Annotated in this window: 109 protein-coding genes and 1 pseudogene (1 of these 110 running past the window's edge); 49 read left to right on the top strand and 61 right to left on the bottom strand. The window is 67.2% G+C overall.

What is annotated here, in order from left to right; genetic code table 11:
- A partial coding sequence (locus CWS39_RS01655; RefSeq protein WP_233213323.1) for a hypothetical protein occupies window positions 1-763 on the top strand: 763 nt, incomplete at its 5' end.
- A gap of 51 nt (window positions 764-814) precedes the next feature.
- On the opposite strand, the gene CWS39_RS01660 is transcribed toward CWS39_RS01655, so the two are convergent.
- The 6 genes from CWS39_RS01660 to napA all read right to left on the bottom strand — a co-directional run bounded on the left by CWS39_RS01660 (window position 815) and on the right by napA (window position 4529).
- Complete coding sequence (locus CWS39_RS01660; RefSeq protein ID WP_102141184.1) at window positions 815-1444, bottom strand: LON peptidase substrate-binding domain-containing protein; 630 nt, start codon at window positions 1442-1444, stop codon at window positions 815-817.
- A gap of 4 nt (window positions 1445-1448) precedes the next feature.
- Window positions 1449-1829 carry a hypothetical protein gene (locus CWS39_RS01665; RefSeq protein ID WP_233213324.1) on the bottom strand — a complete coding sequence of 127 codons (381 nt, stop codon included), beginning with the start codon at window positions 1827-1829 and terminating at the stop codon, window positions 1449-1451.
- Between the two features lie 9 nt (window positions 1830-1838).
- On the bottom strand, window positions 1839-2972 hold the full coding sequence (locus tag CWS39_RS01670; protein WP_102141185.1) for a glutamate--cysteine ligase: 1134 nt from the start codon (window positions 2970-2972) through the stop codon (window positions 1839-1841).
- Window positions 2953-3654 (bottom strand): superoxide dismutase[Cu-Zn], encoded by a 702-nt coding sequence (gene sodC / locus CWS39_RS01675; RefSeq protein WP_102141186.1) that lies wholly within the window; start codon window positions 3652-3654, stop codon window positions 2953-2955. Before sodC ends, CWS39_RS01670 begins: the two co-directional genes overlap by 20 nt.
- A gap of 10 nt (window positions 3655-3664) precedes the next feature.
- Window positions 3665-4132, bottom strand: a complete 468-nt coding sequence (locus CWS39_RS01680) for a LytR C-terminal domain-containing protein (protein WP_102141187.1) — start codon at window positions 4130-4132, stop codon at window positions 3665-3667.
- An 88-nt stretch (window positions 4133-4220) separates the two neighbouring features.
- Window positions 4221-4529, bottom strand: a complete 309-nt coding sequence (gene napA / locus CWS39_RS01685; protein ID WP_102141188.1) for a nucleoid-associated protein NapA — start codon at window positions 4527-4529, stop codon at window positions 4221-4223.
- 124 nt (window positions 4530-4653) lie between these two features.
- On the opposite strand from napA, the gene CWS39_RS01690 reads away from it, so the two are divergent.
- The 3 genes from CWS39_RS01690 to CWS39_RS01700 are packed head-to-tail and all read left to right on the top strand — an operon-like array spanning window position 4654 to window position 6938.
- On the top strand, window positions 4654-5247 hold the full coding sequence (locus CWS39_RS01690; RefSeq protein ID WP_102141189.1) for a peptide deformylase: 594 nt from the start codon (window positions 4654-4656) through the stop codon (window positions 5245-5247).
- Window positions 5247-6134 carry an N-acetylglutamate synthase, CG3035 family gene (locus CWS39_RS01695; protein ID WP_102141190.1) on the top strand — a complete coding sequence of 296 codons (888 nt, stop codon included), beginning with the start codon at window positions 5247-5249 and terminating at the stop codon, window positions 6132-6134. Before CWS39_RS01690 ends, CWS39_RS01695 begins: the two co-directional genes overlap by 1 nt.
- Before the next feature lie 3 nt (window positions 6135-6137).
- A complete protein-coding gene (locus CWS39_RS01700; RefSeq protein ID WP_102141191.1) occupies window positions 6138-6938 on the top strand; it encodes an exodeoxyribonuclease III in 801 nt (266 codons plus the stop codon).
- A gap of 11 nt (window positions 6939-6949) precedes the next feature.
- Here the strand turns inward: CWS39_RS01700 and CWS39_RS01705 are convergent, their stop codons facing one another.
- Complete coding sequence (locus CWS39_RS01705) at window positions 6950-8647, bottom strand: MFS transporter (RefSeq protein WP_102141192.1); 1698 nt, start codon at window positions 8645-8647, stop codon at window positions 6950-6952.
- A gap of 203 nt (window positions 8648-8850) precedes the next feature.
- On the opposite strand from CWS39_RS01705, the gene thiC reads away from it, so the two are divergent.
- From thiC to CWS39_RS01735, 6 genes are all read left to right on the top strand, one after another.
- Window positions 8851-10443: a phosphomethylpyrimidine synthase ThiC gene (thiC, locus tag CWS39_RS01710; protein ID WP_102141193.1), complete on the top strand. Its 1593-nt coding sequence runs from the start codon at window positions 8851-8853 to the stop codon at window positions 10441-10443.
- 101 nt (window positions 10444-10544) lie between these two features.
- A complete protein-coding gene (thiD, locus tag CWS39_RS01715; protein WP_233213338.1) occupies window positions 10545-11327 on the top strand; it encodes a bifunctional hydroxymethylpyrimidine kinase/phosphomethylpyrimidine kinase in 783 nt (260 codons plus the stop codon).
- A complete protein-coding gene (locus CWS39_RS01720) occupies window positions 11324-11935 on the top strand; it encodes an alpha/beta hydrolase family protein (protein ID WP_102141195.1) in 612 nt (203 codons plus the stop codon). Before thiD ends, CWS39_RS01720 begins: the two co-directional genes overlap by 4 nt.
- A gap of 5 nt (window positions 11936-11940) precedes the next feature.
- Window positions 11941-12438, top strand: a complete 498-nt coding sequence (locus CWS39_RS01725; RefSeq protein ID WP_233213339.1) for a septum formation family protein — start codon at window positions 11941-11943, stop codon at window positions 12436-12438.
- A 48-nt stretch (window positions 12439-12486) separates the two neighbouring features.
- Window positions 12487-13971, top strand: a complete 1485-nt coding sequence (locus CWS39_RS01730; protein ID WP_102141197.1) for a flavin-containing monooxygenase — start codon at window positions 12487-12489, stop codon at window positions 13969-13971.
- 16 nt (window positions 13972-13987) lie between these two features.
- Entirely contained in the window at window positions 13988-14254 is a 267-nt protein-coding gene (locus tag CWS39_RS01735; RefSeq protein WP_102141198.1) for a DoxX-related protein, read from the top strand.
- Here the strand turns inward: CWS39_RS01735 and CWS39_RS01740 are convergent.
- A complete protein-coding gene (locus CWS39_RS01740; protein WP_102141199.1) occupies window positions 14221-15462 on the bottom strand; it encodes a TetR/AcrR family transcriptional regulator in 1242 nt (413 codons plus the stop codon). The two genes, CWS39_RS01735 and CWS39_RS01740, sit on opposite strands and share 34 nt — an antisense overlap.
- Window positions 15463-15588: 126 nt before the next feature.
- Between CWS39_RS01740 and CWS39_RS01745 the strand changes: the two genes are divergently transcribed.
- The 3 genes from CWS39_RS01745 to CWS39_RS01755 are packed head-to-tail and all read left to right on the top strand — an operon-like array spanning window position 15589 to window position 17397.
- A complete protein-coding gene (locus tag CWS39_RS01745; RefSeq protein ID WP_102141200.1) occupies window positions 15589-15813 on the top strand; it encodes a hypothetical protein in 225 nt (74 codons plus the stop codon).
- An 11-nt stretch (window positions 15814-15824) separates the two neighbouring features.
- Window positions 15825-16163: a hypothetical protein gene (locus tag CWS39_RS01750; protein WP_102141201.1), complete on the top strand. Its 339-nt coding sequence runs from the start codon at window positions 15825-15827 to the stop codon at window positions 16161-16163.
- A 10-nt stretch (window positions 16164-16173) separates the two neighbouring features.
- A complete protein-coding gene (locus tag CWS39_RS01755) occupies window positions 16174-17397 on the top strand; it encodes an APC family permease (protein ID WP_102141202.1) in 1224 nt (407 codons plus the stop codon).
- Between the two features lie 97 nt (window positions 17398-17494).
- Here CWS39_RS01755 and CWS39_RS01760 read toward each other — a convergent pair whose 3' ends face one another.
- The 8 genes from CWS39_RS01760 to thiO form a co-directional block, all read right to left on the bottom strand.
- Window positions 17495-18937, bottom strand: coding sequence for a M20/M25/M40 family metallo-hydrolase (locus CWS39_RS01760; protein ID WP_102141203.1), 1443 nt, complete (start codon window positions 18935-18937; stop codon window positions 17495-17497).
- On the bottom strand, window positions 18934-20433 hold the full coding sequence (locus CWS39_RS01765) for a M28 family metallopeptidase (protein WP_102141448.1): 1500 nt from the start codon (window positions 20431-20433) through the stop codon (window positions 18934-18936). The genes CWS39_RS01760 and CWS39_RS01765 overlap by 4 nt, the downstream gene beginning before the upstream one ends.
- A 64-nt stretch (window positions 20434-20497) precedes the next feature.
- Window positions 20498-21256: an ABC transporter permease subunit gene (locus CWS39_RS01770; protein WP_102141204.1), complete on the bottom strand. Its 759-nt coding sequence runs from the start codon at window positions 21254-21256 to the stop codon at window positions 20498-20500.
- On the bottom strand, window positions 21253-22158 hold the full coding sequence (locus tag CWS39_RS01775) for an ATP-binding cassette domain-containing protein (RefSeq protein WP_102141205.1): 906 nt from the start codon (window positions 22156-22158) through the stop codon (window positions 21253-21255). Before CWS39_RS01775 ends, CWS39_RS01770 begins: the two co-directional genes overlap by 4 nt.
- Window positions 22151-22903: an SGNH/GDSL hydrolase family protein gene (locus tag CWS39_RS01780; protein ID WP_102141206.1), complete on the bottom strand. Its 753-nt coding sequence runs from the start codon at window positions 22901-22903 to the stop codon at window positions 22151-22153. Before CWS39_RS01780 ends, CWS39_RS01775 begins: the two co-directional genes overlap by 8 nt.
- Window positions 22900-23658 carry a thiazole synthase gene (locus CWS39_RS01785; protein WP_102141207.1) on the bottom strand — a complete coding sequence of 253 codons (759 nt, stop codon included), beginning with the start codon at window positions 23656-23658 and terminating at the stop codon, window positions 22900-22902. Before CWS39_RS01785 ends, CWS39_RS01780 begins: the two co-directional genes overlap by 4 nt.
- Window positions 23651-23848, bottom strand: a complete 198-nt coding sequence (gene thiS, locus CWS39_RS01790; protein WP_102141208.1) for a sulfur carrier protein ThiS — start codon at window positions 23846-23848, stop codon at window positions 23651-23653. Before thiS ends, CWS39_RS01785 begins: the two co-directional genes overlap by 8 nt.
- Window positions 23845-24849: a glycine oxidase ThiO gene (thiO, locus tag CWS39_RS01795; RefSeq protein WP_102141209.1), complete on the bottom strand. Its 1005-nt coding sequence runs from the start codon at window positions 24847-24849 to the stop codon at window positions 23845-23847. The genes thiS and thiO overlap by 4 nt, the downstream gene beginning before the upstream one ends.
- A 192-nt stretch (window positions 24850-25041) precedes the next feature.
- Between thiO and thiE the strand changes: the two genes are divergently transcribed.
- The gene (gene thiE / locus CWS39_RS01800; RefSeq protein ID WP_102141210.1) at window positions 25042-25713 is read left to right on the top strand and encodes a thiamine phosphate synthase; all 672 of its coding nucleotides are present in this window, start codon (window positions 25042-25044) and stop codon (window positions 25711-25713) included.
- Here the strand turns inward: thiE and CWS39_RS01805 are convergent.
- A complete protein-coding gene (locus tag CWS39_RS01805) occupies window positions 25697-26203 on the bottom strand; it encodes an NUDIX hydrolase (protein WP_102141211.1) in 507 nt (168 codons plus the stop codon). The genes thiE and CWS39_RS01805 overlap by 17 nt on opposite strands.
- Window positions 26204-26319: 116 nt before the next feature.
- Here CWS39_RS01805 and glnX point away from each other — a divergent pair, with 116 nt between their 5' ends.
- The 3 genes from glnX to CWS39_RS01820 are packed head-to-tail and all read left to right on the top strand — an operon-like array spanning window position 26320 to window position 30844.
- Window positions 26320-27639: a protein kinase G-activating protein GlnX gene (gene glnX / locus CWS39_RS01810; protein WP_102141212.1), complete on the top strand. Its 1320-nt coding sequence runs from the start codon at window positions 26320-26322 to the stop codon at window positions 27637-27639.
- Window positions 27639-28601, top strand: coding sequence for a glutamate ABC transporter substrate-binding protein (locus tag CWS39_RS01815; protein ID WP_102141213.1), 963 nt, complete (start codon window positions 27639-27641; stop codon window positions 28599-28601). Before glnX ends, CWS39_RS01815 begins: the two co-directional genes overlap by 1 nt.
- On the top strand, window positions 28601-30844 hold the full coding sequence (locus CWS39_RS01820) for a serine/threonine-protein kinase PknG (protein WP_102141214.1): 2244 nt from the start codon (window positions 28601-28603) through the stop codon (window positions 30842-30844). Before CWS39_RS01815 ends, CWS39_RS01820 begins: the two co-directional genes overlap by 1 nt.
- A 101-nt stretch (window positions 30845-30945) precedes the next feature.
- Here CWS39_RS01820 and CWS39_RS01825 read toward each other — a convergent pair whose 3' ends face one another.
- From CWS39_RS01825 to fgd, 4 genes are all read right to left on the bottom strand, one after another.
- Complete coding sequence (locus CWS39_RS01825; RefSeq protein ID WP_102141215.1) at window positions 30946-31824, bottom strand: hypothetical protein; 879 nt, start codon at window positions 31822-31824, stop codon at window positions 30946-30948.
- A 179-nt stretch (window positions 31825-32003) separates the two neighbouring features.
- A complete protein-coding gene (locus CWS39_RS01830) occupies window positions 32004-33125 on the bottom strand; it encodes an acetate kinase (RefSeq protein WP_102141216.1) in 1122 nt (373 codons plus the stop codon).
- On the bottom strand, window positions 33125-35194 hold the full coding sequence (gene pta / locus CWS39_RS01835) for a phosphate acetyltransferase (RefSeq protein WP_102141217.1): 2070 nt from the start codon (window positions 35192-35194) through the stop codon (window positions 33125-33127). The genes CWS39_RS01830 and pta overlap by 1 nt, the downstream gene beginning before the upstream one ends.
- A 28-nt stretch (window positions 35195-35222) precedes the next feature.
- Window positions 35223-36233 (bottom strand): glucose-6-phosphate dehydrogenase (coenzyme-F420), encoded by a 1011-nt coding sequence (gene fgd, locus CWS39_RS01840; RefSeq protein ID WP_102141218.1) that lies wholly within the window; start codon window positions 36231-36233, stop codon window positions 35223-35225.
- A 35-nt stretch (window positions 36234-36268) separates the two neighbouring features.
- On the opposite strand from fgd, the gene CWS39_RS01845 reads away from it, so the two are divergent.
- The gene (locus CWS39_RS01845; RefSeq protein WP_102141219.1) at window positions 36269-37000 is read left to right on the top strand and encodes an MBL fold metallo-hydrolase; all 732 of its coding nucleotides are present in this window, start codon (window positions 36269-36271) and stop codon (window positions 36998-37000) included.
- Here the strand turns inward: CWS39_RS01845 and CWS39_RS01850 are convergent.
- Both CWS39_RS01850 and CWS39_RS01855 read right to left on the bottom strand, forming a co-directional pair.
- Complete coding sequence (locus CWS39_RS01850) at window positions 36993-37283, bottom strand: hypothetical protein (protein ID WP_102141449.1); 291 nt, start codon at window positions 37281-37283, stop codon at window positions 36993-36995. The genes CWS39_RS01845 and CWS39_RS01850 overlap by 8 nt on opposite strands.
- A gap of 28 nt (window positions 37284-37311) precedes the next feature.
- On the bottom strand, window positions 37312-37782 hold the full coding sequence (locus CWS39_RS01855) for a GNAT family N-acetyltransferase (protein WP_102141220.1): 471 nt from the start codon (window positions 37780-37782) through the stop codon (window positions 37312-37314).
- A gap of 57 nt (window positions 37783-37839) precedes the next feature.
- Between CWS39_RS01855 and CWS39_RS01860 the strand changes: the two genes are divergently transcribed.
- Window positions 37840-38694 (top strand): SDR family oxidoreductase, encoded by an 855-nt coding sequence (locus tag CWS39_RS01860; protein WP_102141221.1) that lies wholly within the window; start codon window positions 37840-37842, stop codon window positions 38692-38694.
- Window positions 38695-38751: 57 nt separating this feature from the next.
- Here CWS39_RS01860 and CWS39_RS01865 read toward each other — a convergent pair whose 3' ends face one another.
- From CWS39_RS01865 to CWS39_RS01890, 6 genes are read right to left on the bottom strand one after another with little or no spacing between them, the layout of a single operon-like run.
- Window positions 38752-39156 carry a hypothetical protein gene (locus CWS39_RS01865; protein WP_102141222.1) on the bottom strand — a complete coding sequence of 135 codons (405 nt, stop codon included), beginning with the start codon at window positions 39154-39156 and terminating at the stop codon, window positions 38752-38754.
- Window positions 39157-39158: 2 nt separating this feature from the next.
- Complete coding sequence (locus CWS39_RS01870; RefSeq protein WP_102141223.1) at window positions 39159-40355, bottom strand: O-succinylhomoserine sulfhydrylase; 1197 nt, start codon at window positions 40353-40355, stop codon at window positions 39159-39161.
- On the bottom strand, window positions 40352-40765 hold the full coding sequence (locus CWS39_RS01875; protein ID WP_102141224.1) for a rhodanese-like domain-containing protein: 414 nt from the start codon (window positions 40763-40765) through the stop codon (window positions 40352-40354). The genes CWS39_RS01870 and CWS39_RS01875 overlap by 4 nt, the downstream gene beginning before the upstream one ends.
- A gap of 10 nt (window positions 40766-40775) precedes the next feature.
- Complete coding sequence (locus CWS39_RS01880) at window positions 40776-41183, bottom strand: Rv0361 family membrane protein (RefSeq protein ID WP_102141450.1); 408 nt, start codon at window positions 41181-41183, stop codon at window positions 40776-40778.
- Window positions 41184-41226: 43 nt separating this feature from the next.
- Window positions 41227-42474, bottom strand: coding sequence for a formate-dependent phosphoribosylglycinamide formyltransferase (gene purT / locus CWS39_RS01885; protein WP_102141225.1), 1248 nt, complete (start codon window positions 42472-42474; stop codon window positions 41227-41229).
- Window positions 42475-42497: 23 nt separating this feature from the next.
- Window positions 42498-42800 carry a UBP-type zinc finger domain-containing protein gene (locus tag CWS39_RS01890; protein WP_102141226.1) on the bottom strand — a complete coding sequence of 101 codons (303 nt, stop codon included), beginning with the start codon at window positions 42798-42800 and terminating at the stop codon, window positions 42498-42500.
- 41 nt (window positions 42801-42841) lie between these two features.
- Between CWS39_RS01890 and CWS39_RS01895 the strand changes: the two genes are divergently transcribed.
- The gene (locus tag CWS39_RS01895; RefSeq protein ID WP_102141227.1) at window positions 42842-44434 is read left to right on the top strand and encodes a Na+/H+ antiporter; all 1593 of its coding nucleotides are present in this window, start codon (window positions 42842-42844) and stop codon (window positions 44432-44434) included.
- Here CWS39_RS01895 and CWS39_RS01900 read toward each other — a convergent pair.
- Window positions 44431-44892, bottom strand: a complete 462-nt coding sequence (locus CWS39_RS01900; RefSeq protein ID WP_102141228.1) for a MarR family winged helix-turn-helix transcriptional regulator — start codon at window positions 44890-44892, stop codon at window positions 44431-44433. The genes CWS39_RS01895 and CWS39_RS01900 overlap by 4 nt on opposite strands.
- A gap of 54 nt (window positions 44893-44946) precedes the next feature.
- Here CWS39_RS01900 and CWS39_RS01905 point away from each other — a divergent pair, with 54 nt between their 5' ends.
- From CWS39_RS01905 to CWS39_RS01920, 4 genes are all read left to right on the top strand, one after another.
- Entirely contained in the window at window positions 44947-46932 is a 1986-nt protein-coding gene (locus CWS39_RS01905; RefSeq protein WP_102141229.1) for an MMPL family transporter, read from the top strand.
- A gap of 78 nt (window positions 46933-47010) precedes the next feature.
- Window positions 47011-47751, top strand: a complete 741-nt coding sequence (locus CWS39_RS01910; RefSeq protein ID WP_102141451.1) for an alpha/beta fold hydrolase — start codon at window positions 47011-47013, stop codon at window positions 47749-47751.
- Window positions 47752-47808: 57 nt separating this feature from the next.
- Window positions 47809-49014 carry a cytochrome P450 gene (locus CWS39_RS01915; protein ID WP_102141230.1) on the top strand — a complete coding sequence of 402 codons (1206 nt, stop codon included), beginning with the start codon at window positions 47809-47811 and terminating at the stop codon, window positions 49012-49014.
- A complete protein-coding gene (locus CWS39_RS01920) occupies window positions 49011-49202 on the top strand; it encodes a ferredoxin (RefSeq protein WP_102141452.1) in 192 nt (63 codons plus the stop codon). The genes CWS39_RS01915 and CWS39_RS01920 overlap by 4 nt, the downstream gene beginning before the upstream one ends.
- Here CWS39_RS01920 and CWS39_RS01925 read toward each other — a convergent pair.
- The 3 genes from CWS39_RS01925 to CWS39_RS01935 are packed head-to-tail and all read right to left on the bottom strand — an operon-like array spanning window position 49176 to window position 51768.
- Complete coding sequence (locus tag CWS39_RS01925; RefSeq protein WP_199177917.1) at window positions 49176-49841, bottom strand: hypothetical protein; 666 nt, start codon at window positions 49839-49841, stop codon at window positions 49176-49178. The genes CWS39_RS01920 and CWS39_RS01925 overlap by 27 nt on opposite strands.
- Window positions 49838-50473, bottom strand: coding sequence for a PaaI family thioesterase (locus tag CWS39_RS01930; protein ID WP_102141231.1), 636 nt, complete (start codon window positions 50471-50473; stop codon window positions 49838-49840). The genes CWS39_RS01925 and CWS39_RS01930 overlap by 4 nt, the downstream gene beginning before the upstream one ends.
- Window positions 50470-51768, bottom strand: coding sequence for an adenylosuccinate synthase (locus CWS39_RS01935; protein WP_102141232.1), 1299 nt, complete (start codon window positions 51766-51768; stop codon window positions 50470-50472). The genes CWS39_RS01930 and CWS39_RS01935 overlap by 4 nt, the downstream gene beginning before the upstream one ends.
- 81 nt (window positions 51769-51849) lie before the next feature.
- On the opposite strand from CWS39_RS01935, the gene CWS39_RS01940 reads away from it, so the two are divergent.
- Both CWS39_RS01940 and CWS39_RS01945 read left to right on the top strand, forming a co-directional pair.
- Window positions 51850-52425, top strand: coding sequence for a hypothetical protein (locus CWS39_RS01940; protein WP_199177918.1), 576 nt, complete (start codon window positions 51850-51852; stop codon window positions 52423-52425).
- 70 nt (window positions 52426-52495) lie between these two features.
- Entirely contained in the window at window positions 52496-53275 is a 780-nt protein-coding gene (locus tag CWS39_RS01945; RefSeq protein ID WP_102141233.1) for a site-2 protease family protein, read from the top strand.
- Here CWS39_RS01945 and CWS39_RS01950 read toward each other — a convergent pair.
- Window positions 53272-53760: a hypothetical protein gene (locus CWS39_RS01950; protein WP_102141234.1), complete on the bottom strand. Its 489-nt coding sequence runs from the start codon at window positions 53758-53760 to the stop codon at window positions 53272-53274. The two genes, CWS39_RS01945 and CWS39_RS01950, sit on opposite strands and share 4 nt — an antisense overlap.
- Window positions 53761-53849: 89 nt before the next feature.
- Here CWS39_RS01950 and CWS39_RS01955 point away from each other — a divergent pair, with 89 nt between their 5' ends.
- Window positions 53850-54746, top strand: coding sequence for a cation diffusion facilitator family transporter (locus tag CWS39_RS01955; RefSeq protein WP_102141235.1), 897 nt, complete (start codon window positions 53850-53852; stop codon window positions 54744-54746).
- A 1-nt stretch (window position 54747) separates the two neighbouring features.
- Here CWS39_RS01955 and CWS39_RS01960 read toward each other — a convergent pair whose 3' ends face one another.
- The gene (locus tag CWS39_RS01960; RefSeq protein WP_102141236.1) at window positions 54748-55164 is read right to left on the bottom strand and encodes a DUF3151 domain-containing protein; all 417 of its coding nucleotides are present in this window, start codon (window positions 55162-55164) and stop codon (window positions 54748-54750) included.
- Between the two features lie 68 nt (window positions 55165-55232).
- Between CWS39_RS01960 and CWS39_RS01965 the strand changes: the two genes are divergently transcribed.
- Window positions 55233-56135, top strand: a complete 903-nt coding sequence (locus tag CWS39_RS01965) for an Rv0361 family membrane protein (protein WP_102141237.1) — start codon at window positions 55233-55235, stop codon at window positions 56133-56135.
- A gap of 8 nt (window positions 56136-56143) precedes the next feature.
- Here the strand turns inward: CWS39_RS01965 and fbaA are convergent, their stop codons facing one another.
- Window positions 56144-57181 (bottom strand): class II fructose-bisphosphate aldolase, encoded by a 1038-nt coding sequence (fbaA, locus tag CWS39_RS01970; protein ID WP_102141238.1) that lies wholly within the window; start codon window positions 57179-57181, stop codon window positions 56144-56146.
- A 99-nt stretch (window positions 57182-57280) separates the two neighbouring features.
- Here fbaA and CWS39_RS01975 point away from each other — a divergent pair, with 99 nt between their 5' ends.
- Window positions 57281-57952, top strand: a complete 672-nt coding sequence (locus CWS39_RS01975) for a DedA family protein (RefSeq protein WP_102141239.1) — start codon at window positions 57281-57283, stop codon at window positions 57950-57952.
- Here the strand turns inward: CWS39_RS01975 and CWS39_RS01980 are convergent, their stop codons facing one another.
- From CWS39_RS01980 to CWS39_RS02015, 8 genes are all read right to left on the bottom strand, one after another.
- Window positions 57953-59101, bottom strand: coding sequence for an XdhC family protein (locus CWS39_RS01980; protein ID WP_102141240.1), 1149 nt, complete (start codon window positions 59099-59101; stop codon window positions 57953-57955).
- A gap of 30 nt (window positions 59102-59131) precedes the next feature.
- The gene (locus tag CWS39_RS01985; protein WP_102141241.1) at window positions 59132-60247 is read right to left on the bottom strand and encodes a glycoside hydrolase family 76 protein; all 1116 of its coding nucleotides are present in this window, start codon (window positions 60245-60247) and stop codon (window positions 59132-59134) included.
- Window positions 60248-60262: 15 nt separating this feature from the next.
- Window positions 60263-60904 carry a TrmH family RNA methyltransferase gene (locus CWS39_RS01990; protein WP_102141242.1) on the bottom strand — a complete coding sequence of 214 codons (642 nt, stop codon included), beginning with the start codon at window positions 60902-60904 and terminating at the stop codon, window positions 60263-60265.
- Window positions 60897-61799, bottom strand: coding sequence for a hypothetical protein (locus CWS39_RS01995; protein WP_102141243.1), 903 nt, complete (start codon window positions 61797-61799; stop codon window positions 60897-60899). The genes CWS39_RS01990 and CWS39_RS01995 overlap by 8 nt, the downstream gene beginning before the upstream one ends.
- Before the next feature lie 6 nt (window positions 61800-61805).
- Entirely contained in the window at window positions 61806-62582 is a 777-nt protein-coding gene (locus CWS39_RS02000; RefSeq protein WP_102141244.1) for an SDR family NAD(P)-dependent oxidoreductase, read from the bottom strand.
- Between the two features lie 51 nt (window positions 62583-62633).
- Window positions 62634-63464, bottom strand: a complete 831-nt coding sequence (gene ttfA / locus CWS39_RS02005) for a trehalose monomycolate transport factor TtfA (protein WP_102141245.1) — start codon at window positions 63462-63464, stop codon at window positions 62634-62636.
- 159 nt (window positions 63465-63623) lie between these two features.
- Window positions 63624-66170, bottom strand: coding sequence for an ATP-dependent chaperone ClpB (clpB, locus tag CWS39_RS02010; RefSeq protein ID WP_102141246.1), 2547 nt, complete (start codon window positions 66168-66170; stop codon window positions 63624-63626).
- A gap of 169 nt (window positions 66171-66339) precedes the next feature.
- Complete coding sequence (locus tag CWS39_RS02015) at window positions 66340-67134, bottom strand: DUF2510 domain-containing protein (RefSeq protein ID WP_102141247.1); 795 nt, start codon at window positions 67132-67134, stop codon at window positions 66340-66342.
- 181 nt (window positions 67135-67315) lie between these two features.
- On the opposite strand from CWS39_RS02015, the gene CWS39_RS02020 reads away from it, so the two are divergent.
- The 4 genes from CWS39_RS02020 to CWS39_RS02035 are packed head-to-tail and all read left to right on the top strand — an operon-like array spanning window position 67316 to window position 69697.
- Window positions 67316-68083 carry an EspA/EspE family type VII secretion system effector gene (locus CWS39_RS02020; RefSeq protein WP_102141248.1) on the top strand — a complete coding sequence of 256 codons (768 nt, stop codon included), beginning with the start codon at window positions 67316-67318 and terminating at the stop codon, window positions 68081-68083.
- A gap of 9 nt (window positions 68084-68092) precedes the next feature.
- Window positions 68093-68422: a type VII secretion target gene (locus tag CWS39_RS02025; protein ID WP_102141249.1), complete on the top strand. Its 330-nt coding sequence runs from the start codon at window positions 68093-68095 to the stop codon at window positions 68420-68422.
- Window positions 68419-68985, top strand: coding sequence for a hypothetical protein (locus CWS39_RS02030; protein ID WP_102141250.1), 567 nt, complete (start codon window positions 68419-68421; stop codon window positions 68983-68985). Before CWS39_RS02025 ends, CWS39_RS02030 begins: the two co-directional genes overlap by 4 nt.
- 40 nt (window positions 68986-69025) lie before the next feature.
- Window positions 69026-69697: a GAP family protein gene (locus CWS39_RS02035; protein ID WP_102141251.1), complete on the top strand. Its 672-nt coding sequence runs from the start codon at window positions 69026-69028 to the stop codon at window positions 69695-69697.
- A 116-nt stretch (window positions 69698-69813) separates the two neighbouring features.
- Here CWS39_RS02035 and CWS39_RS02040 read toward each other — a convergent pair whose 3' ends face one another.
- Entirely contained in the window at window positions 69814-70443 is a 630-nt protein-coding gene (locus CWS39_RS02040) for a TetR/AcrR family transcriptional regulator (protein WP_102141252.1), read from the bottom strand.
- A 93-nt stretch (window positions 70444-70536) separates the two neighbouring features.
- Between CWS39_RS02040 and CWS39_RS02045 the strand changes: the two genes are divergently transcribed.
- Genes CWS39_RS02045 through CWS39_RS02055 form a run of 3 tightly spaced genes read left to right on the top strand, consistent with a single transcriptional unit; the run spans window position 70537 to window position 73633 of the window.
- Complete coding sequence (locus CWS39_RS02045) at window positions 70537-71535, top strand: hypothetical protein (RefSeq protein WP_102141455.1); 999 nt, start codon at window positions 70537-70539, stop codon at window positions 71533-71535.
- A gap of 9 nt (window positions 71536-71544) precedes the next feature.
- Complete coding sequence (locus tag CWS39_RS02050) at window positions 71545-72711, top strand: FAD-binding oxidoreductase (protein WP_102141253.1); 1167 nt, start codon at window positions 71545-71547, stop codon at window positions 72709-72711.
- A 19-nt stretch (window positions 72712-72730) separates the two neighbouring features.
- Window positions 72731-73633, top strand: a complete 903-nt coding sequence (locus CWS39_RS02055; RefSeq protein ID WP_102141254.1) for an aldose 1-epimerase — start codon at window positions 72731-72733, stop codon at window positions 73631-73633.
- A gap of 81 nt (window positions 73634-73714) precedes the next feature.
- On the opposite strand, the gene CWS39_RS02060 is transcribed toward CWS39_RS02055, so the two are convergent.
- The 4 genes from CWS39_RS02060 to dnaK are packed head-to-tail and all read right to left on the bottom strand — an operon-like array spanning window position 73715 to window position 77813.
- On the bottom strand, window positions 73715-74095 hold the full coding sequence (locus tag CWS39_RS02060) for a heat shock protein transcriptional repressor HspR (RefSeq protein ID WP_102141456.1): 381 nt from the start codon (window positions 74093-74095) through the stop codon (window positions 73715-73717).
- Entirely contained in the window at window positions 74095-75264 is a 1170-nt protein-coding gene (dnaJ, locus tag CWS39_RS02065) for a molecular chaperone DnaJ (protein ID WP_102141255.1), read from the bottom strand. Before dnaJ ends, CWS39_RS02060 begins: the two co-directional genes overlap by 1 nt.
- 24 nt (window positions 75265-75288) lie before the next feature.
- The gene (gene grpE, locus CWS39_RS02070; protein WP_102141256.1) at window positions 75289-75948 is read right to left on the bottom strand and encodes a nucleotide exchange factor GrpE; all 660 of its coding nucleotides are present in this window, start codon (window positions 75946-75948) and stop codon (window positions 75289-75291) included.
- A complete protein-coding gene (dnaK, locus tag CWS39_RS02075; RefSeq protein WP_102141257.1) occupies window positions 75945-77813 on the bottom strand; it encodes a molecular chaperone DnaK in 1869 nt (622 codons plus the stop codon). Before dnaK ends, grpE begins: the two co-directional genes overlap by 4 nt.
- A gap of 405 nt (window positions 77814-78218) precedes the next feature.
- Between dnaK and CWS39_RS02080 the strand changes: the two genes are divergently transcribed.
- On the top strand, window positions 78219-78554 hold the full coding sequence (locus CWS39_RS02080) for a hypothetical protein (protein WP_102141258.1): 336 nt from the start codon (window positions 78219-78221) through the stop codon (window positions 78552-78554).
- Window positions 78529-78789 carry a hypothetical protein gene (locus CWS39_RS02085; protein WP_102141259.1) on the top strand — a complete coding sequence of 87 codons (261 nt, stop codon included), beginning with the start codon at window positions 78529-78531 and terminating at the stop codon, window positions 78787-78789. The genes CWS39_RS02080 and CWS39_RS02085 overlap by 26 nt, the downstream gene beginning before the upstream one ends.
- 73 nt (window positions 78790-78862) lie before the next feature.
- Here the strand turns inward: CWS39_RS02085 and CWS39_RS02090 are convergent, their stop codons facing one another.
- Window positions 78863-79825, bottom strand: coding sequence for a DUF2189 domain-containing protein (locus CWS39_RS02090; protein WP_102141260.1), 963 nt, complete (start codon window positions 79823-79825; stop codon window positions 78863-78865).
- 209 nt (window positions 79826-80034) lie between these two features.
- Here CWS39_RS02090 and CWS39_RS02095 point away from each other — a divergent pair, with 209 nt between their 5' ends.
- The 7 genes and pseudogenes from CWS39_RS02095 to CWS39_RS28815 all read left to right on the top strand — a co-directional run bounded on the left by CWS39_RS02095 (window position 80035) and on the right by CWS39_RS28815 (window position 93403).
- Complete coding sequence (locus CWS39_RS02095) at window positions 80035-80757, top strand: oxygen-binding di-iron domain-containing protein (protein WP_102141261.1); 723 nt, start codon at window positions 80035-80037, stop codon at window positions 80755-80757.
- Between the two features lie 32 nt (window positions 80758-80789).
- Window positions 80790-81314 carry a hypothetical protein gene (locus CWS39_RS02100; protein WP_102141262.1) on the top strand — a complete coding sequence of 175 codons (525 nt, stop codon included), beginning with the start codon at window positions 80790-80792 and terminating at the stop codon, window positions 81312-81314.
- 51 nt (window positions 81315-81365) lie between these two features.
- On the top strand, window positions 81366-81899 hold the full coding sequence (locus CWS39_RS02105) for a TIGR03085 family metal-binding protein (RefSeq protein ID WP_431306075.1): 534 nt from the start codon (window positions 81366-81368) through the stop codon (window positions 81897-81899).
- 130 nt (window positions 81900-82029) lie between these two features.
- A pseudogene (locus CWS39_RS02110) lies at window positions 82030-91552 on the top strand (BTAD domain-containing putative transcriptional regulator); the annotation flags it as partial.
- Between the two features lie 34 nt (window positions 91553-91586).
- The gene (locus CWS39_RS02120; protein WP_102141265.1) at window positions 91587-92531 is read left to right on the top strand and encodes an LLM class F420-dependent oxidoreductase; all 945 of its coding nucleotides are present in this window, start codon (window positions 91587-91589) and stop codon (window positions 92529-92531) included.
- Window positions 92528-92914 carry a hypothetical protein gene (locus tag CWS39_RS02125; RefSeq protein ID WP_102141266.1) on the top strand — a complete coding sequence of 129 codons (387 nt, stop codon included), beginning with the start codon at window positions 92528-92530 and terminating at the stop codon, window positions 92912-92914. The genes CWS39_RS02120 and CWS39_RS02125 overlap by 4 nt, the downstream gene beginning before the upstream one ends.
- An 18-nt stretch (window positions 92915-92932) precedes the next feature.
- A complete protein-coding gene (locus CWS39_RS28815) occupies window positions 92933-93403 on the top strand; it encodes a hypothetical protein (RefSeq protein ID WP_158240315.1) in 471 nt (156 codons plus the stop codon).
- A gap of 294 nt (window positions 93404-93697) precedes the next feature.
- Here the strand turns inward: CWS39_RS28815 and CWS39_RS02135 are convergent, their stop codons facing one another.
- From CWS39_RS02135 to CWS39_RS02185, 11 genes are all read right to left on the bottom strand, one after another.
- Complete coding sequence (locus tag CWS39_RS02135) at window positions 93698-95566, bottom strand: Hsp70 family protein (RefSeq protein ID WP_102141267.1); 1869 nt, start codon at window positions 95564-95566, stop codon at window positions 93698-93700.
- A 114-nt stretch (window positions 95567-95680) separates the two neighbouring features.
- Complete coding sequence (locus CWS39_RS02140) at window positions 95681-96139, bottom strand: hypothetical protein (protein ID WP_142386792.1); 459 nt, start codon at window positions 96137-96139, stop codon at window positions 95681-95683.
- Window positions 96140-96165: 26 nt separating this feature from the next.
- Window positions 96166-98031, bottom strand: a complete 1866-nt coding sequence (locus CWS39_RS02145; RefSeq protein WP_233213326.1) for an Hsp70 family protein — start codon at window positions 98029-98031, stop codon at window positions 96166-96168.
- Between the two features lie 108 nt (window positions 98032-98139).
- Window positions 98140-98493, bottom strand: coding sequence for a hypothetical protein (locus tag CWS39_RS02150; protein WP_102141269.1), 354 nt, complete (start codon window positions 98491-98493; stop codon window positions 98140-98142).
- Window positions 98494-98665: 172 nt separating this feature from the next.
- The gene (locus tag CWS39_RS02155; protein ID WP_102141270.1) at window positions 98666-100243 is read right to left on the bottom strand and encodes an arylsulfatase; all 1578 of its coding nucleotides are present in this window, start codon (window positions 100241-100243) and stop codon (window positions 98666-98668) included.
- Between the two features lie 366 nt (window positions 100244-100609).
- Complete coding sequence (locus CWS39_RS02160; RefSeq protein WP_158240316.1) at window positions 100610-101485, bottom strand: IclR family transcriptional regulator; 876 nt, start codon at window positions 101483-101485, stop codon at window positions 100610-100612.
- 166 nt (window positions 101486-101651) lie between these two features.
- Complete coding sequence (locus tag CWS39_RS02165) at window positions 101652-103136, bottom strand: dynamin family protein (RefSeq protein ID WP_102141272.1); 1485 nt, start codon at window positions 103134-103136, stop codon at window positions 101652-101654.
- 66 nt (window positions 103137-103202) lie between these two features.
- On the bottom strand, window positions 103203-103658 hold the full coding sequence (locus CWS39_RS02170; protein WP_102141273.1) for an IniB N-terminal domain-containing protein: 456 nt from the start codon (window positions 103656-103658) through the stop codon (window positions 103203-103205).
- A 195-nt stretch (window positions 103659-103853) separates the two neighbouring features.
- Complete coding sequence (locus CWS39_RS02175) at window positions 103854-105692, bottom strand: dynamin-like GTPase family protein (RefSeq protein ID WP_199177919.1); 1839 nt, start codon at window positions 105690-105692, stop codon at window positions 103854-103856.
- A gap of 89 nt (window positions 105693-105781) precedes the next feature.
- Window positions 105782-106783: a hypothetical protein gene (locus CWS39_RS02180; RefSeq protein WP_199177920.1), complete on the bottom strand. Its 1002-nt coding sequence runs from the start codon at window positions 106781-106783 to the stop codon at window positions 105782-105784.
- Between the two features lie 238 nt (window positions 106784-107021).
- Window positions 107022-107528, bottom strand: a complete 507-nt coding sequence (locus CWS39_RS02185) for an Rv0340 family IniB-related protein (RefSeq protein WP_102141274.1) — start codon at window positions 107526-107528, stop codon at window positions 107022-107024.
- 217 nt (window positions 107529-107745) lie between these two features.
- Here CWS39_RS02185 and CWS39_RS02190 point away from each other — a divergent pair, with 217 nt between their 5' ends.
- The 4 genes from CWS39_RS02190 to CWS39_RS02205 form a co-directional block, all read left to right on the top strand.
- Window positions 107746-109542 carry an Hsp70 family protein gene (locus tag CWS39_RS02190; protein ID WP_102141275.1) on the top strand — a complete coding sequence of 599 codons (1797 nt, stop codon included), beginning with the start codon at window positions 107746-107748 and terminating at the stop codon, window positions 109540-109542.
- Window positions 109543-109545: 3 nt separating this feature from the next.
- Complete coding sequence (gene iniR / locus CWS39_RS02195; protein WP_102141276.1) at window positions 109546-112062, top strand: isoniazid response ATPase/transcriptional regulator IniR; 2517 nt, start codon at window positions 109546-109548, stop codon at window positions 112060-112062.
- A gap of 33 nt (window positions 112063-112095) precedes the next feature.
- Window positions 112096-113784: an Hsp70 family protein gene (locus CWS39_RS02200; RefSeq protein WP_102141277.1), complete on the top strand. Its 1689-nt coding sequence runs from the start codon at window positions 112096-112098 to the stop codon at window positions 113782-113784.
- An 80-nt stretch (window positions 113785-113864) separates the two neighbouring features.
- Window positions 113865-115343: the 5' portion of an Hsp70 family protein gene (locus CWS39_RS02205; RefSeq protein WP_102141278.1), read on the top strand. The gene runs 90 nt beyond the window's last position; only the first 1479 of its 1569 coding nucleotides appear in the window; it begins with the start codon at window positions 113865-113867; its stop codon lies beyond the right edge, outside the window.

Consider the following 115343-nt stretch of genomic DNA (forward strand, 5'->3'; position numbering starts at 1 on the left):
CGGTGCCTCATTCAGGTTGACAGGTTCCGCGGCGATGTCAGTCCTAGTCGGCTTCATAGCCGCACGCGCGGGAAACTTCGTGGCGCTCAGATACTGTCTGCTGTTCGCGCTGGCGGTAGCTCTGTTGGTCGCCTTCGGATTGACCGCTCGCTACCGGCGTACTGTCCTCTCAGCAGCAATCCGGACGGTCGAAGACGCCGGTGTTTCAATGACGGAAATTCGCTATTCCGCCTGGCAGTTCAGAATTCTGATCGCATGGATTGCATGCTTCGCCGCTTTTTGCGTGATGGCGGCTGTCGATATATTCATTCACGATGACGAGGGGTTCCCTGGCGTTGCGGTGCTGGCTGCTGCACTTGGCCTCGTGTTCATGTCGTACCTTGGGGCGGCGGCCTCCGGCCGGATTCGCCGCGGTGGAGTCTTGTTGTCCAGTCAAGGTATTTCCCAGCGGGGATGGAACTTCGAGTCGCGATTGGACTGGCCAGATATTGTGGGTGTGAAACCGGCGTTCAACGGCTACCCGATGATCCTGGCGATCGGGTACGCCAATGCTAACTGGGATCGCCGGTACACGACGCGCTTCTGTCGACTCGACCGCCTTCCACCAGTACCGATGATCGAATTTGATTGCCGCAGATTCGATGTCGACCCCCGCATCCTGTACAGCTACGTGCGGACCTACATCGAGAACCCAGAGCTGCGAGCAGAGCTCGGAACCGAAGCGGCCCTTACCCGAGCTCGGCAATCAGATTTCGCCAGCTGACGAGCTCTGGCCCTCCAACGCTTGCGCGACGAAGCCTTCGTCCCGGAGTAGTCACTCCGACAGCTGGAACTCCACCATCGCCGCGACGGTGTCGACGGCCTCGCTCAGCGCGTCCAGCCGCGCAGCCGGCGTCGGCGCCGACAACACCGCGTAGCGGTCTGCCTGGCCCATCGGCACCCGAGAAGCCAACGTGTACAACCGCTTTCCGATGTCGGGCTCGAACGGCCCCAACAAGACGTCGCGCTCGCTCAGCTGCGCACCCCGCGCTTCGGCGATCCGCTCGAACACCGCCATGATGCGGTCCTCGACATCGGCCACCCGATCCCCCGCCACCGCCGGGCCCTCTTCGTCTGGCCACTCCTCGACCACCGCCCGTGGATACGGGTCGTCGGGCTGCCACTCCACCACCCGAATGCGTTCGCCCATCACGCATCTCAACCGGTAGCGCCCGTCCCCGAAATCGGCGACTTCGGTGATGTGGGCCATCGCCCCGACGTCGCTGCGGCTGTCCCCGCCACCGACCTCACGCCCCGCCGCGATCAGCACCACGCCGAACGCCGGGTCGTCGGCGGCCAGGCAATCGGCCACCAACGCCGAGTACCGCGGCTCGAAGATCCGCAGCGGCAACTCCTCGCCCGGCAGCATCGCCACCTCGAGCGGGAACATCGGCGTGACGGGCATCGATCTACCGGAACCCCCCGCCGGCGACCGCGTCACGCACCAATGTCGATTTTTCAGTGAATGCGCACATCATGTCCGCGACGCCCACCCACAGTTCGGGATTCATCCCGACCAGTTCGTTGTCCTCCCCGATCGCCTCGATGACCTCACGCTTGGCCGCATCGTCCATCGACACGTAATCACCACACGTGGTCGCGGCCAACCCTTCCGGCGGTGGACCACCCGGTGCCCGAGGCGACTCCCGCGGCGGCGTCGTGGTGGTTGTGGTGGTCGTGGTGGTGAGCCCGGTCTGATCCGGATCGGCCATCGGCCGCCCCGGCGTGACGTCACTGCAGCCCGCGAGCGCGACGACAGCCAGCGCCACGAGCACCCGTCGCACCACCATCAACACACCTTATAGCTCAAGCTCACTCACCAAGGCGTCAACGACCGCACGCAGATCCCCGTCGTGCTCCTCAGCGACCCGGCGCTGCCGCTGATACGACGCGCCCAACGTATAGATGTCGGCGACGCGGGCCAGCTCGTCGCTGCAGCCGAGCGATTTCGCCACCGGCTCCATCCGATTCAGCAACGCGTCGAGGTCCTCGGTCACCAACCGCTCATTGCTGTCGGCGTCGAGGATGATCACCGCATCGAGCCCGTAACGCGCGGCCCGCCACTTGTTTTCCTGCACATGCCACGGCGGCATGGTCGGCAGGTGCTCACCGGCGTCCAACCGGCGGTCCAGATCCACGATCAGGCAATGCGTCAACGCCACCAGCGCGCTCAACTCGCGAAGGTTGGACACCCCGTCGAAGATCCGTACCTCGACCGTGCCGAGATGCGGCGAAGGCCTGATGTCCCAACGGATCTCGTTCATGTGGTCGATGATGCCGGTCTTCTTCTGGTCGTGGACGAAACCCTCCCACTGCGCCCACGTCTGAAAGTGGAACGGCAGCCCGGCCGTCGGCAACTGCTGGAACATCATCGCCCGATTGCTCGCGTAGCCGGTGTCCTCACCGTTCCAGAACGGCGACGACGCCGACAGCGCCAGCAGATGCGGATACTGATTGAGCAACGACGTGATAATCGCCATCACCTTGTGCGCCGACGAAATCCCCACGTGCACATGCACGCCCCAGATCAGCATCTGCCGGCCCCACCACTGAGTTCGCTTGATCAGCTCCGCGTAGCGCGGCGCGTCGGTCAGCTTCTGCGCCGACCACTTCGCGAACGGATGCGTGCCCGCGCAGAACAACTCCATGCCGCGGTCCCGCACGATCTTGCGTGCCGTTAACAGCGTCGAGCGCAGATCCTCCATCGCCTGGCCGGTGTTGTCGCAGACGCCGGTGACGATCTCGACGGTGTTGCGCAGCAGTTCCTTGTGCACCCGCGGGTTGTTCTCCCCGAGTTCCAAGATGACCGCGGCGGCCTCGTTGCTCAGGTCGCGGGTTTCGGCGTCGACAAGCGCGAACTCCCATTCGACGCCGACGGACGGCCGGGGTGACCCGGCGAAATCGATGTGTCTGCTAGCCGGTCCCGATGACACCGCACGCCACCCGACTTCCGGCGTCGCCGGTGGCCATTGTCGTCTGATCCGGTCCGGGCGTTCCGTTGACCTGCTGGTAGCGCTCCGGCGGGATGTTCGCGAAGTTGTCCGCGTTCGCGTGGATGATGATCGACGTCTTCTCACCCGCGAGCAGGTTCTCGGCGGTGAACGAGTCCGTCGTCGTCACCAACAACGCCGAACCGTCACCGCGCACCTGCAGCGAGGTCAAGTCGCCGCTGGCCGGATGCCCGCTGTGCCCGGGCACCTGGAAATGCCCACCGGCGGAGTTGAAGTCGCCCGGCGCGCCCCCAGTCGGGGCCACCGAATTGGCCTCGCACTTGCCCACGGAGTGGATGTGCAGCCCGTGGAAGCCTGGCGTCAGCTTGCCGGACTCCGTCGTCTTCACGGTGACGGTGGCATAGCCGTCGGCGAACTCGAAGTCCGCGCTCGCCACCGAGCTGCCGTCAGGCGCCTTGAGCTCGGCCGTCAACTTCTGGCCGGCTTCCGCGCTCGCTCCGTGACCGCCCTCGTCCTCGCCGCCAGGCGCCGGCGACGGCGAACCGGTCCACACCGGCGGCGTGGTGCCCGGCTCGGTGGCCGGCTGCTCAGTGGTGGGACTGCATGCACTCAAGGCGACTGCGGGAACGGCGAACAGGGCGGCGAAAACGAGGGGCTTGAGCATGCGCACGAGCCTAGCCGGTGACGACGACGACCACGCCCGGTGGTTGCTCGGCCAACTCGGGCCGTCGCGGCTCCACCGGCGCTTCCAGCAGCTGGCCCACTTCATCGGCGGCCTGTTGCTCGCCGGGCGCGTCGCTGAAATAAACGGTGGTGCCGGGCACACCGTCCAGGGTCAGGTTGCCGGTTTCGGTGACGTTCCAGCCGGCCTCGCGCAGCCGGTTCGCGGTGCCTTCCGCGGCGCCCGCCACCGACGAGATGTTGTACACCCGCACATCAGCGCGGGCCGGTTCCGCCTCTGCCGGCGCCGACGTCCGCGTCGTCGTCGTGGTGATCGCGCTGCCCACCGACGACTCGTCGTCGCCGGAATCGCTGTCTGACCCCATCGCCTGGAATCCCACCAAGAGGAAGACCACGCCCAAAAACAGCAGCACCATGACCATGGCGCGCAGGGGCAGCCCGGAGGATTCTCGCTGGTTCATCTAGCCCACTGTATCGACCGGACCCCCGGATCCGACAAATCCGTCCAGGTCAAAGTCCCCGGGTCGCTTCGCTCCTGCCCTCCGGACGTCAGGTGACGTCGAAGCCCAGCCGACGCGCCGCCCGCGCCTTCTGCCGGCTGGCCCGGAGCCGCCGCAGCCGCTTGACCAGCATGGGGTCGGCGGCCAGCGCTTCCGGCCGGTCGACCAGGGCATTGAGCACCTGGTAGTACCGGGTGGCCGACATCGAGAACAGCTCTTTGATCGCGTCTTCCTTGGATCCGGCGTACTTCCACCACTGGCGCTCGAACGCCAAAATGTCGTGTTCGCGCCGGGTGAGCCCATCGGTCAGATCAGAGTCGTCCCCGGATTGCTCAGTACGCGCCATGGCGCCGTCCATATTGCTCCTGGACCCTTTCCGACACTCGAAATGACAACTCTGTGTTTCGGCGATCATTCAATCACGGGTTTGGAAGTTGATCCGTCACCAAACCCCGCGAGTCGGCTCACTAAGCTTGCTCGCCATGGCCGTCGTACCCATCCGCATCGTGGGAGATCCCGTCTTGCACACCGCGACCGAACCGGTGCCCGTCGCCGACGATGGTTCGCTACCGGCAGATCTCGCCGACTTGATCAAGGATCTCTACGAGACCTTGGACGCCGCCAACGGGGTTGGCCTGGCCGCCAACCAGATCGGCGTGTCCAAGCGGGTGTTCGTCTACGACTGCCCCGAGGACCGCGGCCGCACCAGCCGTCGCCGCGGCGTCGTCGTCAACCCGGTGCTGGAAACCTCGGAGGTCCCCGAGACCATGCCCGACCCCGACAACGACGAGGAGGGCTGCCTCTCCGTGCCCGGCGTGCAATTCCCCACGGGGCGCGCCGACTGGGCCCGCGTGACGGGGCTGGACGCCGACGGCACCCCGATCACGGTGGAGGGCACCGGGTTGTTCGCGCGGATGCTGCAACACGAGACGGGTCATCTGGACGGGTTCCTGTATCTCGATCGGCTGGTCGGCCGGCATGCCCGCGCTGCCAAGCGCGCCGTGAAATCGCATGGGTGGGGGGTGCCGGGTTTGACGTGGATGCCGGGTAGGGATCCGGATCCGTTCGGCCACTGATGGATTGGCCCGCTCCGGGCACGCGCGTCGTGATCCGCTACCGGCGGCCGGCCGGGTCGGTGCCGCCGCTGACCGACGTGATTGGCCATCTGCTGTCGCTCGAGCCGGTGACGGTGCAGACGAAATCCGGTGCGGTGGTGGAGGTTTCACCGGACGACGTGGTCGCGGTGCGAGCGCTGGGCGCGGTTCCGGTGCGGACTTTCCAGATTCGGTCGACGGAGTACGCGGCCGCGTTCGCATGGCCCGGCGTCGAGCAACAGTGGCTCGACGGCTGGCTGCTGCGCTTCGCCGAAGGCCATACGCATCGCGCCAATTCTGCTGTGCCACTTCAGGTCGGTGCTGGTCTCGACGCAGTGCCCGCGATCGTCGACTGGTACACCTCACGCGGGGTGACGCCGTGGCTTTCGGTGCCGGACCGGCTGTTGCAGCTTCCCGCCGCAGTGCCTACGCACCTCGAAACCCACGTCATGGTTTCGAGTGTCACGGCCGCGTCGGCGCCCAGTGTCGCGCTCGCGTCACGCCCGGATGAGAAGTGGCTGCGGCTGTATCAGCGCGACGTGCCGGTCGACATGCTGACCGCGGTGCTCGACGGCGAAGTGGCGTTCGCGACGCTTGACGACGCCGCGGTGGGTCGCGCCGCAGTGACGAGGGCGCCCGACGGCACGCGATGGGTGGGACTGTCGGCGGTGCGGGTGGTCGACGAACACCGCCGCCGCGGCCATGCCCGCGCCGTGTGCTCGACGCTCTTGGCGTGGGCCGCCGAACGCGGCGCCACCCGCGCCTACGTGCAGGTTCTGGTCGACAACGATCCCGCGATCGCGTTGTACGAATCGCTGGGCTTCGCCGTGCAGCACCAGGTCCGCTATGTCGACGCCCGTAACCTGTAGCGCATGCGGTTGGCCACCTGGAACGTCAACTCGATTCGCGCTCGCGTCGACCGCGTCACCGATTGGCTGGAACGCGCCGACGTCGACGTGCTGGCCATGCAGGAAACCAAATGTTCCGACGACCAGTTCCCCACCATGCCCTTTGTCGCGCTGGGCTATGACGTCGTGCACTGCGGCTTCAACCAGTGGAACGGGGTGGCGATCGCGTCGCGTGTCGGCATAGACGACGTGCAGGTGGGTTTCGAGGGTCAGCCCACGTGGAGCGACAACGACACGGTGGAGGCCAAGGCCGAAGCCCGCGCGTTGGGCGCGACGTGCAACGGCGTGCGGGTGTGGAGCCTGTATGTGCCCAACGGCCGCACCGTCGGGTCGCCGCACTACGTATACAAGCTGCAATGGCTTGCCGCGCTGCGGGATACCGCGCACAAGTGGCTCACCGACGATCCCAGCGCGCAGATCGCGTTGGTGGGTGATTGGAACATCGCGCCGACCGATGAGGACGTGTGGAGTGTGGAGTTTTACCGGAACAGCACGCACGTGACGCCGCCGGAGCGGGAGGCGTTCCAGGCGATCGTCGACGCTCAATTCGCGGATGTGGTACGGCCTTTCACGCCGGGTCCGGGTGTGTACACCTACTGGGATTACACCCAGCTGCGCTTCCCGAAGAACCGCGGCATGCGCATCGACTTCATCCTCGGGTCACCGGCGTTGGCCGCCCGTGTCGCCCACGCCGAGATCGTCCGCGAAGAACGAAAGGGTAAGGCGCCCAGCGACCACGCGCCCGTCATGGTGGACCTCGCCTGACCGCTCAGCCCTCAGACGTCCGCGTAGCGACCGGGGTTGAACATCGACGCCACCGCGCCGATCAGCATCATCACGGCCGCGGCGCCGAACACCACCACCAACCCGGCATGGAACGGCTCGGTGATCAGATGCGGGAAGAACGTCTTGCCGGTGAGCACCTCGGCGTTGACGCCGGGCTGCTGCAGCGCATGTGATGGCTCCAGCAGTTCGGCGACCGGGTTGTAGCCCAGGAACGCCGCGAACAGGCTGCCCACCGGCGGCAGATTGGCGACGTCGTGCGCCACCGACGCCGACACGCCCTGCTCCTGCAGGCCCGTGCTCAGCGCGGAAGGCAGCGTGTTGGCCAGACCGATGATCATCAACGAGAAGAAGATGCCGATCGACAGCGACGAGCCCGCGTTGAAGAACGTCGCCCGCACACCCGATGCGGCGCCGCGCTCGGCGGCCGACACGCTGGACATGATCGCCGCGGTGTTCGGCGCGGTGAAGATGCCGCCGCCCAGCCCGTTGAGAAAGACCAGGATCGCGAACATCCAGTAGTCGAAGTTCACCGGAATAACCAGTAGCGCAATGAAAGACGCCGCCATCAGCAGCATCCCGCCGACAGTCATTGGTCGTGCGCCGAAGCGGTCGGACAGCGAACCCGCGATGGGAGCGGCCACCAGGAACCCGACGGTGACGGGAAGCAGATAGATGCCCGCCCACAGCGGTGTGGACTCAAAGTCATAGCCGTGCAAGGGAAGCCAGATGCCTTGCAGCCAGATGATGAGCATGAATTGCAGGCCTCCGCGGCCGATTGAGGACATCAGGCCGGCGAGATTTCCCATCCCGAATGCAGCCGAGCGGAACAACCGGATATTGACCATGGGCTCGGCCACCCGGAGCTCGATGAGGCAGAACGCCGCCAGCACCAGCAACCCCAGGGCGATCGACCCGAGGACCCACGGGTTGGACCACCCGGTGGTCGAATCACCGTACGGCTGGATCCCATAGGTGATGCCGATGAGCAGCACAGTCAGGCCGAGTCCGAACGACAGCGTGCCCGCCCAGTCCAGCCGACCCGGTGTGCGCACGCCGAGTTCCCGCAACGACCGCATGCTCCAGATGGTGCCGATGACGCCGATCGGGACGCCGACCCAGAACACCGCCTGCCAGTGCCACTCGGCAAGAAAGCCGCCGATCAACAGCCCCAGGAAGGAACCCGCCACCGCCGCAACCATGTTGACGCCGAGGGCCATGCCGCGCTGATTGGCTGGGAACGCGTCGGTGAGGATCGCCGACGACGACGCCATCAGCATGGCGCCACCGACGCCCTGGATGACCCGCCACGCGATCAGCCAGACCGCCCCGCCGCCGAGGTGAAACGGGTCGAACGACAGCGCAACGGCCGCAACGGTAAAGACCACGAATCCGAGGTTGTAGATGCGCACCCGGCCGAACATGTCGCCGAGCCGTCCGAAGGGCACGACCAACACCGCCGTCACCACCAGGTAGCCCATCAGCATCCACAGCAGGTAGCTGACGTTCCCGGGGGCCAATGGGTTGAGCCCGATACCGCGGAAGATCGCGGGAAGCGAGATGAGCACGATCGACGCGTTGATCGACGCCAGCAGAATGCCCAACGTCGTGTTGGATAGCGCGATCCACTTGTAGGAGCCGACGGCGCTGGGCTCGACGGCGGTGGTCGTCTTTTCGATCTCGGTTGTCACAGTTTCGCTTCACGGGTCAGCTTCAAAAACACATATATTAGCTATACAAACTATCTCGGGGCAATTCGAGCCCCGATGGCCGGCCGCATGCGCTAGCGTGGACGGCGTCCGAACGCGGGAGCGCACACCGAGTGCGCTGAGAGGACAGCTGGGGCTGTCGACCGTACGAACCTGACCGGGTAATGCCGGCGTAGGGAGAAGAAATGACGCAAGTATCTGTCGACCCATCCGTGACCACCGGCCCGATCACCGGAAGCACGAAGATCTACCGGGAGATCGACGGGATGCGGGTGCCGTTCCGGCGGGTGAACCTGACCAACGGCGAGCATCTCGACCTGTATGACACCTCGGGGCCCTACACCGACCCCGACGCGGTCATCGACCTGCACCGGGGCTTGCCGCCGCGGCCGGGTGTCGTGCGCGACCGAGGCACCCAGTTGCAGCGGGCGCGCAACGGCGAGATCACCGCGGAGATGGCGTTCATCGCCTTACGGGAAGGCGTGGCCCCGGAGTTGGTGCGCGACGAGGTCGCCCGCGGCCGCGCCGTCATCCCGGCCAACCACAACCACCCCGAGTCCGAGCCGATGGTCATCGGCAAGGCGTTCGCGGTGAAAGTCAATGCCAATATCGGCAATTCGGCGGTCACCAGCTCGATCGCCGAAGAGGTCGACAAGATGGTGTGGGCCACCCGGTGGGGCGCCGACACCATCATGGATCTGTCCACCGGGCGTGACATCCACCTGACCCGCGAGTGGATTCTGCGCAATTCGCCTGTGCCGGTCGGCACGGTGCCGATCTACCAGGCACTGGAGAAGGTCAACGGCGACCCCACCAAGCTCACGTGGGAGATCTACCGCGACACCGTGATCGAGCAGTGCGAGCAGGGCGTCGACTACATGACGGTGCACGCCGGCGTGCTGTTGCGCTACATCCCGCTGACGGCCAAGCGCGTGACGGGAATCGTGTCCCGCGGCGGGTCGATCATGGCGGCCTGGTGCCTGGCGCATCATCAGGAATCGTTCCTGTACAACAACTTCCACGAGCTCTGCGAGATCCTGCAGCGCTACGACGTCACGTTCTCGCTGGGTGACGGGCTGCGGCCGGGCTCGATCGCCGACGCCAACGACGAAGCCCAGTTCGCCGAGCTTCGCACCTTGGGCGAACTGACCAAGATCGCGAAATCCCATGGCGTGCAGGTAATGATCGAGGGCCCCGGACATGTGCCGATGCACAAGATCGTGGAGAACGTGAAGCTGGAGGAGGAGTGGTGCGAGGAGGCGCCGTTCTACACCCTCGGCCCGCTGGCCACCGACATCGCGCCGGCCTACGACCACATCACCTCGGCGATCGGCGCGGCGATCATCGCCCAGGCCGGCACCGCGATGCTGTGCTACGTCACGCCCAAGGAACACCTCGGGTTGCCCGACCGCAAGGACGTCAAGGACGGCGTGATCGCCTACAAGATCGCCGCGCACGCAGCCGATCTGGCCAAGGGACACCCGCGGGCCCAGGAACGGGACGACGCGCTGTCGACGGCCCGGTTCGAGTTCCGCTGGCACGACCAGTTCGCGCTGTCGCTCGACCCGGACACCGCGCGGGAGTTCCACGACGAGACGCTGCCGGCCGAACCCGCCAAGACCGCGCACTTCTGCTCGATGTGCGGGCCGAAGTTCTGCTCGATGCGCATCACGCAGGACATCCGGGACGCCTACGGCGACGAGATCGAAAAGGGTATGGCGGAGAAGTCGCGGGAGTTCGCCGAAAACGGCAACCGGGTCTATCTTCCACTCGCATGACCGAGCGATTTGGGCGTGAAAACCTGCGTTCATCGCAGGAAATCACGCCGGAATCGATTGGATTGCCGATCCCCGAGCCGGGAACCACACCGCGACGGGTGATGACGATCGCCGGCTCGGACTCCGGCGGCGGCGCCGGCATTCAGGCCGATCTGCGCACGTTCGCGATGCTGGGCGTGCACGGGCTGGTCGCCGTCACCGCGGTCACCGTGCAGAACTCGATGGGCGTCAAGGGATTTCACGAGATCCCGCTGGACGTGATCGCGGGCCAGATCGAGGCGGTGGCCTCCGACATCGGGCTGCAGGCCGCGAAGACGGGCATGCTGGCGTCGTCGGCGATCATCGACACCGTCGCCGGTACCTGGCGCGCTCAAGACCTGACGGTGCCACTGGTCGTCGACCCGGTGTGCGCGTCCATGCACGGCGATCCGCTGTTGCACCCGAGTGCACTGGATTCGCTTCGCACACAACTGTTTCCGCTAGCGACACTGGTGACGCCCAACCTGGACGAAGTACGGCTGCTCGTCGACATCGACGTCATCGACGAACAGTCCCAGCGTGACGCGGCGCGCGCGTTGCATGGGCTGGGCCCGCAGTGGGTGTTGGTCAAGGGCGGGCATCTGCGGTCGTCGCCGCACAGCCCGGATCTGCTCTACGACGGCACCGACTTCCACGAGTTCGACGCACCGCGCGTGGACACCGGCGACGACCACGGCGCCGGCGACACCCTCGCCGCCGCGGTGGCCAGCGCACTCGCGCACGGGTACACCGTGCCGGACGCCGTGGCGTTCGGCAAACGCTGGGTGACCGAATGTCTGCGTGCCGCATACCCGTTGGGCCACGGCCACGGCCCAGTGTCGGCACTGTTCAGGCTCGGCCGATGAACCTCGATGCGATCGCGGGCATCGCCCACGAGCCCCAAGAAGAACCCACCGGCGTCGTCGTCCTCACCCACGGCGCGGGAGGCAGCCGAGAATCACCGCTGCTCAAGCAGATCTGCGACGAGTGGGCCCGCCGCGGCTGGCTGGCGGTGCGCTACAACCTGCCCTACCGACGGCGTCGACCCAAGGGGCCGCCGTCAGGGTCGGCGGCAACCGACCAGGCCGGCGTCGTCGAGGCGGTGGCGGCAGTGCGAGAGCTCGCCGCCGGACCGGTGATCGCGGGCGGGCACTCGTACGGCGGGCGGATGACGTCGATGGCGGTCGCGGACGGCCTGACCGTCGACGTGCTGACCCTGTTCTCCTATCCGGTGCACCCTCCCGGCAAGCCCGAACGTGCCCGCACCGAGCACCTGCCGCGGATCGCCGCGCCGACGGTGTTCACCCACGGCACGGCCGACCCGTTCGGCAGCCTCCAGGAGGTGCGCGCAGCCGCGGCGTTGATCCCGGCGGATACCGAGGTCGTCGAGGTCACCGGCGCGCGCCACGATCTGGGCTCCAAGACCATCGATGTGCCGGTGCTGGCGGTCGACGCGGCGCTACGGTTGCTGTAGTGACCATGCCGCCGGGGCCGTACGGCCCGCCGCCCTACTATCCGCCGCCCGCCCCGAAATCCAACTGGTGGGCAATCGCGGCGGTGATGGTCGCCGTTCTCGCGGGGGTCGCGGTGACGGCCCTCGGCGCGGCGGCCGTCCTTCACCTGTTGGCGCGGGGTTCGGTCGACGCGACCAAGGTCAGCACCGGCGACTGCCTCGCCGAGATACCGGACGACACCACGGTGACGCGCGTCGACGTCGTCGACTGCAGCGAACCGCACAAGGGCGAGGTGTTCGCCGTGCTCACCATGCCCGACGGCGACTTCCCGGGCCACCACGCCATCACCAGATACCAGAATCGCTGCGAGCCGCAGCTCAGCCTGCAGCTGCCCGCCGCGGCCGCCGATCCCACCATCGGGCTGTTCGTGCTCTACCCGACCGAGGACTCCTGGGACCGCGGCGATCGCGCGGTGACCTGCATCGCCACCACCATCGACGCCCGCACCGGCACATTGGAGTAGCCGCCAGGCCTCGACAAAGTACCTAGTACCTGAGGTACCGTCTACTGCATGACTTCGGAGCGATTCGACGCTGTCATCGTGGGGGCGGGGTTCGGCGGAATCGGCGCGGCGATCCAGCTCAAACGGCTGGGCTATGACAACTTCGTCATCCTGGAACGCGAGGACGATCTCGGCGGCACCTGGCACGTCAACCGCTATCCCGGGCTGGCCGTCGACATCCCCTCCACCACGTACTCGTACTGGTTCGAGCCCAACCCGAATTGGTCGCGGCTGTTCGCGCCCGGCCCCGAGCTCAAGCGCTACGCCGACGACGTCGCCGACAAGTACGACGTGCGCCGGCACATGCGGTTTTCCACCGCGGTCGAAGGCGCCCGCTGGGATGAGGAGCTCGGGCTGTGGCAGGTGGCACTGGCCGGCGGCCAGACGCTGTCGGCGCAGTTCCTCATCACCGCCACCGGATTCCTGTCGCAGCCCTACACCCCCGACATCCCGGGTATCGCGACCTTCAACGGGCGCACCATCCACACCACAGACTGGGATGCCACCTATGACTTCGACGGCCGCCGCGTCGGGCTGATCGGCACGGGCGCGACCGCGGTGCAGCTGGTTCCCGAGCTGGCCAAGAGGGTCGCCGAGCTGACCGTGTATCAGCGCACCGCCATCTACGTGGTGCCCAAGGTCGACTTCCGGATCCCCGGTCTGCTACAACGGGCCTTCGCACGGGTTCCGTTGGTGCACAGAACGTTCCGCTACGTCACCGACAACGTCCTCGAGCTGATGCTGATCTCGGCGGTGCTGCACTATCGGCAGTTCCGCCGCCTGAACATCGCAGCCGCCGACCTGTCGAAGATCCATCGATTCGTCTCGATTCGCGACAAGGAGTTGCGCCAAAAGCTCACCCCCGATTACGACTTCGGCTGCAAGCGGCCGACGTTCTCCAACACGTACTACCGCACATTCACCAAACCGAATGTGCACCTGGAGACCACGGGCATCGAACGCATCGAACCCGACGGCATCGTGACCGCCGACGGCAACAAGCGCCAGATCGACACGTTGGTACTGGCCACCGGCTTCGACCTGTGGGACGCCAACTTCCCTGCGATCGAGGTCGTCGGCCGCGAGGGCCGCAATCTCGGAAAGTGGTGGCGGGAGAACAGGTTCCAGGCCTACCAGGGCGTGTCGATACCCTACTTCCCGAACTTCCTGAGCCTGGCCGGGCCGTACTCGTACAGCGGGTTGTCGTACTTCGACACCATCGAGCGCGAGATGCGGCTGATGGATCGCCTGTTCCGGGAGGTCCAGCGCCGCCGCGCAAGCACCTTTGAGGTCACCGAGGAGGCCAACACCCGCTTCCTGGACCGGATGACCGAACTCCTTGACGACTCGGTGTTCTACGGCGGTTCGTGTGCCACGTCGCGGTCGTATTACTTCAACCACAGCGGCGAGGCGACGCTGTTGCGCCCTACCTCGACTCACAACGCGATCGAGGAAGCGTCTACATTCCCGTTGAGCGACTATCAGATTGCTTGACCAGAAAGGATCAGCAGTGCCCCGTAAGGATTCGCGTGCCGCCAAATTCGCCGGATTGGCATTGGCCGGTGTCGGCTTGGCTCATTTCACCAGCCCGCAGATGTTCGAGCCGATCACCAAGCCGGCGTTTCCGCGCAGAACCCGGCAGCACATCTACACCAACGGAGGCATCGAGACGGCGCTCGGCCTAGGGCTGAGCGCACGCAGGACGCGCCCGCTGGCCGTGGTCGGAACGATCGGCTACCTGGCCTACTTGGCGGGCAATGCGGCACGCAATCGGTAGCGGCCGAGCAACGCCAAATCCAGCAGCCGCGCAACGACTTCCCGGTTCTGCGCGGTGTTGTGATAGCCCATCAGCCGACCCAGGTCGATGACTAGGGCCATGGCCGCGTGTACGGCGAACCGCGCCTGCCCCGGCGTCCACCGCGGGCGTAACTCCAGCACCGGGCCCACCCAGGCCTCGACGGTGGCGCGTTGCAGATTGCGCAGAATGTCCTGATCGGCCGGTGACATGTTGAGCCGTTCGGTGTAGTACACGTAGTCCAGTTCCGGATGGGTGAACGAGCGCGCGACATAGCCGTCGATCAAGGTGGCCAGCGCCTGCTCGGGATCGGTTGCTGCATTGAGGATTTCGGCAGTCTCCGCCGACAACCGGTCGGCGGCGCGCCGGAACGCGGCGGCCAGGATGTCGCTCTTGCCGGAGAAGTACCGGTAGATGCCCGACGCGGGCATTCCGACCGCGGCGGCGATGTCCTCCATACTGGTGTCGCGATAGCCCTTCTGGTTGAACAGCTGCATCGATTCGCTGAGCAACGCTTCATATTTGGACGTGTCCGCCGTCCGAACTGCAGGCTCTGGCTGGGGTGCGGCGTCGTCGGTCGGTGGCGGGAGTTCGGCGGTGACCACGGCTTCGGCGAGCTCGGCGAGCAGCGCCCGGATCTGGCCGCCGGGCAGCTTGGCCCGATGGTCGACGATGCTGCCGACCACGCTGAGCAGTGCGGTCGACAATGTCCAGCGTTGGCGCGAACTCAGGTCCGGCCGAATCGCCAAGAGCGGCTGCTGAATTCGATGATGGACGGTGCGCATCTGCCCGTTCAGCGTCGCTTGGTCGTCGCCGAGCAGGTAGCGCGCCTCCCAGCGGTACAGACCGCCGGACTCCCGGTTGGCCAGCGCGGTGTCGGTCAGCGCAGCGACCAGGCGATGCAAAATCCGCTGCGGGTCCTCGTCGGGCAGTTCGTCGGCGAACGCCGTGCAGTCCACCAGTTGCTGGCCGAGGGCGACCACGGCGTCGCGGAAGAGCTCGTACTTGCTCGAGTAGTGGCGGTACAGCGCCGCCGCGGAGATGCCGACACGCGAAGCGATGGCCTCCATGCTCACTCCGTGGTAGCCGAGCGCGCTGAAGGCCTCGGCCGACGCTCTGGCTATCTGCGCCTTCCGATCTTTGGGCCGGCGTCGGACACCGTCACCGCGCTCTTGCGGGGTGCTCGCCATGGCGACACCTTAGCCGACCAGCTACACACATCGACGTTCGCTTCCACTGCAAAAATTCGCGAAACCCCCCGATCTTGAAAGAATGACCATTAACATAGTGCTGGCTGCAGACCGGTTGGGGGTCCGATGCTGAACACATTGAGAAGGCTGCTCGGCTATCGAGTGACGATCGGTGAGTTGATCGTCGTCGCTATCGTGCTCGGTACCCCGTATCTGCTTGTCGGCGTCTTCTGGTCGAGCACCCACACCGACCATCTGGAGCAGATGGCTGGCATCGACTGGGTGGTGTCCTATCTGGGCGCCATCGTCTCGTGGCCGGTGCTGCCGTTTGCCGATGTCTGCATGACCTGAAGGGAGAGACGGTGATCCAGCGCGCGTGGTACGTGGGCATTGTCGGGGCCGTCCTCGCCGCGATCGGCCTTTTCGCACTGGGCTTTCCGGTGTTCCTCGACGACTACGACCAATACGGATTTCAGATCAAGTGCGGAACCGGATACATCGCCGATTTGAGCCAGGCGCTCGCGGCGACCGGCGGCCCGGATTACGCCGAGCAGTGTGAGAACAGCCTGCTGGCGCGGCGAATGTGGACGGTTCCACTCGTGGTGATCGGGGCGTTGGCCGTGCTCGGGACGCTGCTGTTGGGGGCGGCGACGTCGGCCCACGAGAAGCTGGCCCACGAACCGGAACACCATCTGACCTAACATCGCCTGGGTGAGCACGCCGGACGGCCCCGCGCTGCGCCGGCGGCTCGGCACATTCGATGCCGTCGTCATCGGCCTGGGGTCGATGGTCGGCGCCGGCATCTTCGCCGCGCTGGGGCCGGCTGCCGCGGCGGCGGGTTCGGGTCTGCTCGTCGGCTTGACGGTCGCGGCCGTCGTCGCCTACTGCAATGCGACGTCGTCGGCGCGGCTGGCCGCCCGGTATCCGCAGTCGGGCGGGACGTACGTGTACGGCCGCGAACGGCTCGGTGAATTCTGGGGATACACCGCGGGGTGGAGCTTCATCGTCGGCAAGACGGCGTCGTGCGCGGCGATGGCCCTGACCGTCGGCTACTACGTGTGGCCGGCCGGGGCGCATGCGGTGGCGGTGGCCGCGGTGGTGGCGTTGACGACGCTCAACTATTTCGGGATTCAACGCTCCGCGGTGCTGACTCGGGCGATCGTCGCGACGGTGTTGGCGGTGCTGGCCGCGGTGGTCGTGTTGGCGCTGGGCTTCGGGGATGCCGACGTCGGGAACCTGCGTTTCGGCGACGACGTCACCGTCGTGGGTGTGCTGCAGGCGGGCGGGTTGCTGTTCTTCGCGTTCGCCGGGTACGCCCGCATCGCGACGCTGGGTGAGGAGGTGCGCGAGCCCGCTCGCACCATTCCGCGCGCGATAGCGCTCGCGTTGGGGATCGCCTTGGTGGTGTACGCGGCCGCCGCGGTCGCAGTGCTCGCCGAATTGGGCAGCGCCGGATTGGCCTCGGCCACTGCACCATTGGCGGAGGCGGTACGGGCAGCCGGTTTCGCCGGCTTCGAGCCGGTGGTGCGGGCGGGGGCCGCGGTGGCGGCGCTCGGCTCGCTGCTGGCGCTGATTCTCGGGGTGTCGCGGACGACGTTGGCGATGGCCCGCGATCGGCATCTGCCGGGTGCTCTGGCGGCTGTGCATCCGCGGTTCGGCAGCCCGCATCGCGCGGAGATCGCGGTCGGCGTCGTCGTCGCCGGTGTCGCAGCGGTGGCTGATCTGCGGGGCGCGATCGGTTTCTCGTCGTTCGCCGTGTTGGTGTACTACGCGATCGCCAACGCGTCGGCATTTACGTTGGGCGCCAGGCTTATTCCGGTGATCGGGCTGGCGGGCTGCCTGTTGTTGGCGTTCTCGCTACCGGTCACCTCGGTGGTGGTGGGCTGCGGCGTCGTCGCCCTCGGTGTGGTCGTGTACTGGTTGCGTGTGCGCTGACCGCGTTGAGTGTGCATTCACCGCGGAGAATGGCGAAATATCCCGCAGTACACGCACACTCGCCGCAGCTGACGCACACTCGCCGCCGAGGTAGGCGCTATGACGGCGTGCGCTTGCGCTCATCACGCGGCGGCACACCGTTGGCGCCGTCGATCGACTGCGCGTAGGTGCCGACCGCGAACGCGACTGCGGGGCCCATGATGGACAGTGCATGCCGGTCGACATTGTCGAGACGGTCACGCGGGCTGTGGTAATTCGGGTCGAACGCGAGGCCGGCTCGCCCGCCCCACAACCGAGCCTGCACTTCGGTTTTGCGCTGCGACGCGCCGGTGGTGGCGCCGCCGATGGGCACGCCGGCGTTGCGGAACGGGTTGTAGTCGGTGGCGCGTCCCAGCGGCATGTCGGCGGGCCGCACGCCGGCCTCGTTCAAGTATGCCGCCAGCGTGCGCTCGAGGCCTGCCGATCCGGTCGGCACGTCGTTGGTCGGCGTGGTCGCCGCCGACTGGTCCCCGTCATAGGTGAAGTAACCCGGATTCGGCGAGCCGAGCATGTCGAAGTTGAGATACAGCGCGATGTCGTTGAGTTGATCGCCGTCCAGGCCGCGCACGTACGCCGTGGACCCGTCCAGACCCGTTTCCTCCGCGCCCCAGAAGGCGAATCGCACCGCGTTGGCCAGCCGCGGCTGCGACCCGAGTGCTACCGCCGTTTCCAGCAACGCCGCGACCCCCGAGCCGTTGTCGTTGATACCCGGGCTGCCGGGCACGCTGTCGAGGTGAGCGCCGGCCATCACGACATTGCGGGTATCACCGGTTCTGGTCTGCGCCAGCACGTTTCGCGACTTGACCATCGAGGCTTTGTCGTCCAGGGTGAGCCGGACCGGCGTGCTGGTGCGCCGCAGCGCGGCGTCGGCGTCGGGTTTGATCACCCCGACCGGGACCTTGAGGTCGCGGTAGTAGCCCTGGTCGAACAGTCCTGCCGGGCTGCCGCTGGCACTGGGTGTGGTGACCACCAGCAGGCCGACCGCGCCTTTGGCCACGGCGGTGTTCTGCTTGTCCACCACCGAACACCCGGAGTCGTCCACCACCGCGATCGCACCCCTGACATTGACCTTGCCGTAGTCCTCGGCGCGGCAACCGGACGGCTTGACCGGCCGCAGCGTGACGGCGGTGAGACCGCCGGGCGGCGTGGTGATCAGCAGCGACGCTTGGTCGACGTGGTAGCGCCGGCCCGCCACTGTGAGCGCGGTGTTGCCCGGCTGCGCGACCTTTAGCCGCTCAAACTCGGCGGTCTGCACGTCAAAACCGCTGTCGCGCAATACTTTCGCGACGTAGTCGACACTGGCGTCGAATCCGGGCGTACCGTCGGATCGGTCGTGTGTGTGGGCGTCGGCGATGTCGGCGAGCTTCTGCAGGTGAGTGTAAATCCCGTCAACGGTGATTCGGCCGGCCAGATCACGCGCCAGATCCGGCTCGCCCGGTTGGCCCGACGAGCACGCCGCCAGTAGCGCCACCGCCAAGGTGGCCGCGACCCGTCTGATCACGGTGTCGACAGCGGATGGCGGGTACGGTCCTCGCGAATCGGTATCCCGTTGCGGCCCCGTTGATCCTGCGCGTACAGCCCGACCGCGTAGCCGACGCCGGCGCCGTTGATCTCCAGCGCGGTGCGGTTGACGTGGTCGAGCGTATCGGTCTCTTTGTGGTAGTTGGGATCGAACGGCTGACCGGCGGTGCCGCCCCAGCGCTCGGCCTGCTCCTCGGTCATCTCACCCTCCGCACCGGAGAAGATGCCGCCGGCGGGGACGCCGGCCTGGGTGAAGCCGTCGTAGTCGGACCGGCCGTCGAAATTGATGTCCTGAGGCGACTTTCCGGCGTCCTCGAGGTAGGCCGCCAGCGTGCGTTCGATGCCGGCGGATCCCTCGGGGACGCGCGGTACGCCGCCGTTGGGATCGCGAGGAGCGGACTGATCGCCGTCGTAGGTGAAGTAGCCGGGGTTGGGTGAGCCGAGCATGTCGAAGTTCAGGTAGAGCGCAATGTCCTTGAGCTCCTCCATGTTCAGTGACTCGATGTATTTGTTGGAGCCGATCAGGCCCAGTTCTTCGGCGCCCCAGAAGCCGAACCGCACGGCGTTGTTGATGTCCGGCGAGCTGCCCAGTTGCAGTGCGGTTTCCAGCACCGCCGCCACGCCGGTGCCGTTGTCGTTGAGGCCCGGGCCCTCGGGGACGGAATCGAGGTGCGCCCCGACCATCACCACGTCGGAGGTCGAGCCGGTCTTGGTCTGGGCGATGACGTTGCGGGTGCGTTCGGTGCGCACGCCCGCGTTGAGTTTGATGGTCGTCTCGCCGGGATTGGCGCGCAGCCGCTCGCCGTCGGCCTTGCTGACGCTGACGACGGGGATCTTGACGTCGGTCTTCTCGCCCAGCGTGCCGCCCATCCGCTCTTCGTCGACGTTGTTGGCAACGATCAACGCGATGGCACCGCTTTTGGACGCGACCTCTTGTTTCACCGAGAACGGGCAGTGACCGCGGTCCACCAGTGCTACCGCTCCCTTCACCGGCAGGCCGTCGTAGTCCGACGCGGTGCAGCCGGGGGTGTCGTCGACCTTGGCGGGCACCAACGGGCCGGACACACCGGGCGTGCCGATGGTGAACTCCAGCGGCTTGGCCTCGATCGGCGTGCCCGCGACCGTCACCTCGGGAGTGTCGGCGAACGGCAGGCGCAGTTCGAACTCGGGTACCTGGACATCGAAGCCCTTGTCGCGCAATGCATCGGCCACATAGTCGACGCTGGCCTCGTACCCGGGTGTGCCGAGGGCGCGGTTGCCGCCGTGCGCGTCGGCGATCTGCTGCAGCTTCTCCAGATGCGCCCACATCGCGTCGCCCGTCACCCGCCGGCTCAAAGCGTCTGCGAAGTCGTGCGCGGCCGCGGTGGCCTCCTGGGTCGGCGGCTGGGGCTGGCGCTGCGGTTCACGCCCGCAGCCCACCAGCGCTGCGGTGACGATGATGGCCGTCACCATTGCCATCAACGATTTGTGACCCATGCACACCAACATTAGCCGCCCGTCGAAGATCGGTTGCGGTGTTGTTTGCTGCGTCGGACCACCCTCAGGCGTCGCGGCGGTTCACCTCCACCAGCGCCGCGACGAACACCACCGCGACCACCACAACGAAGTAGAGCAACGAGCCGAGTTCGCCCCACGGCATGCCATACACCGGGTACAACCACGTCACGTCGATGAACCGGAAGATGTTCGCGAACGGCAGCCACGGTCCGATCGCGGGGCCGACGTTGGGCATGTTGCCCAACAGCGGTTCGGCCACCAGCGGCCACAGCAGCAGCACCGCGACGGCCCCGGCGGCGAACCGCAGCAGCGCGCCCACCCCGACGCCCAGCACCGCGGCCAGCGCCGCGTAGACGGCGATCGCGGCCACCACCCGCCATGTGCCCGACGCCGTCAACGACAGCTGCGAACCGACCATCGGCTTGGCCGCCAGCCGCGCCACCACCACGGCGGCGACCGTCATCAGCGCCGCATACGCTCCGGAGAACGCCGCCGCGACAACCGCTTTGGCGATCAGCACCACACTGCGGTTGGGCGTCGCCATGAATGTGGAGCGGATCAGCCCGCTGCGGTACTCGCCCGTCACCGTCATCGACGCCAGGATCATCAGCACCGGCACACCGAACACCGCCACCCCCAGCGCCGCCTTCTGCGGCGGCAGCACGCTGTAGTCGTAGGCGGTGCGCCCCTGCAGCGCCGCGACGCCCAGGGACAGCACCGCGACGCCGATCGCGCACCACAGCGGCGCGCGGGTGGTCGACAGCTTGATGCGTTCGGCCTCCAGCACCGCCAGCGCGCTCACTGCGCCACCGCCCGGTATTCGATCGCCTCGTCGGTGAGTTTCAGATAGGCATCCTCCAACGACGCCTGCTGGGCACTCAGCTCGTGCAGGGTGATCGCGTTTCGGGCGGCGACCTCGCCGACGACCTCGATGGCCGCGCCGCGCACCGTCAGCACCGATCCGTCCGATTCGGCCTGCGCATCGATGCCCGCGTCGGTGAGCAGCTGACGCAGCAGCTCCAATTGCGGGCTGCGCACGCGGATGACGTCGGCGCCGCTGACGAAGTCGCTCACCGCCGTCGACGTGATCAGCTTGCCCCGCCCGATCACCACCAGCCGGTCGGCGGTGTTGGCCATCTCGGCCAGCAGATGACTGGACACGAACACCGTGTGACCCTCGCCGGCCAACGTGCGCATCAGCGTGCGCACCCAACGGATGCCTTCGGGATCCAGGCCGTTGACCGGTTCGTCGAACAGCAGCACCGGCGGGTCCCCCAGCAGCGCCGCGGCGATGCCGAGGCGCTGACTCATGCCCAGCGACAGGGTGCCGGCGTTGCGATCGGCCACCCCCGTCAGACCCACCATGTCGAGCACCTCGTCGACGCGGCTCACCGGAATCCGATTGGACGCCGCGATCCAGCGCAGGTGGTTGCGGGCCGAGCGGTTGGGGTGGGCCTGCCGGGCGTCCAGGAGCGCGCCGACCGTCCGCAGCGGGTCACGCAGTTCGCGGTAGGCCTTGCCGTCGATGGTCGCGGTGCCCGACGTCGGATGGTCCAGACCCAGGATCAGTCGCATGGTGGTGGTCTTGCCCGCGCCGTTGGGGCCCAAGAATCCGGTGACGACACCTGGTTCGATCGAGCAGGTCAAGTCGTCGACGGCGTGAGTTTGGCCGAATACCTTGGTCAGACCTGTCAGCTCAATCATGGGCAGCAACAACCATATGCGCGACCGCCCGCATACCGGCGGCGTTGGGATGCAATGGCGCCGGAAGACCCGGTATCAGCAGGCCGGGCCTGGTGGTCCACGGCGTGTCGGACCAGGCGTGGTGATCGCGGCTGGCCTGCGCCGCGCGGATCCATTCGCAACCCGTGTCCGCCGCGGCCGCGCCGGTTGCCTTCTCCAGCGTCTCGGCGATGTGCCGGCCCAGCGCGACGTGCTTCTCCGACAGCGGGGGCGCGGGAGTGCCGGACGGCGGCAGCAGCGTGAGGTAGTCGACGAACAAGACCCTGGCCTTCGGCGCCCGTTCGCGAATACTGCGGCCGACGTCTTTCAGCGATTCGGCGACGTCGACCAGTGCCCGCTCGCGGGCGACGGCGTCGAACAGCTCGCCAAGCCACCCACCCAGCAGCGATCGGATCAGCCGCGGCAGCCCCGCCGCCATCAGCATCGGCACGTAGCCCACGTCGTTGCCGCCGATGGTCACGGTCACCAGCGTCTCCGAACCGTCCAGCGCATCGATCTGCGGCGGTGTGCCGTTGTGTTTGTCGCGCAGCACATGTGCGGTGGTGGCGCCCGAATAGGTCACGTCGACGAGATCGAGGCCCAGCTTCTCGCCCACCAGATGCGGGTAGTTGCGCGCGGAGCGCTGCGCGAGAATCGGTGCGGGCCAATCCGGCGGCCAGATACCCGGCCCCGCCGCCATCGACGAGCCCAGTGCGACATACCTCATAACGCCGGGCTGGACGCCTGCGCCCAGAACCGCTTGGGAATCCGCCCCGCTTGCCGCGCCAAATATCCGGCCTGCACCGCCGCGGCCATCGCTGCGGCCATCACGGGCGGGTCGGCCGCGCGGGTGACCGCGGATGCCAACAGCACTGCGTCGCAACCCAATTCCATCGCGAGCGCGGCGTCGCTGGCGGTACCGATACCCGCGTCGAGCACCACCGGAACACCTGCCTGTTCGACGATCATCTCGATGTTGTGCGGGTTGGCGATGCCCAGCCCGGTGCCGATCGGCGAGCCCAGCGGCATCACCGTCGCGCAGCCGGTGTCTTCGAGCCGACGGGCCAGCACCGGGTCATCGTTGGTGTAGGGCAGCACCACGAACCCGTCATCAACCAATTGCTCTGCGGCCCTGACCAATTCGACGGCGTCGGGCAGCAGGGTGCGTTCGTCCGCGATGACTTCGAGCTTGACCCAGTCGGTGCCCAACGCTTCGCGGGCCAATTGCGCGGTCAGCACCGCCTCGGCGGCGCTGCGGCAGCCCGCGGTGTTGGGCAGCGGCGTGATGCCCAGCCGGTTCAACAGGTCCAGCACGCCGGTGCCGCCTTCGGCGTCGACTCGGCGCATCGCCACGGTGGTGAGCTCGGTGCCCGACGCGATCAGCGCCTCTTCCAGCACCGCCAAGTTGGCCGCGCCGCCGGTGCCCATGATCAGCCGCGAGCCGAACTCCCGGCCCGCGATGGTGAGTTTGGATTCAGCCACCCTGCACCGCCGTCACCACTTCCACCCGCGCGCCGTCGCTCAGCGTGGTGTGCCAATCGGATTTCGGTATCACCGACCAGTCGACGGCCACCGCAATGCCCTTGTCGGGAAATCCCATGCGCGCCAACAGTTCCGCCACGGTCGTCGGCTTGTCGAGCTGGACGTCCTCGTCGTTCACGGTCACTTTCATGCGGGCACTCTCGCTTTCAGTTCAGCCGCAATACGTTCGGCGGTCCACGGGGCCAGCAGAAAGCCGTTGCGCCCATGGCCGGCCGCCACCAGGGTTCGCTCGTCCAGACTGCCGACGATCGGCAGCCCGTCGGGTGTCATCGGCCGCAAACCCGCGGCGCACTCGGCGAATTCGTACTCCCCCAGCGCCGGCATCACCGCGCAGGCGTCCTCGAGCAATTCCCGCACACCGGTCACCGCCGGTGCGGTGTCGCGGCCGTGCTCATACTGCGTGGCGCCCACCACGACACCGTCGGCACGCGGCACCAGATACACCTGGCGTCCGTGCACCCGGGCGCGAATCACCCGTTGCGGCACCGGCATACAGCCCTTGCGCCACCGCAGTCGCAACACCTCACCCTTCACGGGGCGAATCTGCAGGTCCGGCCACAGCTTCGGCGCGTCGATGCCGTTGGCGATCACCACCATGTCGGCGTCCACGTCGCCCAGGCTCTCTACCGGGCCCGCCGTCGTGACCCCCAGCCGCTCGCACTGCGAGGCCAGCGCCTCGACGACGGCACGGTTGTCCACCGCCAATTCGGTGACGGCGCGAAAGCCGTGCCGAATACCTTGGGCGAGTAACGGTTCCACATCGCGGGCGCTCGATGTCAGGGTGACGGGATGGCCCTGCGCGGACAGCCACTGCGCGACCCGCTTCAGATCATCGGCGTCGGCGCGGTCAACGGCCACCACCAGCGATTCGCGGGCGGTCACGACGTCGTCGGGCAGGCCCTCGAGAAACCCGGAGTGCCACAGCTTCAGCGACTCCAACCCGAGTTGGAGCTGCCGCTCCTCGCCGGGCCACGCCTCGCTGTGCGGGGCCAGCATGCCGCCGGCCACCCACGACGCGCCCCGGTCGGCGGTGCCGTGCAGCCGCACCGACCAGCCGTCCTGCGCCGCGCGGCGCGCGACCGACAGGCCGATGACGCCGCCGCCGATGACGGCCAGTGATCCAGAGGACATAAACCCTCCCTTCGCCGGCATGACCCGGATCAGGTGTGACGGTAAGGGCCGGTTCGTTCGCCCACTCTCAGTCCTCGTGCCCAGGACTCCCGTGTCGGCCCTCCAGATTACCCGTCGGCTCGACTGTGCGGTTTTATCCGCGACGCGCCGGGGCGAGCGGATGAGAACGCACAGTCGCGTTACCGTCGCGGTGTGCACACACCTCGGGAACGCCTGGCGTCGGCCTCACTGTATCTGTGCACCGACGCCCGCCGGGAGCGCGGTGACCTGGCCGAATTCGCCGAGGCGGCGCTCACCGGCGGGGTGGACATCATCCAGCTGCGCGATAAGGGCTCGCCCGGCGAGAAGAAGTTCGGCCCGCTGGAGGCGCGCCAAGAGCTCGAGGCGCTGGCCATCCTCGCCGACGCCGCGCGCCGCCACCACGCCTTACTGGCCGTCAACGACCGCGCCGACATCGCGCGGGCCGCGAACGCCGACGTGCTGCACCTCGGCCAGGACGACCTGCCGCTCGCGATCGCCCGCGACATCGTCGGCCCCGCAACGCTGATCGGCCGCTCCACCCACGACACCGGCCAGGTCGCCGCAGCCATCCAGGAGGCGGTCGACTACTTCTGCGTCGGCCCGTGCTGGCCCACCCCGACCAAACCCGGGCGGCCGGCACCCGGTCTGGACCTGGTGCGGACGGCGTCGTCGTCAAACACCGACAAACCGTGGTTCGCGATCGGAGGCATCGACGAAGACCGGCTGCCCGAGGTGCTGGCGGCGGGCGCCCGCCGCATCGTCGTGGTGCGCGCGATCACGGCCGCCGACGATCCGCAGGCCGCCGCGCGACGCCTCAAAACCGCCCTTACGAGCGGCGGTTGACCAGCAGCGGAATCCCTGCCGCCACACTGCGCAGCCGCTCCCAGCTGGCCGCGAAACCGGGGTGCAGCGGCAGCGCCGCCACCTCATCCTCGGCCACCCATCGCAGTTCGGCGCTCTCGCGGTTGGGCACCGTCTCGAGCAGTTCGCAGGCGTCGGCGATGACCGTCGTATAGGTCCAGCGCGCCCCGCTCGGACTCGACACTTCGGCGGTCACCACGGCGGCGCGGACCGTCAACTGGTCGGCGGGCAGCCCGGCTTCCTCGTGCGCCTCGCGAACCGCGGCCTGCTCGGCGGTCTCGTGGCTGTCGCGGGCGCCGCCGGGCAGCCCCCAGGTGCCACCTTGGTGGCTCCACGGCGCGCGGTGTTGCAGCAACACGGCGGGGCTGCCGTCGGGCTGCGGTGCGCGAAGCAACAACCCGGCAGCGCCGTGCCGACCCCAGAACCGGGCACCGTTGTCGGACAGCACCCAGCCGTCACCATCGCCACGCACGGCACCAACAATAGAGGTACGCGGCATCCCAGAAACTCTTAGAATTCTTTTATAGAGTTGAAAGCGGTCGGGGAAGATAGCCGGAAAGCCCCCAAAAAGATGAGGTCCGCGCGCACGTGACAGTGGAGCTGGCGCACCCGTCGACCGAGCCGCTCGCGTCCCGGTCGCCGACCGCCCCCGCGCACCCTCGATGGTGGTTTCTGTGGACCACGCCCGGCCGGATCCTGACGATCGGGTTCGTTCTGTCGGCGCTCGTGATCGCCAGCGCGTTCGCCACTTCGACGACGATCAACGACCGTCAGCAGGCGCTGACCACCGTGCTCAACCACACTGAGCCGCTTGCGTTCGCCGCCGGCCAGCTCTACACGACGCTGTCGGTCGCAGACGCCGCGGCGGCGACGGCGTTCATCTCCGGGGTCGAGCCGCGGCCGGTGCGGCAGCGCTACGAACAGGCCATCACCGACGCGGCGGTGGCGGTGACGCGGGCGTCGTCCGGGCTGACCGACGAGTCGCTGGTGGCACTGCTCGGCCGCATCAACGCCCAACTCGCCGTGTACACCGGCTTGATCGAGACGGCCCGCACCAACAACCGCGCGGGCAACCCGGTCGGTTCGTCGTATCTGTCCGAGGCGTCGTCGTTGATGCAGACCGAGATCCTGCCGCAGGCGCAGGAGCTCTACGAGGAGACCTCGGCGCGAGTGGACCGGGAAACCACTGCCTCGACAAGGATTCCGGCGCCGGTGATTCTCGTCGTGCTGGCGACGTTGTTGTTCGGCGCGTTCGCGAATCGCTGGCTGGCGCGGCGGACCCGTCGTCGCGTCAACATCGGTCTGGTCGCCGGCGGGCTGGCGGTGTTGATCATGCTGGTGTGGGTGGGCACGGCGCTGGTGATCTCCACCGCGGACAGCCGCAGCGCGAAAGACACTGCGGCCGAATCGCTCAAGACCATCACGAACCTCGCGATCACCGCGCAGCAGGCCCGCGCCGACGAGACGCTGGCGTTGATCCGCCGCGGTGACGAGAGCACCCGCAAGCAGTCCTACTACCAACGCATCGACGCGATGCAGCAACAACTTTCGGAGTATCTGGCCCGCGACGACGCCATCGACAAGTCCGACTTGGCCGACGCCGAACAGCTGCTCAAGCGCTGGCGGGCGGCCGACGACCGGATCAACGCCTACATCGCGGTGGGCAACTACCAGGCCGCCACCCAGGTGGCGCTGGGCACCGGCGAGGACGATTCGACGCCGGCGTTCGACAAGCTCGACGCCGCGCTGAGCAAGGGCATCGAGGAGAGCCGCAGTCAGCTGCGCAACGACATCGTCAACGCGCGGCGGGTGCTGTCGGGCGCGACGGTCGGCGCCGCGGCGCTCTCGATCGGCGCGGCGATTGCGGTGACACTGGGATTGTGGCCGAGACTTAGTGAGTACAGGTGATGGTGCGGAAGTTCTGCGGTGCGCTGGCGGCGCTGGTGTTGCTGACCGGCTGTGGTCAAGCCGCGTCGGTGATGCCCGTGCCCAGTGTGACGTTGGCGCCGCCGACGCCGGCGGGGATGGAGGAGCTCGCGCCCGAGCCTGCGCGGGTGCCGACCGTCGAAGAAGACGAATGCGACCGCACCGCAAGCCTGCGCCCCTTCGCCACCAAGGCCGAGGCCGACGCCGCGGTCGCCGACATCCGCAACCGCGGGCGGTTGGTCGTCGGGCTGGACATCGGCAGCAATCTGCTGAGCTTCCGCGACCCGATCACCGGTGAGATCACGGGTTTCGACGTCGACATCGCCGGCGAGGTCGCGCGTGACATCTTCGGCACGCCGTCGCAAGTCGAGTACCGCATCCTGTCGTCGGCGGATCGCATTGCGGCGCTGCAGAACAGGCAGGTCGACATCGTCGTCAAGACCATGAGCATCACCTGCGAGCGCAAGAAGCAGGTGAACTTCTCCACGGTGTATCTGATGGCGCACCAACGGATTCTGGCGCCACGCGATTCGACGATCTCGCAGGCGTCCGATCTCTCCGGCAAGCGGGTCTGCGTCGCCAAGGGCACCACATCGCTGGAACGCATTCAGCAGATCACCCCGCCGCCCATCATCGAAGCGGTGGTGACGTGGTCGGACTGCCTGGTGGCTCTGCAGCAGCGGCAGGTCGACGCGGTCAGCACCGACGACGCGATCCTGGCCGGGCTGATGTCGCAGGACCCGTATCTGCACATCGTGGGGCCCAGCCTCAACGAGGAGACCTACGGCATCGGAATCAACTTGCACAACACCGGTTTGGTGCGTTTCGTCAACGGCACGCTGGAGCGCATCCGTCGCGACGGCACCTGGAACACGTTGTACCGCAAATGGTTGTCGGTGCTGGGGCCCGCGCCGGCGCCTCCCGTCGCGAGGTATGTGGACTGATGACGGCGGCTGACGAATACGAGGGGCCGGGCACCCAGCCGGCTACGCTGGCCGACCTCGACCCGGATTCGGCGTCGACCATGCGGCCGATGGCGACACAGGCGATCTTCCGCCCGCGTTTCGACGACGAGGACAGCACCTCGGTGCGCACGGTGGACACCGAGCCGCAGGAAACCGCGGCGACGCGGGCGCTGTCGCCGACCCGGCGTCTGGGTGGCGGGCTGGTGGAGATTCCGCGAGTGCCGGCCAAGGATCCGCTCGATGCGCTGATGAAGAATCCGGTGGTCGCCGAAGCGAAGCGGTTCTGCTGGAACTGCGGGCGCCCGGTCGGCCGCTCCACACCCGACGGCCATGCCCTGTCCGAGGGTTGGTGCCCGCACTGCGGCAGCGCGTATTCGTTTCTGCCGCAACTGAGTCCGGGCGACATGGTGGCCGAACAGTACGAGATCAAGGGCTGCATCGCGCACGGCGGACTGGGCTGGGTGTATCTGGCGCTGGACCACAACGTCAACGAGCGGCCGGTGGTGCTCAAGGGTTTGGTGCATTCCGGTGACGCCGAGGCGCAGGCCGCCGCGATGGCCGAGCGCCAGTTCCTCGCCGAGGTAACGCATCCGGGGATCGTCAAGATCTACAACTTCGTCGAACACCCGGACCGGCACGGCAATCCGGTCGGCTACATCGTGATGGAGTACGTCGGCGGAACGTCGTTGAAACAGGCCAAGGGCACCAAGCTGCCGGTCGCCGAGGCGATCGGCTACATGCTGGAAATCCTTCCCGCGCTTGGGTATCTGCACTCCATCGGGCTGGCCTACAACGACCTCAAACCCGAGAACATCATGATCACCGAGGAGCAGCTCAAGCTGATCGACCTGGGTGCGGTGTCGCGGATCAACTCGTTCGGATACCTCTACGGCACACCGGGATACCAGGCGCCCGAGATTGTGCGGACCGGTCCGACGGTGGCCACCGACATCTACACCGTCGGCCGCACACTGGCCGCGCTGACGCTTCACCTGCGCACCCGCAAGGGCCGCTACGTCGAAGGGCTGCCCGAAGACGATCCGGTACTCGCCGAGTACGACTCGTACGGCCGGTTGTTGCGCCGCGCCATCGACCCGGATCCGCGGCGGCGGTTCGGCAGCGCCGAGGAGATGACGGGCCAGTTGCTCGGCGTGCTGCGGGAAGTGGTGGCCCAGGACACCGGCGTGCCCCGGCCCGGCTTGTCGACGGTATTCAGCCCCACCCGTTCGACTTTCGGGGTGGACCTGCTCGTCGCGCACACCGACGTCTATCTGGACGGGCAGGTGCATTCGGAGAAGTTGACCGCGCAGGAGATCGTCAAGGCCCTGCCGGTGCCGCTGGTGGACCCGGCCGACGTCGGGGCGGCGGTGCTCTCGGCGAGCGTGCTGAGCCAGCCGGTGCAGACACTGGATCAGCTGCGCGCCGCGCGCCACGGCGCGCTGGACTCCGAGGGCATCGACCTGTCGGAATCGGTGGAGCTGCCGCTGATGGAGGTGCGGGCGCTGCTCGACCTGGGCGATGTCGCCAAGGCCACCCGTAAGCTCGACGACCTGGCGAACCGGGTGGGCTGGCGCTGGCGGCTGGTGTGGTTCCGCGCCGTGGCGGAGATGCTGTCGGCCGATTACGAGTCGGCGACAAAGCATTTCACCGAAGTGCTGGACACGCTGCCCGGGGAGTTGGCGCCCAAGCTCGCGCTGGCCGCGACGGCCGAGTTGGCCGGGAACGCCGACGAGCGCAAGTTCTACAACACGGTGTGGCGCACCGACAACGGCGTGATCTCGGCGGGCTTCGGGTTGGCGCGCGCGCTGGCCGCCGAGGGGGACCGCGACGGGGCGGTCCGCACGTTGGATGAAGTGCCCGCTACCTCAAGGCATTTCACGACGGCCCGCCTCACCAGCGCGGTGACACTGCTGTCCGGCCGGTCCAGCAGCGAGATCACCGAGGAGCACATCCGCGACGCCGCCCGTCGCGTGGAGGCGCTGCCCGACACCGAGCCACGCGTGCTGCAGATCCGGGCGCTGGTGCTGGGCACGGCGATGGACTGGCTGGCCGACCACACCGCGAGCACCAATCACATCCTGGGCTTCCCGTTCACCGAACACGGTCTGCAGCTCGGTGTGGAGGCGTCGCTGCGGGCCCTGGCGCGGGTGGCACCGACGCAGGCGCATCGCTACGCGTTGGTCGACCTGGCCAACAGCGTGCGCCCGATGTCGACGTTCTAGTGCCTTGCCGTCTTGTCGTCGAGTGTGCGCCCACTGCGTTGAGTGTGAAGCCACTGCGGGATTCTTCGCTGATCTCAGCAATGGCTGCACACTCAACGCGGTCAGCGCACACTCGACAAGGTGCACGGGCACTCAAACCCTTGCGCTTCCACCGCATTGTGGACTCGCCGAACCACATTTGCGCGACGATCCTCCGCCGTCACCCGGACGATTCGGTAGCGCCGCTCGACCTTTTCGAGCCGGTAGATGTCGCTGGCGATTTGCAAACGGTTGTCGTAGTGATGCTTGCCCTCGTACTCGACACCGAGCATCCACTCCTGCCAGCCCATGTCGATGAAGGCAAACGGCACACCGTCCGGGCCGAACACCGGTATCTGCGTTTGCGGCGGCGGGAAACCAGCTTCGATCAGCCACAGCCGAACCTGGCTTTCCTTCGGCGATTGCGCTCCGGCGTCGACGAGCTCTAACACCTTCTCCAGATGCCGTAGCCCGCGTAGCCGCCGGTGACGACGGGCGATCGCGGCGACGTCGTCGATCTTGAAACCCGTCGCGTTGGCGAGCGCGTCGAGCCGGGCAACGGCAGCGAAGACGGAACCTCGTCTGCCAATGTCGAACGCCGTGCGCTCAACCGATGTCACCGAACGGCCGTCGAGTATGACGACTTCATCGTCGAGCAATCGGTCGCGTCGAGTGACTATGCCGCTCGGCGGTCGCGCGTTGGCGTGTACCAGCTCCACCGCGATGTCGGTGTCGATCCACTTCGACCCGTGCAGCGAAGCGGCTGCAAGTCCGGCAATCGTTGCCCGCCGCCGTGACCACAGCCATGCCGCAGAGATTCGCTGCTGAAGCGATGGCTGAGCCAGTCGCTCCATGTACACGTCCGGAAACAGCGCGCAATAGCGCGTCCGCAGCTGATGCCAGTTCACGGTGCCGGCAGCGAGAGCCTCACTGCCGATGAATGGTTCCCCCCAATTCCCCATATTGCGACGATGCCGTATGTCAGCCAGTGCCCGGACCGCCACTTGCGGGTTATCCACAGGCCATCACGTCGAGTGTGCGTCCACCGCGTTGAGTGTGCGGCTACCGCGCTAGCCGGCGCCGATCCCCGCAGTGGCTGCACACTCAATGCGGTCAGCGCACACTCGGCGAAAATCGGCGGCTAGAGCACCTCGACGCAGGCCCGGGCGATCGCCAGCTCCTCGTTCGTCGGGATGACCAGCACGGTCGTCGGCGAATTGTCGGCCGAGATGCGACGGGCGGCCTTGCCCGGGCTGGCATTGAGATGCTCGTCGAGCTCAATACCCAATCCCGTCAATCCGGTCAGCGCGTCGCGGCGCACGGCGGCGTCGTTCTCGCCCACTCCTGCAGTGAAGGTGATGACGTCGGTGTTGCCCAGCACCGCCATGTAGGCGCCGATGTACTTGCGCAGCCGGTGGATGTACACGTCATACGCCAATTGTGCTGCCTCGTCGCCGGATTCGATGCGCTTGTGCAGGAGCCGGAAGTCGATCTCACCGCCAAGACCCAGCACACCGGAGCGCCGGTTGAGCATGGTTTCGATGTCCTCGACGCTCATCTCGGCGGTGCGCCACAGGTACACCAGCACGCCGGGGTCGACGTCACCGGAGCGTGTGCCCATCACCAGCCCCTCCATCGGCGTGAGCCCCATCGACGTGTCCACGGGCCGGCCGCCGACAATCGCCGACGCCGACGCGCCGTTGCCCAGGTGCAGCACGATCTGATTCAGCGAACCCAACGGTCTGTCGAGGAACGCCGCGGCCTGTTCACTGACGTACTGATGCGACGTGCCGTGAAACCCGTAGCGGCGAATGTGCCACTGCGCCGCGAGGTCTCGCTCGATGGCATAGGTGGCGGCCGCGGCGGGCAGGTCGTGAAAGAACGCGGTGTCGAACACGGCGACGTGCGGGAGATCGGGCAGTGCCTTGCGCGCCACGTTGATGCCCAGCACCGCGGGGGGGTTGTGCAGCGGCGCCAACGGCGCCAATTCGTCGAGTTTGGACAGCATCTCGTCGTCGACAAGCGTTGGCTGATACAGGTCGGGCCCGCCGTGCACCACCCGATGCCCGACCGCGATCACCGCAGCCATGTCGTCACCCAACTCGTCGAACACGATACGCATCGCCTCGGTGTGGTCGGCAACCTCGCCTTCGCCGATCCGCTCGACGATTCCATCGACCAGCATGGCACCCGAATCTGGTTCAACGACAGCATATTTGACGGACGACGACCCGGAGTTGAGCACCAGGATCGTTCGGCTCATCATTTGCCCTGCGCCTGGATCGCCGTGATCGCGACGGTGTTGACGATGTCTTCGACGAGGGCACCGCGGGACAGGTCGTTCACCGGTTTCTTCAACCCCTGCAACACCGGGCCGACGGCGATCGCGCCGGCGCTGCGCTGCACCGCCTTGTAGGTGTTGTTGCCGGTGTTGAGGTCCGGGAAGATCAACACCGTCGCCCGCCCGGCGACTTCCGACTCGGGCATCTTGGTCTTGGCGACCGACGGCTCCACCGCGGCGTCGTATTGGATCGGTCCCTCCACCAGTAACTCGGGTGCCCGTTGACGCACTAATTCGGTTGCGGCCCTGACCTTGTCGACCTCGGCCCCGGTGCCGGAGGTGCCGGTGGAGTAGGACAGCATCGCCACCCGCGGGTCGATGCCGAACTGGGCGGCGGTGTGGGCCGACGAGATGGCGATGTCGGCGAGCTGCTCGGAGGTGGGGTCGACGACGATCGCGCAGTCGCCGTACGCCAGCACCCGATCGGGCAGGCACATCAGGAAGATGCTGGACACCGTGGAAACCCCGGGCACCGTCTTGATGATCTCGAACGACGGCCGCACGGTGTGCGCGGTGGTGTGCCTGGCGCCAGACACCATGCCGTCGACCATGTCGTTGTGCACCAGCATGGTGCCGAAATACGAGACGTCGTGGATGATTTCGCGCGCCTGCTCGACCGTGACACCCTTGTGCTTGCGCAGCTGCGCGTACTGTTCGGCGAACTTGTCACACAGGTCGCTGGTTTGCGGGTTGAGTACTTTTGCTGCCGACAGGTCGACACCGAGTTCGGCTGCACGCGAACGGACCTGGGTTTCCTCCCCGAGGATGGTCAGGTCGGCCACGCCGCGCTGCAGCAGCCGACCGGCGGCCTTGAGGATGCGATCGTCGTCACCTTCGGGCAGCACGATGTGCTTGCGGTCCGACCGCGCACGGTCCAGCACCTGATAGGTGAACATCTGCGGGGTGACAACGCTGGGAATCGGGATGGCCAGCCGCGCAACCAGATCCGCGGTGTCGACGTGGGTATCCATCAACTCCAGGGCGGTGTCGATCTTGCGTTGCGAGGCAGCCGTCACCCGACCGCGGGTACCGGCAACCCGGCTGGCCGTCTCGAAAGTGCCGTATTCGGTGGCGATGATCGGCAGCCGCTGTCCCAAGCCCGACACCAGCGAAGCGATCGACGGGTGCAGCTCCAGCCCGCCGTTGAGGATGATGCACGACAGCGACGGAAAACCTTCGGCGGCATGGGCACTCACGACGGCCAGCACGACGTCGGAGCGATCGCCCGGCGTGATCACCGCGACACCGTCGGTCAGCCGCTCGAGCACATGCTCGGCGGTCATACCGGCGACCAGCACACCCATCACCTCGCGGGCCAGCAGCGCCGGAGCGCCATGAATCTGCGTGCCGTCCACCGCCTTTTGCCGCTCGCCGACCGTCGGCGCGACCAGCAGCGGTTCCTCGGGCAGCACGTACGTCTGCGGTTCGAACGGTTCGAGCGCCGCCGCCACGGCCTGCAACTGTCCGGGGTCACACCGGTTGGCCACCACCGCGGCGGTGTGAGCGTGCTGGGCCGTCAACTCGGCAAGGCACAGTTCGACAACCTGCGCGACCTCGTCGGGGGTACGTCCCTTCGCCCGCACCGAGAGCACCACCGGGGCACCGCAATTGACCGCAATGCGGCCGTTGGTGGAAAGCTCCGTCGGGCTGGCCACGTCGGTGTAGTCGCTGCCGACGATCAGCACCGCGTCGCACTGCTCGGCCACCTGGTGGAACCGGTCGACGATCTCGGCCAGCGCCGCGTCGGGATCGTCGTGCAGCTGTTGGTAGCTGACGCCGACGCAGTCCTCATAGGACAGGCCCGCAGTCGTCAGGGGCAGCAGCAGCTCGAGGATGTAGTCGCGCTCCTCGCCCAATCGCGTGATCGGCCGGAACACGCCGACCTTGGCCACCGTGGCGGCCAGTCGGTGCAGGATGCCCAGGGCGATCGTCGATTTGCCGGTGTCACCCTCGGGCGAGGCGATGTAGATCGCGGACGCTGTGGCGGTCACCCGCCCAGCTTTCCTTATCGACGCAGATCTACGCCAGCTTGCGCAGCCTCGGCTCCAAATCCTTACCGAAGAGTTCAAGGAACCGCCGCTGGTCGTGCCCCGGCGCGTGGAACACCAGGTGGTTGAGCCCCCACTTGACGTACTGGCCGACCTTCTCGACGGCCTCGTCGGCGTCCGACGCGACGATCCAGCGTTTGGCCACCTGCTCAATAGGCAGGGCGTCGGCGGCCTTCTCCATCTCGATCGGGTCGTCAATGCTGTGCTTCTGCTCGGCGGTCAGCGACAGCGGCGCCCAGAACCGGGTGTTCTCCAGCGCCAGCTCCGGATCCGGGTCATACGAAATCTTGATCTCGATCATCTTGTCGATCTCATCAGCGTTGCGACCCGCCGCCTCTGCACCGTCCAAGACGGCCGGGATCAGCTTGTCCTTGTACAGCTCCTCGCCTTTGCCGCTGGTGCAGATGAACCCGTCGCCGGCCCGCCCGGCGTACTTGGCCACCACCGGCCCGCCGGCCGCCACATACACCGGCACGCCGCCCTCGGGCACGTCGTAAATCGAGGCGCCCTTGGTGTGGTAGTACTCGCCCTCGAAGTCCACCCGGTCACCGGCCCACAGCTCGCGCATCAGCCGCACCGACTCGCGCAGCCGGGCGAAGCGTTCCTTGAAGTCGGGCCACTCCCCCTCGTATCCGGTGGCGATCTCGTTCAACGCCTCACCGGTGCCGACACCCAGGAAGATGCGACCGGGGTACAGGCACGCCATGGTCGCGAAGGCCTGCGCGATGACGGCCGGGTTGTACCGGAACGTCGGCGTCAGCACCGAGGTGCCGAGCTGCAGACGCTTGGTGCGCTCGCCCACCGCCGTCATCCACGCCAGCGAGAACGGCGCATGGCCGCCCTTGTGGCGCCACGGCTGGAAGTGGTCGCTGACCGTGGCACTGTCCATGCCGTGTTCCTCGGCCGCGACGGCCAGCTCGACGAGCTCACGCGGGGCGAATTGTTCCGCCGATGCCTTGTATCCCAGTTTCAGTTCAGCCACGTGTTCGTTTCTACTCCACGCCATAGACTCGCTGGATGGCGGCGGCTCTGACGCAGATCACCGACAGTGTGCATTTCGCCCAAACCGACCTGGTGAACTGGACGCTGATCACCGACGGCACCGGGGTGATGCTGATCGACGCGGGATTTCCCGGCCAGCGCGACGACGTGCTCGGCTCGCTCGGCGAGCTGGGATTCGGGATCGACGACGTCCGCGCGATCGTGTTGACCCACGCCCACATCGACCACTTCGGCGCGGCCATCTGGTTCGCGAAAACCCATGGCACGCCGGTGTATTGCCACGCCGACGAGGTCGGGCACGCCAAACGTGAATACCTGGAACAGGCTTCGCCGGCCGACATCATTCCGCACATCTGGCAGCCGCGCTGGCTCAAGTGGTCGTTGGCGATCAGCAGCAAGGGCGGGATGGTGCGCGACGGCATTCCCACCACCCAGGCCCTCACCGAGGACATCGCGGCGAAACTGCCCGGCGCGCCGATGGCGATCCCCAGCCCCGGCCATACCAGCGGGCACTGCTCGTTCGTGGTGGACGGCGTACTGGTCAGCGGCGACGCCTTGGTCACCGGGCATCCGCTTCTGCGCCATGACGGCCCGCAACTGCTGCCGGGCTTGTTCAACCACGATCAGGACGGCTGCGTGCGCAGCCTCGCCGCGCTGGGCATGCTCAACACCGATGTGCTGCTGCCCGGCCATGGACCGGTGTGGCGCGGACCGATCCGCGAAGCCACCGAAAAAGCAGCTACGTAAGCGTGCCGTAGCCGAGCAGGAACACCGCCGTCAGGCACAGCCCGCACGCCACCACGATCGTCGGCATCAGGATCATCTGGTCCAGCTCGTCGTCGTCGAGCGCATCGTGTTCCACCGGGCCGAACAAGACACGCGCGACCCGCGTGTCGCGGAAGCCCGAGACGAATCGCCGCACCGGCGCCCAGTCACGCCGTCGGCCGATGAACGAGCGCGTCGCCAAGCCCACCGCGAAAAGTGCGAACGCGGCGAGCAGAAGCAGCCACCCCGCGACTGCCCGGGAAATCTCCACAACCCAGATTAAACGGGCAGGCTCAACTCAAAACCTTGATGAACGCGATCGGATAGATGTCGCCCTCGGCGGGCAGCGGCTCGGCGAGCCTGGTGTACCCGGACGCTTCGTACAGCGCTTCGGCCTCGGGCTGGCGGTCGCCGGTCATCAGGTAGACGCGCCGGTAACCGCGCGCGGCGATGTGGGCCTCCAGCTCGGCGAGCAATGCTTTGGCGTGACCGCGCCGACGATGCCGGCTGTCGGTCCAGATGCGTTTGAGCTCGGCGGTGTCGGCGTCGAATCGGCAGAACCCGCCGCCGGTGACGGGCCGGCCGTTGAGCAGGCCGATGAGCAGGCCGCCGTCGGGCGGGGCGAATTCGTCGGCCGGCGTTTTGCGCAGCCACTGCGCCACGGTTTCGGGGGTGCCGCCGTAGCGGTTGGCGTATTCGACGGCCAACTCGGCGAGCAGCGGTGCGGCCAGCGGATCGTCGCGGGCCACCTCAACGAAACGCATGGCGTTATTCAACACGGCCCTTCCGCTAAAAAGTTGACACCTGTAAAGTTCCGCGCCATGGACAACATCGGCGGTAAGACCATCGCGATCACCGGCGCCGCGCGCGGCATTGGTTACGCCACCGCGACGGCGCTGCTCAAGCGTGGTGCCCGGGTCGTCATCGGCGACCGGGACGTGGCGCTGCAGGAGTCGGCGGTCGCTCAGCTGGGCAAGCTGGGCCCGGCGTCGGGGTATCCGCTCGACGTCACCGACCGCGAGTCGTTTGCGACGTTCCTCGACAAGGCCCGCACGGACGGGCAGGGCCATATCGACGTGCTGATCAACAACGCCGGCGTGATGCCGATCGGCCCGTTTCTCGAGCAGTCCGAGCAGGCGATCCGGTCGTCGCTCGAGGTGAACCTCTACGGCGTGATCACCGGCTGCCAGCTGGTGCTGCCGGAGATGGTCAAGCGGCGCAGCGGGCACATCATCAACATCGCGTCGCTGTCCGGCTTGATCCCGGTGCCCGGTCAGGTGGTCTATGTCGGCGCCAAATTCGGCGTGGTGGGGCTCTCCGCGGCGCTGGCCGACGAGTTCGCCCCGCATGGTGTCGACGTCTCGGTGATCATGCCGCCGTTCACCAACACCGAGCTGATCTCGGGCACCAAATCGGGTGGTGCGATCAAACCCGTTGAGCCCGAAGACATTGCGAAAGCCATCGTGAAAACGCTCGACAAGCCGAAAACGCATGTGTCGGTGCCCGCGCCGTTGCGCTTCACCGCGCAGGCCGCGCAGATGCTCGGGCCGCGCGGGCGTCGCTGGATGAACAAGAAGCTCGGGCTCGATCGGGTGTTCCTGGACTTCGACGCGTCAGCGCGGCAGGCCTACGAGCAGCGGGCGCGGGCCGCGCAGGGTGTCGTCGAATCGGACTAGGCGGTTAGGTGGAGGATTTGAGTCACCTGGTGGCACGAATCCTCCACTTAGTGCGCGCTATTCGAACGACGGCACCGGGTCGCCGGCGCGATACGACTCGATCCGCTCGAGCTCCTCGATGAACTCGTCCGGGGCCAAGACAAACTCTTCGGTGGTGCCCACCAGCACGGTGTGCACCCATTCGCCGCCGTCAGCGGGCGTCACCCAAATGCGGGTGACCGGCTCGACGTCGACGTCGTCGGTGCCGATACCCGACGGCGGGTAATACCAGGTGACGAGCCCGTCTCCGGAGTATTCCTGATCAATTGTCCAGCCCCGCAACAGGATCACGTCGTTGAAGTCCTGGACGTCCAGCGTCAACTCCGCGAGTTCGTCCAACGCCGGCTCCGGTATCCATCGCGCTTCGGCGGCCGCCCGGCGCTTTCGGCGGCGGGCTTTCTTGGCCTCGGAGCGACGGGACACCGCTAACTCAGCGCCTGGTCGAGGTCGGCGACCAGGTCCTCGGTGCCCTCCAGTCCGACCGAGATGCGCACCACGCCGTCGCCGAGCCCGATCGCGGCGCGGCCCTCCGGGCCGATCGCCCGGTGTGTGGTGGTGGCGGGGTGGGTGATCAACGACTTGGCATCGCCCAGGTTGTTGGAGATGTCGATCAGCCGCGTCTTGTCCAGCACCTCGAACGCACGCTCTTTGCCGCCGTCTAGTTCGAAGGTGACGACGGTGCCGCCGCCGGTCATCTGCCGCTTGGCCAGGTCGTACTGCGGATGCGATTCCAGGAACGGGTAGCGCACCCAATTCACGGCGGGGTGCTGTTCGAGGAACTCGGCGATGCGCATCGCCGACGCGTTGGCGTACTCGACCCGAACGGCCAGCGTCTCCAAACCCTTCAGCAGCGTCCACGCGTTGAACGGACTCAACGCCGGGCCGGTGTGGCGCATCAGCTTCTGCACCGGCTCGTCGATGTACTCCTTGGCGCCCAGGATCGCCCCGCCCAGCACCCGGCCCTGCCCGTCGATGTGCTTGGTGCCTGAGTACACCACCACGTCGACGCCCAACGGGAAGCCCTGCTGCAGGATCGGCGTGGCAAATACGTTGTCCAGCACCACCTTTGCACCCGCGGCGTGGGCCAGCTCGCACACCGCCGCGATGTCGACCAGCGACTGCATCGGGTTGGACGGCGTCTCGAAGAACACCGCCTGCGTCGGCACCGACAGCGCCTCTTCCCATTGGGAGAGGTCGTCGCCGTCGACGAACACGGTCTCGATGCCCCACCGCGGCAGGATCTCGTTGCACACCACGAAGCACGACCCGAACAGCGACCGCGCCGCCACCAGCCGGTCACCCGCCGCCAGCAGCGCCCCCAACGACGTGAACACCGCGGCCATGCCGGTGGCCGTGGCAAAGCATGCCGGCGCGCCCTCGATCAGCCGCAGCCGCTCCTCGAACATCGAGATGGTCGGATTGCCGTAGCGGGAGTACACGTACCGGTCGATCTCACCGGTGAACGCCTTTTCCGCGTCGGCCGCCGTTTCGTACACGTAGCCCGAGGTCAGATACATCGCCTCGGCGGTCTCTTCGAAGCCCGAGCGCAACAGGCCGCCGCGCACGCCGATGGTGGCCTGGCTGACCCCGTCGGGCAGCGGTTGAGGTGTGCGAACGCTCATGACTGCTTCCAGGGCAAGCCGAGCGCCTTCCATCCGCTGCCACCGCGGTGGCCGTGCTCGTCGAGGTGGCCTTCGAAGCCGTCCAGCACGTTGAACGACGGGCCGATGCCGGCCGCGGTGGCCGCCTCGGCGGCACCGATCGACCGATTGCCGGAGCGGCACAGGAACACCACCGGCCGTTCGCCGGGCGTGACGCCGGCGGCCTTCAGCTCGTCGACGAAATGCTCGTTGCGCCGGCCGTCAACGGTGTTCCACTCGATGAACAAGACCTCGCGCTGAAGCGACGAAAGATCCGGCACACCAACGAAGCGCCATTCCGCGTCCGTCCGACAATCCACCAGCACGGCCTCGGGATTGTCGTTCAGCAGCTTCCAGGCCTCCTCAGGCGTGATGTCACCGGCATAGCTCACGGTCGTGAGTCTAGCCAGCCGCTGTCGAACAGACCTTCCATGCTCCGTCCTCGCGCACGAACATCGTCTCGACACCGGTTTTGGTGTCCGGCGTCTTACCGAAATGGTAGGTCACCGTGGCCGTCGCGCGGTCGCCTTCGATCACCACGTTGCTGACCCCGTCGACGTATCGCTCACCCTTTTCGGCCACCGACTCTCGTTGGCGGGCAAGGAAATCGGATTCGGTGCCGTGCTCGGCTCGGCAGGTGTAGGCGCGGAAATCGGCGAAGTTCTGCCGTTGCAGCGCGTCGTTCTGCCCGACGGCCGCCGTCGCGACGGCCTTGTCCTCGCTCTGGTCGTCGCCCTGGAAGAAGTTGATCAGCCCGATTGCGATCACGACGAGCACAATGATTGCCAGCGCCGCCAGAAACGGCGTCATCGTCGGGCGGTCTGGCGAGGCGTCGGGGTCGGGGGTCACGGGGCTACCAAAGCTTGCGCAGCGCGGCCGAGACGCGGTGGGCGCGGTCCAGGGCACGTGTGGTGTCGGGTGCGGTGGCCAGCGCCAGCCCACGACGATGGCGTGCATCGGTCTCGTCGGTATGGCCGAACAACCGCACGTCGCTTTCCGGCGTCTCCAGCGCATCGGCCAACACCGCGGAGACGTCCGTCGTGGCCGCACCCACGCCGGAATCGGCGCCACCGTAGGTGATTTCGGCTGCGCCCGGCGAAATCATGATGGTGTCGACCGCCAGCCCCAGGATCGCCCTGGCGTGCAGTTCGAACTCCGAAAGCCGTTGCGAGCGCAACGTCACCAGGCCGCTGTCATGCGGGCGGGACCGGACGTCGGCGAAGTACACTTCGTCGCCGCGCACCAGCAACTCCACCCCGAACACGCCGCGTCCGCCCAGCGAGTTGACGATGCGCGCCGCGATCGACTTCGCGGCGTCCAATGCGGCCGGCGGCATCGGCTGCGGCTGCCATGCCTGTAGCACGTCGCCGTCGACCTGACGATGTCCGATCGGCTCACAGAACTGCAGGGTCGGCCCGGACGGCCCCGACGTACGCACGGTCAGCAGCGTGACCTCGTAGTCCACCTCGACGACGGTCTCGGCCATCACCCGGTTGTGGGTGATGCGGCCGGCGGCCACCGCCCGCTGCCAGGCCGGCTCGACGTCCTCGAGCCGCAGCAGCACCGACTGGCCTTCCCCGGGCACACCGACGACCGGCTTCACCACCAGCGGGAAACCGGCATGCTCGGCGACCGCGGTCAGTTCCTCGACCGACCCGGCGAACCAGAACGGCGCCGTGGGCAGGCCGAGCTCGTCAGAAGCCAACCGGCGCAAGCCTTCCCGGTCCAAGGACAAGCGGGTGCTGCGCGGCGTGGGCAACACCTCGACGGTGCCGCTCTCGGCCACCGCGATCAACGCGTCGGCGGCGATCACACCGGAATCTGCCACCACATATCGGGGCTTCTCGCGTTCGATCAGCGCGGTGAGTTCCTCGGCGTCGTTCATTTTGACCACCGCCGACCGGTCGGCCACCCCGTGCGCCGGGGCGTCGGCGTAGCGGTCGACGGCGATGACGTCGGCGCCCAGCCGTTGAAAGGCCAGCACCAATTCGCGGCTCAACTCGCCAGAGCCGAGCAGCATCACCGTCGAACGCGGGTTGTTGTCGGGCTCGGTCAGGGCTTCAGGCTTTTCGAGGATCTCGCCTTCAGTCGTTTCACTCATCGCCCGTCCAGCCTGCCAGATCGCTAGCCCAAACGAGCGTCGACATAGCACCATCGCCAGCTCTCGCCGGGTTCCGCAGAACGCATCACCGGGTGGCCGGTCTGGAGGTAGTGGGCGGTGGCGTGTTGGTGCGGGCTCGAGTCGCAGCAGCCGACGTGTCCGCAGCTCAGACACATCCGCAAATGCGCCCACGTATTCTCGCCGAGTTCAGAGCATTCCCGGCAACGCCCGGGTGTCTGTGGTTCGGGTTCGGGGATCTCGGCCGCGAGGTGCTCACACAGCCGCGGCGCGGTGTTCGCGTCGCGGCGTCGTGATCTCCTCAACATGCTCAAAAGGATACGGACGGGCCACAAGGAGGTCGGGCGACGTGGGAGCTTCACTACTCGCGGTTCTCGTGGTGTCGGTGCTGTTGGCCGCGGTGGCGCGTCACTTCGACGTCTCCGCACCGCTGGCCCTGGTGGTCGCGGGCCTGGCGGCGGGCTTGATCCCGGGGATGCCGGACATCCAGCTCGAGCCGGAACTGGTGTTGTTCGTGATCCTGCCGCCGCTGCTGTGGTCGGCCGGCCTGGAGAGCAGTTACGTGGCGCTGCGCCGCAATATCCGTCCGATCGGGATGCTGGCGGTCGGGCTGCCGCTGGCGACGACGTTCGTGGTCGGCGTGGTGGCCTATCACACCGTGCCGGAGCTGACCATCGCCGCGGCGCTCACGCTCGGCGCCATCGTCGCTCCGCCCGACGCGGTGTCGGCGACGGCCGTCGGGCGCCGGCTCGGTCTGCCGCGGCGCATCATGACCCTGCTCGGCGGGGAAAGCCTGTTCAACGACGCGACCGCGTTGACGGCGTACAAAGTGGCGCTCGCAGCGGCGATCGGCACCGCCGCCAGTTGGGGAGGCGCGCTGGGCACATTCGCGCTCGCGGCGATCGGCGGCGTCGTCGTCGGCGTGGTGACAGGCGCCGTCATCGACTTCATCCGGTCGCGCCTAGACGATGCGCTGATCGAAAGCGCGATCGGGCTGGTGTCGCCGTTCGTCATCTATTTGATCGCCGAGGAGATCCACGGCTCGGGCGTGGTCGCCGTGGTGGTGGCCGCGCTCATCCTCGGCCAACGCGAAACCCACGCCAGCTACGCGACCCGGTTGCAGGACAAGGCGGTGTGGAAGGCCGTGCAGCTGGTCCTGGAGTCGTTCGCGTTCCTGCTCATCGGATTGCAGCTGCCGAGTGTGGTCGACGAGCTCGCGGGGATCTCGGCGCGTGTCATCGCCGTCTCGTCGGTGGCGGTGTTTGCCACGGTGATCCTGGTGCGCATCGTGTGGGTGTATCTGTTCGCCTACGTGCCGCGGCTGGTGTCGCGGCGCATTCGTGACCGCGAGCCTGCGCCGACGTCGGCCCAGGTGTTCATCGTCGCCTGGGCCGGCATGCGCGGCGTGGTGTCGCTGGCGGCCGCTTTCGGTGTGCCGATGACGACGATGGCCGGCGACCCGTTCCCGGGCCGCCCGCATCTGGTTTTCCTCACTTTCGTCGTGGTGATCGGGACGCTGCTGCTGCATGGCCTGACATTGCCGTGGCTGATCCGGACGTTGGGCGTGCACAGCGACGAGGCGCAGCGCGACGCGCTGGCCGAAGCCGCCGCCCAGGACAAGGCGGCGCGCGCGGCGGCCGACCGGCTCGATCAACTGCTGGCCGAACAGCAGGCCACCTCTGATGTGCACGATCGCGCGGCAGCGGTGTTGCGCGCGTGGAACACGCGTCGGCGCAATGCAGCGTGGGAACGGTTGGGCCGCAGCGAAGAAGAGCTCGGCGAGAGTCCCGCCGCGGCGTTCCGGCGGCTGCGGCTGGAGATGCTGGCCGCCGAACGGGAGACGTTCATCGCCGAGCGCGATGCCGGGCACATCGATGACGAGGTGCTGCGCTCGGTGCTGCACGGGTTGGATCTCGAGGAAGCGACACTGAACCGCAACTAGTCCAGTTGCGTGCGGAATGCCCGCATGGCGTCGACCAGTGCCGCGAACGTGCGATGCGCGGCGGCCAGGTCGTCGTCGGGCAACTCCGCCAACGCGCGTCGGGTGTGCTCGGCCAGCGGGGCGAAAAACCCACGGGCGACGTGCATTCCGTGGTCGGCCACCCGCAGGATGACCTTGCGCCGATCGGCCGGGTCCGACTCGCGACGCACGTGGCCCGAGGCGATCATCCGTTCCACCAGATAGGTGATGGCCGCACCGGACATGCCCATCCGATCGCGCAGCTCGCCCGCGGTCAGCGGGGTGCCTGCGGTTTCGGCGACCATGATGTGCAGCAGGGCCCGAAAGTCGTTGGCCGCCACGTCATGCCGGCCCGCGAAGGTCCGGCCGATCTGATCGGACTCGGCCGACAACGCCCGCACGTCGGCCGAGATGAGCGCTTCCAGCTCGGCACGGTCCACCCGCCCAGCTTAGTTCATTTGATTAATTGTTAAGTATCTGAAATATTGTGTTGCATGACGGGCCGCTTCTCCTGGCTGCTGGCACTTCTGGTGATCGCCGCCTCGGGCGTGTTGATGGCGCTTGTCGGCAGCGATGACTCCGGCGAACAGTCACCCGTATCCGTACCTGCGAGCGCGGAGTCCGCCCGCGTCGACGCGGTGCGCAACCAATTACCGGGCGGTGACACAGTTCCGGCCATCGTCGTGATCACCCGCGACGACGACGCGCCGCTGACGCCGCAAGACATCACCGCGGCCGAACAGATCGCGCGTCCGGTCGTCGTCTCCGATGACGACAAGGCCGCGGTCGCCACCGTGCCGTTGAGCGCCGACCTGTCCGGCTTCGAACTGAATGATGCGGTCAAAACACTGCGGGACAAGGTCGGCAGCGGACTGCCCGCACAGCTACGGGCACAGGTCACCGGCGGGCCGGCGTTCGCCGCCGATGTCGCGAATTCCTTTGCCGGGGCGAATATCACACTGCTGGCGGTCACCGCCGCGGTGGTGGCGCTGCTGCTGATCCTGACCTACCGCTCACCCGTGCTGTGGCTCGTTCCGCTGGCGGTGATCGGTTTCGCCGACCGGGTCGCCGCCGTTTTGGGTACCGCGATCGCCAGCGGAGCCGGCCTCAATCCCGACGGCTCGACGTCGGGGATCACCAGCGTGCTGGTGTTCGGCGCGGGCACCAACTACGCCTTGCTGCTCATTTCTCGGTACCGGGAAGAGTTGGGCCGCACCGAAAATCATCGCGACGCCTTGCGGGTGGCGGTGCGCAATGCCGGGCCCGCGATCGTGGCAAGCAATGCGACGGTGGTGCTGGCGTTGCTGACGTTGGTGTTCGCCTCGTCCCCGAGCACACGCAGCCTCGGCGTGCAGGCCGCGTCGGGTCTGGTGGTTGCGGCGGTCTTCGTGCTGTTGGTGTTGCCGCCGCTGCTGGCGTTGTTCGGCAAACGGCTGTTCTGGCCGTTCATTCCCCGCGTCGGCGCCAAACCCCTTACCGATAACGGTTTTTGGCACCGCATCGCCGACGCTGTGGCGCGCCGGCCCGGCCGCGTCGCGGTGGTTTCCATCGCGGGCCTGGCCGTACTGTGCACGGGACTGTTGGCCACCCCGATCGGACTCACCCAGACTGAGCAGTTCCGTGTCCAGGCCGAGTCGGTGACGGGTTACCAAACGCTGGCGGCCCACTTCCCCAGTGGGCTGACCGATCCCACCCGCGTGATCGCGCCGACCGCCCGCGCCGACGAGATTCAACGAGCCATCACCCAGACGCCGGGTGTGGTCAATGCGGTGCAGGCCGGTCAGTCGCCGACCGGGCTGACGCAATTCTCGGTGGTGCTCGATGCCGAGCCCGCTTCCGATGATGCGTTCGAAACGGTTGATGCCCTGCGTGATTCAGTGCACGACGTGGATCCGGCCGCGCTGGTCGGCGGGTCGGATGCACAGGCCCGCGACGCGGCCGCCGCGGCGCAACGAGACAGGACCGTGTTGATCCCGGCCATCCTCGCGGTCGTGCTGGTCGTGCTCTACGTGCTGCTGCGTTCGGCGCTGGCGCCGCTGCTACTGGTCGCGGTGACGGTGCTCAGCGCGCTGGCGGCGCTGGGCCTCGGCGGGTGGGCGAGCGTGGCGCTCTTCGGCTTTCCCGCGCTGGACAACGCCACCCCGCTGTTCGCGTTCCTGTTCCTGGTCGCACTCGGCGTCGACTACACCATCTTCCTGGTGACACGCGCCCGCGAGGAGACGCCGAAGCACGGCACCCGCGCCGGGATCGTGCGCGCGGTGTCCGCAACCGGGGCCGTCATCACCAGCGCCGGCATCGTGCTGGCCGCGGTGTTCTGCGTGCTGGGGGTGCTGCCGCTGATCGTGCTGACGCAGCTCGGCATCATCGTCGGCCTGGGCATCCTGTTGGACACATTCGTGGTACGCACGGTGATCATCCCGGCGCTGTTCACTCTCATCGGTCCGCGGATCTGGTGGCCGGCACTGAAGGCAGGGCGCTAGCGTCAAGCGGTGGACGACGTGCGGCTCGACACCCGGTTGGGGCGGTTGCGGGTGCAGGTCGACGGCGGCGGCGAGCCGATGCTGTTCTGGCCCAGCCTGCTCATGACCGGCGATATGTGGCGGGCCCAGGCCGAATACTTCGGTCCGCAGCGACGCGTCATCCTCGTTGACCCGCCCGGCCATGGCGGCAGCGAAAAGCTCACCGCGCCATTCGGTTTCGATGACTGCGCGGGTTGTGTAGTCGACATCCTGGACGGCCTGGAAATCGAGAGAGCGCATTTCGTCGGGAATTCGTGGGGCGGGATGATCGGCGGCACCTTCGCGGCGCTCTACCCCGATCGCGTCGGCCGGGCGGTGCTGATGAACTGCACGGCATCGGCGGCGGGGCTGCGCCAGAAGCTCGAATACGGGTTCTTGTTGCGCGTGGCGAAACTGCTCGGCGGCATCCGCCCGCCGCTGACCCGCTCGGTACTCAAGGCGTTCCTCGGCCCGACCACGTTTCGCACCCGGCCCGACGTGGTGGCCTACGTCCGGCAGGCGGTGCAGCGCGTCGACGTCGAGTCCAGCTCGTGGGCGGTGACGAGCGTGGTGCCGCGGCGGCCGGACCAACATGAACTCCTCGGCCGGGTGACATCGCCCGTGCTGGTGATCGCCGGCACGGAGGACGCGACGTTCCCGCTCACCGAAACCATCGCGATGTGTGAGGCGATCCCCGACGCGGCGATCGCGGTGCTGGAGGGGGTCGCCCATCTGGCGGCGTTGGAGACCCCCCCCCCGTTGGTCAACAGGCTCATCGAGGAGTTCGTGTTTCGGGGTTAGCCGCCCGCATTGCCGCGAGTGAACAGAGCGGGCGTGGGCGTAGGTACCGTCGATGCCATGACCGAAGCAACGGCGCTGCCGCCCCTGCATATGCGGCGTGACGGCTTCGACCCCACGCCCGCACTGCGCGAGATCCGCGAGACCGTCGGCGTGCGGACCATCGTCAACTCCTTCGGCATGCAGGTCTACCTGGTCACCCGGCACGACGACATCAAGGAGATGCTCGCCGACCACGAGCGGTTCTCCAACAGCCGACCGCCCGGATTCGTCGTCCCCGGCGCACCGCAGGTGCCCGAGGACGAGCAGGCCAGTGCGCGCGCCGGCAACCTGCTCGGCCTCGACCCGCCGCAGCATCAGCGACTGCGCCGCATGCTCACCCCGGAGTTCACCATCCGACGGATGCGCCGGCTGGAACCGCGGATCGTCGAGATCGTCGACCAGCATCTCGACGCGATGGAAACCGCTGGGCCGCCAGCCGATCTGGTGTCCGCGTTCGCGCTGCCGATCCCGTCGTTGGTCATCTGCGAGCTGCTCGGCGTGCCCTATGACGACCGCGCCGACTTTCAGCGACGGTCGTCGCGCCAGCTCGACCTGTCGATCCCGATCCCCGAGCGGCTCGAGTTGCAACGGCAGGGACGCGATTACATGCGCTCGCTGGTGGATCGGGCTCGTCGCGATCCCGGCGACGACATCCTGGGCATGCTGGTGCGCGACCACGGCGACGAGCTCACCGACGACGAACTCATCGGCGTGGCCGGGCTGTTGCTGCTCGCCGGGCATGAAACCACGTCGAACATGCTGGGGCTCGGTGTCCTTGCGCTGCTGCGCCACCCCGAACAGCTCGCGGCGGTGCGCGACGACCCCGGTGCCGTCGGCCCCGCGATCGAGGAGCTGCTGCGCTGGCTGTCGATCGTGCAGACCGCCATCCCACGCATCACCACCACTGACGTCGAAATCGCGGGTGTACCAATACCCGCGGGGCAGCTGGTGTTCGCGTCCCTGCCATCGGGCAACCGCGACCCGGACTTCATCGACGCACCCGAAATCCTGGATATCAGCCGCGGCGCGCCGGGTCATCTTGCCTTCGGCCACGGCGTACACCATTGTCTCGGTGCGCCGTTGGCCCGCATGGAGATGCGCATCGCGTTCCCCGCGCTGCTGCGCCGATTCCGGAACCTCGCCCTTGCCGAGGAGTTCGACGACGTACAGTTCCGGACCTTCAACTTCATCTACGGCCTGAAGTCATTGGAGGTCACGTGGTGAGAGTGCAAGCCGACCGCGACGTCTGCATCAGTGCGGGCAACTGCGTGATGACGGCCGGTGCCGTCTTCGATCAGGACGACGACGGCATCGTGGTGGTGCTCGTCGACGACATCCCCGACGAGGAGCTCGACCGCGTACGCGAAGCGGTCAAGCTGTGCCCGTCATCCGCGCTGCGGCTCGTCGACTGAATCGCGGTGCAGGTCGATGACCCCGGCCCGCACCAACAGCAGCACGCTGACGACCAGCACCCACACCGGGAAGGCCAGCGTGATCCACATGCTGAGATCACTGGCGACGATAAGTCCCAGTGCCACAAGGTAAGTCACTGCGACCAGCCAGCGGGGCATCAGGCCCGTCTTCAGCCAGATGGTGGCCAGCGAGATCATGAACACCGCGGCCATCCGCAACGCGTAGGTCTTGCTAAGTGACAGCAGCAGCATCTGACCGAATACGGCCGTCTCGGGGCTGATCTCCCCGCTGGTCGCGACCAACGCTGCGCCGACAGCCGCCAGCACGAATGTGAGGGCGAGAAAGAGCAGGCCGCTGCCGATGAACACCGACGAGAAGAACTTGTCTTCGTAGCGACCGAACCCGTCGCGTACCACGCCGATGAACCACAGAAATGCGATGCCCGCGAAGGGAATCAGCAGCGATGCGACCCTGATGCGCGCGCTTCCGGCATCCAGCCACTGCGAGCCCGGCTGCGCGCCCTCCGGCAATGCCGTGCGGATGAGGATGATCGCGGCGCCGAACATCAACGCGAACAGCACCCCGGCCAGCGCGGCGGCCCGCGGGGTCGACAGCCGGTGCAGGCGCGGCGAGGTCATGGCTGGCCGGGCAGCAGACGGATCATCAGGCCGTTGGCCTCGGCCAACAACGCCTCCTTCGGGTCTAGCAGCTCAGCGTTGACAAAAGCCTTGCGGCCCTCGGTTTTCGAGACCCAACCGCGGGCCAGCAGCGGGATGTCGATCGGCGTGACCTTGCGGTAGTCGACGTGCAGGAAGGCCGTGCGGCTGATGGGACGCCCGGCCGCGTGAATGACCATGCCGAACACCGAGTCGAACAGCAGCGGCAGCACACCCCCGTGCACCGCCGAGTTGCCGCCGACGTGGTAACGGCTGAACTGCACGCGCACCTCGACGCCGTCGGGCCCGAACTTGGTGACCTTGTACGGCGGCATCAACAGGCTGCCGGAGCCGGGCAATTCGGGCACCCGGTTGGCCGGGCCCACCCCTTCGGGCGCCTCGTACGGGTCGAGGATTTTCACCAGTTCCTCGGCCCGGTCGGCGGCCTCGTCCCAAGTGTCGCTGTCGGGGTTCGCCGACACCGCCAGGTCCTGCGCCCGTCGCATTGCGGCCAGAAAGCGCCCGAAACCCGGTCCGGGGTGGGCCGGTTCGAATTGCGGGAAGCCGCCGTGCTTGTCGTATTCGGGGTCGAGGACGTGCGGATCGTCGGTCATCGGGGCGCCTCCAGGATGTCGCGGCGCACGATCGTCTGGTCCCGGCCGGGACCCACGCCGATGCATGAAACTTGCGCGCCGGCAAGCTCTTCGAGCCGCAGCACGTAATCGCGTGCCTTTGCAGGCAGGTCGTCGAACTCCCGTGCCCCGGAGATGTCCTCCCACCAGCCGGGCAGTTCTTCGTAAATCGGCTCGGCGCGGGCGATGTCGGACTGGGTCATCGGCATGTCGTCGGTGCGCTTGCCGTCGACCCGGTATCCGACGCACACCGGCACCGTTTCCAGGCTGGACAGCACGTCGAGCTTGGTGAGGAAGTAGTCGGTGATTCCGTTGACCCGGGTGGCGTAGCGGGCGATGACGGCGTCGAACCAGCCGCAGCGGCGGCGGCGTCCCGTCGTCACGCCCACCTCGCCGCCGGTCTTGGCCAGGTATTCGCCGTTGGCGTCGAACAATTCGGTGGGGAACGGGCCCGACCCGACGCGGGTGGTGTAGGCCTTGAGGATGCCGAGCACCGTGGTGATGCGCGTGGGCCCGATGCCGGAGCCGACGGCCGCGCCGCCCGCGGTCGGATTCGACGACGTGACATAGGGATACGTGCCGTGGTCGACGTCGAGCAGTGTGCCCTGGGAACCCTCCAGCAGAACCGTCTCGCCGTTCTCCAGCGCGGTGTTGAGCAGCAACCGAGCGTCGGCGATGCGGTGCTTGAATCCCTCGGCCTGGCCCAGCAGCGTGTCCACCACCTCGGCGGGTTCGAGGGCCTTGCGGTTGTAAATCTTCACCAGCACCTGATTCTTGAGTTCCAGTGCGGCTTCGATCTTTTGGGCCAGCAGCGCCTCGTCGAGCACGTCGGCGACGCGAATCCCGATGCGGGCGATCTTATCCTGGTAGCACGGGCCGATGCCGCGGCCGGTGGTGCCGATCTTCTTGCTGCCCGCGTAGCGCTCCACCACTTTGTCGATCGCCACGTGATACGGCATCAGCAGGTGCGCGTCGGCGGAGATCAGCAATCGTTCGGTGTCGACTCCGCGATCCTGGAGGCCCTGCAGCTCGTCGAGCAGCACACCGGGATCGACCACTACCCCGTTGCCGATGACGTTGGTGACACCGGGCGTGAGAATGCCGGACGGAATCAAGTGCAGCGCGAAGTTCTCGCCGGTTGGCAGCACCACGGTATGGCCGGCGTTGTTGCCGCCCTGGTAGCGAACCACCCATTGGACGCGGCCGCCGAGTAGGTCGGTGGCCTTTCCTTTGCCCTCGTCGCCCCATTGAGCGCCGATGAGCACGATTGCCGGCATGGCATAGTCTCCCGCTCATCTGCATCAACCACTGTGCAGCCGGTGAACCACCCTATCCCAGCGGAGAGAGCAAGGAGAGTCGTGACCGCCGCAGATGTCGCCGTGGTGCTGTTCGGTGAGCGGCGGCTGCCGCGACCGCTGCGCGCCCTGCCGACCGCCAACCTCGACGAGGTCCAGCGCTACCGCCGCGTCGTCGTGGTGGGCGCCGACGCCGACCTGGCCGCGGTGCTCAAACGGTTGCTGCGCGCCGACCGGCTCGACGTCGAGGTCGCACACGTCACGTCGTGGCGACGTGCGCGTCGCGCCATCTGCGGTGCCGCCCAACGGGTTCCGCTGATCCGCGACGAGACGGGCACAGTGATCGTCGGATCGGCGCTGTGGCGCGGGGTGGACGGGCCGCTGCACGGCGAGGCGATCGTCGACGACACCGTGTTGTTCGACGGCGACGTCGCGGCGGTGCGCGTGGAGCCGACGTTTGCGATGCCCGGGCTGCGAGCGACGGTTGTGGGCCGCGGTGGACGGCGATGGGTGGCCGGGCGCGCCGCGCAGCTGGGCACCACCGGCGCTGTGGTGGTTCGCGACGGCGTCGCGGCGCCGCGGCCGGTCAAGCGATCGACGTTCTACCGGCACACCGAAGGCTGGCTGCGGGTGCGTTGAGATTGCGCCCACGGTCGCGATTCGGCGCTGACAGCAGCCCTGAATGCACTCTCAACGGTATTTTCGTGAAGTGAGCATCCGCCCGCTGCACCAGTCGGTCCGCCCCAGCCCGATCTTCCTGGCGATCGTCGCGGTCACGGCGCTGGGCGGGGTGCTGGCGTGGATCTCCGCCGCGACCATCCGCCCGCTGGCCTATGTCGGGGTGTTCATCTTCGTCATCTTCGGCTGGCTGGTGACACTGTGCCTGCACGAGTTTGCCCACGCGTTCACCGCGTTCCGCTTCGGCGACCGCGACGTCGAGGTGCGCGGCTACCTGACCCTCAACCCGTTGAAGTACTCACACCCGCTGCTGTCCATCGGCCTGCCGGTGCTGATCATCGCGATCGGCGGCATCGGCCTGCCCGGTGGCGCGGTCTACGTGCGGACCTCGTGGATGACCAAGCGCCAGAAGACGCTCGTCAGCCTGGCCGGGCCGGCGGTCAACCTGCTGTTTGCGGTGCTGCTGCTCGCGGTGACGGCACTGTTTGCCGAACAGGAGCGGTCGGTGTTCTGGGCGGGCATGGCGTTCTTGGGCTTCCTGCAGGTGACGGCGCTCGTGCTCAACATGCTGCCGATTCCCGGCCTGGACGGCTACGGCGCGCTGGAGCCGCATCTGAGCCCGGAAACGCAGCGGGCCGTGGCGCCCGCGAAACAGTGGGGCTTTTTCATCCTGCTGCTCCTGCTGCTCGCGCCCGGCCTCAACCAGTGGTTCTGGGACATCGTGCTGTGGTTCTTCGATCTCTCCGAGGTGCCGCGAGGCCTGGTGCAGGCCGGCGGCCAGCTGACCCGGTTCTGGTCGGCCTGGCTCTAGAGCTCGGCGAGCACAGCGCGCAGGGCGGCTGTCAGATCTCCGCGGCCATCCTGGTACAGCGGCCCGGTGCCGTTGGACAGCAGCAGACGCAGCCGCGCCACGCCGTGCGCCCGCACCGGCCGGGGGGCGCTCAGCCGCACGCAGACCTCGTCGATGGCGGCCGCGGCCTCGGCGACCGCAGCGTCGTCGACCGGGATACGCGACGTGAACATCACCGGCCCGTTTTCGGCTTCCCGCTGTGCTTGGCGCAGGGCCTCCACCAGCTGGCGGCGCTCGGTGTCCGACGTCAGCCGCGCGACGTGCACCGCCAGCGGACTGCCCGGCTCGGGCGTCACGCCCGCGACCAGTTGCCGGTCGTATCGCCACGGCACCAGCCGCGCGATCGCCCTGGCCAGCGCCGAGGCAGGCTCGCGCAGACCGACCGGGGCCGCATCGTCGGACGGCCACGCCGGCAGCGGCAGTGCAGGGGTGTTGTCAGAACTCATCTCAGCTAAAGCAACGGAGCGGCGGACCGCGGAATTCCGGCGTCGAGGGTGTCTTGCAATACATGCACACTTACGCATAGATTGCAGTCATGGGTGCCGGCCACGATCACAGTCACGCCGCCGATACCCGCGTCAACCGGATGCTCATCGCCGCGGCGATCCTGTCGGCGTTCTTCGTCGTCGAACTCACGACCGCGCTGCTGATCAATTCGATTGCGCTGCTGGCGGATGCGGGCCACATGCTGACCGACCTGGTGGCCATGTTCATGGGGCTGACGGCAGTGTTGCTGGCCCGCCGCGGCAGCTCGTCGCCGGCGCGCACCTACGGCTGGCATCGCGCCGAGGTGTTCACCGCGGTCGCCAACGCCGTGCTGCTGCTCGGCATGGCGGCGTTCATCCTCTACGAGGCCGTCCAGCGACTCGGTGACGCACCCGATGTCCCGGGCGTGCCGATGATCGTCGTCGCGCTGGCGGGCCTGCTCGCCAACGCCGTCGTCGTGCTGCTGCTGCGCTCGCACTCCAAACAGAGCCTGGCCGTCAAGGGCGCCTACATGGAGGTGGTGGCCGACACCGTCGGCAGCATCGGCGTGCTGATCGCCGGCATCGTGACGGTGACGACGCGCTGGCCGTACGCCGATGTGGTGGTGGCCGTCTTCGTCGCGCTGTGGGTGCTGCCGCGGGCGATCTCACTGGCGCGCGCCGCGCTGCGCATCCTGTCCGAATCCTCGCCCAGCCACATCGATGTCGAGGAGCTGCGCACCGCGCTGTGCGCGGTGGACGGCGTCACCGAGGTGCATGACCTGCACGTGTGGACGCTGGTGCCGGGCAAGGACATGGTCACCGCGCACCTGACCACGACCGCCGACTCGGCGCGGGTGCTCGACGACGCGCGCGCCGTGCTGACCGCGCGCGGGCTCGACCATGCGACGGTTCAGGTCGAGCCGCCCGACGGCGCCACCGACTGCAAGTGTCAGGCGAACTGGTAGCTCAGGTGAGCCCGAGTTCGCCGCGCGCGGCGGGATCGCAGTCGTCGAGCAGATCCAGGCAGCGCTGATATTCGTCGGTCTCGCCGATCGCGTCAGCCGCACGCGCCAGCGCCGCCACACACCGCAGGAATCCGCGGTTGGGTTCGTGGCTGTAGGGCACCGGCCCGAAGCCCTTCCATCCGTTGCGGCGCAACTGATCCAGCCCGCGGTGATAGCCGGTGCGGGCGTAGGCGTATGCCGTGATGGCCTTGTCGTCGGCGAGCGCCTCCTCCGCCAACGCCGCCCAGGCCACCGACGCCGACGGATGCGCGGCGGCCACGATGGCGGGGTTCTCGTCGGCGGCCAGTTCGTCCTCGGCCGCGCTGTCGCCGGGCAGCAGCACCGGATCCGGTCCCAAGAGATCACCCATCCGCGTCATGGGCCTATTGTGCACCGACACCGATAAGCTCCAGCGGTAGCGTCGTACGGGAGGGACTGCAGCACGAAATGTCACAGCCATCAGGGCCTGACGAGGGTAGGGATCCGGTCGAGGCGCCGGCGGAGCCCAGCGGGAACGCCGAGACTGCCTCCAGCGAAGACACCGAAAACGCTGAACAGAGCGAGCAGACCGAGCAGCTGACGGAACCGGCCGGCGACCATGAGCCCGAGACCGAGGTGATGGCCTCGACGCCCGCGGACGACGTACCCGATGCTCCGGAGAAGCCGGACGCGCAGCCGACGGGCGAGCGCCGGTTCACCGCACCGTCCGGTTTCGACGCGGGGTCGACGGAGAAGATCGACCCGCTGCAAGACCCCGAGACCGAAGTGCTGTCGGTGCCGGACGCGCCGGCGGGCGCTGCGGCCGCGGCCGCCCCCACCGAGCCGGTGGTTCAGCATAAACCCGCTGTGCCCCAGCACATTCCGCCGCGCGGCGATGCGCCACCGCCACCACCGCCGGCGACGCGCCACCGCAGCTGGGGCTGGGTCGTCGCGGTGCTGTTGGTGATCGCGGCGCTGGTGGCCATCGCGATCCTGGGCACCGTGATGTTCACCCGCGGCTCTGATTCCAGGGCTTCGCAGGAGGACCTGGTCCGTCAGACGATCCAGAACTTCGACGTCGCGATCCAGAAGGGCGACCTGGCCACGCTGCGCAGCATCACCTGCGGCAGCGCCCGCGACAGCTACGTCAACTACGACGAGCAGGCTTGGGCCGACACCCACGCCCGCGTCGCCGCGGCGAAGCAGTATCCGGTGGTCGCCAGCATCGACCAGGTCGTCGTCAACGGCGACCACGCCGAGGCCAACGTGACAACGTTCATGGCCTATGCGCCGCAGACGCGCTCGACGCGCAGCTTCGATCTACAGTTCCGCGACGACCAGTGGAAGATCTGTCAGGCGCCGATCGGCTGACGAGCGCCCTACCCCGCGGTGACGGAGCGCCCGGCGCTGTGTAGGTCGTTGCACGCCTCGATGACGCGCTCGGTCATCGACGCCTCGGCCTTCTTGAGGTAGCTGCGCGGGTCGTAGGCCTTCTTGTTGCCCACCTCGCCGTCGATCTTGAGCACGCCGTCGTAATTGGTGAACATATGCCCCGCCACCGGCCGGGTGAATGCGTACTGGGTGTCGGTGTCGACGTTCATCTTCACCACGCCGTAGCGCAGCGCGTCTTCGATCTCGGACTTCAGCGAGCCCGAGCCACCGTGGAAGACGAAGTCGAAAGGCTTTGAGCCCTCGGGCAATCCGAGCTTGCTCGCGGCCACCTGCTGACCCTGTGCGAGCACCTCGGGGCGCAGCTTGACGTTGCCCGGCTTGTACACGCCGTGCACGTTGCCGAACGTCGCCGCCAGCAGGTACTTGCCGTGCTCGCCGGTGCCCAGCGCGTCGATCGTCTTCTCGAAATCCTCGGGGGTGGTGTAGAGCTTCTCGTTGATCTCGTGGGCGACGCCGTCCTCCTCGCCCCCGACCACACCGATCTCGATCTCGAGAATGATCTTGGCGGCCGCGGACTGCTTGAGCAGCTCCCGCGCAATGTCGAGGTTCTCGTCGATCGGCACGGCCGAGCCGTCCCACATGTGCGACTGGAACAGCGGGTTCTTGCCGGCCGACACCCGCTCGGCCGAAATCGCCAGCAGCGGGCGCACAAAGCCGTCCAGCTTGTCCTTCGGGCAGTGGTCGGTGTGCAGGGCCACGGTGATCGGGTACTTCTCGGCGATGACGTGGGCGAACTCGGCCAGCGCCACCGCACCGGTCACCATGTCCTTGACGCCCAGGCCGGAGCCGAACTCCGCGCCGCCGGTGGAGAACTGGATGATGCCGTCGCTGCCGGCGTCGGCGAAGCCCTTGATCGCGGCGTTGATGGTCTCCGAGGATGTGCAGTTGATGGCCGGGAATGCGAACGAGTGCTCCTTGGCACGGCCGAGCATCTCGGCGTAGATCTCGGGCGTGGCGATGGGCATGGAACTTCCTCTCGGCGAAGAGCTTGGCGGGTCTGCTCGCAGTATCTCAAACTGCGGCGATTCCGGTGTGGGCAGCTCTCACCGGTATCTTGGAAACCCATGACCACCACCTACGTCGCGCTGATGCCGGACTACATGGACCCGCTGGTCCTCATCGGGTACTTCGGCACCTGGGCCCTTGTGGGCCTGCTGTTGGTGGTCTTCATCGAGTCGGGCATCCTCTTCCCGGTCCTGCCGGGCGACTCGCTGCTGTTCGTCGCGGGCATGCTCGCGGCCGGAACGGCGACCCAGGGGACCGCCAACTTCCAGCTCTGGCAGTTGCTGGTGTTCATCCCGATCGCTGCGGTCGCCGGCAGCCAGATCGGGTACTGGATCGGGCGGGGCATCGGCACGTCGATGTTCAAACCGGACGCGCGGTTCCTCAAGCAGAAGTATCTCGACGAGGCGCACGTGTTCTTCGAGCAGCGCGGGCCGTTCGCCGTCGTGCTCGCGCGGTTCGTGCCGATCGTGCGGACGTTGGTGCCCATCACCGCCGGCGCCGCCCGGATGAACTATGCGGTGTTCACCCTCTACAACATCGTGGGCGCGCTCATCTGGGGTATCGGCCTGACGTTGCTCGGGTACTGGCTGGGCCAGTTCGAGATCATCCAGAAGCTGCTGGAGCCGATCCTCGTCGCCATCGTGCTGGCGTCGATCGCCCCGATCATGCTCGAGTGGTACAAGCGGCGCCGGGCGGCCAAGAATGCGATCGCCGCGGAGCAGACGACGTAACTAACGCTCGGTGCACGTGGTGAGGTCGTCCAACTCGTGGTGGATGCGCCCGCCGATCTCGGACAGCGGCCGGCCGGTGCCGCCCCACTGCCGGGCGATGATCTCCGCCGCGATCGACACCGCGGTCTCCTCCGGCGTGCGGGCGCCCAGATCCAACCCGATCGGGCTGGCCAGCCGGGCCAGCTCCGTGTCGGTGAGCCCGGCTTGGCGCAGCCGCGCCAGCCGGTCGTCGTGGGTGCGGCGCGATCCCATCGCCCCGATGTAGCCGACCTCGGGCAGCCGCAGTGCGACCTCGAGCAGCGGCACGTCGAACTTCGGATCGTGGGTGAGCACGCAGATCGCCGTGCGACCGTCGATGGCGCCGGCCTCGGCCTGCGCGGCCAGATAGCGGTTCGGCCATTCGACGACGACCTCGTCGGCCGTCGGGAAACGCGCCGCGGTGGCGAACACCGGCCGGGCGTCGCAGACCGTGACGCGGTAGCCCAGCAGCGAGCCCTGCCGCGCGACCGCGGCCGCGAAGTCGATCGCGCCGAACACCAACATCCGCGGCCGCGGCGCATGGCTGGCGACAAACACCTCCATGCCCGCGCCGCGACGCTCACCGTCGGGGCCGTAGGTGAGCACCTCGCTGCGGCCCGCGGCCAAAAGCCCGCGCGCGTCGTCGGTGACCGCGGCGTCGGCCCGGTCCGAACCGAGCGAGCCGAGCGTCTCGTGCTCCCGGACAACCAGCCGCCGTCCCACCCACGCGGCGTCCGGATGGGCGACGACGGTGGCGCTCGCGACCGGGCGGTGCGCGTCGATGTCGTCGACGACCGCGTCCAGTTCCGGAAAGCGTTGCTGCGACACCGGTTCGACGAAGATGTCGATGATGCCGCCGCAGGTCAGTCCGACCGAGAACGCGTCGTCGTCGCTGACGCCGTAGCGCTGCAGCCGGGGTCGGCCGTCGGCGATCACCTGCTGCGCCAGGTCGTAGACCGCGCCTTCGACGCAGCCGCCCGACACCGATCCGCTGACGGTGCCGTCGGGGGCGACCACCATCGCCGCGCCGGGCGGGCGGGGCGCCGACCGAAACGTCCGCACCACCGTCGCGAGACCGGCTGTGCCACCCGCACGCCAGACCGCTAACAGGTCGCTCAGCACGTCTCTCACGGGACCCAATCTATGCCCCGGCGCGTGGCGCTAAGCGGCCGCCTCGTCGGCCTGCTCGGCGACGGAATGCGCGGCCTCCATCAGCATCCAGCCCGACAGTTGCACCGACAGATCGCGCTCGGGAACCGACGACGAGTGCACGGCCCCGTCGACGGACGCCGCGTCCTGCCCGACGGTGGAGGGCAGTTGGGCGGTGCGGTCCCAGAACGCGCTGAAAAGCGGTAGCCCGTCGACGGTTTGACGGTTGCCCCAGGCCGCCTCCGCGGATTTGAGCACCAGCGTGCGGGCGGTGTCGCGGGCCTGCTTGTCCTCGGCGGTGTCGCCAGGAAGCGCCGTCGCGACCAGCGCCAGATACCGCGCCAGGATCGCGTTGAACAAGCCGCCGTCACCGCCGCCGGCGCCCTTGATGACGCCGTCGGTGGTCATGTTGTCGCGCACGGCGGCCACCAGTCGGTGCACCCGCGGCGCGTGCTTAGAGTCCTCGGTGCGCTGCGCCAGCTCGACCTCCAGCCCGAGCACCACGCCCTGGCAGTAGGTGTACTGGGCGCGCACCAGCGATCCGGCCTTGATGCCGTCGAACACCAGATGGGTCTCGGGGTCGATCAAGGTCTCGTCGATCCAGTCGGCCATCTGCTGGGCGCGGCGCACCCGGTCGTAGCGGGCCAAGAAGATGCCCGCGGGACCGTTGGCGGGGGCGTTGAAGAACTGGTCCTGCTTGCGCCAGGGGATGCCGCCGCCGTCTTCGGGCACCCACGCGTTGAGGAACTGCTCGGCGAGGATCCGCAACGCGCGCGGCTTCTCCACTCCGGCCAACCGCCCGGCCCGTTCGAGCGCCAACGCCAGCCACGCCATGTCGTCGTAGTAGTCGTTGACCCAGCCGGTGTTGCGCAGCCAGTGTGCGCGGATCTGCCGGGCGATCTCCTTCTTGCGCGTGGGCTGTGGATCGCGCACCTGCGCGTCGACGAGGCAGTCGATCAAGTGGGCCTGCCACCAGTAGTGCCACACGCCGAACATGTCGTAGCGGCGCTCCGACGGCCAGGCCACCACCGCGAGTTGGGTGCCCGGCAAGCCCCACAGTTTTTTCAGATGTCGCTTGGTGATCGCGGCTTCGGCGCTAGCCGCACGGTTAGCCCATAGCTGATCCATGGGCTTGATCCTGCCTTACCAAGCCGCCGAAATGTCCGCGTGTTGAGTAATCCACGTGTGCATGGCGATTCCGGCGGCCACTGCGGCGTTGATGCTGCGGGTGGAGCCGAACTGGGCGATCGACACCGTCAGCGCCGCACCGGCCTTGGCATCGGCGGTGATGCCCGGTCCCTCCTGGCCGAAGATCAACAGGCAATTGCGCGGCAACTCCGTGTGTTCCAACCGCTTCGCGCCTGGCACGTTGTCCACCGCGACGACGCGCAGATTGGCGTCGTGAGCGAAGGTCAACAGCTCTGCGGTGGTGTCGTGGTGGCGCAGACGTTGGTAGCGGTCGGTCACCATGGCGCCGCGCCGATTCCAGCGTCGCCGGCCGACGATGTGCACGGTGTCGACGGCGAACGCGTTGGCGGTGCGTACCACCGAGCCGATATTGGCGTCGTTGCCGAAGTTCTCGATCGCGATGTGCAGCGAGTGCCGACGCTTGTCGATGTCGGCGATGATGGCCTCGCGGGTCCAATAGCGGTAGGCGTCAACGACATTGCGGGTGTCGCCGTCGCGCAGCAGCACCGGGTCGTAGCGTGGATCGTCGGGTAACGGCCCTTCCCACGGGCCGACGCCGGTGCTCTGGCCCCATTCGGTCGGGCCAGGCTCATTCATCGCTCGCCTCTTTTGTCCACAGCGCGGCGTGGGTGCCGACGAGCGACACGGTGGCATACAGCAGCGCCTCGTTGATCTCGCCCTGGGTGCACAGCGACGCCCGCACGTTCACGGCGTCGCGCGACGCGTCGGGCAGCACCAGCAGCGACGCGCCGTAGGTGGAGCAGGCGCGGCTGAGCCCCGGCGGCGGCAGTGTCGGCGCCGCCAACACCATCAGGGGACCGCCGCGGCGGGCGGAGTCGTCGCGGTATCGCTGTGCCAGACCGGTGATTTCGAGCCCGATCAGCATGTAGCCGTTGCCGGTGAACGCCTGCGGGTCGCCCAGCGCGGTGGGTTTGAGCTGGGCGCCGTCGGCGCTGAACGCGTCCACACTGGTGGTCCTCAGCGTGAGCCCGGTGTCATCGTTGGCCGGCGCCACACCTACCGGGAACGCGGCGGCGTAGGCCACCGTGGTTCCCGGAATGCGGTCCCTGGGCGAATACACGTACACGCCACGCACTTGGCTTTGGTCGCGTTGCGGGCCCAAACACACTGTGCCGGTGAGCCTGTCGGGTGTGGGCGCGGTCAGCGGCTGGATACCGAGGTCGGTGACGTCGCTGCAGCCGCCGAGGCCGTTGGCCTCGATGGGATGCGCCAGTGCACCGTAGAGTCCGAACCGGATGTCCTCGGGTTTGGCGTGCTCGCCGTCGCCCGCGACGGCGGCGTCCACGTCGATCAGCACATGGTCTGCGTCGAAGCGCAGATTAGCCACCGAGATGTTCCAGCCAAGTGCCGCAAGGGATTCACCGATGGTGGCGGTCTGCGCGCCGTAGTGGCGACCGGCGTCGTTGTCGTCGCTGGAGCATGCGCAGGCCACGACGACGATCGCGGCCAGCAGTGCGATTATGCGGCGCACAGTTGCTTAGGTTCTGCCGCGGCCACGGCCCACCACTTTGGTCATGGCGCGCACCAGGTTTCGCGGCACCAGCCGGCCACCGGTGGTGAGCGCCTTGTACTGCAGGCCCGGCACGATGACGACTTTGCCCTTGGCGACATCCGCCATGGTTTCGCGGACCACGTCGTCGACCTCGAGCCACAGAAACGACGGAGTGCCGGCCATGTCGATGCCGGCGCGCTCGTGAAACTCGGTGTGCACGAAGCCCGGACACAGCGCGTGCACGCCGACGCCGGTGCCGGTGAGGCCGTTGGCCAGGCCCTCGGAGAACGCGATCACCCACGCCTTGGACGCCGAATACGTCGACCCGCGACCGGGCAGCAACCCGGCGACGCTGGCCACATTGATGACGGTGCCGGCGTGGGCGTCCAGCATCGGCGCCAGCGCGGCGTGCGTCAGCTGCATCACCGCGGTGACGTTGACGTCCAGCTGCTTCTGCAGCAGCGCGTAATCGGCGGTCCAGAATTCACCAGAGGTGCCGAATCCGGCGTTGTTGACCAACACCCGCACACCCTGCGACAAGCGGTCGGCGACCTTGGCGCGGTCGGCGGCGACGGCCAGGTCGGCGGGCAGCACCTCGACTCCTGCGCCGGCCTCGTCGTGCAATTCGGCGGCGAGTTGTTCCAGGCGGGCCGCATCACGCGCGACGAGCACGAGGTCGTAGCCGTCGGTGGCGTATCGCCGCGCGAAGCCCGCACCGAGGCCGGAGGTCGGTCCGGTGATCAGTGCGACGGGCCGTGACATGGCCTAAAGGTTATTCCCGGGTCGTTTCGCTCTTGCCCGCCGGGTGGTTACTTACCGCTGATAGTGCGGAGACTGCCGCCCGTTTCGCGACGGCGGCGGGCGTCGGATCGGTTCTGCGCGGCCGGGTTCAGGGCGCGGGTAACGACCGACGTCGGCGCGTCCGGGCGGCATGTCCGGGCGACCCGGCGGCACTTCGGCCGGGCGCGACGGGGCCGGCTTGAGCGGACGACTGGGCGCGCCGCTGCGGCGTGCGACAGCCTGGCCGCTGGTTTGCGGTATGGGCGGCAGCACCCGCAATAGGTCGTTGAACTGGCGCACGGTGCGCAGGCCTTCGTCCCACTGGGCCCGGGTGCTGGTGACAGGCATCGCCACCAGCGTCCAGTGTTGCTCGTTCCACATGATCTCGGCGCAGTCGGGCGCGGTGTGGGCGAACGTCACCATGCGGCGGTCGCAGGCGCGGCGTGCGGCGTCGAGGTTGGTGGAGTACACCATCCGCGGACCGATCGCGCCGAGCAGCCAGATGTCTTTCTCCCGTGGCTCTTTGATGCCCTTGAGCCGCAGGTCGACGACGACGTTGGTGCCGACTTTGCGATGCAGGGCGATGACCGTCGCGACCTCTTCGATGTCGAAGATGAACACGGCCTCGCCGCGAATCTGCCCGAGCACCACGTTCTTGGCGGTGACGTCGCCGACGGTCGAGATCACGCCGCGCTTCCAGCGCTTGACGAGGTCGGGTGATTCGGCTTCGTAGTCGAATCCGTGTGACTTCGCCCACGACTTGCGGCGACGGCCCAGCCCGCGTCGACGATCGATGTCGACGTACAGCAGCACGGCCGCACCCACAAAACAGAGTGCGGACAGCGTGAACCAAAGCGGGACCATCGCGCCTAGCCTACTTGCTGGGCCCGCCGAATCCCGAACTCACGGTGATCACGGTCAAGTCTCGGGTCAGATCCGCGCTTATGGCCGTTGACTCTGCACACAGGGCGCAAAAGTACGAGAGACCCGCGCCCTGAGCGCAGAGTCAACGCCGAGCGACACTCAGCCGAGGACCAGCGATTCGCCGTCGGGCGCCACGTTGACGGGCACCACGTCGCCGTCGTGGATCTGGCCGGCCAGCAGCATCTTGGCCAGCTGGTCGCCGATGGCCTGCTGGATCAACCGCCGCAGCGGGCGCGCCCCGTAGACCGGGTCGAAGCCGCGCTGGGCCAGCCACTTCTTGGCCGGCAGCGACACCTCGAGCGTCAGCCGCCGCTGGCTCAGACGCTTCTGCAGCTGGGCCAGCTGGATGTCGACGATCTGCACCAGCTCCTCGGGGTTGAGCCCGTTGAAGATGATCACGTCGTCGAGCCGGTTGATGAACTCCGGCTTGAACGCCGAGCGCACCGCGGCCATCACCTGCTCCTCCGTGCCGCCCGACCCCAGGTTGGACGTCAGGATGAGGATGGTGTTACGGAAGTCGACGGTGCGACCCTGCCCGTCGGTGAGCCGGCCCTCGTCGAGCACCTGCAACAACACGTCGAACACGTCCGGGTGAGCCTTTTCGATCTCGTCGAACAGCACCACCGTGTAGGGCCGCCGGCGCACCGCCTCGGTCAGCTGACCGCCCTGGTCGTAGCCGATGTAGCCGGGAGGCGCACCGACAAGGCGGGCGACCGAGTGCTTTTCGCCGTACTCGCTCATGTCGATGCGGACCATCGCGCGTTCGTCGTCGAACAGGAACTCGGCCAGCGCCTTGGCCAGCTCGGTCTTACCGACGCCGGTCGGGCCGAGGAACATAAACGAGCCCGTCGGCCGGTTCGGGTCGGCGACGCCGGCGCGGCTGCGGCGCACCGCATCCGAGACGGCCTGCACGGCCTGTTTCTGGCCGACGACGCGCTTGCCCAGCTCGTCTTCCATGCGCAGCAGCTTGGCGGTCTCGCCTTCGAGCATCCGCCCGGCCGGGATACCGGTCCACGCCGACACCACCTCGGCGATGTCGTCGGGCCCGACCTCTTCCTTGAGCATGACGTTCTCGCGCGCCTCTGCGTGCGGCAACGCGGCGTCGAGCTTCTTCTCGACCTCGGGGATGCGGCCGTAGCGCAGCTCGGCGGCCTTGCCCAGGTCGCCGTCGCGCTCGGCGCGGTCGGCCTCGCCTTTCAGCGTCTCCAGCTGTTCCTTGAGCTCACGCACGACGTCGATGGCGTTCTTCTCGTTCTGCCAGCGGGTGGTCAGTTCGGCGAGCTTTTCCTTCTGGTCGGCCAGTTCGGCGCGCAGCTTGGCCAGCCGCTCCTTGGACGCGTCGTCTTCCTCTTTGGCGAGTGCCATCTCCTCGATTTCGAGACGACGGACCAGCCGCTCGACCTCGTCGATCTCGACGGGCCGCGAGTCGATCTCCATCCGCAGCCGGCTGGCGGCCTCGTCGACCAGGTCGATGGCCTTGTCCGGCAGGAACCGGGCGGTGATGTAGCGGTCGGACAGCGTGGCCGCCGCGACCAGCGCGGAGTCGGTGATGCGCACGCCGTGGTGCACCTCGTAGCGGTCCTTGAGGCCGCGCAGGATGCCGACGGTGTCCTCGACCGACGGTTCGCCGACGTAGACCTGCTGGAAGCGACGCTCGAGCGCGGCGTCCTTCTCGATGTGCTTGCGGTACTCGTCGAGCGTGGTCGCGCCGACCAGGCGCAGCTCGCCGCGGGCCAGCATCGGCTTGATCATGTTGCCGGCGTCCATGGCGCCTTCGCCGGTCGCGCCGGCGCCGACGATGGTGTGCAGCTCGTCGATGAACGTGATGATCTGCCCAGCGCTGTTCTTGATGTCGTCGAGCACGGCCTTGAGGCGTTCCTCGAATTCGCCGCGGTACTTCGACCCGGCGACCATCGAGCCGAGGTCCAATGCGATGACCGTCTTGTCCTTGAGGCTCTCCGGCACGTCGCCGGCGACGATGCGCTGGGCCAGGCCCTCCACGATCGCGGTCTTGCCGACACCGGGCTCACCGATGAGCACCGGGTTGTTCTTGGTGCGACGGGACAGCACCTGCACGACGCGACGAATCTCGTTGTCGCGCCCGATGACTGGGTCGAGTTTGCCTTCGCGGGCGCGCGCGGTCAGGTCGGTGGAGTACTTCTCCAATGCCTGATAGCTGCCCTCGGGGTCGGGGCTGGTGACCCGCGCGCTGCCGCGGACCTTGACGAACGCGTCGCGCAGGGCCTGCGGGGAGGCGCCGTGTCCGGTCAGCAGCTTGGCCACGTCGGAATCGCCGGTGGCCAGGCCGACCATGACGTGCTCGGTGGAGACGTATTCGTCGTCCATCTCGGTGGCCAGATGCTGGGCGGCGGTGATCGCCTTGAGCGAGTCGGGCGACAGCTGCGGCTGCGTGTTGGCGCCGGTGGCGCTGGGCAGCCGGTCCAGCAGTCGCTGGGTCTCGGCGCGGATGGTCGCGGGTTCGACGCCGACGGCCTCCAGAAGCGGTGCGGCAATGCCATCGTTTTGGGTGAGCAGTGCCATCAGTAAATGGGCGGGCGTGATCTGCGGGTTGCCTGCGGCGGTGGCCGCCTGCAACGCCGAGGTCAGCGCCGCCTGAGTCTTGGTCGTCGGGTTGAACGAGTCCACGACACCTCCAATCGTCTGTAAAAAGCCTTGTCGGGATGTTCAACGTCGTCAAGGTTGAGTCTGTTCCGCTCAACTCTGAAAATTTTCCGCGTCCTTTCGGCCCGGGCGTGCCGTTTCATCCGCAACACGTTGATCAGGGCGTATGGGAGCGCACACTCGAGCTCTGGATTTACTTCGAGGTGGTGTCGTACCAGTTACCAGTGCGGCCGAAACGGCCCATAGCCTCGGTTGGCCCGCCGATCGCGAGGCGGTCGTACAGGTAGTGGGCAAACGCAGTCGCCAACAGCAGGACGGGAAGCGGTTGAGCGGTCGCCCGCAGACAATCCAACTTGTAATCGAAGAAGTCGGTGGGCGCGCCGGTGTACCTCCACCTGCGCTCGACCGTCGCGATTACTGCACCGCTTAGATCATGGATCGGCGCATAGACGACCTCAAACCTCTTGTTCGGGTTGATGCAGATGTCGGTGTTACCCAAGTGCTTCTCACCGAACTCCAGCACCATCGTCATGCGAGGAGTTCGAAAAAGCCGCAAGAACGAACTCGTCTGACGTAGTCGCCCTAGATCGCGGCCCGCGTGGTCATGCACTTGCACACAGTGGCTACGTTTGAACCCGCCGATTCGGGTGATGGTCAGCATCGGTGCGCCGTCGGGCCGCACCACATCGAACACCAGGGTGACGACTTCACGCCCGGCGAACGCAGGCACGCGCGAACGCGAGCGAATAGCGGCAATCTGCTGGCCGTGGGCGTTCTCGACCGAACACGACAAGTCGATGTCGGCCCACTCCGGGATTGAACGTAGAAAGAGCGTCGACTCACCCAGAGGCAGCTCGCCGCGCTGCGGCGGCTGAGGTTGCGGTGACATCCCGCCTGGGATGGGTGCCACTTGCCCTGTCCATTGCTGTCCGTCGAAGTATCGAATCTGCGCTGGGTGCCAAGGATCGTTGAACCATCCCGGCTGCATGCTTTGCCTCGCGTCCTCGATCGCTGGCCCCTTCGTCCTGCGCCACCTTCGGCGGGTAGTCCAGCCGTCCAGTGCCGATCCTAGCTGGCTTCGGTCTCCACCAAATCGCGAAAGTTCGTGCGGATACGCCTCTCAATTTGTTGGTACGTTAAGCCTGCGCGGAGGGAGGTTTAGCCACCACATGGGCTTGTTCGACATATACAGCGATGTCATGCAGAAGGTCGGCAGTGCCATGCAGGCCGTCGATCCGTTCGGGCCCATTGGAATGGCCGGCGAGACGGTTACGAGTTTGCTCTCGACGGCAGACCTCGTTAGCGATCATGGGGTGGACGCGCTGTGGACTCTCGCTTCCGACGCTGGAGAAGCAGCGAGCGTAGTCGAGTTCTTCTTGCCGAAATCCAAACAAACACCAATCATCTCCGGCGGATTGAAGGTCGTCCAAGGTCTACAAGCCGCCTGCGGCGGGACCAATCCACCCGAGAAAGGCGAGGCCTACGGCCAAAGTGCGCAGCAATTCAATGCAGTCGCGGACGGACTGCAAGCGGCGTTTCCTGATGAACGTTGGGTTGGTTCGGCGTCGGATGCGTACTACGCGGCCAACGCCAGCCAACAGAAGCGCGCGAGAACTATTCCAGACGTGGACCTCGATGTACTCATGGCGGTGGAGGCAGAGGCGGGAACTGTCAGCAACACTCGCCGGATTCTCAACAACGCCGCGATGATGATGGGCAACGCCATCGCTCCGGCCATCGCCGCAAAATCCATACCAAGATTCGGGAAGATCATCTCTACCGAGATCGAACTGGCCGTGGTTGGCGTATCGCTGCCGACATGCCTGTGGTACATGGACGAGTTGGCTGAGACTTCCGCCAGAACGACGGCGACCCTGGAGAAAGCGGCTGCTCTGTACAGAGCGATTGCCAACGAGTGTTATCCGACTTGGATCTAGGAGTACGGAGTGACAACACCATCTGGCGAATTGCGCACTGACCCAAATCATTTGCGCGAGCTATCGGCAATACAGAGCGACGCGGCGGCACAGATTGCAAAGGCTGCACCACTTACTGACAATGTAGCCGCAGCGGTGCAGCGCAGCCATGGCGTGGCCTGCATGACGGCCGCTCTCGCCGCGGAAAAGGTGGCGGCAGCACGCAAAGAAGCGTGCATCGCAATGGAATCAGTCTCCACCGCGTACGCGGTGAGTCTCAATACTGCAGCCTCCCAGTACATTCGGACCGATTCCGACAGTGGGGACAAGATCGACGGTGAGATGCGTCCCGGCGGATGACTAACAGCTGGACAGCATCCAACGACGATGAATCGTCAGGCCTCGATGCTTTCGATGATTACGTCGCCGGCTACGACGACGAAGAGGACAGCGGCCTCCACGCATTTGATGAGTACGTCTATGTCCATGAACAGGGCGTTGGCCCTAAGGCAGTGGGAACGTCCGCTACCGAAGACGACAAAGGCACCGTGGAATCAACTGCCATCAACGCCGATGGTGTACCGGATCTATTGATCTCAGCCACCGACCCGACTGAAACCGTCACAGTGACAACGTTCCTGAGCGGCCTTCCACGCCACATCGCGTTGTCCCCCCGTGCTGCATCGATGACCGAGGCGGAACTTGCGGCGGAGATTCTGGGAGTGTCCGAAATCGCCGTAACGAAAGCACAATCCGCTCAGTACGAACTGGTGGAAGGCCTCTTACGTATTCAGGGCCAGGACCGCGACTCAATCCGAGAGCTCCTTGAGAGCAAGATGGGCCTGCCGACGCCCGAACAGGCAATGGCGGCCGAAGCTGAATTCAATTCGCGGTACACACGGGTCTGGTCAGAGCAGCAATGATGCACAACCACTTCATCGATGACCTAACGGAAGTGTCCCCATGACGGGCGTGTGGGGCGCGGTGTTGATGGAGCTCATCCCGTTGGCGCTGGTCGTCGCGCTGTCGCCGCTGTCGATCATTCCCGGCGTGCTGGTGCTGCACACCGAAAGGCCGCGCGAGACCGGGCTGGCCTTCCTGCTGGGCTGGCTGGTCGGACTGGCCGCGCTGGCCGCGATCTTCGTCGCCGTCTCCGATCTGTTCGGCCGGCTCGACGAACCGCCGCCATGGGCGTCGTGGCTTCGCATCGCGATCGGCGCCGCGCTGATGGTGTTCGGGGTCTACCGCTGGCTCACCCGGCACAAGTCCGAACATTCGCCAGCCTGGATGCGCAGCCTCACCACCGTCAGCCCCGGCCGGGCGACCGTCACCGCCATGGCACTCACCGTCGTCAACCCGAAGGTGTTATTCGTCAGTGCGGCAGCGGGTTTGGCGATCGGCACCGCCGGACTGGGCCGCGCCGGCGCCTGGTCGTCGGTGGTGTACTACGCGTTGGTCGCCGGCTCGACGGTCGCGATTCCCATTCTGGCCTATGCGATTTCGCCGGCCCGCATGCATGACCCGCTCCAGCGGCTCAAGGACTGGATGGAACGCAATCACGCCACGCTCGTCGCCGCCATCCTCGTCGTGATCGGTCTTCTGGTGTTGTACAAGGGAATTCACGGCCTCATCTGAGGCTCACGCCGTCGAGTGTGCAGTGGCCTCGTCGAGTGTGCGACTACCGTGACAAATCAGCCGCGATCCCGCAGTGGGTGCACACTGAGCGCAGTGGCCGCACACTCGCCGCATCCTCACGCGTCGGGCAGGCCCAGCTCGGCGGCGGGCGCGGTCAAGTAGCGCGTCACCGTCGGCGCGATCAGACGCACCACCTCCTCGGCGGGGAGCGTCGCCAGCGGCGGCACGTGCATGACGTAGCGCATCATCGCCGTGCCGAGCAGGTTGGTACCCGCCAGCATCGCCCGCAGTCGAGCCTGCTCGCCGCCGCCAATGACGCCCGACACCGTCGTCAGCACGTAGCTCTGAATGAAATCGCGAAACGCCTCGTGCGCATCGGTGTTCGACGTCGCCGACGCCAGCATCGCCCGCATGCTGACCGCGCTCTCGGGCGATTCCCAGATCGCCAGATAGGTCCGCACCAACCGCGTGCCGACGTCGTCACCCGAGCCGTCGGTGATCGCGGCCGCCAGCTTGTCGGGGTCGAGGATCAGCCGCAGCGACTCGCGGAACAACTCGACCTTCGAGCCGAACAGGTACAGCACCATCGACGGGTCGACGTGCGCGTCGCGCGCGATCTCGCGCAGCGTCGTCTTCTCATAACCCTGTGCGGCGAACCGCCGCTTGGCCGCCGCCAGCACGTCATCGCGGGACACAGGTTCGCCCTGACGCCGGCCGCGGCGCTTCGTCTTGGCTGGTGAGGGCATATTCCGACACTATCATTTCAATAACTGTTGAAATACGGCTCAGACGGCGTTACGCTCATCGCAAGAATTCACCATCCGATGAAAGAGGCCGTCATGACAACGCAGTCAGCGCCGCAGAACACCCATCACGCGCCGCCCAAACACGAGCCGCCCGCCGCGATCCGCGCGACCGGCATCGTCATCGCCCTCGCGGTGGCGATCGCGGTCGTCGCCATCGCGTTCGCGCTGCCCGCGGCGCGCTCCAAGCCGCACGACGTGCCGATCGGCGCGGCCGGACCGCAGGCCGCCAGCGGCCAAGTGGCCCAACTGCTCGAGCAGAACGCCCCCGGCGCGTTCGAGGTCACCTACTACCCCGGCGAGCAGGCCCTTCGCGAGGCCATCCGCAACCGCGACGTGTACGGCGGCATCTCCTTCTCCCCCGACGGACGCAAACTGCTGATCGCCACCGGCGGCAGTCCGGCCGTCGCGCAACTGCTGACGCAGGTCGGCCAAGGCATCTCGCAGAAGGCCGGCGTCGCGCTGCAGACCGAGGACCTGGCCCCGCCCACGGCCGACGATCCGCGCGGCACCGGGCTGGCCGCGTCGGCGCTGCCGATCACCCTGGCCGGTCTGCTGCCGGCGATCGCGCTGGTGCTGGCGCTCAAACGTGAGGTGTGGACGCGCCTGATCGCCGTCGTCGCGTTCGCGCCGATCGCGGGCTGGACCATCGCCGCGCTGCTGCGCTACGTGTTCGGGTCCATCGAGGCGAACTTCTGGGGCGTGGTCGGCGGTCTGACGCTGGGTGTGCTGGCCGCCGGGCTGACGATCCTGGGGTTGGGCTCGCTGTTCGGACGGGCCGGGCTGGCGGTCGGCGCGCTGCTCGCGCTGCTGCTGGGCAACCCGCTGTCCGGGCTGAACAGTGCGCCGGAGATGCTGCCCAGCGGCTGGGGGCAGTTCGGCCAGTGGCTGCCGCAGGGCGCCAACGCGACACTGCTGCGCTCCACGGCGTTCTTCGACGGGGCCGGTGCCACCACCGCGATCGTGGTGCTGACCTGCTGGGCGGTGTTCGGTGCGGTGCTGGTCGTCATCGCCGCGCTACGCCGACGCGCCTAAAATTCCGGCGTGGGACTCGACGACCGTGACGCACTGCGCGTGCTGCGCGACGCGGTCGACCCGCAAAACGGGTCTTACGAGCTGATCCGGCAGTTCTACCTGCACTGGTTCGCCACCGACCTCTCGGCCCGCGACCTGTTCCCCCCGGACATGGACAAGCAGCACGCCGTGTTCGCGCACGCCATCAGCTGGCTGCTCGGGGAGCTGATCGACCAACGCGCCGAGGAGCCGGTGGCGTTCCTCGCGCAGCTGGGCCGCGATCACCGCAAATACGGTGTCACCCAACAGAATTACGACACCATGCAGGACGCGTTGTGCACCACGCTGCGCAACCATCTCGCCGATCGCTGGGATGACAGGCTCGCCGAGGCCGCGCATGACGCGGTCGCCCTGATCATCGGTGTGATGCGCGGGGCTGCAGACGCCGAGCAGGGCCCGCCGTATTGCGACGGCACCGTCATCGAGCACATCCGCGCGACGCGCGACGTCTCGGTGATCCGTCTGCAACTGGATGAGCCGCTGTACTACCACCCCGGCCAGTACGTCACCGTCCAGGTGCCGCAGTGGCCGCGACGCTGGCGCTATCTGAGCCCGGCCATCCCCGCCGACCGCGGCGGCGCCATCGAATTTCACGTCCGCTCGGTGACCGGCGGCATGGTCAGCCCCGCGATCGTCGGTGAAACCAAACCCGGGGACCGGTGGCGGTTGTCCAATCCGCACGGCGGGATGCACGTCGACCGCGACGGCGGCGACGTGCTGATGGTGGCGGGCAGCACTGGCCTGGCGCCGCTGCGCACGCTGATCATGGACATGACCCGGTTCGGCGAAAACCCGCGCGTGCACCTGTTCTTCGGCGGGCGCTTCCCGTGCGACCTCTATGACCTCAAGACGTTGTGGCAGATCGCGTCCAACAACCCGTGGCTGTCGGTGACGCCGGTGTCGGAGTACAGCATCGACCCGCCGTGGGCCTCCGACTATCCCGATGTGCAGCCGCCGCGCGGCCTGCACGTGCGGCAGACCGGGCGCCTGCCCGAGGTGGTGACGCGCTACGGCGGCTGGGGAGATCGGCAGATCTTGATCTGCGGCGGGCCCCAGATGGTCGAGGCCACTAAGGCCGCGCTGATCGCGAAAGGTGCACCCGCCGCACGCATCCAACACGATCCGTTGGCCAGTTAGCCGTGGCAGGATCGGGCTCATGACCGAGTTCGAAACCGTCACGCTGCGGGACCCCTCGTCGCCGTTGACCGCGACCTATGTGCCCCACGCGGGCATGATCGCGACGTCGCTGTCCGACGGCGGCGTCGAACTGCTCGGTCAGCGTCGCGGCCTCGAAGCGTACGTCAAAACGCATCGCACGATGGGCATCCCGATCCTGTATCCGTGGGCGAATCGATTGAGCAGCAACGGGTATGGCGTCGACGGGGCCGTCGTCACGCTGACGCCGGGCACCGGCGGCGTGCGGACGGATCAGCACGGCGTGCCGATCCACGGGACACTCGCCGCCTACCCCGGCTGGGAGGTCACCACGCAGCTGGAGTCGCAGCTGACGGCCGAACTGGACTATGCGGCGCGTCCGGGCCTTCTGGCCAGTTTCCCGTTCCCGCACCATCTTGCGCTGGATGTCACTTTGCGTGATCGGACGCTGACGGTGCGCACCACCGTGACCGCGACGACGGGCTCGCGGGTGCCGCTGTGTTATGGCTTCCACCCGTATCTGCAGTTGCCGGGCGTGCCGCGGGCGCAGTGGCAGATCGAGACGCCGGCCATGCGGTTGCGCCCGGTGAACGCCTGGGGCATCCCGACCGGCGAGACGGAGCCGCACGAGGCGACCACAGAAGTGTTGGGCGACACGTTCATTGACGAGGGTTACGACGAAGTGCCGCCGGGCGCGGTATTCGCCGTATCGGGCGGTGGCCGGCGCATCGAGGTGCACTTCGACGAAGGCTATCCCGCCGCACAGGTTTTCGCGCCCGGCGACGACGACGTCATCTGCTTCGAGCCGATGGCAGCACCGACCGATTCACTGCGCCGGGGCGGCTATCACGAGGTGCGACCGGGCGAGTCTGCGAGCGCGCAGTTCTCGATCAAAGTGAGTTAGCGGGCGGGCGGGCGACCGCTTGCGTAACGCCACGGCGGAAAATCCGCCGAAATTTCGCCCTGGCGTTACGCACGTGGCGCACTAGCGCTTGTTGCGCGGCTGCCAAACGACCACCGCGGTGCTCTTGGGCAGCAGGGCGACATCACGGCGCTGCCCGCCCCGGGCCCGTTCGAGCTCTTCGGTCAGCTCGCGCACTCGGGCCTGAAGCGCCTCAACCTGATTCGTCAGCTCGATGATGCGTTTGATTCCGGCGAGGTTGACGCCCTCGTCCTGCGAAAGCCGTTGCACCTCGCGCAGCAGCTCCACGTCGTGCTGCGAATACCGCCGTCCCCCACCGGAACTGCGCTGCGGGCTGACCAGGCCGAGCCGGTCGTAGGTGCGCAACGTCTGCGCATGCATTCCGGCCAGCTCGGCGGCCACCGAGATCAGAAACGTGCGGGCCTCTTCCTTGCGCTTGGCCATCAGACGCCCGCCCATCCGGCTCGCGGATCAAATCCGCTGGCCCGCTCGGCTTTCGCATAGGCCTCCAACGCTTCGACCGCTTCGTCGTTGAGGTGCGACGGCACCGCGACCTTGACCTTGACCAGCAGATCGCCGTGACCGCCGGAGCGCTTGGGCACGCCTCGGCCCCGCACCCGCAGGATGCGTCCGTCGGACGTCCCTTTCGGCACCCGCACCCCGACCTTGCCCTCCAGCGTCGGCACGGAAAGCGTTGTTCCCAAAGCTAACTCGTGGAAGCTCACGGGCACGGTGACGGTCAGATCGTCGCCCTCACGGCCGAAGACCTTGTCGGGCCGCACATGTACTGTCACATACAGGTCGCCCGACGGCGCGCCACGCAGGCCCGCCTCGCCTTGCCCAGGCAGCCGGATGCGTTGGCCGTCCTCGACGCCCGGCGGGATCCGCACGTTGATGGTGCGCGTGCGCGTCGTCACGCCGGTGCCTTTGCACTCCCCGCACGGGTGCTCGATGATCGAGCCGCTGCCCCGGCATTCGGTGCACGGTTCGGAGAAGCCGAACGCGCCCTGGTTGCGGCTCACCACACCGGAGCCGTTGCAGGTGGGACACACCTTTGGGCTGGTGCCCGGACGTGCCCCGCTGCCATGGCAATTCGTGCACGGCGCCGGACTGGTCAACCGCAAGGGCATGGCCACGCCCTTGGTGGCTTCCAGGAACGACAGCTCGGTTTCGGTCTCCAGGTCGTTACCGCGGCGTGGACGGCTCGGCCGCGGCGAAGCGCCCCGACCGAACAACCCACCGAACAGGTCGCCGATATTCGCGCCGCCGGTCTGACCGGCCGCGTCGAACAGGTCGTTCAGGTTGAATTCGACACCGTCCCCGCCGAATCCGCCGAAACCGCCACCGCCGCTGAACCGGCCGCGACCGAAGCCGCCGCCGGCGAACAGCCGCCGGGTTTCGTCGTATTCCTTGCGCTTGGCCGGATCCGAAAGCACGCTGTGCGCCTCGGACACCGCCTTGAAGCGCTCGGCTGCGTTCGGGTCCGGGTTGGTGTCGGGGTGCAGATCGCGGGCCAACTTTCGGTAGGCCCGCTTGATGTCGTCGGCGCTGGCGTCAGAGGAGACGCCGAGCTCCTTATAGAAGTCTTTTTCGACCCACTCACGTTGGGCCACGCCGCGTCACCTCCTCACCTGGCGCTAGTTGTCGTCTGATTCTGCGGTGTCGTCACTGGCCGCGTCGGCGTTATCCGGCGTTTCCGGGGTTACAGCCTCCGGCTCCGGCTCGGCGCCGTTGTCCTCGCCGTCCGGCACGGTGTCGACCACTCCGACCATCGCGTGACGCACCACTTGATCGCCGACCTTGTAACCACGACGCATCACCGCGCCGACGACCGGATGCGTCCCGTCGCCCTCGTGCTGCACCGCTTCGTGCAGCGCCGGGTCGAACTCGTCGCCCTCCTCGCCGAAGGCCGAAAGGCCAAGCCCCTCAAGGGCGGTCACCAACTTGTCGGCGACCGACTTCAGCGGACCGGCCTCCAGGTCACCGTGGCTGCGGGCGCGGTCGAGATCGTCGAGCACGGGCAGCAGCTGGGTGACGACGGCCGCTTTCGACCGCTCGGCGACCAACTGCTGGTCGCGCAGCGAGCGCTTGCGGTAGTTGTCGTACTCCGCCTTGACGCGTTGCAGGGTGGACTTCAGCTCGGCAACCTCATCCGACGACGCCGATCCCGCCTCCGCCTCCGGCGCCGGCCCACTGGGGGCCGACGCCTCGGCGGTCTGACGGATTTCGCCGGTCTCGGGATCGATACGCCGTTTGTCGGTGACGGTCACCGGCTCGTGCGAATCGTTTGAGCTCACTTGTTCTCCCGATCATCGTCAACAACTTCGGCATCGACCACATCGTCGGCCGAGGGACCACTGCCATCAGGGCCCGGCGCCCCGGCACCGCTGGCCGCAGCCTCGGCCTGGGTGGCCTCGTAGATGGCCTGGCCCAGCGCCTGGCTCTCGACGCCCAGCTTCTCCATCGCGGACTTGATCGCGTTGATGTCGGTACCCTCCAGCGCCTTCTTGGCGTCGGCGACCGCCGCGTCGACCTTATTCAGCGTGTCCTCGGGAACCTTCGATCCACCCTCGGCCTCGCGCTGCTCCTTGACGAACTTCTCCGTCTGGTACACCAGCGTCTCGGCCTGGTTGCGGACGTCGGCCTCCTCGCGACGCTTGCGGTCCTCCTCCGCGTGCGCCTCGGCGTCCTTGATCATCCGGTCGATCTCCTCCTTGGACAGGCCGGAGCCCTCCTGGATTCGGATCGTGTTCTCCTTACCGGTGCCCTTGTCCTTCGCCGTGACGTGCACGATGCCGTTGGCGTCGATGTCGAAGGTGACCTCGATCTGCGGCACGCCGCGCGGGGCCGGCGGGATGCCGGTCAGCTCGAAGCTGCCGAGCAGCTTGTTGTGCGCGGCGATTTCGCGCTCGCCCTGATAGACCTGGATCTGCACCGACGGCTGATTGTCGTCGGCCGTGGTGAAGGTCTCCGACCGCTTGGTCGGGATCGTGGTGTTGCGCTCGATCAGCTTGGTCATCACGCCGCCCTTGGTCTCGATCCCAAGCGACAGCGGCGTAACGTCCAGCAGCAGAACGTCTTTCACCTCGCCCTTGAGCACGCCGGCCTGCAGCGCGGCGCCCACTGCGACAACCTCGTCGGGGTTGACGCCCTTGTTGGGCTCCTTTCCGCCGGTGAGCTCCTTGACCAACTCGGTCACCGCGGGCATACGCGTCGAACCACCCACCAGCACCACGTGGTCGATGTCAGACACCGAGATCTTGGTGTCGGCGATCACCGACTGGAACGGCTTGCGGGTGCGGTCCAGCAGATCCTGCGTGATGCGCTGGAACTCCGCGCGGGTCAGCTGCTCGTCGAGGAACAGCGGGTTCTTGTCGGCGTCGACGGTGATGTAGGGCAGGTTGATCGAGGTGCTCTGCGAGCTGGAGAGCTCGATCTTGGCCTTCTCGGCGGCCTCACGCAGCCGCTGCATGGCCATCTTGTCCTTGGTCAAATCGATGCCGGAGGTGCCCTTGAACTTGTCGACGAGCCAGTCGACGATGCGCTGATCCCAGTCGTCACCGCCGAGGTGGTTGTCACCGGAGGTGGCACGGACCTCGACGACGCCCTCGCCGATCTCCAGCAGCGAGACGTCGAACGTGCCGCCGCCGAGGTCGAACACCAGGATGGTCTGTTCCTTCTCGGCCTTGTCCAAACCGTAGGCGAGCGCGGCCGCCGTCGGCTCGTTGATGATGCGCAGCACGTTCAGCCCCGCGATCTGGCCGGCCTCCTTGGTGGCCTGACGCTGGGCGTCGTTGAAGTATGCGGGCACGGTGATGACCGCGTCGGTGATGTCCTCACCGAGGTAGCTTTCGGCGTCGCGCTTCAGCTTCTGCAGAATGCGGGCGCTGATCTCCTGCGCGGTGTACTTCTTGCCGTCAATCTCGATGGACCAGTCGGTGCCCATCTCACGCTTGACCGAGCGCACGGTCCGGTCGACGTTGGTCACCGCCTGGTTCTTGGCGGGCTGACCGACCAGCACCTCACCGTTACGCGCGAACGCGACGACCGACGGGGTGGTGCGGGAGCCCTCGGAGTTTGCAACGACGACGGGGTCGCCACCCTCAAGAACTGCGACGACAGAGTTGGTGGTCCCGAGGTCGATGCCGACCGCACGAGCCATGGTTTTGCCTCCTGAATAGACGTTCGTAATATCTGAGCGGGCTGCGCTCAAGCCTGCTCCTGCGGACGGCCGCTGTCAACTCAGACTTGAGTGTGTTGCGCTCAACTTGTCGAAAGGGTCAACGGCGGGTTTCCGCGTTTTGTTCCCACGCCGGCCAGCGCTTGTCGTTGACATTGCGCTGAGGGCTGCTTCTGCTCGCAAAACACGACCATCAGCGCAATCGCAACGGCCGGGGTCGGCGCAGGTCGGCAGACCGGCGATGTCGGTGCCGACTCGTACGTTCGATGCGTGCCCGGACTGCCTGATCTTCGCGACAGCATTCGGCACGAATGCATTCCCGAGCCCTGTGTGCTGTTGCGCGGCGGACCGGACTCCGCGGCGAAGTTATACAGACATATCGATCGGATGCGACGCGCGTTCCTTCTCGACGGCGACCCAGTGTTGGGAATATCGATGTTCGCCGCGCTCGATGAACTGGGCATTGATTCACGCGAGGGAATCCTCTCGGTGCGGCTCGCGACCTACAAACTCGTCCACACCGTGTCCGCCGGGGACCTTGTCGCGGCGGGGTTTACAGTCGTCCCCACCTTCCGGCGCCCTCACGCGACGGTTCTGTTGCCGTCCACCGACGACGTTCCGACGCTCGTGGATCTGCTCGGTTCGCCGCAGGTCAACGACAAGTATGCTGACAGCAGACGTCGAAGGAGGTGGATGGATGCCCGTCGTGGACATCGCCGCTGACCTGAACGCTGAAGATCAGACGGGTTACGTCTGGACCTTCCTCGACGAAGCGCGTGATCCCTCCATCGTCGTGCCGGGCGCTCTGGTGGTCGCAGGCGACGACGACGTCGCTGCCGTCGCCTTAGTTGTCGACCACGTCGACCATCCGAACGGCACGGTCGTGCACCTTGATCTGCTCCCCGGCTCCGTCAACGACTACTTGGAGCTTGCTAAACGCGTGCAGTCAACAATCTGAGCCGACCCCGCATCCAACAGCTCAAGCGTTGAGATTGCGCTAGCGGCTGATCGCCGAGTACGCCGGCCGATGCTCAGGTTGTAGCCACCGGCGAAATCGGCCCGCTGACCAGGAAGCGGTAGGCGTACGTCGCAGCGATGAGCGTGACCGGCCCGGTCACCAACAGGCCCACCAGACACAGCAGGGCGCCGACAATGTTCAGCCCCACGCACGCCAGCGCCAGCGGCAGCAACTGCGACACATGCTGTGAGGTCAGGTTGAAGCTCGACTTGATCGCCGCCATGGCGTCCTGGTTCTGATCGAGCACGAACGTCAGCGTGTACCAGGTGAGGTACATGGCGATCAGCCCCGGAATGACGCACAGAATCAGGCCGACCGAGGTGAGCAGGCCCACGAGCAGGCTCGCCAACAGGACCTGAGCGATGTTTCCTAGCTGAAAGAACGCTCCGAAAGTTGGCTTGTTGCCGTTCAATTCGTGCAGCGCCCCGCGAACGAATGCCGCCTGGATCAACGCGCCGACCACGAAAGCGATGACCAACCCGAGGATCGACATGATCAGCGAGCTACCGCCCGCGAACGCGTCGTCCATGTCGCCGGTCCCGAACTGCACGTTGAAGCCGCCGAACGGCGCCTGCACGGCCGCACTGACGATCGCGCCGAGCAGCGTGATGCCGACCCAGACGCCCCAGTTCGCCTTGAACTTCTCCCAGCCGTAGGAGATCGCGGCGCCGACGCTGAGCTGCGGCGGGGCGAAACCGCCGGCCGGTCCGTAACCCGCTGGCGGTCCATAGCCCAGACGGGGTTGCTGGCCATACCCCGGCGGCGGGGCGTATCCCGGCGGCGGGCCAGGCGGCGGACCATAGCCGGGCGGCGGCGGGGGCGGCTGCTGGCCGTACCCGGGTGGTGGCGGCGGTGGAGGGGGCGGTTGCTGACCGTATCCCGGCTGCTGGCCGTATCCCGGTTGCTGGCCGTACTCGTTGGGCGGGCCGCTGTATCCGGGCGGAGGCTGTTGGCCAGGCGGGGGATTCTCAGTCATCGGTGCAGTCCTTCTCAGTGGATCCGTTCCGGCTCACCGCCGATTCCACAGCGACAGAACCCGACCCATCGTGTGGTGTCAAGGGCGCCGCGCCCGCCAGCGACACATTTCCGCGATTGAGATTGCGCCCACGGCTGTGATCTCTCGGATTCAACGACCCTGTGTGCAATTTCAACGCGACCCACCTGGCGAAAGCGCACGCTAAAGCCATGGACACCACCGTCGATGAAATCGGTCCCGACATCTATCGCATCTCGACGTGGATGCCGGACATCACCGAGCACGGGTTCACGTTCAACCAGTTCCTGCTGACCGGCGACGAGCCGTTCCTCTTCCACTGCGGGCACCGCCAGCTGTTCCCGCTGGTCTCCGCGGCCATCAACAAGGTCATGCCGATCGAGAAACTTCGCTGGATCGCGTTCGGACACCTCGAGGCCGACGAATGCGGCGCGGTGAACCTGATGTTGGCCGCCGCGCCGCAGGCCGAGGTGATCCACAGCCCGCTGGCGATCATGGTGTCGCTGACCGACCTGTGCGATCGCCCGCCCGTCCCCGCACCCGATGGCGTGCTCGACACCGGCGGGCACCGGCTGCAGTTCATCGCCACCCCGCATGTGCCGCACAACTGGGAGGCCGGTCTGTGGTTCGACGAGGCCACTTCGACCCTGCTGGCCGGCGACTTGCTCACGCACGTCGGCAAGTGTCCGGCGTTAACCGAATCCGATTGTTCTGCACCGGCTTTGGAGACTGAGGGCTTTTTCCACGCCACCGGGCTCACCACGAATCTGCTGCCGACGATCGAGCAGCTGGCGGCCCTGAATCCGACGACGCTGGCGATCATGCACGGCTCGTCGTACACAGGCGACGGCGCCGCGCAACTGCGGGCCTTGGCTGACGGGTACGGCGCGATGATGGGCGCGTCGGTGCAATAACTCGCGGCGCTGACTGCCTAGCCTTATCCACGATGAAGGCGGTCGTTGGTTGCTTGCTCGTGGCGGGTGCGCTGCTCGCCGGCTGCCAATCCGACACTCAAGGCACACCCGTCACAAGTCCGGAATCGCCGACGGAGCCGAGCGTTGCGACCCCGCGACCACCCAAACCGACCGCTGCTCCGCCTCCCACAACCACTCCCCCGCCCAGGTCGCCCGGCGCCGAAGTGCTGCAGCCCGAGAACGGCTACGTGTTCATCGAGACGAAGTCGGGCAAGACCCGCTGCCAGATCAACCGAACCGAGGTCGGCTGCGAATCGCAGTTCACCGATTCGCCATCGATCGACGGAATGCCCGCCAATGGCGTGCGGGTCACTGCGGACGGCGAAATCGATTGGGTCGTCGGCAATCTCGGGGACATCCCCGCCGTCACGCTCGACTACCGCACCTATAAAGCACTCGGCTGGACGATCGAGGCCACCAGCGACGGCACGCGCTTCACCAACGACCGAACCGGCCGCGGAATGTTCGTCGCGGTGGAGGGCGTGCAGACGTTCTAGGGTTGACGCATGACCGTCGCTCAGCGTGAACGCGCCGCCCTCGTCGACACCATGCGCAGCGCAGGACCCGATGCGCCGACCCTCTGCGAAGGCTGGACCACCCGCGATCTCGCTGCGCATCTGGTGATCCGGGAGTACCGGCTCGACGCCGCGCCGGGCATCGTCGTGCCCGCGTTCGCGGGCCGCACCGCCAAGGTGCAGGACGACGTCACGAAGTCCACCGACTGGGAGCAGCTGCTGGACAAGATCGCGTCGGGACCGCCGATCTACTCGCCGCTCAAACTGCTGGATCCCGTCGCCAATGTCGCGGAGATGTTCATCCACCACGAAGACGTCCGCCGCGCGAAAACCGGGCTGGGAGCCGCGGGATCTCGACGACGCCACGGTCTCGGCCTTGACGAGGTCGCTGAAGTTCATGGCGCGCATGAGCATGGCCAAAGTGCCCGCCCACGTCGCGCTGCGCACGCCCGACGGCAAGACGCTGGCCACCGTCGGCAAGGGGCCCGCGGTGACGGTCACCGGAGAGCCAGGAGAACTGCTGCTGTTTGCCGCCGGACGCGAGGCGCGGGTCGAGTTCGAGGGTGACGACGACGCCGTCGCCGCCGTCCGCGCTGCGCACCGCGGGCTCTAGCACCCGATCAGGGCAGCTTTACTCGTTCTTGACTGTGCGTTGAATCGTCTCCCAGACGATTGCTCTGTGAGTACGCTTCAACAGGTGGAGCTGGGGGTTCTAGGACCTCTCCAGGTCCGGCAAGACGGTGTGCCCGTCATGATCCCGGGCGCGAAACCGCGCGCCATCCTCACGATGCTCGGCCTGCACGGCGGTTCGGTGGTGCCCGCCGACGTCCTCGTCGAACTGCTCTGGGGCGACGACCCGCCGCGCACCGCCGAAAAGGCGCTGCAAACCCACATCTCCTCCCTGCGTCATGCCCTTGGCGACGGCTTCGTGTTGACCGAGGGAGCCGGCTGGCGGCTGAGCACCACCGAAGTCGACGCTTCGCGTTACAGGTTGGTCGCCAAGTTGGGCCGTGACGCCCTAGCCGCCGGCGACACGAGCCAAGCGGTCGCGCATTTCGAGGAGGCGCTGACGCTCTGGCGCGGTATCCCCGAGCTGCCCGACACCCAGCGCGGTGCATCGGAGAAGACGCGCTGGATCGAGGGCCATGCCGCGCTGGTGGAGGACCGCGCCGATGCGCTGCTCGCGACGGGACGCGCGGCGGAGATCGTTGGCGAGCTGGAGGCGGCGGTGGCCGAGGCGCCGCTGCGCGAAAGACGTTGGGGCCAGCTGATGCTCGCGCTCTACCGCGCCGGACGGCAGGGCGAAGCCTTGGCTGCGTTCAAACGAGCGCGGTCATTGCTAGCCGACGAGCTGGGTGTCGACCCGGGACCGGACCTGCGCCGCCTCGAAGCGGCGATCGTCGCGCAGGACGCCGCATTGGAAGTCCCTGCGTCGCAGCAGGCTTCGGGCGTGACACGAGCAGTGACCTTCCTGCTCACCGACATTGAAGGGTCGACGGCCGCGTGGGAGGCAGACGCCGACGCGATGGCGATCGCGCTTGCCCGCCACGACGAGCTCGTCGAGCAGGTGGTGACGTCGCATGGAGGGCGGCTGATCAAGACGCGCGGCGAAGGCGACGCGACGTTCTCGGTGTTCGACCGCCCGTCGGCCGCGGCAGCCGCCGCGATCGAGCTACAAGAAGCGATCAGCGACGAGCCGTGGGCGTTACGGGACCCGATGCGCGTTCGGGTGGCCTTGCATACCGGCGAGGCGGAGCTTCGCGACGGCGACTACTTCGGTCGGGCGGTCAACCGCGCCGCCCGCCTGCGATCGCTGGCAGCGGGCGGGCAGATCCTGTGCTCGGGCGCCACCGCCGAGCTCGTCATCGATTCGTTGCGCGACGATGTGGTGCTCGCCGACCTGGGCATGCGCCAGCTCAAGAACCTGGCGCGGCCAGAGCACGTGTTCGAGCTCCGTGTGGAAACCGCCGAGACGCCCGCAAGCGAGGCGCCCATCGAACGGCCCGACCTGCCCGCGGTGCTCGCCGGCCCAGGGCCGTTCGTCGGACGCGGCACCGAGCTCGCGTCCCTGATGGCCGCCTGGCAGGCGACGCTCGCCGGTGGCATGCAGGCGGTGCTGATCGCGGGCGAACCGGGTGTGGGCAAGACGCGCCTGGCCGGCGAATGGTCCCGGCAGGCCTACGAGCAAGGCGCCGTGGTGCTTTACGGCCGCTGCGACGAGGATCTCGGTGCCCCGTATCAGCCGTTCGCGGAGGCGCTGCGCACGCTGGTGCCGTGCCTCGGCGCCGGCCGGCTGCGGGGCCTGCGTGGCGTTGAGGGATTACTGGCGCTGGTGCCCGGGCTGGCCGACGTGCTACCGGATTTGGCGGCGCCGACGCGCGCGGATCCCGACACCGAACGCTACGCGTTGTTCGACGCCGTCGTCGCGCTGTTGGAGGTCGCCGCCGCGAGCGCGCCCGTTGTGCTGATTCTCGACGATCTCCATTGGGCAGCCAAGCCAACGCTTTTGATGTTGCGGCATCTGTTGCGCTTCGGCGAGCACGCCCGTGTACAGGTCGTCGGCACATACCGCAGCACCGATCTTGACCGCTCGCATCCGCTGGCGGCGATGCTCGCCGACCTTCACCGCGACGGCACCGTTGCGCGACTTCAGCTGGGCGGTCTGGACGAGGATGACGTCAGCGCGTACGTCGCCGAAGCAGGTTACGACGACGAGGAATTGGCCCGCGCACTAGCATCCGTCACGGGCGGTAACCCCTTCTTCCTCATCGAGGCGTTGCGGCATGTCGATGAAAGCGGCGGCGTCTGGGATCCGAGCACGTTGCCGCAGGGCGTTCGGGAAACGATGAGCCGCAGACTGTCTCGGCTTCCGGCGGAGACGAACAAAGCGCTTGCGGCGGCAGCGGTGGTGGGCAGCCGGTTTGCGCTCGAGTTGGTTGAACGAGTGGTCGACGCTGACCTTGTCGACGCGTTCGACGAGGCGTGCAGGGCTGGCATCGTCATCGAAGAGCCGGGCGGTCGATACCGGTTCAATCATGCGCTTGTTCGGCAGTCATTGCTCGCCGAGTTACCGTCCGTGCGGCGCATGCGGCTGCACCAGCGCATCGCCACGACCCTGGAGGGCGAACCCGGCGCCGACGACGAGCTGCTCGACGAACTGGCACATCACTATTTCGAATGTGCGTGGGCGGGCAACGCGGCCAAGGCCGTTCATTACTGTCGGCGCGCCGCAGACCAGGCGACGGCTCGGTTGGCCTACGAGGGCGCGGCAGACCTCTACGACAAGGCATTGCACGCACTCGAGGAGCTGGACGAAGAGCTGCCTGACCGCGAGGACCAGTGCGCCGAACTGCTGGTCGCGCGGTGCGAGGCGCTCTTGGCCGCGGGTGACGTGACTTCGGCGACGGGTGCGGTCGCGCAATTGCAAGCCGCCACACATGATTCGGCGCGATTCGCGGCGTGGGCGACGTGCTTCGACGGGCAATTGTCGATGCTGACGCATCCTGAGCGATTGGACGAGATCGAAGCGGCGTTGCGGTCAGCGGCTGACAAGCTGGCCGAATTAGGCGACGCCGCAGGAGAAGCCAAGGCACACACCGTACGCGCGACGTGCCTGGGCCGCCTTGGGCGGGTGGGCGATTGTGAGGTTGCGTTGGATGACGCGCTCACGGCGGCGCGGCGCGCGCAGGACCATCGCCGGGTGAATGCGGTGCTGGCGGGTGCGCCGCTTGCGGCGTTGTGGGGACCGAATCCCGTTCCGCGAGCGGGCGGTCGGTGTCTCGACGTGGTGCGGCTGCTGCGGATCACGACGGACTCGCCGGCGGTCGAAGCGACGTCGACGCGGTGCCAGGCGGTGTTGGAGGCGTTCCGAGGCCGGGCGGCTGCGGCGCGACGGATGATCGACTCGGCGCGACGCACGGTCACCGAACTCGGTCTGCGGCATGCGCTACTGGAGGTGGAGCAGTTTGCGGGGATTGTCGAGTTGGTGCTCGACGATGCGGCGGCGGCCGAGCCGCATTTGCGCCAGGCCTACAAGGGTTTTCGTCGAATGGGCCTCGATGCGGACACGGCGGAGACCGCCGCACTGTTGGCCCGTGCGTGCCTGGCACTCGGCCGGGATGACGAAGCCGATGAATTGTGTTCGGAGAGTGAGCGGCTCGCGGGCCATGCGTTGAAGGCTGCGATTGCGTGGCGGACGGTTCGGGCACAGCTGCTTGCGCGCCAGGGTGCGCACGATGAGGCCAAGCGGGTGGCAGAGGAGGCTGTCGATCTGGCGGGCCGCACGGACGCGTTAGTCGATCACGGGGACGCGTGCCTGGCATTGGCGACGGTGCTGGGTGCCGCAGGCGATAGCGCAGGCTCGCGAGCGGCGGCTGAGCGAGCGGTGGACCTGTACGAGCGGAAAGGCGCTGCGGCACTTGCGGAGAACGCGCGTGGCATTCTCGGCGCAGATGCTCCGGCCATCCCGGCGAAGTCCGAACCGGCCGTCGAGCTCGATAATGCATGTGTACGAACGCTCGCCCGGCTGAACGACGCAGCCGCACACCAGGCGTGGGACGAGGCGGCGCAACTATTTGCGCCGGAAGTTTCGGCCGAGAGTCATCGCAAGATCGTCGGCTATCCACAAACGACCCTTACCCGGGGCCAGTACGTAGACGAGATGAGCCATTTTCGGCAGACAGGCATGGTGCGATACGAGTTCGTTCCCATCGCCGTACTGGGCGAACGTCTTGCCCTTGTCCGGCTGAAAGTCGGCACCTCCGATCTGGGTTCCGGGGCGCCGCAGGACGAGATGCTTCAAGTAGTCGGTGTCGACGAGGACGGTCGGATCGCCCTACAGGTGGTTTTCGACGTCGAGGACATGGATACCGCCCGCGCCAAACTCGACGCCATGCATGCTCGCGAGGCGGAGACCCCCGCAGCCGACAATGCATGCGTGCGAACGGTTCGCCGGAATGAGGCTGCCGTCAACCGAGGCGCTTGGGACGAGGTTCGGCAGCTATACGCTACCGACGCGTTAGTCGAGAGTCGTCGGAAGATCGTCGGCTTCACGCGAGACGACCTTTCGTCCGGTGACTGGCTTCGCTTGGCGGAGCGTATCCGTGATATCGGCGGGACGCGGCAGCGAATAGACGTCATCGCAATGCGAGGTGAGCGCCTGGCTCTAACGCGTTTGGCGCTGGGCACCGACGACGCGAGCCCGGGAGCGCCGGAGCTCGAGGTGCTCCAGTTGTTCGGCTTAGACGACGAGGGGCGAATCGCACTGCACTTGTTCTTCGACGTCGACGACATGGACACCGCGATGGCCGAGCTGGACGCCGCGCACGCCCGGTTCGAGGCTGGGGCCCGTCGGTCGCCGCTCGAGAACGCAGCGAGCCGAGCCGAAGATCGGTTCCACGCACTCTATACGGAAATGCGCTGGGATGAGATCTCGGCAATGCTCACCGACGATTTTGTCGTCGAAGAGCGTCGCAGAGGATTCCGCCGCAAGACCAATGACCGCGCCGGGGAGATGACGGAGATACGCGCGATCGCCGACTTAGGGGTCAAGAAGATGTCCTCGGAGGTCGTTGCTATCCGGGGCGAGCGCCTCGTCCTCAGTCGCGTCCACTTCTCTGGCCGAGAACAGCGGCCGGATGCGTTTCATTCCCAGCTGCTCCGCGTCGGAGAAGTCGACGCTGACGGGCGGTTCGCGGCAGCAATCACGTTCGACCTCGACGACTTCGACGTCGCCATCGCCGAGCTCGATGCCCGCTACCTCGCCGGCGAAGCTGCACCGCACGCGGAGACGTGGTCGGGCATCACCCGGATCTACGCCGCGCTCAACCGTCACGAGCTGCCGCCGACGACATCGGATTTCGCGGACGTCGACCGACGACTCGCCGCTATCGAGCCGGGGGGCATGAAGGCATACCTCCGTGCCTCATGGGACGCCGCCCCGGACGCAAGCATGTACATAAGGGCGGTCCATCGGCTGAGCGACCTCGGAGCGGTCGTCACCCACGCGGCACATGCGACCTCACAAGAGGGTCTCGACGCCGAGTGGCAGGACGTCAACCTTTTGACGGTCGATGGAGGCCGACTCAACCGCTGCGAGCTATTCGACGAGACAGACCTCGACGCCGCGCTCGCGAGGTTCGACGAACTCAATAGCCGCGTGCCGCGGCTGGAAAACGCGGCAAGCCGAGCGTATGAGCGCTTCAACGCGTACTTTGTGGCCAGCGACTGGGACGCATTGGCCGAAACGATGACGGACGACTTTTTCGCAGACGATCGTCGTCGGGTTGTGGGCACTGGGGGCCAGCAGGGGCGGGAAGCTGCGGTTACTCAGGCGCGGGTGGTCGTAGGCATCGGCGTCACGAACGCGACCTCAACCGTCGTTGCGACTCGGGGCGAGCGCCTCGCTCTCATGCGTACCCGCTTCTGGGGCCGCGACGAGCGGCCCGATGCATTCGCCTCCGAAGTGCTCCACATGGTCGAGATCGACGCAAAGCATCGGATCATGAAGTTCGTTGCCTTCGACCTCGAGGACATCGGCGCCGCCGTTGAAGAACTCGATTCCCGTTACGCCGCAGGCGAAGCCGCCGCCTACGCGCATGTCTGGTCGGTTATGACGCACGCCTACTCTGCGATGAACCGGCACGAACTTCCGGCGACGACGCCGAACTGGGCCAATATCGACCACCGGCGGGCAGCATCTTTCGAGCCCGGCGAGCTGTTCGCGTACCTCCGTGTGACGTGGAACATGATGCCGGACTACAAAATGCGCATCACCGCCGTGCATCGGCTGACCTCACTCGGCGCGGTAATCACTCACACGGCATATGGGAAGTCGCAAGAGGGGTTCGACGCCTCGTGGCGGCTGATCGCCGTCTTCACCACCGACGGCGATATGTTCAACCGCTGCGAGATGTTCGACGAGGCCGACATCGACTCTGCACTCGCGAGATTCGACGAGCTCAGCCGATCGGCGCAACGACTGGAGAACAGTGCGAGCCGGGTGTTCGAGCGCTTTTCCAGATATCTCGCGGCCCGTGACTGGGACGCCATAGCGGAAAGTGATAGCGGACGACGTTTGCCATGACGATCGCCGTCGGGTGGTAAGCGGCGGCATCCGACGAGGCCGAGATGCGGAGATTGCGAACTTGCGGGCCGTCGTGGAAGTCGGGGTCAAGCATCACGAGCCGACCGTCATCGCTACCCGCGGGGAGCGCCTCGCGCTCACTCGTACCAACGTATCTGGGGACGGTCAACGCGACGAGGCGTTTGGCCTTGAGGTGCTAAACATCGTTGAAATTGACACCCACAACCGAATCGCAGCGGCCGTCATGTTGGACCCTGGCGACATCGACGCCGCCTTCGAGGAACTCGACGCGCGGTACCTTGCCGGCGATGCCGCACCGTACGCGCACACGTGGTCCGTAGTCGCGGAAGTCTACGCCGCGTTCAACCGGCGCGAGCTCGCCGTGACGACTCCTGACTGGGTGAACATCGACCACCGTCGCGGAGCAGCTTTCGCACCGGGCGAATTTCTCGCGTATGTCCAAGCCGCATGGGACGACTCGCCTGACACCAAGGTCTACATCGCGGCTGTGCATCGGCTCAGCAACCTCGGCGCCGTAGTCACCGATGTGGCACAAGGGATCTCGCACCATGGCTTCGAAGCTGAGTGGCGGGAAATCCACCTCTTGACAGTGGAAGGCGATATGCTCAGCCGCTCCGAGCTGTTCGACGAGGATGGCCTCGACGCCGCGCTCGTCCGGTTCGACGAACTCAGTTCTCCAACACCGCAACTGGAGAACGCGGCCACGCGGGCACTCGACCGCTTTGCGACGTACTTCGCAGCCCGCGACTGGGCCGCAATGGCGGAGATACTGGCGGACGATACCTACGTGGACGATCGCCGGCGGGCGGTGAACTCCGGAACCCGACGCGGACGAGATGTCGAAATCGCGAGCATTCAGGCGATCGCCGAGGTCGGCACTCAGAACATTTCGGCGACCGCAATTGCGACCCGGGGAGAGCGCCTTGCGCTCAGTCGTACCCGCTTGTCGGGACGCAACCAGCGACCCGAAGGGTTCCACACCGAAGGACTCATCGTCCTCGAAACCGACGCGAACGATCGAATCGTTGCACGCATCGTGTTCGATCCTGATGACATCGACGCCGCATTCGAGGAAGTCGATTCCCGTTACGCCGCAGGCGAAGCCGCTGCCCACACGCACGTTTGGTCGGTCCTGACGCACATCTACTCTGCGACGAACCGGCACGAACTTCCGGCTACGACGCCGAACTGGGCCAATATCGACCACCGGCGAGCAGCATCGTTCGCGCCCGGCGAGCTGTTCGCATACCTCCGTGCGACGTGGAACATGATGCCGGACTACAAAGTGCGCATCACCGCCGTGCATCGGCTGACCCCAGTCGGCGCGGTCGTTACGCATACGGCGTGCGGGACTTCGCAAGAGGGCTTCGATGCCGAGTGGCGACAGGTCGTGGTATTCACGGTCGACGGCGACGCGGTCAACCTCTGTGAGATGTTCGACGAGGCAGACCTGGACGCCGCCCTCGCTAGATTCGACGAAGTCACCGCCGCGCCACCGCGACTGGAGAACGCGGCAATCAGAGTGGCCGAGCGCGTCCGGGAGTCCTTCGCGATCCGCGACTGGGACGCCATAAGCGAGATCTTCGCCGACGACTTTTCCCTTGACGATCGCCGACGGACCGTAAATGCCGGGATCCGATACGGCCCAGATGCCGAAATCGAAGACTTGCAAGCCGCCGCGGATGTCGGGTTCACGGACGTGACGTGGACCGTCATTGCGACCCGCGGTCGGTGCCTTACCCTCGCGCGTGTCCAATGGTCGAGCCCAGACCAGCGCTCCGAGGCCTTCCATAATGAGTGGCTCGGCATTGTCGAGATCGATGCCGACGATCGGTTCATAGCAATGGTCATGCTCGACCTAGACGACATCGACGCCGCCTTCCAGGAACTCGACGCCCGATACCTTGCCGGCGAAGCGGCCGCCTGCGCGCATACGTGGTCAGTCATCACACAGGGCTACGCCGCGCTCAACAGACATGAGGTGCCCCCGGCGACGTCGGATTGGATGACAATCGACCACCGTGTCCGCGCAACCTTCGAAGCAGGGGATCTGGCCGCATACATCGGCTCCGTATGGGACGTCGCGCCGGACGTCAAGATCTACATCGAGACTGTGCATCGACTGAGCAACCTCGGAGCGGTCTACACCCAAGCGGCTTACGGGACTTCGCAAGAGGGCTTCGATGCCGAGTGGCGGGCCATCGCGCTGGTGGTCGATGCTCAACCGAAGAACCGCTGCGAAGTGTTCGACGAGACTGACCTCGACGTCGTACTAGCGAGGTTTGACGAACTCAGTCAGCCGGTACAACGGCTGGAAAACACGGCAAGCCAAGTAGCCGACCGCGTTTGGATGTACTTCCCAACCCGCGATTGGGATGCCATGGCGGAAATGCTGGCCGACGACTCGTCCAATGACGACCGCCGTCCGATAGTGGGCTCGGGATTCCGAAGTGGACGGGATGCACAGATCGACGACGCGCGGGCGATCGCCGATATGGGGATCACGACCGTGACATCGACCGCCATCGCGACTCGCGGGAGACGCCTCGTTCTACGCCGTACCCGCTTCTCAGGCCAAGATCGGCAGTCCGAGGCGGCATTGCTCAACGAGATACTGGACCTTGTTGAGATCGACGACGACGAGCGGATCGCGTCGGTCGTCATGTTCGACCCCGACGACATCGACGCTGCATTCGAGGAGCTCGAAACCCGTTACCTCGCAGGCGAAGCGGCCGCGCACACGCACACTTGGTCCGTCATCAACGGAGCCTGTGCCGCGTTCAACCGGCGCGAGTTCCCTGCTTTGGCCGAGGACTGGGTGAACATCGACCACCGCCGAGGAGCCGCCTTCGCTCCCGGTGATCTGAGCTCATACGTCCGCACGGTGTGGGACGACGCTCCAGATGTAAGGACCCACTTCGAGGCTGTGCATCGGCTGAGTGAGCTCGGAGCGGTCGTGACACAGGTGTCGCATGGGACCTCGCAAGAGGGCTTCGACGCCGAGCGGCGGGAGGTCAATGTTGTGACGGTCGAAGGCGACTTGATCAGCCGCTCCGAGATCTTCGACGAAGCCGACCTCGACGCCGCGCTCGCCCGCTTCGACGAGCTCAGCAAGCCGACCCCGTGAGATCGCCGATACGCTGGCGCTCGTGGATTTCCGTGTCTTCGTCGAACCCCAGCAGGGCGCCAGCTACTCCGACCAACTCGCCGTAGCCCGCGCCGCCGAACATCTCGGCTACTCCGCCTTCTTTCGCTCCGACCACTACCTCGCAATGAGCGGCGACGGCCTGCCCGGACCCACCGACTCCTGGGTCACGCTCGCCGGCATTGCCCGCGAGACGTCATCGATCCGCCTCGGCACCATGGTCACCTCCGCCACCTTCCGCCATCCCGGTCCGCTGGCCATCTCCGTCGCCCAGGTCGACGAAATGAGCGGTGGCCGTGTCGAATTGGGCATCGGCGCGGGCTGGTTCGAGGCCGAACACCAGGCCTACGCCATCCCCTTCCCGCCGCTCGGTGAACGCTTCGACCGCCTCACCGAGCAATTGCACATCCTCACCGGATCGTGGACCACGCCCGTCGGCCAGACCTTCGACTACGACGGCAAGCACTACACCGTCGTCGACTCCCCCGCGCTGCCCAAACCCACCCAGTCACCCCATCCGCCGATCATCATCGGCGGCGGCGGCCCCAAGCGCACGCCGGCGCTGGCCGCGCAGTTCGCCGCCGAATTCAACATCCCGTTCGTCCCGCTCGACGTCCTCAAGGCGCAATACGACCGCGTCGCCGCAGCGGTCGAGCAGGCCGGCCGCACGCCCGACTCGATGACGTATTCGGCCGCGTTCGTGCTGTGCGCCGGGCGTGACAACGCCGAGATCACCCGCCGCGCCGCCGCCATCAGCCGCGAGGTCGACGAGCTGCGCAGCAACTCCCCGCTGGTGGGCACGCCCGCGGAGATCGTCGACAAGATGGGCCCGTTCATCGAGGCCGGTGTGCAGCGCGTGTACCTCCAGGTGCTGGACATGTCAGACCTGGGCCATCTCGAACTGTTCGCCGGCGAAGTCATCCCGCAGTTCGGCGATCGAAGCCCGTGACCCGCAACACGCCGTGGCACCACTCGACACCTGCCGTGCTCGGCGCCAGCGTCGCGGGCCTGGCCGCGATCGCGCTCGTCGTCGCCGCCGTGATGTTCGTCGGACGCCAAAACAACCAGCCCACCCCGGCGCCAACGGACTTCGTCGACCCCACCTTCACCACGACATCGACGACCGAGACCACTACCCCGACGATCACGCGGACCAGCCCGTCCTCCACCACCGATATCTACGCGCCCACGGAGCTTCCGCCGACGACCACCACGACGACATCGCCCACCTCGGAGACCCCCACCGAAGAGGACGAGGAGACGACGACGCGCACCCGCAGCCGCCCACGCACCAACGTGACGCGCACGTTGTATCCACAGCCGCCGAACTAACGCCTACTATCGGTCCCCGTGGCGCGATACGGACATCCCGACGACCCCTACCCTGACGAAGACCCGACCGTCTACAGCAGTTACGGCGATCAGGGTGGATACGGTGAGCCGCCGGGCCCGCCGGGTGAACCGGACGAAACGCCGTGGTATCGCAAGCCCGCAGCGCTCGTCTCCTTCGGTGCCCTGGGCGCGATCCTTGTCGGGCTGATCGTGTGGGGGCTGGCCAATCTGATCGCGGAGGATACGTCGGACACCACGCCGACGACGTCGCTGACCCCGTTGACCACGACGGCAGCAGTGGTTCCACCGCCGACGCGGACGATCACCGAGACCGTCACACCGACGACGACCGAGCCCGTCATCACCACGACGACCGAGCCGACGACGACCACGACGACGACGACAACCACCACTACGACGACGACCACGACCGAGCCCACGACGACTACGACGACCACTACGACGACGGAGACGCCGCCCGGCGGCTAATCGCGGATCTCCTGCAATCGAAGAAGGCGCGGTGGAGTAGTCGCGTTCTGGCGACTGGCGCCGAGATCGACGTCATGGTTGTTCAAGGCCGCGAATCGCCTGTTCTCGCGACCATGGTGTTGATCTCGCCGACAGCTCTCACAAGAGCACATTGGTAACCACCTCGGCGATGGTGCGCACGATGCGAGGCTCACGTCTGCCGGCCGTTAATCCATTTCTGCGCCAAGGCTGTGCGATGAGCGGATCAGCAGCCCTCATGCAGAAATCGACGCACGCGCGGCCCGCGCTGCGCGACTAGCAGGTCGTGTCAGCGCTTGGCGTGCAATCGGTCTGGCCGCCGGTATCGGTGCCGCCGCCCGTATCGCCGCCGCCAGTGTCGGTGCCTCCGCCACCCGGCTCAGGCTGCGGCTCCGGCTGCGGTTCAGGCGCTGGATCAGGCTGCGGCTCGGGCTCGGGCTCAGGCGCTGGGTCTGGCTGCGGCTCGGGCTCGGGCTGCGGTTCGGGCTCTGGCTGCGGCTGGGGTTCGGGCTCTGGCTGCGGCTGCGGTGCCGGCGCGGGGTCAGGCGCAGGCTCGGGTGCGGGCGCAGGATCAGGCGCGGGCGCCGGCGGCGGTGCAGCCGGCGGCGGCGCGGGCACTGGCGCAGGAGCCGGCGCCGGCGCAGCGGGCGCGGGTGCGACCGCTCGAGGCGCAGGCGCGACCGCTCGCGGCGCTGGCCGTCGCACCGGCGGCGCCTGCGTATACCGCGGCGCACTCGCCGGCTGCCTCACCACGACCGTCTCCGGTGCCGGCGCTTGAACAACCGGCTCCGCAGGCAGGGCAGCTTCCACGGGCTGCGGTGCGACGGACGTCGACGTTCCGGCCGAACCCGCCGGCACCGTTCCCACGTCAGCCCGCGATGTGAGCACCAGCCCGGTCGCCGCGACCACGGCAAGGCATGCCGCCGCACCGAACAGCACTCCCGGCCGCCGGTACCACGGCAACGGCGGCAACGCCTCGGCGTCGTCGAATTCGCTGTGCTCGAAATGCATTTCGGGCCGCGCGGATTCGATATCGAGGGGTTCGTCATCGGGGGCCGCAGACCACGCCAACGACGGCCCCGTCGCAGGCGCCGCCACTGTCGCGGTGAGCGGGGCGGCAGCGGCGAGGCTCGTCGCCGCGTCGTCCTCCGGGGTGCGGCCGGCGATCAACGCCGCGCCACGCGCCGCCAGCACCTGCGCGAGCGGCGACGTCGTCACCGGCATCCGCATGGCCTCCGAAAGCCGTTGCGTGACAAGCGGTATCCGCGCCCCACCGCCGACGGTTGCCACCGCTGCGAGGCTGGCCGGAGCAATGCCGTTGCGCAGCAACGTGTCCTCGAGAACCGCGATCATCCCGTCGAGCGGCTGCTGCAGCAGTGCCTCGAGCTCGCCGCGGGTCACTCTGATGCTCGACCGCGGGCCCGGCAACGGGCCCGTCATTCCGGTGGCCGTCTCATAGGACAGCCGTTCCTTGGCGATGCGGCACTTGTCGCGCAGCTGGGTCAACGACGCCACCGCAGAGGTGCTCGACGGGTCGACATCGAGATCAGCGAGGACGTGCTGCAGGATGGCCTGGTCGATCAGATCGCCGGAGAACTCCTCATAGCGGACGGTCTCGGCGATCGGGCGGAAACCGGCGCCGGCGTCGGCCAACGTGATGCTGGTGCCCGTCGCGCCGAAGTCGCACAGCGCGACGATGCCCCGCGCGGGTAGACCAGGTTCGGCCCGCAGCGCGGTCAACGCCGCGACCGCATCGGGCACCACCGCGACGCCCGGCAGCTGGCTGCGCAGCGCGTCGACGGCGCCCGGCCGCCAATGCGCCGGCACCGCCACGCCCGTCACATCGGGCCGCTCAGTCGGACATGCGATGCGGGTCAGCGCGTCGAGCGCGTCGGCCAACAGACGCGCACCGCTGTGCGTCGAGCCGTCACCGGCGACGATCGGCACCGGGTCGCCGACGCGATCGACAAAGCCACTGAGAATCAGGCCGGGCTCGTCGATCGCGGGGTTCTCCGACGGCACGCCCAGCTCGGCGAGCCGATGCGGGTACAGCGTGAGCACAGCGCGACGGGTGATCGCCGGACGGCCTGCAGGGGCCGCCACCAGGTTCGTCGTCCCAACCGAGAGCCCGAGGCAACCCGCCATGATCCGTCGACTCCTTCGCGTTGTAGCAGTTCACGGACAGACTCGCGTGCCCCGGGCGCGAGCTCACGGGTAGTGAGCTACCTGTATTTCGTTTCGGACGGCCGGATCGTTAAGTCACCAGATCTCGACCGTGCCACCAAACGAGGAGAGCGAGCCGGTGTTGCAGCCGCCTGGGATCCCCTCCGCCGTGATGAAGACGCCTTGATTTCCCGGGAAAGGACGCTTCGTGAATTGGAGAACACCGGTGCTCTCCCCCGGGCCAAGCCGAATCACCTGCTCCTGCGTGTTGTCCAACGAAATCTTCGCGTTGATGTCGGAGCAATGGTTCGGGCTGGCAGTGAAGCGGACATTCACGGTGTCGGGTGGCTCGAAAAAGTTCCAGTGCCCGAGCCAGCATTGTTGGGGAGTTATGCCGAACGCGTTGGGCTCCCAGTCTGCACACTCAACAGTGAAGTCCTCCCGTATGGGCAGGGATTCAGCCCCAGCCGGTGCTGCAGATACAACGGCAGCGAGCCCCACCGCTGAGATGACGATTGCGTGAACGGTCGCCCTGAGCCGGCAGTTGGCGTTCATCGCTGCCTCCATGAATCTTGGTCTCATCAGCACACGTACCCAGGCGGAAGGTCCGAGGGGCAGTGAGTCCACTCGGTGTCGCCGTTGCCCGTCCCGCCGGTGCTGCCACCGCCTGGGTCGGGCGTGATGTCGCCACTGCCGGCCCCCGACCCACACTCCCCGGTGTACCCGCAGTTCTCCGGCGCAGGTTCGGGCACGACAATCACAGGATCGGTTGTGGTGCCGGGGCATTCGCCCGTGTACCCGCAATTCTCAATGCCCGGTTCGGGAACAGGTATGCAGTTCGGCGGCGTGCACTCCGGCGACGGCTCCGGCGGCGCCACTGAAGTGACGATCGTTGTCGACGTCACAATCGCGGTGCTCGGCGGCGCCGGAGGTGGGTTCGGTGGCGGCGCTTGTCGCGGCGGCGGTGCTGGTTGTGGCGCTGGGGCCTGTCTCGGCGGCGGCGCAACCCGTTGTGCGGGCGCTTGCTGCCGTCGCGGGGCCGGCGCCTGTTGGGGAGCCTGTTGCACCACAGATTGAGTCGCCGGTGGCGGCGCAGCGGGTGGCGGCGCGTCCACCGGACCCGCGACCGGCGGCGTGGTCGTGGTGGGGGTGCCCGTCGTCCCGGCCGGTGCGGGTGAGAGACCCTCGATCCGCGATGTCAACACCAGACCCACAGTGGCCAGCACGGCAAGAAACGCGGCGGCACCGAACAGCACTCCCGGCCGGCGGTACCACGGCAGCGGCGGGATCTCCTCCATCGCGCTGCCCTCACCGTGCGCGAACTGTACTTCAGGCCGGGCGCCGTCCACGGGGTCTACGCCGTCGTAATCCAAAGGGCCGCTATGTATTACGTCATCAGGCGAATCGTCCTGCGACCACGCCAACGGCTCGCCGGCCGCCGACGACGCCATGGTGTGCACCGTCGTGTCGCCCGCTCCCCCTGCGACGATCGGCGCCATCGCCAGCTTCGTCGATGCCGCGTCGTCGGATGCCCGCTGCGCGAGGCGGCCCGCCCCGATCGCCGCCGTCACCTGCGGACGCGGAGTGGTTATCACCGGGATGCGCAATCGTTCGGAAAGCCGTTGAGTGACAAACGGAATGCTGGCGCCACCACCCGCAGTCGCGACAGCGGCGACATCTGCGAAAGCAATGTTGTTGTGGCGCAAAGTTTCCTCGACGGCGCCGATGAGGCCGTCCAGCGGATCGCGGATCAAGCCCTCCAACTCGGCACGCGTCAGCCTCACCGTTGACTGTGGGCCCGGCAGCGGCCCCGTGAATCCGGTTGCCGTATCGACCGAAAGCCGCTCCTTGGCGATCCGGCGCTGCTCGCGGATCCGGCTCAACGCCGTGACGGCAGACGTGTTCGACGGGTCGATGTCGAGATTGGCGAGGACATTCCGCAGCACCTCCTGATCGATCAGATCGCCGGAAAATTCGTCGTAGCGCACGGTTTCGCCGACGCGGTGTACGCCCCCGGCCACATCGGTCACAGTGATGCTCGTGCCGGTACCGCCGAAATCGCACAGCGCGACAACGCCCCGCAAAGGCAGTCCCGGCTGGGCTTGCAATGCGGTCAGTGTCGCGACGGCGTCCGGCACCAACGCCGCGCCGTATGCCGACAACGGGCTCGTGGCCAACACGTCACGCAAGGCGCCGGCAACGCTTTCGCTCCAGTGCGCAGGCACGGCCACGCACATCGACTCGAAATGTCGTGCGGGGGTCGTGCGGATAAGCGCGTCCAGCGCGTCGACCACCAGCTGTTCACCCCGATGTGTCGAGCCGTCGGCGGCCACAATCGGCACCGGGTCACCGACACGCTCCACGAAACCCGTCACCACGCGGCCACGCTCAACCAGGCGCGGGTTCTCCGACGGCACACCGATTTCCGGCGGTCGATGCGGGAACATGGTGAGAACAGACCGGCGCAGTATCGGTGCAGCACTCGACGGCGCAGCTGCCAAATTAGTTGCGCCGACAGAGATTCCAACCGAGGTGGTAATGGCGGTGTCCCTGGATCAGTAGAAATACGTCAACGATGTTGACTTGCCGTTGTCACAACTCACATTGACGTTCCAATTCCGCAGCAGCGGAAGCGAGGGGTTGAAGACCACCGTCTGCTCGCCGAACCCGGGCAGGAAGAAGTCTCGGGTGATCCCGTCGGCGTTGTACGTGCAATTGGCCGGGTCCTGCGTGTGGCTCTTGACAGTGACTCTGAGCCCCGGCCCCAGGTTGCTGATGAATCGGTCGAACCTGACGTCAGGATTCCCATCCGTTGCATCGGCGCCCGCGGTTGCAGTGCTGGAAAGCAACAGTGCCGGCACCGCCGTGGCGACGGCGACGGCAGCCAGTGTCTTCGACTTGCCCGTCATGCCATGCTCCCTTCACCGGCATAGCGTCCTACGGGTCTGCGACACTGCGCATCAGGCGCGTATCACTCAGTGATACGCCCGTGCGAATTGCTCAGAAGAACGTCTGGGTACTGACACGACGAAAAGCGGATGCACGGCCGCCAGCGCGGGCCGTGCATCCGTCGTCGAGACTTCAGTTGCCGGTGGGCAGTGCGATATTCACCCCGTCGTCCGCAAGTTGATCCCGCAGGAACTGGAATCGCTGGTACTGCGTGACGGTGATCGGGCCCGAATAGCCTTCGCTCTGGAGTTTCCGCGGTGGGTACTTCAGATAAGTCTTCATCAACTCCTTGACCGCCTCGTTGAAGGTCACGAGTGTCCAGGTGTGTTCGGTGTAGTTGTTCATGAAGATGTCGTAGCGCTCCTGCGGGTCCTGCCAGAGGTCGAAGATCTGCGGGACGGTCGCGACGTACGCCTCGGCACCTTTCCAGCCGAGGTTGGTATCGACGGCGAGGCCTCCGGTAGTCGCCCCGTCATCGCCGCGCAGATTGAAGACGGCCTTGTAGTGGCCCACCCGCACGGCCCCGGGCGTCAGTTCGTTCTCGCTGAAGTAGAACCACGACTTGCGCTCGGACTTGCCCTTTCCGAACAACACCGGCGACATGTCGTAGCTGTCGAAGATGATGGGCTCGCCTTCCCGGTCCTTCTTCGGCAGTTGCACGCCGGCCAGCGCGGCGAAGGTCGCCATGAAATCGAGGCCGCCGACGATATCGGCGCTGCGTGAACCGGCCTTGATGCCCGGGCCCCACGCGATCGCCGGAACGCGATTGCCGCCCTCGCGTACGGTGCCCTTGGTCCCGCGGAACGGGGTGTAGCCCGCGTCGGGGTAGACGTCCTGCCAGGCGCCGTTGTCCGTCGTCCAGAACACGTAGGTGTTGTCGGCAATGCCGAGCGAGCGGATCTTGTCCATGATGCGGCCGATCCGCGCGTCGTTCTCCACGATCGAATCGGCGTACTTCGACTTCGACAGCGATTTGCCCTTGAAATCCGGGTGCGGCATGTTCGGCTGATGCACCTTCATGAAGTTAATGTTCATGAAAAACGGGGTGTCGGATTTCGCGTTGCTGTCCAGGAACTCGAGTGCGTCCTTCTCGACATACTCGTCGAAGAACGGAATGCCCACGAGCCCTTTATCAGGAGTGTTGACGTATTGGCCGTTGATCTTGAAGTCCTCTTTGGCCTTCTGGCCCGCTTTGCCCGATAACGCGCCCTGTGTCACGCGGGCAAACATCGCGCGAAGCTCGTCGTCCATATCGGGGAACCATTCGGGGTCGGCATAGGTGTAGGCGTTGAGGTGATAGAGCCCGCAGTGCCGCATCTCGTCGAAACCGTGCGCGTTGGGCAGCGCATAGTCTGACTCCCCGAGGTGCCACTTGCCGCTGAAAAATGTCTTGTAATCAGCGGTTTTGAGCACCGACGCCAGAGTCCACTCGGCCGCCGGCAACCCGCCGCCCTGGCCCTGGAAGGCCACAGTCGTCATGCCGCTGCGATTCGGGATGCGTCCGGTGATCATCGCTGCGCGCCCGGCTGTGCAACTCGGTTGCGCGTAGAACGACATGAACTGCATGCCTTCTTCGGCCATCCGGTCGATATTCGGAGTCGGCATTCCGCGGTTTTCGCCGCCCCCGTAGACGCCCGCGTCGCCGTACCCGAAGTCGTCGGAGACGATGAGAACAATGTTCGGCTTGGTCTTACTGGACTTTTTTGCCATGTGTACCTCTCCGTGACGTGCAGTCAGATTCGCTGGCCGCAGATTGTCCTCATCGATCGACGAGGCGGTAATTCGTATCCGCTACCCTGCCACCAATCTGGCGTCGGCGTACCCGAAATTGTTGTCTCTCAATTCGAAGAACGTGTCTCAATCCAGTGACACCGTGCACTCGTCAGCCCCGCAACACGCAGGTCGACGACCCCGCCGAGCGGTGGATGCCGTGTTCGATCGGCGCCTGGTTCGCGCGACGCGATCTCGCCACGCTGAACCTGACGCGGGTCGACATGACGATGCGCTGGCTGGCCAACCGATCGACCGGCTACATCATCGGCGGCCGCTCCGATGTGTTGCTCGACGGCGGCTACATCATCCCGTTTCGTGGCGCCATCGCCCTTGATCATTTGCCGCGCAAACCGACGGCTCGTTCACCGTCGGCCACGTATAGCCAATACCCGTGCGCTGATTGAAGATTGGCCCGCCCCATACTACGTGGCTGTCGCCGGGTGACAACGAGCGCAAGTCGTGCTGCAGCAGGAGAGCCGATCGCATCAACGCGGTGCGAACACCTCGAGCTTCAATTACGCTGCACGGCCCGGCAATTCCGAGCACACCCGCCAGGTGTCCTGAGGAGTCCCTCATCGCGGCGGCCATGCAACTGTTCCCCAATGTCGTCTGCTCGACCTCATGGGCAAAGCCGGTTTCCCTGGCTTCGTCGAGAAGTGCTCGCAGCCGTGCCTTGTCGATGACCGAGTAGCGCGTCATCGGAGCGATCCTGCTGGCGAGAATCTTCTCGGCCAGCTCTGGGTTGTGGGCCGCCTCGATGCGACCCGATGCGAGCAGCACCATCGCGGGACCGATGGACGAGAACGACGGAAACCAGGGTTTCCACATATCCGCCACGTGTGATCTACCGAATGCCGCACCGGTCATGGTCAGCTGTCCGGCATTGCTTGTGGCGACCCACGCCACCTGACCGCGTGTCCGCAAATGCAGATCCTGCAGGTACGGCTGGACAGTCACCGCAACGCCGTGCCGGTGTGCCGACTGAATTCCCTGGCAGATGAGCCGCTGGCCGGGCACGTAGCCATCCGGACACTGTTCGAGCATGCCGCGTGCGACGAGATCGTTGGCGATGCGTCGCACTGTCGGCTTCGGCATCCCAGTGCGCCGCGTGAGCAACGAAAGCGGAAGTGGCGCTACGGCGTCCACGACGCAGTCGAGAATCTCGACGGCGCGGCCCAACACCGTATGGTCGTCGACCATCGTCCACCCCGAGGCTGAACTACTTGCCATCGCAACGTCATTGCGCTGCGATTGCCTCAACTCTAAGTCCGATGTCGAGGCGTGCCTAGAGTATTCCGCTTGCCCGACAAGGACTTTGACGTCAATGTCAATAACAGTCGCAGGCTCAGCGGCCCTGCGCCGCGTACTGCGCGACCAGTGCTTCTGCACTGCGCACCGCAGCCCTGCACGCCCGCGTGGTGAACGGGTCGTTGAGCGGATGTTCGGCCCGCCGCCGCCACCGCTGGGCCGCGGCGAACGCCGCCCGCGGCCCGTCGTACGGCGCATCGGGTTGCAGCCCCAGCCTGCTGGCCGCGTCGGTGCCCGATCCGCCGATGATGCGCCGCAGCGACGCCATCTCGTCTTCGTTCAAAGTTGTTTGACGCGACCGCAATTGGCTCAGCAGCCGCAGCTCCTCGAACGCGTGCGTATCGGCCAGCAGCGGATCGATGTCGGCGATGATGTACGGCGTCGCGTAGATTGGATTGGTCTGCACGAACTGCCGCAACGACAGCAGCGCGGTGTGCGCCTTGAGCAAGTCCGACCGCTGCGCGAACTGCTGGTCGATGACGTCGCGCAGGGCTACCAGGCCACTGCGTTCCAGCAGCTCGTCGGCCAGCGCCACCGAATCGGTGATCCCGGCGCGCAGCAGCGCGATCGAGATCCGGATGCCGAACATGCCGAACCGGTCCAGCAACGCCGCCCGCGTCGCCGCATCCACCGGCAGCGAGCTGTCCTCGCGCACGAACCGGTCCACCGACAGCATCGCCTTGGTGAGCTCGGCGGCATCCACCCCGGCCAGCTTCTCCAGCGCGACGAACTCGCTTTGCCGCAGCGTGCGCGCCGTCAGCGCGAGCAGACCCGACACCGGCACGACGGCCTGGCAGATGCCCGTCTTCTCCATCTCGGAGGTGAACCGCGTGGCGACGTCCTTGGCCGACATCATCGCGTCGATCCGCCCCGCGCCGATCTCGTCGGCCCGCGATGCCACCCCGATGACGCCCAGCGCGCCCGACGACCCCCCGACCAGGTCACCAATCTGCTTGAGCAGCGCGATGTCGGCGGCGTTGAGCGTGCGCAGCAGGAACACCACCGCGTCCACGCGCGGCACCCCGTCGTCGGGCACCAGCAGCCGAAGCGTGCGTTCGGACACGTCGCGGTTCAGCGACGACGTGCCCGGTGTGTCGATGATCGTCGTGTCGATGAGCTCGGCGGCCGGCCACTCGACGTCGAGGTCGAGGATGTCTTCGGGGTCCAGGCTGGCGAAGTCGAACGTCAGCCCGCCGTTACGGGCGATCGGCACATTGGAGCGTCGGCCGCCGCGGTGGTTGGCCGTCACCTTGGGCGTCGGCCCGTGCCGGAACCAGGTGACGATGCGCGTGGCCTCGGTGGCGTCCGTCGGCGCAATGTCTTCGCCGACAAGCGCATTCACCAGCGTCGACTTGCCCGCCTTGAGTGTGCCGGCCAGCGCGATGCGGATCGGCTGGTTGAGCCGCCGCCCGATGCGGTCCAGCTCGTTGTGCACATCGGGGCGATTGCGGTAGGCCGGATCGGCCCGGTACGCCTGGATGGTGCCGCCCAGGATTGCGCGCACTTGATCGCTCGTGCTCATTTCGCGCTTACCTCAGCTGCCCTCCCGGTCGGCGATGGCGGAAGTTCCAGCTTATGCGCGGCTGCGTTATTCGATCGATTTGCCCCAAGCCGCGGAGCTCAGCTCAGGGTCGACGAGGTCGCCACCGCCCACGGCGTGATCGCTGTACGGCCCGTCGGGCTCCTGGACAGGTTCTTCGAACTCGGGCGTGAGCGGATCATCGGCGACGGGGCCGATGCTCTTGTCCGCGATGTCGGCCGATTCCCAGGTGCCGGCCTTGAAGGTGTCGACGATCAGGCGCGCGTCTTCGGTGTCGGCCGGCCCGATCGCCTTGTCCGGCGGCATGTCGAGTTCCTCGATATCGAGCTGCTTCTCGCCGGCGTGTGGCATCGACTCGGCCACCAATGACAGCAGCCCTTCGACCTGCTCGGGCGTGACATCCGGGAAACCCGCCTCACGCAGGGTCTTGATCGGGTCGTCAAGGAACGCGCGGAGGCCCGGCGGGTCGCGGAACAGGCCTGTGATGAAATCGATGACCGACATGGTGGGCTCCTCGGGCGAAGTCTATGAGCAAACTGTAGGCCGGTGCGCCACTTCGAACATCGGGGCAGCACCCCATGCCCTAATCGGGGGCATTGGGGGTTCGTGCCAGCCTCGCGAGCTGGTCCCACTTCCGCGAGACTGTAGTTAGCGAGAGGTTTTGCGAGTGGAGGCCTCGATAACAACAGTCTCGCGGGGCTATGACGCGACGGCCGCCGGCGCCGACAGTTTCGATGCGTGATCAAGCACCTGTTTGAGGATGTTGAGCTGACGCTCGAGCTCGCGGACGCGGGTATTGCGCTCGTTCTCAGCCATTTTCGCCGCCGCCAGCGTGGCCTGCAGCGACTCGTTCAACGACCGCGTGGTCTGATTCGCGATGCCCCGGTAGTGATCCCGCAGCTGGCGCTGAATACCCTTGAGCCGGTCCCGCGATTCCTTGCTCACCACAAACTGCACATCGTCGACGAAGCGGCGCACGTTCATCTTCGCCTCGTTGCGGATGCGCAGCATCTTGTTTTCCATCTCTTCCTTGTATGCCTTGCGGCCCAACAACCCGCCGGCGGCCAGCGACAGCGGGTTCAGCATGCCCAGCCCCGCGAACGACGTCAGCATGCCGAACATCAGCACGCCGCCGAACGATCCGCGAAGCCCCGACACCGCCCGGTCCCCCACCTTGATCGGCTTGGCTTCCAGCGCCGCCAGCGATTTGAACTCCGTGAATCCGGCGCCCATATCGCGGGCGCTGATATCGGGCATCTTCACCGCTTCCAGCCCGGCCTCGGTGAATGTGCGCGCCACCTCGGCCGCCAGCGCCTCGGCCCGCTGATAGGCCCACACGAAGTTGTCGCCCACCGCGGTGGCCACCGCGTTCTCCAGCTCCGTGCCGATCTCCGCCCAGTGATGCGAGGGATCGCAGTTGTCGATCACCTGCTCGATGTGCTGGGTGATCACCCTAAACCGGTTGCGCAGATCGTGATCCACGTCAGCGGTCAGATCCGAGATCCCGTCGTTGAGCACCTGCTGCCACAACGCGGTCTGCTGCAACGCCTCCTGCGCTTCTTCCTTGCGCCGCTCCAGCTCCGCGCTGAGCCGATCACGCTTATCCGGGTCGTTGAACGCCGACAGCTCAGACTGCACCGCCAACGTCAAATGCTCAGCAGCCGAACGCACTTCGGCCACCACCTGATCACGCACCCGGTCGTTTTGGCGCGACAGCACGTTGTCCTTGAGAAAGTTGATGATCGCCGGGAAGTTCGATTCCTCGTTGAGCTCTTTGTCGTTGAGCTGAATCGCATGCGCCCGCAGCATCGCCGACACCGGGATCATCGGCGTCGTGATCCCGGCCCGCGCCAAATGCTGTTTGTTGGCCTCGACGATCTGGCGCCAATGCGGATACAGATCCGTCTTGGTCGCCAAAATCACTGCCACCGGGCAGATTTCGAGCGCCTGCCTGATGAACGTCATCTCCGGCTCGGTGAACTCCTGCGACGTGTCACTGCACATCAACATCGCATCGGCATCCGGCAGCAACCCCAACGTCGCCGAAAGATGCGGCTGCCCATGGCCACCCACACCCGGGGTGTCGATGAACGCCAACCCGCCCTTGAGCAACGGCGACGGCGCGGTCACCTCCACCCGCAACACCTCACGACCGCCGGCCTGCGGCGCCCGGCGCAGATCCTTCGTCAAATCCGCGGTAGGGATCTCCACCAGCTCCGGTTCGGCACCATCGCCGGCCGAAACCACCAACCGCGCCGAGCCCTGCTCGGCATAGGTCACGACCGTCGGCAACACCGTCGACTCGTCATCGCCCACCCGCGCCACCGGCACGTTGAGCAACGAGTTCAACAGCTGGCTCTTGCCCTGCTTGAGCTGCCCGGCGATGACCACCCGAATCTGCGGATCGGTGATGCGCTGTTTCGCCCGCGCCAACCGCTCCACCAGATCCCCGCGCTCGTTGGCATCGGCGATCTTGCTGGTGTGGTCGATCAGCTCGACGATCACCTTCACCTTGCGCGGGTCATTCGGTTGGGTCATGGTGTCCTTCCGGCCGTGCTCTTACCGTAGGCGCGCAAACTGGCGGGGACCATATGCGGTCCCCGCCAGCTGCGTTATTCGGTTGTGGGTCAGAACAGACCGGCGTCGACGTTGGTGCTGACGTCGGTGTCGACGGTCGTGGAGTGATCGTCGATGTTGGTGGTGACATCGTTGTCGTTGACCGTGGTGGTCGTGACGTCGTTGTCCTCGTCGGCGCTGGCGTCGACGTTGCTGCCGACCACGTCACCGCCGACGTCGGTGTTGGTCTGGTTACCACCGACCGAGGTGTCGGCGTCGTCGACGATGACGATCCCGCCACCGGCACCGCCCGCGCCGCCGGTCGCATTCCCGCCGTCGTTGCCGATGCCGATCAGGCCGCCGCCACCGTCGCCGCCCACAGCACCGCCGCCGCTGCCGCCGCTGGTGTCGACGTCGTTGAGGACCGGGCCCTCGTTGCCGACGATCGCATCGCCGTCGGAGACGACGTCACCGCTGTCGTCGATCTCGTTGTCCTCGCCGATGTTGACGTTGGAGTTGTCGCCGGTCTCGACGTCGCCGGTGTTGACGTTCTCGTTGTCGTCGCCGACCACGTTCCCGTCGCCCTGCACCGTCGTGTTGTCGATGTCGCCGGCCGTGCCGGTGTTCACCACGGCGCCGTCGTCCGCGGAGATCCGGTCACCGAACGTCATGTCGGAGAAGTCGAGGTTGACCCCGCCCTGCTGGACGTTTTCGCCGGCGTGCGGGCTGGCGATCTGCGGATCGTTGTTGCTCAGGAAGTCGGTGTCGGTCCGGTTGTGGCTCAACACGTCGTTGCGGCTGGCGAACTCGGTGTCCGGAGACAGCACGCGGTTCGGCTCGAACTCCAGGTTGTGGTGGTTGGCCACGGCGCGCTGCATACCCACGATGGGGTCGCCGCCGCCGTACGCCGCGCTCACCGGAGCAACGGCGGTGTAGGCCGTCTGCAGCTGGGCCGCGGTCACGGCCTGCCCCGTAGCGGTCGAGGCCGCCTGTACCGGGTTGGCCACGAAGCGCTGCACCTCGGCAACGTCGTTGGTGCGGAACAGGTTCAGGATGTAGTCGATCAGGTTCATCTCGGTGCCTTTCAGGTTGTCCTTGGAAGGAGCTTTGTCACCGGGCCGCCCGGCGATCTGCTGACAACGTTATGGAGCCGGCGAGCCCGCCGGAACGGGGTCGGTACCCCTCCCTCGGCACAGGTGTGCTGGGGTCACCGGGTGATCCCCATTAGGGGATTAGGGGGTAGTTAGGGGATCGCTCTGTGTGCACGAAAAAGCCCCGCCGCACAGATGCGGCGGGGCCTTAAAGCGGACTTCAGAAGACGTCGAAGCCGGTGTCGCCGTCGAGCTGCTGGGCGTCCTGCAGCGGTTGCGCCCACGCCTCGGCGTCGTCGGTGGCCGACACGATCTCGTCGACCTGGGCATCGTCGATGACGCCGTCGAACTGTGCCGGTGTGTCGACCGGGATATCGGCGGTGAGGTCGTGGAGGCTGCCGTCGACCGACTGGCCGAGCGGTTGCTCGATGACCTGGCTCGCATCGTCGAACGCCTCGGCGGGCACATGATCGTTGAAGGCGTCGAACGCCGCCGTCGCCGCACCGCTGGCCCACACGTTGCTCGCCGCATCGTCGATGACCGCGGCGTCAGCACCCGACGTCGAGAACGACTCCGAAACGACCGGAATGAGGCTGGCCACGTCGGCGGTGGTCACGTCGGTGAGGTTCGCGTCAGCAATCGCCTGCGTCGGATTCTCCGCGTACGCCGCGGCCGCGGCAGGATCGCGTACCAGCGACATCACGAAGTCGAGTAGCGAATTTGCCATTGCCAAACCTTCTTCCCCAATACTCCCAATACTCAGTGGCTCGACTCGATGCTATCGACGGACGTCAGCGCGGGGATCGGTGCCGAACCCACCCCTGCAGTGACGCCATTAGGGGACTCGCCGTTAGGGGGTTTGCGCCACTAGGGGGATATCGGCGGTATGCGGGGGTTGAGCGGCTATCGTGAGGAACGGCCGAGACCGTGGGGGTGGTGTTGCAGTGACCGACTCACTGGGGTTGTCCATCGGGATGACCAATCTGGTGGCGGCCCGGATCGGTCGCCCGCCGGTGATGCGTCGCGCCATCCTCACCGTCTTCACCGACCGCGCCCCCGAAGTGGGGGTGCCCGGCGAAAACCCGAACCTCACCGCGCCCGGCCTGGTGTTGAGCGGTTTCGTCGACCGCGTCGGCGATCCGGTGCCGCTGGTGGCGGCCGACGGCTCGTCGCATCGCGGCGAACACGTGCTGGTCGAGGCGCTCGACGCGATGGCACGCACCGTCGGCGGCGGCGCCCCGATCGCGATCGCGGTGCCGGCGCACTGGGGTCCCGGGCCACTCGGCGCGTTGCGCGGCGCCCTGCGCAACAAGCCCAGCCTCGCACCCGGCGGGGTGCCCGCCGCGCTCATCCCGGATTCGTTCGCCGCGCTCGCGGCGCTGCAGGCCGCCCCCGGACTGCCCGGCGACGGTGTCGTCGTGCTGTGCGACTTCGGCGGCAGCGGCACCAGCGTCACGCTCGCCGACGCCGGCGCGAACTTCGACGCCATCGGCCAGACCGTGCGCCTGCACGACTTCTCCGGCGACCAGATCGACCAACTGTTGCTCAACCACGTCCTCGGGGTGATCGCGGCAGGAGGCCATGCGGATCCTGCGAGCACCGCCGCGGTGGGGTCGCTGGCGAAGCTGCGCGATGAGTGCCGTCAGGCCAAGGAGCGGTTGTCCGCCGAGACGGCGACCGTCATCCCCGTCGAACTGCCCGGCTTCAGTTCGGATATCCGCGTCACCCGCACCGAGCTGGAGAACCTCATCGCCGAGCCGTTGACGGGCGTGCTCAATGCGATCGAAGACACTTTGCAGCGCAACAACATTGCGCTCGCCGGCGTGACGGCGGTGGCCACCGTCGGCGGCGGCGCGGGCATCCCGATGATCACCCAGCGACTCTCGGCGCAGCTGCGGGCGCCGGTGGTGACGACCCCGCAGTCGCAGCTCAACGTGGCGGCGGGCGCGGCGCTGGTGGCCGACCGGGGGTTGGACGCCGATGCGCCCACCGGCATGGGGGCGGCCGCGGATGCGCCGACGGGGATCGCCGCGGCGGGCTGGGCGGCCGGTGCCGCGGGCCTCGCGGCGACGGAGTCGGCCGCCGACGGGGCGGCGTCCGCGACGTTCCGCGCGCTGGCCTGGTCGCAGGACGATTCGCCCGCGGGTGAGCCCGTGCCGTACACCGGCGAGGACTACACGTTCGACGCCGGCCCCACCGACGCCCGTCCGCCCGTGGCGTTCGCCCACGAAGAAGAGGGCTATCCCGGTTATCCCCCCGAGCCGGAGCCGCTGCCCTGGTACAATCGCCCGCCGATTCTGTTCGGCGCGGCAGCCGTCGCCGCCCTGCTCGCGGTCGGCGGCCTCGCTTATACGTTGACCAGCAGCACCGGTGACTCGACTCCGGTCACCGAAACCAGCACCACGTTGTCGGTGGGCCCGTCGCCCGCCGGCCCGCCGCCGGAGCCGATCACCACGGTGACCCAGGGCCCCGACGGACTGCAGACGACGACCGTGATCCAGCCACCGCCGCCACCACCGCGGACGACGACCACGACGACGTCGCCGACAACGACTACCACGAGTCCGACGACGACCACGACGACAACCACCACCACAACGACCACGACGCGCACGACCACGACGACCACGCGGACGACCACGACGACGACGCCTTCGCCCGAACCCGAGCCCGAGCCAGAACCCGAACCCGAGCCGCAGCCAGAACCGCAGCCCGAGCCGGAGCCCGGAGCGGGAGCTTGACCGATGGCCACGCCGGCGCCAGATCCGCAGACCGACATTCCGCCGGCCGCCCGCGAGGCCGTCGCCGCCCTGACCGCCGCGCCGGCGGAGCCGGTCAAGCTACTGGTCTGCGGCGGTATCGGCACCGGCAAGAGTTCGGTGCTCGCGACGATCCGCTCGGCACTGCGGGCCGCGGATTCGGCCGTCGTCACCCGGCCGCCGCGCGCCGGCGACCCACCTGACGCGGCGCTCGTCATCGACGACGCCCACCTGCTGGGCGACGCGGAACTCGACCAGATCGCCGAGCGGGTGGCCGATCCTGCGTCGACGGTCGTCGTCGCCTCCCTGCCGCTGGCCCACCACCCCGCGCTGCGCGCGCTGACCACCGCGATGGAGCGGGAGAACCCGGTGGTGTCGCTCGGTTCGTGGCCCGTGGCCGAGGTCAACCGCGCGGCGGCCGAGACGTTGGGCGAGCCGCCGTCCCCCGAGATCGTGCGGTCGCTGATGGTGGCGACGGCGGGGCTGCCGTTTCTGCTGCGCCCGGCGATCGCCGCGGCGAGGCCGAGCGACGACGAAGCGCCGGCGACGGCGATTGTTGCGGCCGCCAGGTACGCGCTGATCGAGCGGCTGCGCCGGTTGGACGAGCCGGTGCTCGACACACTGCTGCTGTCGTCGCTGAGCCCGGAGGTGGGGCCGGACGACGTCGCCGCCGCGCTGCGGGTCAGCGCTGAGGAAGCCCAGCGGCTGGTCGACCGGGCGCGTGCCAGCGGGCTGATCGAGCCGTCGCACAGCCATGCGTTCCTGCGTTCGGTACATCGTGCCGTCGCGCAGATCATCGGTACCGCACGCCACCACGACATTGAGATCTCGCTGCTCTGCTCTCAGGTTGAATTGTCAACGCTGTCAGCAGATCTCGCGTTGCGGATGGCCGAACACGGGCTGCGCGACGACCGGCTAGCGCAAGCGTTGGCCGACTTGGCGGCGAGCACCCGCGGGCAGCCGGCACGCGCGGCCCGGCTGTATCGCGCCGCCGCCGATGCCGGTGCGACGGCCTTGAGCGCGCGTCTCGCAGACGCGCTGGCCCTGACAGGTGACTGCGCGACGGCGGGGCGGCTGGCCGACGAGCTGCTCGGTTCGCAGGACGCCGCCGAACGCGCCGCGGCGGTGCGCATCGCGGCGAGCATCGCCGTGCATGACGGGCGCGCGGCCCAGGCCGCCGATCTGTTCCGGTGGCTCGGGCCGTATCCGGACGAATTCGTCAGTGCCGCAGCCGCCGTCGCGGCGGTCGCCACCGGCGATGTGGCCGCCGCCCGCGCCGCGTTGAGCGCGCAGAGTGCCGGGCCGCCGACGTCGACCGCGCGTGCCGCCCGCAGCCTGGCCGAGGGTCTGTTGTTGTCCCTCGACCAGCCCTTTCCTGTCGCGATCGCGAAGTTGGGTCAGGCGATCACCGTCGACCAGCAGTCACCCGGCGTCGCCCCCGACACTCCGGCGGCGCTGGTGACGCTGGCCGCGCTGCACGGCGGCGACGCGGTGCGGGCCCGCAGTGTGATCGGCCGCGCCGTCCGCGCCGGCGGTGACGACGAAGTCTTTGTCGCACACCGGCATCGGCTGCTGTTGGGGTGGGTGCGGATGCAAGACGGGCAGCTGCCCGCCGCCACAGCGGACGTGGGGTCCGTCAGCGAGTCTTCCTTACACCGACGAGATGCATTGTGGGCAGCGGCATTACAGACCGCGATCGCGCGGCGCAGCGGCGACAGCGGAGGAGTGCAGAAGTACTGGTATGCGGCGATGGAGGTGCTCGCCGAATACTCGATGGATCTGTTCGCGCTGCTGCCCCTCGGTGAATTGTGGGTTGCCGCAGCGCGAATGCGTCAGGTCGACCGGCTGCAGCACACGCTGGCCGAGGCGTTCGGATTGTTGGAGTCACTGGGCAATCCGGTGCTGTGGTCGGTGCCGCTGCACTGGGCGGGCGTGCACGCCGGCATCTTGGCCAATTCGCCGGAGGCGGTGGCCCCGCACGGTCAGGCGTTGACGGCCGCCGCCGCGCACAGTCCGTTCGCCAAGGCGCTGGCGACTGCGGGACGCACCTGGCTGCGGGTGTTGGCCAACCACATCGACACCGACGAGGTGACGGCGGCGGCGCGCTCGCTGGCGCAGTTCGGGCTCACGTGGGATGCCACCCGGCTCGCGGGTCAGGCGGCGCTGCAAACGCCCGATGCCCGGGTGTCGGGGGCAATGCTGCAGCTGGCCCGCGACCTGAAGCAGACCGTTGCGGTCGACGAGGCGCCGAGCGTCGAACCGGTGAGCGCGCCGCGCGCCGCGGCGCCATCGCGGCCGGCCTCATCGCGGCTGTCCGATCGCGAACGCGAGGTCGCCGAACTGTTGCTACTCGGTATGCCCTACCGCGACATCGGCAGTCAGCTGTTCATCTCCGCGAAGACCGTCGAGCATCACGTCGCCCGCATCCGCCGTCGGCTCGGGGCGGAATCCCGTTCGGAAATGTTGTCAATGCTGCGCGCGATGCTCTCGCCGCAGGCGTAGCGTCACGCATACCCCAACCGGGCGGTTTCTCCCATGAGTGACTCATTGGGCTTGTCGATAGGCGCAACGAATCTCGCGGCGGCGCGAGAGGGACACCCCGCGGTCATCCGCGCGTCGACGTTGACGCTGTTTTCGCACCGCCCTCCGGAGGTGGGCCTCTGCGGCGGGGATTCCGGGATTTTGCTGACCGGTTTTGTCGACCGGGTCGGCGACCCGGTTCCGTTGGTCGCATCCGACCGATCCACCCACCGCGCGGAACGGCTGGTCGCCGTGGCGCTGGACGCGATGACGTATCTCGCGGGGGGCCCGGCGTCCACCGCTGCGACGACGTATCCGGCGCATTGGCGCCCGCAGATGGTCGGCGCGTTGCGTAGTGCGCTGGCGCACAAGCAGTTGGTGTCTGACGCTGTCGCTGGGTTGACTGCGCTGCAAGCTGATCCGGGCCTGCCGTCCAATGGCGTCGTCGCGCTGTGCGACTTCGGCGGAACGGGCACCAGCATCACGTTGGCCGACGCCGCGGCGGGATTCACGCCCGTGGGCGAAACCGTCCGTTACGCAGAGTTTTCCGGTGATCAGATCGACCAGGCGATCCTCACCCATGTGATGTCGGGCATCGCCGACGCGTCCGACACCGATCCGTCGGGCACCGCGATGGTCGGTTCTCTGGCGCGTCTGCGGGCCGAGTGCCGGCTGGCCAAGGAACGGCTGTCGTCGCAGACTGCGACGCCGCTGGCCGCCGACGTGTCGGGGTTCCGCTCCGATATCCGTCTCACCCGTGGGGATCTCGAGAATCTGATGCGTGGGCCCCTTCTGGGCTTGGTCGAGGTGCTGCGGGAGACGCTGCAGCGCAACGGGGTTCGGCCCGTTGCGGTGGCGACGATGGGCGGTGGAGCCGCCATACCGCTCGTCACCGAATTGCTGTCGGAGCATCTGCGGGTGCCGGTGGTCACCACGCCTGCGCCGGAGTTCACCGCCGCACGCGGCGCGGCGGTGGTGGCCGCGCGTGGGCAAATCGAAGAGACGGCAACCGCTTTCGCGCCCGCTGTGGGTTCCCCGGAGACCGCGCTGGCGTGGTCGGAAGAGCCTGTGACGGATGCCGACATCACCGAGCCATATGTCGACGACTATGCCGAGCCGACGACGGATGCCCGCCCTGATGTGGTGTTCGCCCATGAGGAGGCCGTCGAAGAGGAGTCGGCGCCGTCTCGTCGTCCGCTCGTGCTCTTCAGCCTGGCGGCATTGGCGGCGCTGCTGGCCGCAGGGGCGTTGATCTACACCTGGCGCACACCCGAAACAGCCACCACACCGGTCGAGACGTCCGCCCCGTTGGCGCCGCCGCCGGCCGTCGCTCCCCCGCCTGCCCCTGCACCTGCGCCGCCGGCGTACACCCCGCCGCCGCGTCAGCGGGTGGTGACGCAGGCGCCGGCACCCCGTCAACGGCCCGCGGCACCCAAACCCGCGCCGGCGCCCGCACCTCCGGCCTCGCCGCCGCCCGCAGCGCCGCCGCCACCGCCTCCTGTGCAACAACCGCCGCCTGCACCGCCGCCCGTGATCCCGACGACGGAGATTCCGATCATTCCGGGGCTGCCGCCGGTGACCGTGCCGGTGATCCCTGGGCTGCAGCCGCAACAGCCGGCGCAGGAGGAACAGCCTCAACAGGAGCAGCAACCACAGCAGCAACAGCAGCCGCAGGAGATCCCCCAACAGGAGGTCGGCCCCTAACGGGCGTTCCCCTAGCCGCTTGGATTTGCGGAGGGCTGCACACCGATTCGCGGCTTCGCCGTTGTTCTTACGGTCGATCCATGTTGAATCTTGGCCTGTCAATCGGCGCAACCAACTTCGCGGCAGTCCGCCCCGGACAGCGGCCGGTCGTCGCGCCCTCCGCGATGGGCGTGCTCACTGGTTTCGTCGAGCGAGTCGGCGACCCTGTTCCCTTGGTAGCGCCCGACGGCTCGACGCATCGGCCCGAGGTTTTGGTGGCCGCGGCGCTTGACGCCTTGGGTCCATGCGCCGCGGACGCCGCGGTGGCGGTGCCGGCGCATTGGCGGCCCGCGGACGTCGACGCGTTGCGCGCGGCCATGCCGGGGCGATTGCTGGTGTCCGACGCTGTTGCGGCCATGACTGCGCTGCAGGCAAATCCGGGATTGCCGACGCACGGCGTCGTCGTGCTGTGCGATTTCGGTGGCAGCGGAACGAGTATCACCCTGGCCGACGCGGCGGATGGGTTCGCGCCGATCGGCCGGACCGTGCGCTTCAGCGAATTCTCCGGCGATGAGATCGACCAGGCGATCCTGGCGAGAGTCGTCGAGGCCAGCGGCACGGACCCGTTCGGCACGGCGATGGTCGGCTCGCTGGCGCGACTGCGCGATGAGTGCCGACAGGCCAAGGAGCGGCTGTCCGAGCAGACGGCGACGGCCATCGACACCATCCGGCTGACCCGTGCGGAACTCGAAGCGATGATCGATCAGGCGCTGGCCGGGTTCCTGCTGGCGTTGGATGAGACGTTCGCGCGCAACAACATTGCTTTTGGCAGCGTGTCGGCGGTAGCGACCGTCGGTGGCGGCGCCCGGATACCGCTGATCACGCAACGGCTTTCCGAGCATCTGCGCGCCCCGGTGGTGACGCCGATGTGTCCCCAGCTTGTCGCAGCCGACGGGGCGGCGTTGATCGCGCAGCGCAGCCGTGTCGTGGAGACGGCGACGGCAGTCGCGCCCAGCGTCGATTCCGTTGTCGGGACGACGGCCATCGACACTCCTGCGCTGGCGTGGTCGGAAGTCGCCGACGAGCCGATGTTCGTCGAGGACGAGCCACGCCCGGAGCTGGTGTTTGAGGAGGCTTCATACGACGACGAAGAACAGCATCGCCGCGGCCCGTTGCTCATCTTCGGCATGGCGGCGGCGTCGGCGATGATCGCATTGGTCGCGTTCGTCTTCACCTTGTCGAGCCGTGACGCCGTCAGCCCGGTGGAGGCGGCGACGACTATTACGTCCGCACCAGCCCCTGCGGTGTCGGCGCCCACTCCAGCACCGGCGCCGGCACCGCAGGTCACCACCGTCGTGCAACGCGTCGCGCCGGCGCCGCAGCGAGTTGCGCCCACGCCGCGGTATGTGGCGCCGGCGCCGCAACATGTGGAGCCCTCGCCTGAGCCGACGCCGCAGCCGTCGCCCGAGCCGCAGCCGCAGCCGGACCCGCAACCTGAGCCAGAGCCCCAACCGCAGCCAGATCCGCAACCGCAACCCGAGCCACAGCCTGAGCCCGAGCCGCAACCGGAACCGCAACCC

It is taken from the genome of Mycobacterium hubeiense, from assembly GCF_002838065.1.
Lineage (GTDB): Bacteria > Actinomycetota > Actinomycetes > Mycobacteriales > Mycobacteriaceae > Mycobacterium > Mycobacterium hubeiense.

What these genes read in the sequence shown, in the direction of transcription:
- CWS39_RS02135 (WP_102141267.1), bottom strand. Translation starts at nt 95,566, where the DNA reads ATGGCGGGTTGCCTCGGGCTCTCGGTTGGGACGACGAACCTGGTGGCG.
- CWS39_RS01985 (WP_102141241.1), bottom strand. Translation starts at nt 60,247, where the DNA reads ATGGATCAGCTATGGGCTAACCGTGCGGCTAGCGCCGAAGCCGCGATC.
- CWS39_RS02040 (WP_102141252.1), bottom strand. Translation starts at nt 70,443, where the DNA reads ATGCCCTCACCAGCCAAGACGAAGCGCCGCGGCCGGCGTCAGGGCGAA.
- CWS39_RS02185 (WP_102141274.1), bottom strand. Translation starts at nt 107,528, where the DNA reads ATGGCAAATTCGCTACTCGACTTCGTGATGTCGCTGGTACGCGATCCT.
- CWS39_RS01700 (WP_102141191.1), top strand. Translation starts at nt 6,138, where the DNA reads ATGCGGTTGGCCACCTGGAACGTCAACTCGATTCGCGCTCGCGTCGAC.
- CWS39_RS01890 (WP_102141226.1), bottom strand. Translation starts at nt 42,800, where the DNA reads ATGTTGAGGAGATCACGACGCCGCGACGCGAACACCGCGCCGCGGCTG.
- CWS39_RS01915 (WP_102141230.1), top strand. Translation starts at nt 47,809, where the DNA reads ATGACCGAAGCAACGGCGCTGCCGCCCCTGCATATGCGGCGTGACGGC.
- CWS39_RS02035 (WP_102141251.1), top strand. Translation starts at nt 69,026, where the DNA reads ATGACGGGCGTGTGGGGCGCGGTGTTGATGGAGCTCATCCCGTTGGCG.
- CWS39_RS02000 (WP_102141244.1), bottom strand. Translation starts at nt 62,582, where the DNA reads ATGTCACGGCCCGTCGCACTGATCACCGGACCGACCTCCGGCCTCGGT.
- CWS39_RS01950 (WP_102141234.1), bottom strand. Translation starts at nt 53,760, where the DNA reads ATGAGTTCTGACAACACCCCTGCACTGCCGCTGCCGGCGTGGCCGTCC.
- CWS39_RS01725 (WP_233213339.1), top strand. Translation starts at nt 11,941, where the DNA reads ATGCCGCCGGGGCCGTACGGCCCGCCGCCCTACTATCCGCCGCCCGCC.
- CWS39_RS02015 (WP_102141247.1), bottom strand. Translation starts at nt 67,134, where the DNA reads ATGCAGCCGGGATGGTTCAACGATCCTTGGCACCCAGCGCAGATTCGA.
- CWS39_RS01845 (WP_102141219.1), top strand. Translation starts at nt 36,269, where the DNA reads ATGGCGGCGGCTCTGACGCAGATCACCGACAGTGTGCATTTCGCCCAA.
- CWS39_RS01880 (WP_102141450.1), bottom strand. Translation starts at nt 41,183, where the DNA reads ATGACGCCGTTTCTGGCGGCGCTGGCAATCATTGTGCTCGTCGTGATC.
- CWS39_RS01660 (WP_102141184.1), bottom strand. Translation starts at nt 1,444, where the DNA reads ATGCCCGTCACGCCGATGTTCCCGCTCGAGGTGGCGATGCTGCCGGGC.
- CWS39_RS01730 (WP_102141197.1), top strand. Translation starts at nt 12,487, where the DNA reads ATGACTTCGGAGCGATTCGACGCTGTCATCGTGGGGGCGGGGTTCGGC.
- CWS39_RS02170 (WP_102141273.1), bottom strand. Translation starts at nt 103,658, where the DNA reads ATGTCGGTCATCGATTTCATCACAGGCCTGTTCCGCGACCCGCCGGGC.
- CWS39_RS01925 (WP_199177917.1), bottom strand. Translation starts at nt 49,841, where the DNA reads ATGACCTCGCCGCGCCTGCACCGGCTGTCGACCCCGCGGGCCGCCGCG.
- CWS39_RS01680 (WP_102141187.1), bottom strand. Translation starts at nt 4,132, where the DNA reads ATGAACCAGCGAGAATCCTCCGGGCTGCCCCTGCGCGCCATGGTCATG.
- CWS39_RS02180 (WP_199177920.1), bottom strand. Translation starts at nt 106,783, where the DNA reads ATGAACCTGATCGACTACATCCTGAACCTGTTCCGCACCAACGACGTT.
- CWS39_RS02145 (WP_233213326.1), bottom strand. Translation starts at nt 98,031, where the DNA reads ATGTTCCCGCATCGACCGCCGGAAATCGGTGTGCCGTCGGAGAACCCG.
- CWS39_RS02060 (WP_102141456.1), bottom strand. Translation starts at nt 74,095, where the DNA reads ATGGCCAAGCGCAAGGAAGAGGCCCGCACGTTTCTGATCTCGGTGGCC.
- thiS (WP_102141208.1), bottom strand. Translation starts at nt 23,848, where the DNA reads ATGAAAGTGACCGTGAACGACGAGGACGTCCAGCTCGACAAGCCGACG.
- CWS39_RS01740 (WP_102141199.1), bottom strand. Translation starts at nt 15,462, where the DNA reads ATGGCGAGCACCCCGCAAGAGCGCGGTGACGGTGTCCGACGCCGGCCC.
- CWS39_RS01830 (WP_102141216.1), bottom strand. Translation starts at nt 33,125, where the DNA reads ATGAGCCGAACGATCCTGGTGCTCAACTCCGGGTCGTCGTCCGTCAAA.
- fbaA (WP_102141238.1), bottom strand. Translation starts at nt 57,181, where the DNA reads ATGCCCATCGCCACGCCCGAGATCTACGCCGAGATGCTCGGCCGTGCC.
- CWS39_RS02030 (WP_102141250.1), top strand. Translation starts at nt 68,419, where the DNA reads ATGACTAACAGCTGGACAGCATCCAACGACGATGAATCGTCAGGCCTC.
- thiO (WP_102141209.1), bottom strand. Translation starts at nt 24,849, where the DNA reads ATGTCCTCTGGATCACTGGCCGTCATCGGCGGCGGCGTCATCGGCCTG.
- CWS39_RS01860 (WP_102141221.1), top strand. Translation starts at nt 37,840, where the DNA reads ATGGACAACATCGGCGGTAAGACCATCGCGATCACCGGCGCCGCGCGC.
- CWS39_RS02200 (WP_102141277.1), top strand. Translation starts at nt 112,096, where the DNA reads ATGAGTGACTCATTGGGCTTGTCGATAGGCGCAACGAATCTCGCGGCG.
- CWS39_RS01665 (WP_233213324.1), bottom strand. Translation starts at nt 1,829, where the DNA reads ATGGTGGTGCGACGGGTGCTCGTGGCGCTGGCTGTCGTCGCGCTCGCG.
- CWS39_RS01765 (WP_102141448.1), bottom strand. Translation starts at nt 20,433, where the DNA reads ATGGGTCACAAATCGTTGATGGCAATGGTGACGGCCATCATCGTCACC.
- CWS39_RS02080 (WP_102141258.1), top strand. Translation starts at nt 78,219, where the DNA reads ATGCGACGCGCGTTCCTTCTCGACGGCGACCCAGTGTTGGGAATATCG.
- CWS39_RS01745 (WP_102141200.1), top strand. Translation starts at nt 15,589, where the DNA reads ATGCTGAACACATTGAGAAGGCTGCTCGGCTATCGAGTGACGATCGGT.
- dnaK (WP_102141257.1), bottom strand. Translation starts at nt 77,813, where the DNA reads ATGGCTCGTGCGGTCGGCATCGACCTCGGGACCACCAACTCTGTCGTC.
- CWS39_RS02085 (WP_102141259.1), top strand. Translation starts at nt 78,529, where the DNA reads ATGCCCGTCGTGGACATCGCCGCTGACCTGAACGCTGAAGATCAGACG.
- CWS39_RS01975 (WP_102141239.1), top strand. Translation starts at nt 57,281, where the DNA reads ATGACCACCACCTACGTCGCGCTGATGCCGGACTACATGGACCCGCTG.
- ttfA (WP_102141245.1), bottom strand. Translation starts at nt 63,464, where the DNA reads ATGGTCCCGCTTTGGTTCACGCTGTCCGCACTCTGTTTTGTGGGTGCG.
- CWS39_RS02155 (WP_102141270.1), bottom strand. Translation starts at nt 100,243, where the DNA reads ATGGCAAAAAAGTCCAGTAAGACCAAGCCGAACATTGTTCTCATCGTC.
- CWS39_RS01820 (WP_102141214.1), top strand. Translation starts at nt 28,601, where the DNA reads ATGACGGCGGCTGACGAATACGAGGGGCCGGGCACCCAGCCGGCTACG.
- CWS39_RS02055 (WP_102141254.1), top strand. Translation starts at nt 72,731, where the DNA reads ATGACCGAGTTCGAAACCGTCACGCTGCGGGACCCCTCGTCGCCGTTG.
- CWS39_RS02150 (WP_102141269.1), bottom strand. Translation starts at nt 98,493, where the DNA reads ATGACGGGCAAGTCGAAGACACTGGCTGCCGTCGCCGTCGCCACGGCG.
- CWS39_RS02165 (WP_102141272.1), bottom strand. Translation starts at nt 103,136, where the DNA reads ATGAGCACGAGCGATCAAGTGCGCGCAATCCTGGGCGGCACCATCCAG.
- CWS39_RS01825 (WP_102141215.1), bottom strand. Translation starts at nt 31,824, where the DNA reads ATGGGGAATTGGGGGGAACCATTCATCGGCAGTGAGGCTCTCGCTGCC.
- napA (WP_102141188.1), bottom strand. Translation starts at nt 4,529, where the DNA reads ATGGACGGCGCCATGGCGCGTACTGAGCAATCCGGGGACGACTCTGAT.
- CWS39_RS01905 (WP_102141229.1), top strand. Translation starts at nt 44,947, where the DNA reads ATGACGGGCCGCTTCTCCTGGCTGCTGGCACTTCTGGTGATCGCCGCC.
- CWS39_RS01965 (WP_102141237.1), top strand. Translation starts at nt 55,233, where the DNA reads ATGTCACAGCCATCAGGGCCTGACGAGGGTAGGGATCCGGTCGAGGCG.
- CWS39_RS01955 (WP_102141235.1), top strand. Translation starts at nt 53,850, where the DNA reads ATGGGTGCCGGCCACGATCACAGTCACGCCGCCGATACCCGCGTCAAC.
- CWS39_RS01960 (WP_102141236.1), bottom strand. Translation starts at nt 55,164, where the DNA reads ATGACGCGGATGGGTGATCTCTTGGGACCGGATCCGGTGCTGCTGCCC.
- CWS39_RS02105 (WP_431306075.1), top strand. Translation starts at nt 81,366, where the DNA reads ATGCGCAGCGCAGGACCCGATGCGCCGACCCTCTGCGAAGGCTGGACC.
- CWS39_RS02100 (WP_102141262.1), top strand. Translation starts at nt 80,790, where the DNA reads ATGAAGGCGGTCGTTGGTTGCTTGCTCGTGGCGGGTGCGCTGCTCGCC.
- sodC (WP_102141186.1), bottom strand. Translation starts at nt 3,654, where the DNA reads ATGCTCAAGCCCCTCGTTTTCGCCGCCCTGTTCGCCGTTCCCGCAGTC.
- CWS39_RS01815 (WP_102141213.1), top strand. Translation starts at nt 27,639, where the DNA reads ATGGTGCGGAAGTTCTGCGGTGCGCTGGCGGCGCTGGTGTTGCTGACC.
- thiC (WP_102141193.1), top strand. Translation starts at nt 8,851, where the DNA reads ATGACGCAAGTATCTGTCGACCCATCCGTGACCACCGGCCCGATCACC.
- purT (WP_102141225.1), bottom strand. Translation starts at nt 42,474, where the DNA reads ATGAGTGAAACGACTGAAGGCGAGATCCTCGAAAAGCCTGAAGCCCTG.
- CWS39_RS01990 (WP_102141242.1), bottom strand. Translation starts at nt 60,904, where the DNA reads ATGAATGAGCCTGGCCCGACCGAATGGGGCCAGAGCACCGGCGTCGGC.
- CWS39_RS01690 (WP_102141189.1), top strand. Translation starts at nt 4,654, where the DNA reads ATGGCCGTCGTACCCATCCGCATCGTGGGAGATCCCGTCTTGCACACC.
- CWS39_RS01870 (WP_102141223.1), bottom strand. Translation starts at nt 40,355, where the DNA reads ATGAGCGTTCGCACACCTCAACCGCTGCCCGACGGGGTCAGCCAGGCC.
- CWS39_RS02175 (WP_199177919.1), bottom strand. Translation starts at nt 105,692, where the DNA reads ATGACCCAACCGAATGACCCGCGCAAGGTGAAGGTGATCGTCGAGCTG.
- CWS39_RS02140 (WP_142386792.1), bottom strand. Translation starts at nt 96,139, where the DNA reads ATGAACGCCAACTGCCGGCTCAGGGCGACCGTTCACGCAATCGTCATC.
- CWS39_RS02020 (WP_102141248.1), top strand. Translation starts at nt 67,316, where the DNA reads ATGGGCTTGTTCGACATATACAGCGATGTCATGCAGAAGGTCGGCAGT.
- CWS39_RS01855 (WP_102141220.1), bottom strand. Translation starts at nt 37,782, where the DNA reads ATGCGTTTCGTTGAGGTGGCCCGCGACGATCCGCTGGCCGCACCGCTG.
- CWS39_RS01780 (WP_102141206.1), bottom strand. Translation starts at nt 22,903, where the DNA reads ATGAGGTATGTCGCACTGGGCTCGTCGATGGCGGCGGGGCCGGGTATC.
- CWS39_RS01720 (WP_102141195.1), top strand. Translation starts at nt 11,324, where the DNA reads ATGAACCTCGATGCGATCGCGGGCATCGCCCACGAGCCCCAAGAAGAA.
- CWS39_RS02090 (WP_102141260.1), bottom strand. Translation starts at nt 79,825, where the DNA reads ATGACTGAGAATCCCCCGCCTGGCCAACAGCCTCCGCCCGGATACAGC.
- iniR (WP_102141276.1), top strand. Translation starts at nt 109,546, where the DNA reads ATGGCCACGCCGGCGCCAGATCCGCAGACCGACATTCCGCCGGCCGCC.
- CWS39_RS01775 (WP_102141205.1), bottom strand. Translation starts at nt 22,158, where the DNA reads ATGATTGAGCTGACAGGTCTGACCAAGGTATTCGGCCAAACTCACGCC.
- CWS39_RS01695 (WP_102141190.1), top strand. Translation starts at nt 5,247, where the DNA reads ATGGATTGGCCCGCTCCGGGCACGCGCGTCGTGATCCGCTACCGGCGG.
- CWS39_RS02045 (WP_102141455.1), top strand. Translation starts at nt 70,537, where the DNA reads ATGACAACGCAGTCAGCGCCGCAGAACACCCATCACGCGCCGCCCAAA.
- CWS39_RS01930 (WP_102141231.1), bottom strand. Translation starts at nt 50,473, where the DNA reads ATGACCGACGATCCGCACGTCCTCGACCCCGAATACGACAAGCACGGC.
- thiD (WP_233213338.1), top strand. Translation starts at nt 10,545, where the DNA reads ATGACGATCGCCGGCTCGGACTCCGGCGGCGGCGCCGGCATTCAGGCC.
- CWS39_RS01910 (WP_102141451.1), top strand. Translation starts at nt 47,011, where the DNA reads ATGCTGTTCTGGCCCAGCCTGCTCATGACCGGCGATATGTGGCGGGCC.
- CWS39_RS02095 (WP_102141261.1), top strand. Translation starts at nt 80,035, where the DNA reads ATGGACACCACCGTCGATGAAATCGGTCCCGACATCTATCGCATCTCG.
- CWS39_RS01935 (WP_102141232.1), bottom strand. Translation starts at nt 51,768, where the DNA reads ATGCCGGCAATCGTGCTCATCGGCGCTCAATGGGGCGACGAGGGCAAA.